Annotated in this window: 76 protein-coding genes and 1 pseudogene; 16 read left to right on the plus strand and 61 right to left on the minus strand. The window is 42.3% G+C overall.

The features are described 5' to 3' along the window. Nucleotides 1–86 precede the first annotated feature (86 nt). Nucleotides 87–1118 carry an aldo/keto reductase gene (locus GOP56_RS10575; RefSeq protein WP_163245540.1) on the minus strand — a complete coding sequence of 344 codons (1032 nt, stop codon included), beginning with the start codon at nt 1116–1118 and terminating at the stop codon, nt 87–89. 175 nt (nt 1119–1293) lie between these two features. On the opposite strand from GOP56_RS10575, the gene GOP56_RS10580 reads away from it, so the two are divergent. Further along, the gene (locus tag GOP56_RS10580; protein WP_163245541.1) at nt 1294–2736 is read left to right on the plus strand and encodes a MocR-like pyridoxine biosynthesis transcription factor PdxR; all 1443 of its coding nucleotides are present in this window, start codon (nt 1294–1296) and stop codon (nt 2734–2736) included. A 131-nt stretch (nt 2737–2867) separates the two neighbouring features. Here the strand turns inward: GOP56_RS10580 and GOP56_RS10585 are convergent, their stop codons facing one another. The 11 genes from GOP56_RS10585 to GOP56_RS10640 all read right to left on the minus strand — a co-directional run bounded on the left by GOP56_RS10585 (nt 2868) and on the right by GOP56_RS10640 (nt 23275). Beyond that, nucleotides 2868–3761: a PhzF family phenazine biosynthesis protein gene (locus tag GOP56_RS10585; RefSeq protein ID WP_163245542.1), complete on the minus strand. Its 894-nt coding sequence runs from the start codon at nt 3759–3761 to the stop codon at nt 2868–2870. A 181-nt stretch (nt 3762–3942) separates the two neighbouring features. After that, nucleotides 3943–4887, minus strand: a complete 945-nt coding sequence (locus GOP56_RS10590; protein ID WP_163245543.1) for a metallophosphoesterase — start codon at nt 4885–4887, stop codon at nt 3943–3945. Between the two features lie 110 nt (nt 4888–4997). Continuing rightward, complete coding sequence (locus GOP56_RS10595) at nt 4998–6662, minus strand: glycerol-3-phosphate dehydrogenase/oxidase (RefSeq protein ID WP_121472719.1); 1665 nt, start codon at nt 6660–6662, stop codon at nt 4998–5000. A 175-nt stretch (nt 6663–6837) separates the two neighbouring features. Beyond that, nucleotides 6838–8346, minus strand: a complete 1509-nt coding sequence (glpK, locus tag GOP56_RS10600; RefSeq protein WP_163245544.1) for a glycerol kinase GlpK — start codon at nt 8344–8346, stop codon at nt 6838–6840. 57 nt (nt 8347–8403) lie between these two features. Beyond that, nucleotides 8404–9114: an MIP/aquaporin family protein gene (locus GOP56_RS10605; RefSeq protein WP_163245545.1), complete on the minus strand. Its 711-nt coding sequence runs from the start codon at nt 9112–9114 to the stop codon at nt 8404–8406. A 182-nt stretch (nt 9115–9296) separates the two neighbouring features. Then, nucleotides 9297–9857 carry a glycerol-3-phosphate responsive antiterminator gene (locus GOP56_RS10610; protein WP_163245546.1) on the minus strand — a complete coding sequence of 187 codons (561 nt, stop codon included), beginning with the start codon at nt 9855–9857 and terminating at the stop codon, nt 9297–9299. A 21-nt stretch (nt 9858–9878) separates the two neighbouring features. Continuing rightward, nucleotides 9879–10511 carry a GNAT family N-acetyltransferase gene (locus tag GOP56_RS10615; protein WP_003339843.1) on the minus strand — a complete coding sequence of 211 codons (633 nt, stop codon included), beginning with the start codon at nt 10509–10511 and terminating at the stop codon, nt 9879–9881. Nucleotides 10512–10513: 2 nt separating this feature from the next. Then, nucleotides 10514–13792 (minus strand): non-ribosomal peptide synthetase, encoded by a 3279-nt coding sequence (locus GOP56_RS10620; RefSeq protein WP_163245547.1) that lies wholly within the window; start codon nt 13790–13792, stop codon nt 10514–10516. 75 nt (nt 13793–13867) lie between these two features. Further along, the gene (locus GOP56_RS10625) at nt 13868–21730 is read right to left on the minus strand and encodes an amino acid adenylation domain-containing protein (RefSeq protein WP_163245548.1); all 7863 of its coding nucleotides are present in this window, start codon (nt 21728–21730) and stop codon (nt 13868–13870) included. Nucleotides 21731–22033: 303 nt separating this feature from the next. Further along, complete coding sequence (locus GOP56_RS10635; protein WP_163245549.1) at nt 22034–22663, minus strand: HXXEE domain-containing protein; 630 nt, start codon at nt 22661–22663, stop codon at nt 22034–22036. A 21-nt stretch (nt 22664–22684) separates the two neighbouring features. Beyond that, on the minus strand, nt 22685–23275 hold the full coding sequence (locus GOP56_RS10640; RefSeq protein ID WP_163245550.1) for a TetR/AcrR family transcriptional regulator: 591 nt from the start codon (nt 23273–23275) through the stop codon (nt 22685–22687). A 509-nt stretch (nt 23276–23784) separates the two neighbouring features. On the opposite strand from GOP56_RS10640, the gene GOP56_RS10645 reads away from it, so the two are divergent. The 3 genes and pseudogenes from GOP56_RS10645 to GOP56_RS23920 all read left to right on the plus strand — a co-directional run. Continuing rightward, nucleotides 23785–25263, plus strand: coding sequence for an Lsa family ABC-F type ribosomal protection protein (locus GOP56_RS10645; RefSeq protein ID WP_163245551.1), 1479 nt, complete (start codon nt 23785–23787; stop codon nt 25261–25263). A gap of 242 nt (nt 25264–25505) precedes the next feature. After that, on the plus strand, nt 25506–26216 hold the full coding sequence (locus tag GOP56_RS10650) for a DJ-1/PfpI family protein (protein ID WP_254068685.1): 711 nt from the start codon (nt 25506–25508) through the stop codon (nt 26214–26216). 87 nt (nt 26217–26303) lie between these two features. Continuing rightward, nucleotides 26304–26768 (plus strand): annotated as a pseudogene (locus tag GOP56_RS23920) (2-isopropylmalate synthase); the annotation flags it as partial. Nucleotides 26769–26849: 81 nt separating this feature from the next. On the opposite strand, the gene GOP56_RS10660 reads toward GOP56_RS23920, so the two are convergent. The 19 genes from GOP56_RS10660 to GOP56_RS10750 form a co-directional block, all read right to left on the minus strand. Next, complete coding sequence (locus tag GOP56_RS10660) at nt 26850–27671, minus strand: alpha/beta hydrolase (protein ID WP_163246835.1); 822 nt, start codon at nt 27669–27671, stop codon at nt 26850–26852. A gap of 116 nt (nt 27672–27787) precedes the next feature. Continuing rightward, nucleotides 27788–29323, minus strand: coding sequence for an AraC family transcriptional regulator (locus GOP56_RS10665; RefSeq protein ID WP_254068687.1), 1536 nt, complete (start codon nt 29321–29323; stop codon nt 27788–27790). Nucleotides 29324–29792: 469 nt separating this feature from the next. Then, nucleotides 29793–30269 carry a hypothetical protein gene (locus GOP56_RS10670; protein ID WP_163245554.1) on the minus strand — a complete coding sequence of 159 codons (477 nt, stop codon included), beginning with the start codon at nt 30267–30269 and terminating at the stop codon, nt 29793–29795. 411 nt (nt 30270–30680) lie between these two features. Then, nucleotides 30681–30968: a hypothetical protein gene (locus GOP56_RS10675; protein WP_003336471.1), complete on the minus strand. Its 288-nt coding sequence runs from the start codon at nt 30966–30968 to the stop codon at nt 30681–30683. Between the two features lie 11 nt (nt 30969–30979). Then, nucleotides 30980–32617, minus strand: coding sequence for an SWIM zinc finger family protein (locus tag GOP56_RS10680; protein WP_163245555.1), 1638 nt, complete (start codon nt 32615–32617; stop codon nt 30980–30982). A 69-nt stretch (nt 32618–32686) separates the two neighbouring features. Continuing rightward, nucleotides 32687–36238: a DUF4132 domain-containing protein gene (locus tag GOP56_RS10685; protein ID WP_163245556.1), complete on the minus strand. Its 3552-nt coding sequence runs from the start codon at nt 36236–36238 to the stop codon at nt 32687–32689. A gap of 33 nt (nt 36239–36271) precedes the next feature. Next, entirely contained in the window at nt 36272–37414 is a 1143-nt protein-coding gene (locus GOP56_RS10690; RefSeq protein WP_163245557.1) for a VWA domain-containing protein, read from the minus strand. Further along, on the minus strand, nt 37399–39780 hold the full coding sequence (locus GOP56_RS10695) for a DUF5682 family protein (RefSeq protein ID WP_163245558.1): 2382 nt from the start codon (nt 39778–39780) through the stop codon (nt 37399–37401). Before GOP56_RS10695 ends, GOP56_RS10690 begins: the two co-directional genes overlap by 16 nt. Beyond that, nucleotides 39741–40841 carry an ATP-binding protein gene (locus GOP56_RS10700; protein WP_003339890.1) on the minus strand — a complete coding sequence of 367 codons (1101 nt, stop codon included), beginning with the start codon at nt 40839–40841 and terminating at the stop codon, nt 39741–39743. Before GOP56_RS10700 ends, GOP56_RS10695 begins: the two co-directional genes overlap by 40 nt. Before the next feature lie 346 nt (nt 40842–41187). After that, a complete protein-coding gene (locus tag GOP56_RS10705; protein ID WP_003336465.1) occupies nt 41188–41484 on the minus strand; it encodes a hypothetical protein in 297 nt (98 codons plus the stop codon). A 193-nt stretch (nt 41485–41677) separates the two neighbouring features. Beyond that, the gene (locus GOP56_RS10710) at nt 41678–42820 is read right to left on the minus strand and encodes an FAD-dependent monooxygenase (RefSeq protein ID WP_163245559.1); all 1143 of its coding nucleotides are present in this window, start codon (nt 42818–42820) and stop codon (nt 41678–41680) included. Nucleotides 42821–42831: 11 nt separating this feature from the next. Further along, entirely contained in the window at nt 42832–43251 is a 420-nt protein-coding gene (locus GOP56_RS10715) for a DUF3995 domain-containing protein (protein ID WP_163245560.1), read from the minus strand. A gap of 7 nt (nt 43252–43258) precedes the next feature. Further along, nucleotides 43259–43810: a TetR/AcrR family transcriptional regulator gene (locus GOP56_RS10720; protein ID WP_242401313.1), complete on the minus strand. Its 552-nt coding sequence runs from the start codon at nt 43808–43810 to the stop codon at nt 43259–43261. Between the two features lie 449 nt (nt 43811–44259). After that, nucleotides 44260–49776, minus strand: a complete 5517-nt coding sequence (locus GOP56_RS10725) for a non-ribosomal peptide synthetase (RefSeq protein ID WP_163245561.1) — start codon at nt 49774–49776, stop codon at nt 44260–44262. A gap of 67 nt (nt 49777–49843) precedes the next feature. After that, nucleotides 49844–52156 (minus strand): bifunctional Gfo/Idh/MocA family oxidoreductase/class I SAM-dependent methyltransferase, encoded by a 2313-nt coding sequence (locus GOP56_RS10730; RefSeq protein WP_163245562.1) that lies wholly within the window; start codon nt 52154–52156, stop codon nt 49844–49846. A 9-nt stretch (nt 52157–52165) separates the two neighbouring features. Then, nucleotides 52166–53281 (minus strand): saccharopine dehydrogenase family protein, encoded by a 1116-nt coding sequence (locus GOP56_RS10735; RefSeq protein ID WP_163245563.1) that lies wholly within the window; start codon nt 53279–53281, stop codon nt 52166–52168. Between the two features lie 129 nt (nt 53282–53410). Next, entirely contained in the window at nt 53411–62518 is a 9108-nt protein-coding gene (locus GOP56_RS10740; RefSeq protein ID WP_163245564.1) for a non-ribosomal peptide synthetase, read from the minus strand. Between the two features lie 27 nt (nt 62519–62545). Next, complete coding sequence (locus GOP56_RS10745; protein ID WP_163245565.1) at nt 62546–65539, minus strand: salicylate synthase; 2994 nt, start codon at nt 65537–65539, stop codon at nt 62546–62548. Nucleotides 65540–66080: 541 nt separating this feature from the next. Then, the gene (locus GOP56_RS10750) at nt 66081–66863 is read right to left on the minus strand and encodes a thioesterase II family protein (protein WP_163245566.1); all 783 of its coding nucleotides are present in this window, start codon (nt 66861–66863) and stop codon (nt 66081–66083) included. A gap of 760 nt (nt 66864–67623) precedes the next feature. On the opposite strand from GOP56_RS10750, the gene GOP56_RS10755 reads away from it, so the two are divergent. From GOP56_RS10755 to GOP56_RS10775, 5 genes are read left to right on the plus strand one after another with little or no spacing between them, the layout of a single operon-like run. Beyond that, nucleotides 67624–68226 carry an MptD family putative ECF transporter S component gene (locus GOP56_RS10755; RefSeq protein WP_163245567.1) on the plus strand — a complete coding sequence of 201 codons (603 nt, stop codon included), beginning with the start codon at nt 67624–67626 and terminating at the stop codon, nt 68224–68226. Then, nucleotides 68223–68903: an energy-coupling factor transporter transmembrane component T family protein gene (locus tag GOP56_RS10760; RefSeq protein ID WP_003339905.1), complete on the plus strand. Its 681-nt coding sequence runs from the start codon at nt 68223–68225 to the stop codon at nt 68901–68903. Before GOP56_RS10755 ends, GOP56_RS10760 begins: the two co-directional genes overlap by 4 nt. Continuing rightward, nucleotides 68900–70345 carry an ABC transporter ATP-binding protein gene (locus tag GOP56_RS10765; RefSeq protein ID WP_163246836.1) on the plus strand — a complete coding sequence of 482 codons (1446 nt, stop codon included), beginning with the start codon at nt 68900–68902 and terminating at the stop codon, nt 70343–70345. Before GOP56_RS10760 ends, GOP56_RS10765 begins: the two co-directional genes overlap by 4 nt. Continuing rightward, complete coding sequence (locus GOP56_RS10770) at nt 70335–72146, plus strand: ABC transporter ATP-binding protein (protein WP_163245568.1); 1812 nt, start codon at nt 70335–70337, stop codon at nt 72144–72146. The genes GOP56_RS10765 and GOP56_RS10770 overlap by 11 nt, the downstream gene beginning before the upstream one ends. After that, nucleotides 72104–73885: an ABC transporter ATP-binding protein gene (locus GOP56_RS10775; RefSeq protein WP_174250670.1), complete on the plus strand. Its 1782-nt coding sequence runs from the start codon at nt 72104–72106 to the stop codon at nt 73883–73885. Before GOP56_RS10770 ends, GOP56_RS10775 begins: the two co-directional genes overlap by 43 nt. A gap of 216 nt (nt 73886–74101) precedes the next feature. Here GOP56_RS10775 and GOP56_RS10780 read toward each other — a convergent pair whose 3' ends face one another. After that, a complete protein-coding gene (locus GOP56_RS10780; protein ID WP_163245569.1) occupies nt 74102–75844 on the minus strand; it encodes a methyl-accepting chemotaxis protein in 1743 nt (580 codons plus the stop codon). 285 nt (nt 75845–76129) lie between these two features. On the opposite strand from GOP56_RS10780, the gene GOP56_RS10785 reads away from it, so the two are divergent. Next, nucleotides 76130–76612 (plus strand): hypothetical protein, encoded by a 483-nt coding sequence (locus GOP56_RS10785; protein WP_254068377.1) that lies wholly within the window; start codon nt 76130–76132, stop codon nt 76610–76612. A 688-nt stretch (nt 76613–77300) separates the two neighbouring features. On the opposite strand, the gene GOP56_RS10790 is transcribed toward GOP56_RS10785, so the two are convergent. The 3 genes from GOP56_RS10790 to GOP56_RS10800 form a co-directional block, all read right to left on the minus strand. Beyond that, nucleotides 77301–77906 carry a hypothetical protein gene (locus tag GOP56_RS10790; RefSeq protein WP_121472741.1) on the minus strand — a complete coding sequence of 202 codons (606 nt, stop codon included), beginning with the start codon at nt 77904–77906 and terminating at the stop codon, nt 77301–77303. Nucleotides 77907–77993: 87 nt separating this feature from the next. Beyond that, entirely contained in the window at nt 77994–78914 is a 921-nt protein-coding gene (gene rarD, locus GOP56_RS10795; RefSeq protein ID WP_003336442.1) for an EamA family transporter RarD, read from the minus strand. Between the two features lie 292 nt (nt 78915–79206). Then, on the minus strand, nt 79207–80406 hold the full coding sequence (locus GOP56_RS10800) for an oxalate decarboxylase family bicupin (protein ID WP_163245571.1): 1200 nt from the start codon (nt 80404–80406) through the stop codon (nt 79207–79209). Between the two features lie 380 nt (nt 80407–80786). On the opposite strand from GOP56_RS10800, the gene GOP56_RS10805 reads away from it, so the two are divergent. Then, entirely contained in the window at nt 80787–82211 is a 1425-nt protein-coding gene (locus tag GOP56_RS10805) for an aromatic amino acid hydroxylase (protein WP_163245572.1), read from the plus strand. 233 nt (nt 82212–82444) lie between these two features. Here the strand turns inward: GOP56_RS10805 and GOP56_RS10810 are convergent, their stop codons facing one another. The 3 genes from GOP56_RS10810 to GOP56_RS10820 all read right to left on the minus strand — a co-directional run bounded on the left by GOP56_RS10810 (nt 82445) and on the right by GOP56_RS10820 (nt 85069). After that, nucleotides 82445–82654 (minus strand): DUF3006 domain-containing protein, encoded by a 210-nt coding sequence (locus GOP56_RS10810; protein ID WP_121472744.1) that lies wholly within the window; start codon nt 82652–82654, stop codon nt 82445–82447. Nucleotides 82655–82887: 233 nt separating this feature from the next. Then, nucleotides 82888–83928, minus strand: a complete 1041-nt coding sequence (locus GOP56_RS10815; protein ID WP_163245573.1) for an MBL fold metallo-hydrolase — start codon at nt 83926–83928, stop codon at nt 82888–82890. Nucleotides 83929–84244: 316 nt separating this feature from the next. After that, entirely contained in the window at nt 84245–85069 is an 825-nt protein-coding gene (locus GOP56_RS10820) for a copper amine oxidase N-terminal domain-containing protein (RefSeq protein ID WP_163245574.1), read from the minus strand. A 496-nt stretch (nt 85070–85565) separates the two neighbouring features. On the opposite strand from GOP56_RS10820, the gene GOP56_RS10825 reads away from it, so the two are divergent. Then, nucleotides 85566–86714 carry an MBL fold metallo-hydrolase gene (locus GOP56_RS10825; protein WP_163245575.1) on the plus strand — a complete coding sequence of 383 codons (1149 nt, stop codon included), beginning with the start codon at nt 85566–85568 and terminating at the stop codon, nt 86712–86714. 456 nt (nt 86715–87170) lie between these two features. Next, the gene (locus tag GOP56_RS10830) at nt 87171–88223 is read left to right on the plus strand and encodes a DUF418 domain-containing protein (RefSeq protein WP_163245576.1); all 1053 of its coding nucleotides are present in this window, start codon (nt 87171–87173) and stop codon (nt 88221–88223) included. Between the two features lie 139 nt (nt 88224–88362). Here the strand turns inward: GOP56_RS10830 and GOP56_RS10835 are convergent, their stop codons facing one another. From GOP56_RS10835 to GOP56_RS10865, 7 genes are all read right to left on the minus strand, one after another. Then, nucleotides 88363–88806, minus strand: a complete 444-nt coding sequence (locus tag GOP56_RS10835) for a hypothetical protein (RefSeq protein ID WP_022583999.1) — start codon at nt 88804–88806, stop codon at nt 88363–88365. Between the two features lie 283 nt (nt 88807–89089). Continuing rightward, nucleotides 89090–89296: a hypothetical protein gene (locus GOP56_RS10840; protein ID WP_163245577.1), complete on the minus strand. Its 207-nt coding sequence runs from the start codon at nt 89294–89296 to the stop codon at nt 89090–89092. A 688-nt stretch (nt 89297–89984) separates the two neighbouring features. Beyond that, nucleotides 89985–91364, minus strand: coding sequence for a DUF4179 domain-containing protein (locus GOP56_RS10845; RefSeq protein WP_163245578.1), 1380 nt, complete (start codon nt 91362–91364; stop codon nt 89985–89987). Further along, nucleotides 91343–91894, minus strand: coding sequence for a sigma-70 family RNA polymerase sigma factor (locus GOP56_RS10850; protein WP_003339929.1), 552 nt, complete (start codon nt 91892–91894; stop codon nt 91343–91345). Before GOP56_RS10850 ends, GOP56_RS10845 begins: the two co-directional genes overlap by 22 nt. Nucleotides 91895–92161: 267 nt before the next feature. Next, entirely contained in the window at nt 92162–93943 is a 1782-nt protein-coding gene (gene spoIIP, locus GOP56_RS10855; protein ID WP_163245579.1) for a stage II sporulation protein P, read from the minus strand. Between the two features lie 235 nt (nt 93944–94178). Continuing rightward, nucleotides 94179–95156, minus strand: a complete 978-nt coding sequence (locus tag GOP56_RS10860) for a hypothetical protein (protein WP_163245580.1) — start codon at nt 95154–95156, stop codon at nt 94179–94181. Further along, nucleotides 95134–95706, minus strand: a complete 573-nt coding sequence (locus GOP56_RS10865) for an RNA polymerase sigma factor (RefSeq protein WP_101668871.1) — start codon at nt 95704–95706, stop codon at nt 95134–95136. Before GOP56_RS10865 ends, GOP56_RS10860 begins: the two co-directional genes overlap by 23 nt. A 281-nt stretch (nt 95707–95987) precedes the next feature. Between GOP56_RS10865 and GOP56_RS10870 the strand changes: the two genes are divergently transcribed. Continuing rightward, on the plus strand, nt 95988–96899 hold the full coding sequence (locus GOP56_RS10870; protein ID WP_163245581.1) for a PIG-L family deacetylase: 912 nt from the start codon (nt 95988–95990) through the stop codon (nt 96897–96899). Nucleotides 96900–96957: 58 nt separating this feature from the next. Here GOP56_RS10870 and GOP56_RS10875 read toward each other — a convergent pair whose 3' ends face one another. The 3 genes from GOP56_RS10875 to GOP56_RS10885 form a co-directional block, all read right to left on the minus strand. Continuing rightward, nucleotides 96958–98382, minus strand: coding sequence for an IS1182 family transposase (locus GOP56_RS10875; RefSeq protein WP_163245582.1), 1425 nt, complete (start codon nt 98380–98382; stop codon nt 96958–96960). A gap of 182 nt (nt 98383–98564) precedes the next feature. After that, nucleotides 98565–98723, minus strand: a complete 159-nt coding sequence (locus tag GOP56_RS10880; RefSeq protein WP_163245583.1) for a hypothetical protein — start codon at nt 98721–98723, stop codon at nt 98565–98567. 196 nt (nt 98724–98919) lie between these two features. After that, complete coding sequence (locus GOP56_RS10885) at nt 98920–99345, minus strand: ASCH domain-containing protein (RefSeq protein WP_041752353.1); 426 nt, start codon at nt 99343–99345, stop codon at nt 98920–98922. Between the two features lie 275 nt (nt 99346–99620). On the opposite strand from GOP56_RS10885, the gene GOP56_RS10890 reads away from it, so the two are divergent. Then, complete coding sequence (locus GOP56_RS10890) at nt 99621–99842, plus strand: VOC family protein (protein ID WP_163245584.1); 222 nt, start codon at nt 99621–99623, stop codon at nt 99840–99842. A 162-nt stretch (nt 99843–100004) separates the two neighbouring features. On the opposite strand, the gene GOP56_RS10895 is transcribed toward GOP56_RS10890, so the two are convergent. Then, nucleotides 100005–100538: a dihydrofolate reductase family protein gene (locus GOP56_RS10895; RefSeq protein WP_163245585.1), complete on the minus strand. Its 534-nt coding sequence runs from the start codon at nt 100536–100538 to the stop codon at nt 100005–100007. 112 nt (nt 100539–100650) lie between these two features. Here GOP56_RS10895 and GOP56_RS10900 point away from each other — a divergent pair, with 112 nt between their 5' ends. Then, on the plus strand, nt 100651–101592 hold the full coding sequence (locus GOP56_RS10900) for a helix-turn-helix transcriptional regulator (RefSeq protein ID WP_163245586.1): 942 nt from the start codon (nt 100651–100653) through the stop codon (nt 101590–101592). A 139-nt stretch (nt 101593–101731) separates the two neighbouring features. Here GOP56_RS10900 and GOP56_RS10905 read toward each other — a convergent pair whose 3' ends face one another. From GOP56_RS10905 to GOP56_RS10965, 12 genes are all read right to left on the minus strand, one after another. After that, nucleotides 101732–103900, minus strand: coding sequence for a hypothetical protein (locus tag GOP56_RS10905; protein ID WP_163245587.1), 2169 nt, complete (start codon nt 103898–103900; stop codon nt 101732–101734). Between the two features lie 93 nt (nt 103901–103993). After that, nucleotides 103994–106456 carry a hypothetical protein gene (locus GOP56_RS10910; protein WP_163245588.1) on the minus strand — a complete coding sequence of 821 codons (2463 nt, stop codon included), beginning with the start codon at nt 106454–106456 and terminating at the stop codon, nt 103994–103996. Nucleotides 106457–108449: 1993 nt separating this feature from the next. After that, on the minus strand, nt 108450–108629 hold the full coding sequence (locus GOP56_RS23925; protein ID WP_254068379.1) for an HK97 family phage prohead protease: 180 nt from the start codon (nt 108627–108629) through the stop codon (nt 108450–108452). A 133-nt stretch (nt 108630–108762) separates the two neighbouring features. Beyond that, the gene (locus GOP56_RS10920; RefSeq protein WP_163245589.1) at nt 108763–110004 is read right to left on the minus strand and encodes a phage portal protein; all 1242 of its coding nucleotides are present in this window, start codon (nt 110002–110004) and stop codon (nt 108763–108765) included. Between the two features lie 5 nt (nt 110005–110009). Then, on the minus strand, nt 110010–110198 hold the full coding sequence (locus tag GOP56_RS10925) for a DUF1056 domain-containing protein (protein ID WP_163245590.1): 189 nt from the start codon (nt 110196–110198) through the stop codon (nt 110010–110012). A 72-nt stretch (nt 110199–110270) separates the two neighbouring features. Next, nucleotides 110271–110729: an SAM-dependent methyltransferase gene (locus GOP56_RS10930; protein WP_163245591.1), complete on the minus strand. Its 459-nt coding sequence runs from the start codon at nt 110727–110729 to the stop codon at nt 110271–110273. A 123-nt stretch (nt 110730–110852) separates the two neighbouring features. Continuing rightward, the gene (locus tag GOP56_RS10935) at nt 110853–111809 is read right to left on the minus strand and encodes a terminase TerL endonuclease subunit (protein WP_163245592.1); all 957 of its coding nucleotides are present in this window, start codon (nt 111807–111809) and stop codon (nt 110853–110855) included. Between the two features lie 63 nt (nt 111810–111872). Continuing rightward, nucleotides 111873–112277: a terminase large subunit domain-containing protein gene (locus tag GOP56_RS10945; RefSeq protein WP_163245593.1), complete on the minus strand. Its 405-nt coding sequence runs from the start codon at nt 112275–112277 to the stop codon at nt 111873–111875. A gap of 262 nt (nt 112278–112539) precedes the next feature. Beyond that, nucleotides 112540–113067, minus strand: coding sequence for a phage terminase small subunit P27 family (locus GOP56_RS10950; protein ID WP_163245594.1), 528 nt, complete (start codon nt 113065–113067; stop codon nt 112540–112542). A gap of 94 nt (nt 113068–113161) precedes the next feature. After that, nucleotides 113162–113638, minus strand: coding sequence for a GNAT family N-acetyltransferase (locus GOP56_RS10955; protein ID WP_163245595.1), 477 nt, complete (start codon nt 113636–113638; stop codon nt 113162–113164). Between the two features lie 392 nt (nt 113639–114030). Beyond that, nucleotides 114031–114582, minus strand: a complete 552-nt coding sequence (locus GOP56_RS10960) for a YdhK family protein (protein WP_163245596.1) — start codon at nt 114580–114582, stop codon at nt 114031–114033. Between the two features lie 157 nt (nt 114583–114739). Beyond that, complete coding sequence (locus tag GOP56_RS10965) at nt 114740–115099, minus strand: HNH endonuclease signature motif containing protein (protein WP_163245597.1); 360 nt, start codon at nt 115097–115099, stop codon at nt 114740–114742. Nucleotides 115100–115343: the final 244 nt, after the last annotated feature.

Genomic DNA, 115343 nt, shown 5'->3' on the forward strand with positions numbered 1-115343 from the left:
ATCCTTTTGATAACGCTAGTCCGACCACCGCCATGTAGCGCCACAACGGGTGCCAGAAGAGACACACGCTCAAAAAATGAAGTATCCTACTGTTTAGGAGCCGGTTTACTACTAGAATCGGATAGAGGTTGACGTAAACGCTCGCCATATCCGTTTACCCAGAGTAGCTCCAATTGCTCGTATTCTTCTTTGGAAAGAGGAGTAGTCTTTGAAGCTAGTGCAAACTCTCTTAGTTGCTCCTCACTCGTCATATTCGGTATTACAGAGAGAACAGAGGAGTGATAGAGCGAAAACTGGATCGCCAACTGTCCCAATGTACGCTTTTCAGAATCAAATATCCCTTTAGCCTTTACTTCATTCACTACCTCATTGCCCGCTCTCATCCACTCCACAGGACGATGGGCTCTGTGGTCTGATTTACTGAAATGCTGATTAGGGTCATACGTACCATCCAACAGTCCGGAGGCATGCGGGATGCGTATGATTAATGCTCGTGCCTCTTCTGCTGCTACCTGTAATAAATCCCTAGCCGGCTCCTGCTCGACTATATTGTTGATGACCTGCACCGCTTCATACCCTCTTTTCCATGCCTCCAAGGATTCATTTTTCCAGCCTAGATCGGGTCCCATCGCCGTTCCATAATGACGAATTTTCCCTTGAGCTTTTAATTGTTCCAGAGCTTCTATGATCTCATCGTTTTGGATGGCCTCCATCCGAGGATTGTGAAGTTGGTAATAATCAATATAATCTGTATGAAGCCGTTTCAAGCTCTGTTCACAGGCTAGCATAATATGCTTTGTAGACCAGTTTTGGGGAAGCTCTGCGTGCCCTTTTCTCTCCCCCCTGTTTTGGTAGATATCATATCCAAATTTCGTAGCTATAAATATCCTATCACGCACATTCCCTAATGTCTTTGCAATGATTTCCTCCCCATAGCCATCGCCATAGACATCCGCCGTATCAAAAAAGGTGATTCCATAATCGTGGTAGGCAGACTGGAGAAGTCTCTCTCCCACACCTCGATCGGTTACACCCCACCATTTGGTTGCTACCGTCCATACCCCAAAGCCAATCTCAGATACTAGAGAATCTGTACCCGGAAACTTGCGATATTTCATAATCTTCTCTCCTCTCAGCATGCCTGATAATTGTAAGAATAGGTATAATATGTTTTAGTAACATAAAGAGCTATTTTTTCATTATAAAAACGTATGATCTGAAAGGAACCGTCCAGTCCCAGCCTATTATGACCATCCACACGCCTAAATGACTTGAAAGGAAGTGAAATCTTGTATGGAATGGCAACCCAATCGTAAAAGTCGAATCCCTATATATAAGCAAATTTCACAATATCTTGAACAACGTATTACGAATGGAGAATATCCTTCAGGTACAATCCTTCCTTCCGAACGTTTACTTTCCAAGGAATTAGATGTAAATCGTTCGACCATTGTAGCTGCTTATGAAGAATTGCGTGCCTCCGGTATTGTGGAAAGCTTACGGGGAAAAGGGACGATTGTAAGCCGGGATATCTGGGGAGCATCTCGCAAGCGCATTCCAAACTGGGAGAAACTGATTGAAACAGGGTCATTTCTTCCAAACACAGCAATGATGCGTTCCATACGAAAAGAGACTTTTGGTCTTGATTTGATCGATCTGGCAAGCGGGGAGCTATCACCTGATTTATCTGCTTCCTCCTATTTTCAAAGCATCATGTCCAATGAAACTTTCACTTATCACGTAGGTTACGACCATCCACAGGGTAACCTGAAGCTACGTGAAACCATCGCTTTACACTTAAAGGAATCGCGGAATATCTCTGCAACACCATCATCTATATTAATTACTTCCGGGGCCCAGCAAGCTCTGTACCTGATTGTTCAGTGCTTATTGCAGCCAGGCGATGCAGTTGCAATTGAAGACCCCTCCTATTGTTATTCTTTGCCGTTATTTAGATCAGCAGGACTAAGAACCTTCCTACTGCCTGTTGATGATAACGGGATTAATCCAGATGATATTGTAGAGTTACATAAACAGCATCGTATAAAGATGGTCTTTCTTAACCCCAATTTTCAAAATCCGAATGGGTCATATTTAAGCGTAGAGCGTCGAAAGCGGGTTCTAGAAATCTCCTCTGACTTAGGCATACCGATCATTGAGGATGATCCATACAGTCTAACAGCCTTTGATAACACACAAGCTACAACACTAAAATCGCTTGATGAAAATGGTACGGTTCTCTATGTCAGTTCTCTAAGCAAAATTGTTGCATCTGGTCTGCGCATTGGCTGGATATTTGGCCCGCAAACGGTTATTGAACGTTTAGCAGACGCCAAACAGCAAATCGATTTTGGACATAGTATTATACCGGAATGGCTTGCAACCAAGTTTTTATCGTCTGAGGATTTCCCCGCCCATTTACACAAGCTTCAAAACTCACTCGCGATTAACAAGGATAAAATGACGTTTTCCTTATATGATCAGCTTGAGGATCAGGTAGAGTTTCTGGCACCTGAGGGCGGGATTCACATTTGGTGCAGAATAAAGGAAAATGTTAACGAGCAGCAATTAGTCAAGGAGGCTATCAGGCAAGGGGTTGTGTATGTTCCAGGAAGTGTATTCGGTACACAAAAGGGCTATGTTCGCTTTACTTTTGGTCGCGTGATGGATGACCAGATTCATGAAGCTGTCTCTCGTTTTTCAACCGCCTTACGTAATGTCAAAAAAAGTACATAATAGATTCGTTACCATCTGCTTACTTCCATACAGATGATTACTTTGTATGTATTCACGCTGTCTTAGCATTCGTACATGCACACAAAAAAGCAGTCGGGGGAGAGAATTAATCCTTCCCCGACTGCTCTGTCTTAGATAGAGATTTCGAATGCTTTCACATAAACGGCCGTACCCGTAATCTCAACATCATACGTTTCATGATGTTTACGAATGGTTACCTCTACCCTACCGTCCTTTTGGATTTCCTGACCTTGTTCGATCACGAGACGTAGTTTTGTATCAAAATCATCGCTTATATATTGAGCATAATAGGCTCCCATCACGCCTGAAGCCGTGCCTGTCACAGGGTCCTCCCTTGTACCTGAAAACGGCGAGGAGAAATGGCGTCCATGCATGTGTGCTTGAGAATCATACGTTTCCAGACAAAATGGATGAACAGATGCTTTTGGCATTTCCTGTAACACACTTGGAAAGCGTGCATTAGCAGGCTTCATTTTTGTAAAGGCACTCAGCTTTTTTATAGGTACTAGCAGGGTCCAAATACCTGTACTTCCGTATTTGATCGGTAAATCAGATTCGATATCGTCGCTTGTAAGACCGATTGAGTCTGCTAGCTCCTCCTGAGACCCTGTAAAATCCTCAAACTGCGGAGCTGCCTGCTTCATCGTAATATACCGTTTATCATCTGTGCCCATCTCCATTTTTATTGGTAATATTCCTGCTTTTGTTTCAATGGTTAGATGATTTTTATCCCCTAATTGTCCTGTAGACTTTAGCGCATAAATCGTAGCAATGGTTGCGTGACCGCAGAGATTATTTTCATGTCCTGGTGTAAAATAACGAATTCTAAAGTCAGCAACGTCTGAAGCAAGTACAAAAGCCGTTTCATTAAACCCTACCTTTTGTGCTACCTCTTGCATTTCTTTTTCCGTCAGTTCATTACCTGTAAAGACTACACCTGCTGGATTTCCTTTATCAGGTTGCGTGCTAAAGGCATCATAGTGATAAACCTGTATTGTCTTCATTGTAACAGCTCCTCAGGAATCAGTAAGAAAATATCTATTCCTGATTCTAACACGGCTCTCTTTTTTATAATAGGATGAAAAATGAAAACCCTTATGCTCGCATAAGCCCAATGGACAAGGGTTTTTGTTACATGCCATCAATAGCAACAAGGGCCTTCCCGGCGTCCAATAAAACTCTGTGCTATATTTCCAAGTTGAAAATAGCAATCTCTGGTCTACTTCCCATACGAATTGGTAATCTTGTCGTCCCAATGCCTCGATTCACGTATACTTGCATCGTGTGATTCCCTTGGCGAAGCTGGTATAGACCCTCTTTATATTTTCGAGCTAAAGAAGGAGTGATCACAGGCCCCAGCAGAGGAATCTGCACTTGTCCGCCATGGCTATGCCCTGATAATTGCAGATCAACCGGATAGCTAACGATCCGATCAGCAACATCAGGCTCATGAACGAGACATATGACGAGATTCTCTGCAAGAGGTGAAGTAGAGCTGGGCAATTGAGTGGATAAAGTCTGTTCTTTCTGATAAGTAAGCCGCTCTGTTTGATCAAGCCGTCCTAATGTCTCCTCTATCTTTGGTTTGCCAAGTAAAAAGTCATCTAAGCCAGCGATGGTAATCGCTTTATTATTTGTTAACGCAATCGTTTTCACATCATTGACAAGTAAATCAAAGTTAGCTTGCTCCATCACTTGTCGGTAATATTCACTCCCACCACCGCCATGATCATGGTTTCCATACACTGCGAATTTACCAAGGGGAGCATTCAATTCTGCTAGAATGGCTATCAATTCGTCCTTGCTTTCTTTAAAGCTCCTGACCCGATCCAAAAGATCACCTGTGAACACAATCAGATCAGGCTTCTGTTCATTAATGAGGGTAACAACCTCTTTTAATTGTGCTAGCGAAAAGTGGGGACCTACGTGTGTATCGCTAAATTGGACGATTGTAAGCCCCTGCTTCTTATCGAGCAATCTTGAAATTTCTAACTGATGACGAGTTATCACCACGGACTTTGGCTCCACGTATGCAGCGTATATCAAACCAGCTACGCCTAAAATGATTAGTATAAGTAATATAGAGAGGCAATATTTGACGATGGTTAGCGAAAGGATTTCTCCAAGCATATTCCCACCCCTTTCTCTATTACTCTACCAATCTTATGTTACACAGAGATGACAAAAGAACGAATCGCTTGCTACCTAAGCTCTTTCTACTCGAAACAAAAGCCCTGCTGTCATTCACTGAGTGGAATAACGGCGTCATGGATTACTTGCTCTAAACGTTTTTTGTGAGTAGCTGTTTCCTCTGTGCTCCACCCTAGCTTTTTAGCCATATAAGCAATAACTGGCTCCTTCCAATCTCTAACCCCTTGTATATGAAAATAAAGTTCTCCTGTACGACGAACAAAGAAGTCCTCTGGAGTCATTGCCATCTCTTCTTCTATCGCATACATAAGGGGGCCAAAAACCTGTGCAGGCAATCCCGCTTCCGCTCTTTCTGCCTCACATTCGCTTATTCGTGAGAAAATCTGAGATACATTTGACCCATAGCGAGCAACTAACTGCTCTGCTTCCCACTCAGATAGACCGATTGAGACGCCTTCTTTTATCTTTTCCGTCTTGAATAACTCAAACTTGTCAGCTCCGCCTACGTCGCCGCCAGATAAACGAATTTTATCGGTTGTACAACATGGATAATTGCCTTGCCCGTCTGTTTTGAATTGCTCCACTAGTAGATCAACAATTCTCTCAGCCATTTTGCGATACCCAGTCAGCTTCCCGCCTGCAATTGTTAATAGACCTGATTCAGACAGAAAAATCTCGTCCTTACGCGAAAGCTCTGACGGGGATTTGCCATCCTCGTGTATCAATGGGCGTAAGCCTGCCCAACTGGATTCTACATCTGCTCCTGTTAGTTTAAGCGATGGGAACATAAAATTAGCCGCACGAAGAATGTAGTCACGATCCTCTACAGTCATTTTGGGATTAGCAATGTCTCCCTGATAGTTCGTATCCGTTGTTCCTACGTAGGTCTTATTATCTCGGGGAATGGCAAACACCATGCGGCCATCAGGTGTGTCAAAATAAATCGCTTGGTTTAATGGAAATCTTTTTTTGTCTATGACAAGATGAACACCCTTTGTGATATGCAATCTCTTCCCTTTTTTCGAGCCGTCAATTTCTCGAATGGTATCTACCCATGGACCCGCCGCATTAATGATTTTCTTAGCACGAATCGTAATTTTCTCACCACTGAACTGATCAATAGCCATCACTCCATATACCCTGCCATTCTCATACAACAAGTCCTCTGCTTTCATATAATTGATAGCTGTTGCTCCCCGTCGCACCGCTTCCTTCATTACTTCCATCGTAAGGCGAGCATCATCTGTCCGGTATTCTACGTAATAACCTCCACCTTTTAGCTTTTCCTTGGCTAGTAGCGGCTCTTTGGCCAGCGTCTGTTCCTTGTTGAGCATGATACGGCGCTCACTTTTCTTGACCCCTGCTAATGCGTCATAAACTCGTAAGCCGATTGATGTAGCAAATTTACCATATGTTCCCCCTTCTATCATGGGAAGCAGCATCCATTCTGGCGTGGTGACATGGGGCGCATTTTCATACACGATTGCTCGTTCTCGTCCTACCTCGGCAACCAGCTTCAATTCCAGTTGTTTTAAATAACGCAAGCCTCCATGAACGAGCTTTGTCGAACGACTAGAGGTCCCAGCAGCAAAATCCTGCATTTCAATCAAAACAGTATTGATCCCACGTACTTGTGCATCCAGTGCTATTCCAGCTCCCGTGATTCCGCCCCCGATCACCAGCAGATCATATTCCTGTGCCTGTATATCACGCAATATTTGTCTCTTAGATAAGCTTGAAAATGGCTTTGTCATCTCATTCACTCTCCTGTGCATAATAACGAACGTATTTTTTCGTCAGGTGAATAAAAAAAGACCACAACAAGATCCTTCTTATTTAAAAGGACCTGCTGTGGTCTACTCCAATTCTCCGACCGATATTAACTTGTTTCATTTGATAATAAAAGTATAGCGTAGATTGCTACCTGCTTCAACCGATAGACGGTACTTGGAAGCCCATTGTTGCTTCTACTGCTTTTTTCCATCCACGATATAATTTCCTTCTCTCCTCTTCCCCCATCTGTACCTCAAAGCGCTGATCAATCTGCCAAACAGAGGCAATCTCCTCACGACTTTCCCAGAATCCAACAGCTAGACCAGCTAGATAAGCCGCTCCTAATGCTGTCGTTTCGCTATTAGTAGGTCGCTCTACTGGAACGCCAAGGATATCGCTTTGGAATTGCATCAAGAAATTATTTCTCACGGCCCCACCGTCTACACGCAAGGCTTTTAAAATAATCCCTGAATCCGCCTCCATGGCAGAAAGGACATCTTTTGTTTGATACGCAAGCGATTCAAGAATGGCCCGGATAAAATGCTCCTTTTCTGTCCCGCGCGTCAATCCAAATACAGCTCCTCGCACGTCACTCTTCCAATATGGTGTACCTAGTCCAACAAAGGCTGGAACCATATATACCCCTTCAGTCGATTCTACTCGTTGTGCATATTGCTCACTCTCAGCCGCTGACTTTAACATCCGAAGCCCGTCACGCAGCCATTGGATAGCCGAGCCGGCAACAAAAATACTGCCCTCTAGCGCATACTCGACTTTACCATCGATGCCCCATGCGAGGGTCGTTAGTAGTCCACTTTCCGATTTAACTGCCTTGTCTCCTGTGTTCATAAGCATGAAGCAACCTGTTCCATAGGTGTTTTTTGCCATCCCCATCTCGTAGCATGCCTGCCCAAATAAAGCTGCCTGCTGATCTCCCGCCGCACCAGCAATAGGTACCTGTTCGCCAAAGAAATGATACGACGCTGTAAGCGCATACACTTCTGATGATGGTCGAACCTCAGGTAGCATGCACTTAGGAATATCGAGCATGGCTAATAACTCAGCATCCCATTGTTGCTCATAGATATTATATAGAAGTGTTCGGGAAGCGTTCGAATAATCAGTCACATGACTCTCCCCACCTGATAGGCGCCAAATCAGCCATGTATCAATGGTTCCAAACAGCAAGTCACCCTTCTCTGCCTTCTCACGGGCTCCTTCTACATGATCCAAAATCCATTTTAATTTCGTCCCTGAGAAGTAAGCATCGATCACTAAGCCTGTTTTATCCCGTACTAAATCTGAATAGCCCTGGGCCTTTAACTCTTCGCATATCTCGGATGTTTGACGGGATTGCCAAACAATCGCATTATATACTGGCTTGCCTGTATGCTTATCCCAAACAATCGTAGTTTCACGTTGATTCGTGATTCCAATAGCCGCTACTTCCTTCGGGCTAATATTGGAGGTGGATAGAACCTCTGCAATGACAGCTAAAATAGAACCCCAGATTTCAAAGCCATTATGCTCTACCCATCCTGGCTGTGGAAAATGCTGCGGAAATTCTCGCTGTGCCATGGCAACAATCTGTCCTTGCTTATTAAACAGAATGGCACGTGAGCTAGATGTGCCTTGATCTAATGACAAAATATATTTTTTCTCCATATGAAACTCATCCCTCTTCCCTGTTATTGAAGTATTTTTTCTCTAGTCTAATCTAGTCTAAGCAAGAAATACGATTTTATAGAACAGCGCTGCCAATACTCCCCCTATAATGGGTCCGACAACCGGAATCCAAGCATAACTCCAGTTGGATGTTCCTTTCCCAGCAATCGGTAACAGAAAGTGGGCCAAACGTGGTCCTAAATCTCTTGCCGGGTTAATGGCATACCCTGTCGTGCCACCAAGGGATACCCCGATGCTAATGATTAAAAGTCCTACGACAAACGGATTTAATCCATCTACAAATTTATTCGCTCCAATCGCAAGAATACCAAAGACTAAAATAAAAGTACCTATGATTTCACTTAAAAGGTTCCCTAGCGTATTTGGAATGGCTGGATCAGTTGCAAAAACAGCCAGTTTCGCACCCTTGTCCTCTGTTTGCTTCCAGTGAGGCAGATAGTGCAGCCAAACAATCACGGCTCCTAAGAAGGCTCCGATCATTTGTGCCACGATATACAACGGTACGTCCGCCCATGCAAATCTGTCAATGGTGGCCAACGCAATCGTAAGGGCTGGATTCAGATGGGCACCACTTATTCCCCCAACAGCATACGCTCCCATCGTAACTGCCAACCCCCAGCCAATCGTGATGACAATCCATCCTGAATGCTGAGCTTTTGATTTATGGAGGACAACCCCTCCTACGACACCGCCCCCCAAAATAATTAAAAGCATAGTCCCAACTAATTCACCTACAAATGGCGACATTCTCTGTATCCCCCTTTATGCTTGACAGACAACAAAAAAACCCACAGGAAACAATCCCTATTATACGATAGGGAAGCCTCTGTGGGTCTCCGATTCTCCGTCACCTGATTAACTTTATAACTCATTTAAGCAAACAAAAGATAATTCTGTCAACAATGAATTATCAGGAAATCGGAAAAGTTTTATTTATTCCCATAATGGTGCCAAATCTCTTTTCGCGATGTTGTTACCGCAACAGCCCCACCACTAAAGGCACACTCAGCATCCTCCACAGTTCTGATTAACCCACCCGCAAGCACAGGAATTTTCACACGCTCATATACTTCGGCAATAATATGCGGCATAATGCCAGGTAATACCTCGATATAATCAGGCTGTGTCTGTTCCAAAAGACGGTAGCTTGTTTCAAGCGCTGTAGTGTCCAGCAAAAATAATCGTTGGATTGCTAGAACTTTATTTTTCTTGGCGGTTAATACGGCACTCTTGCGCGTGGAAATCACACCGGCTGGTCGAATTTCCTGACATAAAAATTCAGTTGCATATTCATCATTTCGTAAGCCATGGATAAGATCAACATGTACAAGCATTTTTTTATTATGCTTTTTCGACATCTGAACGATATGCTTTAATTGCCCCACATGGCTATCCAACAATACTAAATATTCAAAACGACTTTTAAGCAGTGCCTCGAAATCCTTCATCTGCCGAACTGCCGGCAACACTTTCTGATGTAAAAAATCCATGTAAACACTTCACATCCTGTATCAAAAACTATCATGCATCATTGTAACAGGATTTTTCGATGATGCAACACTGGATTCACAGCACAACGCTTTCTCATTGCCTTTTACCGATTTAGCGATAAAAATCGTGTCTACATATGTACCATCAGGATATTTGACTTCTGCGATCTTCCTTCCTTCTTCTACAAACCCAAAGCTCTTGAGTAAACGAAGGGATCTTTCATTATGTGCAAATGCTTCACCCGAAAGCTTTTCAATTACAGGATGTGCCTCTGCCCACTCTAGCATGACTTCAAAAAAAAGACCGCCAATTCTTTGCCCCCGCCACTCTTCTTTAATTGTTAAAGCAATCATGCCTACATGCTGTACTCTCTTCGTTTCTCTTGGCGTGACGGTCATAATTCCTATTAAATCCTTCTCACATTCTGCGATAAAGGCCACTTTGTTAGGATCATTCCAGAAGGTATCAATACCAGCGGCGACTTGCTCATCATTTGCGATAAATTCCTCTCCAGAGGTGAGCATAAAGGGATTGTCATGAAAGACTCGCTCGTAATGCTTGCGAATCCTCGAAGCATCCTTTGCTGTCGGTGAACGAAATGAAATAATACGATCCGTTTTGCTTTGTTTCAACACAGGTACGATCTGAGCCATAGCTATCTATCCTTTCTTTTCATCTGGTGTAACATATATTGAATCAGTGTAGCGTTCCTTGGTAGAAAATCCCCATTGAACATACTGTAATGCATGCCTGCACCTTGATATTCTCTATATGCCCCTTTTGTAAATTTTCCCCACATTTGCAAATCAGCAGGCTGTGCAATATTGGCCTCATCTGGCTCTGCCTGTACAAAGTGAATGTCCGCATGTACATGACCTACATGAGCCAACAGAAGGAAGTAAGCAACATAAGCCCTCGTTTTCTTGAGAACCCGCTCTTTGACAACCTCATCACCATGACTAAAGTCTAAGATTTCTCTGATATTCTCTAGTTGCAGGAAGCGCTCGATCTCGTCCTCTTGCTCCTTGGGAGTCATTTTCATCTGTTCTGTTTTCATATAGGTGTCAAACATGATGATATCGGATACAGTGTGCCCCTTCTCTTCCATTGCTTTTGCCACTTCGAATGCAAGATTTCCACCTGCTGAATAACCTAGGAAAATGTACGGTCCTTCTGGCTCCGCATCCAAAATCTGTTGGACATATAGCTCGATGCGATTTTCCTGTTCTATATATTCGAATCCATAAAACGTAGCTTCCTGAGCTAGTAATTCCGCAATTCGTTTATAGATAAAGATGAAACCATTTATGGGAGGAAAACAAATCACTTTGAGATCACCGGCTCGATTTAATAGCGTCATATGATGGTTACTCTCCTCCATATAGACAGCAAAGGCCCGTTCTGCCATATATTCAATCGTTGGATTTTCATACAGTAATTTTAAGGGAATCTCAACGTTTAATTCTTGCGCCACCTGATTAATCATCTTGAGCATTTTTAGCGAATATCCGCCTAGCTCGAAGAAATTGCCCTTAATTCCGATCGGCTTAATTTCCAGAACATCCTCCCAGATGCTAACCAAGCTAGCTTCAAGAGACGTTCTGGGTGCTACATACTCTTGCTTGATGCGCAGGCTGTTCTCTGGCTTAGGCAGAGCTTTTCGATCGATTTTCCCATTAGGAGTTAGCGGCATTTTTTCTATCTGTATAAAATACGTAGGAAGCATATAGTCAGGCAAAGAAACAGATAACGCTTTTCGTACATCTATGTCATCTATGTCTTCTGTAGCCACCAAATAGGCGCATAGCTCATTGATTCCATCCTTGTTCTGTCTAGCTACTACTACTGCTTCCTGCACAAAGCCAAGTAACAGTAGTTGCCCTTCAATCTCGCCCAATTCAATGCGATGCCCTCTAATTTTCACCTGATGATCCAGTCGTCCCCTATATTCAAGGGTGCCGTCTGCCAGCCATCTAGCCAGGTCGCCTGTCTTATACATGCGTTCCCCCGTTATATAAGGATTTTCGATAAAGCGCTCCTGCGTCAGCTCCCATCTGTTCAGATATCCTCTGGCAACGCCTGCGCCTGATACATACATTTCGCCTGGTACCCCGATTGGCAGCAGCTTTCTATCCTGATCCAAGACATAGATGGACAGAGTCGGAATCGGTTGGCCTATGTTGCTTGCATGCTGATGAAAATCCTCCTCGGTCAGCTCACGGAAAGTAGCATGGACTGTGATTTCAGTAATGCCATACATATTGATTAGTTTGGTCTGAGGATATTTTGCTTGCCATGGCTGTAGCTGTCTTGGCGTTAAGGCTTCCCCACCAAAAATGACGTACCTCAGATGTAATTTCTGATCAGCGGATTTTAGCTCTTCATTGATGAGTTGATAAAAAGCGGTGGGTGTTTGATTAAGTATCGTTACTTGCTCACGCTGTAATACTTGTAAAAAGACCTTGGTATCTTGAGCCACCAGCTTAGGAACCACTACCAGCTTTGCTCCAAACAGCAGGGCTCCAAAAATTTCCCATACCGAAAAATCAAAGCTAAAGGAATGAAATAACGTCCAGACATCTTGATGGGTGAAGGAAAATAACGGAGTGTCTGGAACGAATAAACGCACGACATGTCTGTGTTCAATCATGACACCCTTGGGATGACCAGTCGTCCCTGATGTATAGATGATGTACGCTAGGGCTTGTGGGGAAATCTCAATAGACAGGTTTTCACTAGCATACGTTTGAAGGGTTTCATCATGGAAAGGAAGGATTGTTCTCTCCGGATAGGTGGAAGCCATTGCTTTGTGTCTGTCGGTAAGCAGAAGCTTCGCCCCGCTATCTTCTAGCATATAAGTAATTCGATCCTGTGGATAAATCGGGTCAATAGGAAGGTAGACTGCTCCCGCTTTTAAAATGCCAAGTATACCCACAATCATTTCTAGGGAACGTTCAACCATGATCCCGACGATATCGGTAGGCTGAACCTGGCGATCTAACAATGCTCTCGCTACCTGATTAGCACGTCTATTCAATTCCTCGTATGTCATACGCTGTTCATCACATACCAAGGCTTCTCGTGCCGAATGCCTCTTGACCTGCTCCTCGAATAGCTGAACGATTGTTTTGTCCTGCGGAAAACCGGACTGCGTTTGATTAAAACCGAAGACGAGCTGGTGCTTTTCCTGCTCAGACAAGAATTTGATCTCCTGACTGGATTGTTTCGGATTAGACAGAGCCTGCTGAAGTAACCGTAGCATATGCTGAACAATTCGCTGAATGGTCCCCTCCAGATAGCATTCTGAATCGTAATACAGCTCTAATTCCAGACTGTCTCCCCTATCCCGAAATAAAAAGAGCATGTTAGTCTGTATGGTATCAATCTCTTTCACGTCATGAACGCTATCAAGTAGAACGACCGTCTGCATATTCAACTGAGAAGAATCGTCTATCTCTGGATGTAGCATCCGTACGATTTCTGCAAAAGAAAGATTGGGATGCTGGTCTGCCTCCATGACTGTTTGTTTGATTTTTCCTGCCCATTCAGCAAAGCTGTCCTTCTTCGTCCCAACGGTTCGCAGAGCTAGAAGATGGTTGGCTGTCTCCTCCCTGCTTTTCAGATGAAAAGGTGGCATGCCAACTAGAATATCCTCACTGCCTGTATAATGGCTAAGCAACAGCTTCACACCGCTCACAAGTAAAACATACATTCCAAACGGTGATCCATTGCTGGTCGCTCTCACTTTTTCAGACAGGTCGGCAGGGAAAATCGCTTTATAGACACATCTAGTATTCTCCTTGCCTGTTCTGATCAAATCCTCCAAAAATCCACTCGCGACTACATTTCCTTGTAATTTGTCTAGCCAGTATTGCTGTTCCTCTTGCCATTTTCCAGTCGTCATTGTACCTGATTGACTCAATGTGTCGCGCATCCTTTTTCTCTCCTTATCTGATCGGGTAGGGAGAGAGGTATCCCTCCCTTTTATATCAGAGAAAAATCTTAGCTATTAAAATGTAAACGTAAAGTCCTCCGTTATGGCACTCTCCATTTTTTTCGTGCGAAGGAAGGGAATCTCATGTATGAGCATGTCCTTGTTCGCTGTAACCATCCGAAGAAGCTCCACGTAGTTCTGTCCCATCTGCTCAATGGTGTCTCGTTTAAATAACGCTGTTCGGTACTCGAAGGTAAAATGAAACACGTCTCCTTGCTCTATCGCCTGCAAAGTAAGATCGAATTTTGCTGTTTGATGAGTATACGGATAGGGTGTTAGCGTTAGTTCACCTACTTGGTCAGTTTGCCTATCTGTATTTTGAAGGACAAATACTGCATCAAAAAGAGGATTGCGGTTAGGAGTTCGCTCAATCTTTACCTTTTCGATTAGCTCCTCAAATTGATAGTCTTCGTTTTCAAAAGCCGCTAATGAAGTCATTTTGACCTCATCTACATAAGCTGCAAACGATTTACTCCCCGCCGGATGCATTCGTAGTACCAATGTATTAACAAACATTCCAATGATCCGTTGAAGATCGTCATCTCTCCTGCCCGCAATCGGTGATCCTATCAAGATTTCTTGCTGACCACTATATTGAGCGAGTAATAAGCTGTACGTCGAAAGTAGCAGCATAAAGGGTGTTGTTTTTGTTTCCTCTGCTACTTGGTGCACAAGACGAGATGTTTTTTGATCAAGGGGAATCAATACTTGATCACCTTCAAATGTGAGAGCTTCAGGACGCTTGTAATCAAGCGGAAGCTGTAGAACAGGAAGCTCTCCTGCTAGCTGCTGGAGCCAATATTCTTCCTGCTTCAAATAGGAGGAGGTTCGTTTCCAAGCCTGCTGCCATACAGCGTAATCCTTATATTGTAGGTGTAGTGCAGGTAGCTCTTCTCCTTGATACAGCCGTACAAATTCAGCCGTAAAGGTAGCCATGGAAACGGCATCTGAAATAATGTGATGAATGTCCACAAGTAAAAGGTGACGATCTGTCGCAAGCAAAATGAGAGCAACTCGAAGTAATGGCGGTGTCTCTAGATCAAACGGCTGAATAAATGCTTGAATCAGTGACTGGATATCCTGCTCTGTTGTGTTGTTATTTCTTAGATCTTCATATTGGATCGTAAAATCCGTCCTATCATGTACCCGTTGCATCGGTGCCCCGTGTACCATTTCAAAGGAGGTTCGCAATGTAGCATGCCTTTGAATCAAATGCTGCAAAGCCATTTCCATGCGATCGCGATCGACAGCTCCCTTCAACATCATTACAGCCGGAATATTGTAGCTTCGGGTAGCCTTGTCTAATTGATGAAGCAGGAACAATCTTTTTTGTGCAGAGGAAAGCGGATAATATTCGCTTTTTGGTGCAGGCTGAATCCTCATCTGCACGCTTTTCTCCATTTCAGGAAGAAGTTTTGCCAACGATGCTACTGTGGGATTTTGGAAGACTTTTTCAATTGGCAATAGAACATGCCACTCCTTATGGACCTTTGCGACCAGCATCATTACTTTTAAAGAATGCCCGCCCAATTCAAAAAAATCATCATAGATACTAATCGGACTGATTCCTAGTAGGTCCTGCCATATGATTGCCAATCTAGCTTCCAGCTCATTGCGTGGAGCCACATATTCTTGCCTGAGAAGCTCATTTCTGTCAGGAATGGATAATGATTTTCGATCAATCTTGCCATTAGGTGTAAGAGGAATTTGATCGAGCTGGCACATATGTGTAGGGATCATATATCCTGGTAAAAAAGCCGCTAGCTCCTCTTGTACCCTAGCAAACGACAATGCTTCATCCGAGACGAGATAAGCGCATAGCTCATGCTCTCCCTGAGAGTTTGTCCACACAAAAACCACGACTTCTCTGACATATTCAAGCTTCCTGATTTTCGCCTCTATCTCCCCTGTTTCGATACGATATCCGCGTACCTTTACCTGGTGGTCCAGACGCCCTAAAAACTCTACATTTCCATCTGGCAGCCATCTAGCTTTATCTCCGGTCTTATACATCATTTCACCAGGGGCATACGGGTTTGGGACAAATTTTTGCAGAGTTAATTCCTGCTGCTTGTAATAGCCACGCGCTACACCAACCCCTCCTATGCACAATTCCCCAGCAATTCCTACGGGCAATAGTTGATTCTGTTGATTGACAATATAGTAGCTGGTATTTTGTAACGGCTTTCCAATGGGGACCTGACTTTTTCCATGTAACCAATCCGCTTCCTCTTCAAAATAGCTGGATTCAATACTTGCCTCCGTTACTCCGTAGGTATTTAGAATACGTATGGTTGATCCAAATTTCTGTAATAAATAAGTGAAATCATTCATCGACACAGTGTCTGCTCCAAGCAGGATTAGCTTCAGATCGGGAAGCTCCAAGCCCTCCTCTGCAACATATCGCATAATGGGTACAAATAGAGCTGGTGTTGTATCAACCAAGCTGATTTGATGCTTGCACATGAATTCATATAAAGCGGGGGGATGAATCCGAATGTCTTCTGGACAAATAATGAGCTGACCGCCTGTAAGAAGCGCCTTTGCCATATCCCCAGCAAATACATCAAAGGAAAAGCTAGCCATTTGCAACAAACGACAAGGAGATTGCTTCAGATCGTATTCCTGCATCCAGGCATAGGTCGCATTTACGTAGCCTCGGTGTTCAATCATTACACCTTTAGGATTTCCGGTTGAGCCTGAGGTGTAAATCAGATAGGCCATATTATCGGGCTTAGTCACAGCAACTACATTAGAGCTATCTGGGTGGTAATTCGATTCATCCTCGACATACACGATTTCTTTCGTAAATGCTTCCTTCTCTAGCTGAATATGCGCCTCTGTCGCTCTCGTTGTCAGTAAAATCATGGAATCGCTATCCCTGAGCAGGTAGTAAATTCGCTCGCTAGGATAACTAGGATCAATTGGCACATAAGCTCCACCTGCTTTTAAAACGGCAAGCACGCTAACGAACATTTCAAGAGAACGATCCATGAGAATACCCACAATAGCCTCTGCCATCACGCCTTTTTCCCGCAACGTTCTCGCCAATTGATTCGCTTTCTTGTTTAAGTCCCGATAGCTTATTGTTTGATCCTTCCACACGATGGCACATTCATTAGGTGTAGCTACCACCTGCTCCTCGAACAACTGCGTAAATGTTTTATCCTTTGGAAACGTCACTCTTGCATCATTGAAGCGTTCTAGCAGTTCCCGTTTTTCTTTTGGCGAAGTTAATTCTAGCTGATCTATCGGTTGATCTACGTTCTCAACAATCCCCTGCAACAGCGTAAGAAAATGCTCCATCAAACGTTTTACGTACTTTTTGGCATAGCGTTCTCTATTGTAAATAAAGTGGAACTGCAAGCCATCCTCTGGAGTGACCTTTACGGTAAAGTCATAGTGTGTCTGTTCAAAATAAGCATGCAAATCCATTGTGTACCCTAGGGATTGGGTCGTTTGAGCGAGCCCCGCTACATCCAATGGGTAGTTCTGAAAAATAAACAGATGGTCAATTAGCCCTTGCTTAACTGGGCTTTGTGCTTGGATATCTGAGAAGGAACAATATTCATAGGCCTTAGCTTCAACAGCCTGCTCACTGACTATTTTCAACAGCTTCAAAAACGTACTCTGCTCATCCCAGCTTACCCTGATAGGATTGGTGTTGATGAATAAACCAATGATCTGTTCTACACCTTCCACCTCAGACGGTCTTCCAGAAACTGTCCTTCCGAATACAACATCTCGCTTGTCATTATATTTACCTAACAGAATACCCCATGCCGTTTGCAGGATAGCCCCTATCGTAGAGTGATATTCCCGGGCGATACGTTGTAGCTGTGATGTGAGTGTTTTTTCGATGTACATGATCGTCTCAGCTTGCTCGTACCCTATACTCTTCTGTCTGTGATCAATTCTTGGCTCTATATCCTTTTCTTCCTTTTTCCAGCCTGTAACCATCATGTTCGGGAGAGGGGTAGGGTCTTCATATCCGTGAAGATACTGGCTCCAGAAACGAAGCGATTCCTCCTGATCCTGCTGTTCAATCCATCTCATATAGGTAGAAAACGGTACAGTCTCTTCGAAGTCCATCGGGGAGTTGTGGAGTACAGCACGGTAATGCTCCATCCATTCCTGTAGCATAATCTGCAAGCTCCACCCATCGAGTTGAATGTGATGGGTACTCACCAGAATATGATAAGAGTTGGCAGATAACGTAACCACAGCTAAGCGCATCACATCTTGTGTAAGATCAAAACCACGTTCACGATCAGCCGTCCGCAGGTTTTGTAAATAGTGACGTTGTTCTGGCTCGTCTAAGTGAGTTACATCTGCCTGCAACACTGGAATATCTCGATTTTTCAGAACACATTGCACAGGAACTTCTCTTTTCGTATCACGATAAATCGTACGAAGAGCATCGTGGCGCTCCACTACACACTGTAGGCTAGTTGCTAGCAAATCAACGTCTACCCGCCCTTTTAGTACCAGCTCCAATTGAATAAAAAAGGAGGAGGGCTGATTCATCGAGCTGTGAGCATACATCCATTCTTGAGATGGTGTTAAGGGATAGGCCTGTTCCATGCTCCCCATTGGAATATCCTCTTCTATTTGTTTTTGCAATAAAGAAAGCTCCTCTACTGGAAACGAGACTAAGGAAGCTGAAGCTTTTGACAGTCGAGGCTCTAGCTTTTGTTCCAATAAGGAAATTTCTCGTACCGCATCCGATAGAATAGGGAATTGAAACAGGCGCTTCATTTCTAAGGACATGCCCTTGGCACGAAGACGAGACATCACTTGTATGGCCTTAATAGAGTCTCCGCCCAGATAGAAAAAATGATCCCTCGCTCCTACTCTCTCCACTCGTAGCACATCTTCCCATATCGTTGCCAATAGCCTTTCTCTTTCATTTTTTGGCTCCATATAAACCTCATCTGTGCCAAGTGTGTCTGTACCTCGCTTAGGTAATGGAAGACTTTTGCGATCAACCTTGCCATTTGGTGTTAACGGTATCTTCTGAAGAGGGATGAAATAAGCAGGGATCATATAAGTCGGTAATACATTTGCTAATTCCTCTCTCAACGCCCCAATCCGATACTCTCGCTCCGCCACAATATACGCACACAGCTCTTGTACTCCCGGCTCATTCTCAACCGCGACCACTACTGCTTCTTTTAATCCGTCGATTTTGACTAGCTGCGCTTCTATTTCCTCCGGCTCGATACGATATCCCCGGATTTTCACCTGATGATCAATGCGTCCTAGATACTCCAATTGTCCATTGGGCATCCACCTAGCATAATCTCCTGTCTTGTACATCAGTTCACCTTTATTTGTAAAGGGATTCGCGACAAAACGACTTGCCGTCATCTCTGGTAGATTGAGATACCCTCTTGCCAAACCTACACCAGACACACATAGTTCGCCTGTCACTCCCACCGGCTGTTGCTCACCATGCGGACCAACGATATAAATTTGAACATTATCGACAGGCCGACCTATCGGGACAAATGGCATGCTAGCTGTATCACAGTCATAGTAGGTTACTTGAATGGTCGTCTCTGTAGGACCATATAAATTATGGAGGGAAATGCCATACGGTTGCAGAATGTCATGGAATTTGGCAACATGCTGGGCCTTGAGCGCTTCCCCGCTAGCAAATATCCGCCGGAGATTTTTGACCTGCTCTGCTATCCCTGTCTCCGTAAGATAGGTAAGGAAAATATGAAGCATAGAGGGGACAAAATGTATGATTGTTATGTGATGCTCTTGGATGGTCTGAATAATCATCGCTGGGTCTTTTTCTGCTCCAGGCTGTAACAAACAGACCTTGGCCCCTACAAAAGACCAGCCAAATAATTCATACACGGAGACATCAAATGTGTACGGTGTTTTTTGTAAAATCGTATCTTGCTCCGTAAGCGGATACCTTCTCTGCGACCAATCATTGCGACTGACAACAGATCGGTGTTCGATCATGACCCCTTTTGGGTTTCCCGTCGAGCCAGATGTGTAGATGATATACGCAAGATGATCTGCTTTTGCCAGTGGTTCTAGGTTTGCCCTGTCCTCATCTGCATAAAGCTCGGATTGTATGACGAGCTCCTCCCCCTCAAATGGGAAATACCCAGCAAAAGAAGGATGCACAAGCAATAAAGACGCCCCACTATCCTGTAGCATATACTGAATTCGTTCTGCCGGAAATTCAGGATCGATGGGTAAATAGGCCCCGCCTGCTTTCATAATGGCAAAAATACCGATTAGCATTTCTGGGGATCGTTCCGTAATGATGGCAACAGCCTGATCGGGTCCTACTCCTTTTTTTCTTAGTCTTCTTGCCAGACGGTTTGCCTGCTCATTTACTTCACGATAAGTGAGGTGCTTCTTCTCAAAAATCACTGCTATATGCTCAGGGGTCCTTTCAACCTGCTCCTCAAACAATTGATGCACCGTTTTGTCCAAGGGAAACGCATTTGTCGTGTCATGAAAGGATAGAAGTAGCTGTCTTTCCTGCTCGGATAGAAGCTGTAGTTCACCGATCTTTTTGCTAGGCTCTTTTACACCATCCTGTAACAGAAGCAAAAGCTGCTCTGCCACCCTTATTATTTCTGACTTATCAAACATTTCGATTTGATAATCCAAGGTAAGCATGATCTGTCCACTGTCCAGATTCTCTTTTACGTGTACATACAACGGGTAGCCAGCATGACCATTAAAGAGCCATTCCATGCTATATGTAAGCTGTCCCCTTTCTCCCCATTTCATCGGCTGATACTCCAATACAATCGTAAAAAGCTCATCCATTCCTCGATGCTTCGTCCGTAATTCTTGCATGAGTAAATTATAAGGATACTTCTGATGGCGTAGGATAGAGACCTGTTTCTGAGTAATATGGCGGACATAGGCGGCAAAATCTAGCTGAGCATTCACCTGTGTGCGAAACGGCTGAGTGCTTACGAGCATGCCAAACATGTTAGCATCCGTGCGGTTCGTCCGATTACCATAAAGCGTACCAAGTGTACTATCATCTGACAGGGTCACTTTCTGGACGTAAATGGAAAGGACAGCCAGGAATAAGGCATTCACGCTGACCTGATATTTTTTACAAAAGGAATGAACCGATGCTTGAAGCTCCTCTGGAATAGAAACAGATTCTCTCTTTGCCAAGGTACTCAACTGATAGGTAGGTACTTGTTTGATTCCATTTACGTCCGGGAGACTGGAGAAAGCCTCCTGCCAAAAGCTCTTATCCTTCTGGAAGCGAACAGATGACTCATAGTCCCTTTCACTGTCCAAATAAGTGAGATAGGAGGGTTGTCCTTTCAGCTCGATTGCCTTTCCTGCAAGCAAGTGAACATAGTTATCCATAAACTGATTGCAAAACATATCAATCGACACACCATCGGCAATCAAATGGTGGAATCGGCAATACACCCACATTTGCTCATCATCAATCAAATGAATGGAAATATCGTACAAGTCAGAGTGGAACAACTCCATAGGGGTCTTTGCCTGATTTTCGGCCCATTCTACTACTTTATTGATCATTGACTTTGCTTCACACTCTTGTATGATCGATACATCGTCTTCAAGCTTAGCATGCGCTACCCTTTTGCTGTGATCCCTGACAGGAAACTGCCGCTCCTGATAATCTACTAGATATTGCCGTGGTTCTGCTTGTCCTTCATCTGTTAAACGGATTCGAAGGGCATCATGGGCATAAATAGCTGCGTTTATCGCCTGACATAGCTTTGAATAATCAGACTGCCCTGTGATTTTTATAAAACCTGCCATGATGTTAACCGCCGTGTCAGGATGCATCATTTCCGTATACCAAATTCTCTTTTGGGGATTCGATAGCGCATAGGTTTTTTGCATCAGCTTTCTCCCTTTTTTGGTTTATTCACAAACAAACATTTATTCCCAGTAGAATTATAACAAAATTAGGAAAAGATGTTCCACGAAAATATTTTTTACAGTGGGGCGGGGGAGTAGAGAATTTGATAAATGAAGGATAGGGATATGGATACAAGTAAAAACCCGAGCAACGGACATATGGTCTATCCGTTACTCGGGTCATGTTTTTAGCGAAACTGTAATACATGTTCTTTTGAGAGTTTCTCTATTGTTGGCAAATCGGCTGGCGCCCATTCTAGTGAGTGTAGTTCAATAGGAACAATGTCACACCCCCTTACCATAAGGCCCCATCTGCTGCTTAGAAAAGCTATACCGCACCCCTTTATCCTTCAACCACATATTACCTTTAATAATCAAAACATACACAGCGACGATAAAATAAATCGTACCAGCTACCCAATCAACTGTTGTCACTAAGCTATGACTAACAATGTGATCGATATACCAGCAGCCAACCGGAATGTGAAGAAAGATAACAGCAAACAAGCCCGGATTATACAGTGTTTTTCCTTTTATATTGGCAAAAATACCGTGCCAGATAAATTGAAAGAAGCCCATCAGAATAGGAGCAATACCAAGCCAGATCACATCTGGAAATAACACTGGAAGCAGATAAAAAACATAAGCGATAACTAGATTGATGATCATAGCCGATTGAGGGTTTAATGGATAGCGTTGCGGATATTCACTGTTAAAAATCAGCACATTGAACAATCCTCCGAAATATCCTGGCCAGCGATATTCTTCAAATTGGTGGAGAAGAATTGCCACAAAGCTAAGCCATAAAATAGCGCGTATTTCCGTGATATTCTGCCATTCCACATACAAAGAAAGCCCGACGATCAGAGCAACAGCTATACCTAAATCCTGCCAATATTTCCGTAAGAAGTTCATATCTACTTCTTCCCTATTCTCTTATTTGCAAGAAAAATAGTGATCAAATAGGAATTTCACTTGCTCTTCGATTGGTGCAAAGGTTACCCCTGCTCCTGATTCCAGTATTGGCTTCATTAACGCCGGCAAAAAGATGGCACCAAATAGCTGCGTCGTCATCATCATTAATTGATTTGGGTCGCTTTCCTGCGTAATCTCTTGTAATGTTGCCTGAACCTTTTGAAAGCCCATTGTTTGTAGAGATTCTCCATATTCCTGCTGTGAAGCAAACGGTGCTGTCCCCATCGCAATAATCCTTGATACAAGCTCTGGGTATTGCAAGATGACTTGAACGTAATGGATGAGGAAGGATTGTAAACGGTCCCTTGGTGATAAGCTGAGGTCATCTAAAATAGTAAAGGTATCCCGAAAGCTGTTTAGCAGAACTTTAATAGTCTCGCTTATCAGTCTTTCTTTTGATCCAAAATAGTAATTAATAAGCGCGATATTGGTTTCTGATTTTGTTGCAATTTTCCTGATGGTCACACTCTCAAAGCCCTCTTTTTTAATCAATTCCAATGTTGTTTTAAGAATTTTTTCTTTGGTGCCCTGATTTGTTTTAGAATGTGTCATTTTCTACCTCCTCTCACGGTTTTCAACCAGGATTTTAAACGACGTTTAAAACAGTGTTTAACAGAATGATAGCACCGTTCTATCGGTAAATCAATGCGTTTTTTGTTCTCTGAAAATACATAGCTAAAACGTATCCCTCTCCCAACACGCCTTGGGGTACTACATAGCGGAAGTCGGACTACAGGACTACATATCGAGTATTGGTAACCTCGCTTGTCCGGAATTTAATATGTTGAAATCAAAAAACGAGTATGATAAGATACGTGTAAATCAATGATTGGAGTTGAAAACATGGAGTAATTTTTCTTGCGAATATATAAATTAATAAAACTACAAAAGCGATATTTTTCGTATGTTTTATTCTTTATATGCAAGAAGGTTACTACATCTTTCACTCAAACAATATGTCCTTATCTGACTCCATCGCGGGTTGGATTTGCTGTATTTATTTGAGCTACAAGAAAGTAACTTTCTTGTAGCTTTTATTTTTTTATACAGGAGGATATCTTATGTCATTAATCAATGTTACAAACCTAACGTTTGCCTATGATGGCAGTTTCGATAACATATTTGAAAACGTAAGCTTCCAAATCGATACGGATTGGAAATTAGGATTTACCGGAAGAAACGGCAAAGGGAAGACAACATTTCTTAACCTATTGCTTGGTAAATATGAATACAGCGGAAGTATTTCTGCTACGGTCAGCTTTGAATATTTTCCTTTCCCTGTCGAAAATAAGGCAAATAATACCCTTGATGTAATCAGCGACATTGATCCAGACTATGTTCACTGGAAATTGATGCGTGAGCTTTCATTGCTACAGGTTTCTGAGGATGTTTTATATCGCCCCTTTGATTCATTGTCCAACGGGGAGCAAACGAAAGTGCTGTTAGCTACATTATTTCTCAAGGAAAATCATTTTCTGTTAATTGATGAACCAACCAATCATCTCGACATGCATGCAAGAAAACTTGTCAGTGATTATCTCAAAACCAAAAGCGGATTTATTCTTGTCTCTCACGACAGGTCATTCCTTGATAACTGTGTAGATCATATCCTTTCAATCAATAGGACCAACATCGAAATACAAAAAGGCAATTTCTCTGATTGGTGGGAAAATAAGCAGAGACAGGATAACTTCGAGCTTGCAGAGAACGAACGGCTAAAAAAGGATATTAAACGCTTGTCGGATTCTGCTAAACGAACGAGCAACTGGTCGCACGAAGTGGAAAAAACGAAAAATGGTACAAGAAATTCCGGTTCCAAGGTAGATAAAGGGTATATTGGTCACAAGGCCGCTAAAATGATGAAACGCTCGAAAACAATTGAGCAGAGACAGCAATCTGCTATTGAGGAAAGGTCTAAGCTCCTTAAAAACATCGAAAACGCTGAAAGCTTAAAAATTTCACAGCTTGCTTTTCATAAAAACCAGCTTGCTGAACTTAAAAATGTTTCCATTTATTATGGGGAGAAAATGGTTTGCACAGATATAAGCTTTACTATTGAGCAAGGGGAGCGAATAGCGCTTTGTGGTAAAAACGGCTCTGGAAAATCAAGTATTATCAAGCTTATTTGCGGTGAGCATCTCAACTATACGGGGACTTTTGACAAGGGCAGTCAGCTCAAAATATCCTATGTTTCACAGGATACCTCCCATTTACAGGGAAATTTAACGGACTACGCTAGAAACAATGGGATTGATGAAAGCCTGTTTAAATCTATTTTAAGAAAACTTGGTTTTTCCAGAGTTCAATTTGAAAAGGATATTTCGGCTTTTAGCGGCGGTCAAAAAAAGAAAGTGCTGATTGCAAAAAGTCTTTGTGAGAAAGTGCATTTGTATATTTGGGATGAGCCGCTTAATTTTATCGATGTGATTTCCCGCATGCAAATTGAAGAGCTATTGCTTGAATACGCTCCAACCATCCTGTTTGTGGAGCATGACAGGGAATTTTGCAAAAATATCGCTACAAAGCATGTTCAACTTTAAGCCTTTCATCTAAGGCTTGATTTTTCTCGAACATTTTTTTCCTTATAAAAAAGAATCCCGACAGTTGTCGGGGTTCGAAACACACACAACTGTCTATACAGACAAAGCATGCGTTTTTTTGTAAATATTCAAATTGCAATTTTCATAATTTTCTAGCCCTTATTAGTCATGTTTACGTTTGTAGATTTGGGATATTATTTTGGCGAAAAGAAATAATTCCCAATAAAAAGGAGCTGAGTAAATTGAAGAAATTGTGTAGTTATATCCTCATGGTAGCAATGTTCCTTGCCAGTTTTGGTACAAGTGCATGGGGACAATCATCCGTACCCGATTCTCCCAAGTCTTCAGAAGGAAAATCAGAAAAAAACGAGTGGACGGTAGGAATTTTGCTGTACAACGATGTGGAAGTATTGGATTTTGCAGGTCCTTTCGAGGTTTTTGCTGTTACCGAACAGGATACGTCAGGTAAGCCTTTTCATGTTAAAACCGTTTCAGAGGATGGAAAAATGATTACAGCACGAAATGGATTGAAGGTTCAGCCTGATTACAGCTTTGACAATGCTCCCGCCTTTGACATTCTCATCGTTCCAGGAGGACCTGGCAGCCGTACGGAAATGTATAACAAACACATTATCAAATGGGTGCAAGAGCGAATGAAAACCGTTGATATTATGGCTTCCGTATGCACAGGAGCATTAATTCTAGCAGAAGCAGAATTGCTAAATGGCAAAACAGTAACCACCCATTGGAATTCATATGATCGACTTGAAAAAGATTATCCGAAGCTAAAGGTGAAGAGGGACGTAAAATTTGTGGATGAAGGAAAAATCGTAACATCAGGGGGCATTTCCGCTGGCATTAACATGTCATTCCACTTAGTCAAACGATTACTAGGAAAAGAAACCGCCGAAAAAACAACGAAACAGATGGAGTACGACATTGTCATAGAGTAAATTCGCTAGATTCCATACTACAAAATGAACGTCATCTGTCCTTCGTATCATCACAAGAACGCTTGGAATTGATGGAGCAATGTCTTTAAGAAAAAACCAAAGCTATCTCACTTTCTACGTGTAGGCCACCCTTTTATAAAAGGCGCATCGGAGCTTTTATTTCATCGTGATGGCCCAGATGATCGCTGGGTACAACTGGATCACCGTACAGATGAACGAGCATCCTTTTATGTAATCAAACGAGTATTTTCTCATCATGCATCTGCTTCCTTCTCAAAATCTCAAGTAGATACTCACTCCCACCATTGCGACAGTGCTTTTATTTTCTGGGGAACCGAACCGGATGGATCAGGCTTGCAATGTGGAGTGGAAATGGAGGGGGAAATCCAGCAGGTCCGAAGTCCAGCCTCTATATTTATACCAGCCGGCTTACAGCATACGTATAAATATGTATCTGGCAGCGGTACCTATACCAATATTGTCTTGGCTCCAGAGTACAATGCCAGTTTAGAAATGACAAAACCACTAGCACCAGCATTCGTAACTTCATAAACACAATAACAAAAACGCATGCACCTGTCTGTTAGAACAAAGCATGCGTTTTTGTTATATGTACCTTTTCACACGATGCGATTATTTCCAAGCCAATGCAGATCGAATAACGAGTCCGATGTATGGGAGAAGAACGGATAGATGGCCCTCATCATCAAAGCAACGATATTGAACCTGCAAGCCAGGAATGTTACTGGAGGATAGACGTTCGTACATCTCTTTGGCATCCACGACCATCTCAGCCTTTTCCTCACTACCTATCCCTATCAAAAGACTAGTTTGCATAGGCTCTGCTGTTGATTCCTTCGCTTCCGTAGCAAAACGTTCTGCTAATGGAAACAGAAATTGATTTTTCCACCAAATAGATGGACTTCCGGCAGCATAAACCTGAAAAGCCTGACGCTTTGTAAACATCGTATATAATGTAAACAGTCCGCCCAAGGAATGACCAAATAACGTCTGACGATTACGGTCAATGGAAATCTCCTGTTCAATCAACGGCTTCAACTCTTCTTCAATGAATGTCAAAAATACATCTGCTCCGCCTGTTGTCGGCCATTCAGAGCCGTCCTTGCGATTAGGGAGCTCCGTTTTATCAGCATACACGGTGTAATCATAGAACCGTCGATTCGTTTCAAAGGGTTGATCAGTATCATATCCAATACCAACTACTACTGCTGGCTCCAGCATGTGCGGTCCACGCGTCTGTAGGCGAACAGTCTCCGCCATCGAGCCAAACGCTGAATTTGCATCCAGCATATATATAACCGGAAAACCAGTCTCGGGTGCAGGTACTTCTGGTTTGTACACCATAATTCGGTATGATGCACCACGATTGCTTATTACTGTCCGTTGCTCTGCCCCCGGAATGGCGAAGGCTGAACGTTTTTCTGTTTGTTTCATCGCCAAATTCACCCTCTCCTCACCACTGCCTGCACAAATTATCCAACTGATAACCATTATCAACATTGATCATAGCGAATTAGCCATCGCAGTACCATAGACAATATCCAGAACAATTATGGACGATTTACAGCTAATAGCTCCGTAAGATGATCAAGCATTCGGAGATGGGCATGCGGGGAATATTCCAGCCACGGATCAGAAGTAAGCATATGAATTCTGTTCTGCTGAACCGCTGACATGGTTTGCCACTGCAGTTCATTTTGGATTTTTTCCCAGATAGCCAATGTTTCGCTTTCCTGACGAATCATTATGAAAAGGCGATCAGCATTCAATGCTTTCAGCTCCTTTATGGAAATGGGCTTAGTAGCATCTATTGCTTTGTTCACACTAGCTGGTTTCAATTGCAAATCATCAAACAGCATGCCTGAGATCCCACGATTATTTTGGATAAACATATTTTGCTGTACTAATCGGATCACAACAACCGATTCCTTCTCCAGCCCAGGCTGCAATTGCTCTCTTACCATTTGAAGTTTCCGATCGTATTCCTCAAGCCACTTCTCTGCTTGCCAGGACTCTCCCAAAAACTCCGCTAGAAGGCGAAACTGCTGACGCCATTCCATTTGCGATACAGAGAGATAGAACACGGGAGCTATTTTTTCTAAGGCCTGCTTTTCTATTTTCGGAAGATTATCATTGGCAATGATGACATCTGCTGATATCTGCTTAAGCAGCTCTATATTTTCCTGCCAGTTCTGGTTTTGACGATACGCGCTGATATGAACAGGGATTTCATTTCGATATTCTCGATAATAATATTCCGTCCATTTGGGGTGAAGTGGAGCAGCAAACGGCATAATATGTAGCGGTAATAAATAGCCTACATGCGCCGGGCTGTATGCCACCAGCTTTCGACGGCGACTTTTCATATAAACATTAGGTGAAACGCCTATCTCCTTCTTAAATTTACGGCTAAAATAGAATTCATCCGCGTAGCCTACCTGATGAGCGATGTCGCGCAGCCTAGCATCTGATTGCGCCATAAGTCGCTTCGCTTGCTGTATTCGTAGCTTAGCAACATACTCCATCGCGCTTATCCCGTATTTTTTTTTGAACAAATCGACAAAATATTTCGGACTGATTTCGGCCACCTGTGCCAGCTTATCGATCGTTAATGAATCGGTATAGTGTTCCTCCATGTATTGCTTTACATATTCGAGTGCTGAATATGCATTTTCCGGCTTCGTCCGACAATTCTGATTGATATAGAACAGGATTTCCTGAAAATCGATCTGACAACGAAAACGGCCTGTACGAGCTTTGCTTTGCCAACGACGATTCAAATCCTCACACATGGATGCCAATTTATCAGAAGGGTAAACAGAGATTTTCCCCTTATAAGGAAACAACTGTTCATCCTTGCTTATCGTCATACAGCTTACATGATTGGGCTCATGCCTAAATACATCGAAATATAACACATAGAGCCCCATCTCCTCACTCAATGCGAGTGTTCCAAAGGTTTGTCCTGGTCTACATACGTACACTGAATTTTTATCCAGTTCCCATTGCTGATGATCCAGTACGAGCTGCACTTCTCCACTGGTCATGACAATAAGCGCATAGGAAAAAGCAAGTTGTTGCTTCAATTGGCAAAGACCCCCACCCTTCACAGCCTCAATGGATCGAAGTCTGAAGGATAACTCATCAAGCATACATTTATCAGCGCTACGGCATATCCTGTTGTCCATCCTATGTACACCACCAATATCCATCATTTACCTACAGCTTTCTATGCATATACACTGATCATTGCGAAAAAGGCAGGTTTTATTTTTCATAACATCCACTTTACCAAATGAAGCTAGAATTTTCTATTTTAACAAATCATGCTGTTTGGCTTACCGCTAGATAGTAAAAATGATACCATTTTTCGTTTTCCAGAAAATATATTTTTTATTCAGACAGGAATTTATGGATGTTTACTTCTCAATATCGAAAAATCCAAAAAGAAATCTATAAAATTCAAGGGGATTCCCAAGGCAAGCTACCTAGGAATCCCCTTTAGCGTGTATGAAGAAAAGTGAACGCTTTCAATCTTAGCATGATCAGCAAAAATTACAGATCAATATCGAAAATCGTGATGCTAGCAAAATCAATTTGGAGCAATGTGTCAGCAGGTATAGGATTTGGTGAGGACAGTACCATCTGAATCTTATCCCCTTTATGAAAGAGTTGGGGTAATAAAGTGGAGGTTACATAAGCTGTATCGAGATGATTGGAATGAAAGCTTGTTTGAGATGGAATAATCGTTTCCCCATTTTGAAGTAACTCGAATGTAAGAAGAGAAGTAGGATTTGCTGGGGGAGGAGAAGAAATAGTAGAGATTTGTATGCTAAATTGCGTGAGATATATTGCAGTCTTGATAATCGTAATGGTGTCGGTTGTTGGCTCAAATATAATGCCAAATGCATTTGAGGCGCTATTCAAATTGATGACTACAGGCACTATGTTAGCAGGACGAATCACTTGTGGAAGAAAGTCATTTGTAACATAAGTAATTTTTTCATCTGACCTACATATGTGTCCAGACATAACATTTACACCTCCTATCAATCTTTCTAGATATTGAATGATAAACGGAAATGAATTGTGTTAGGCGAATACCTATTTCTTTAAAATGGTTATGTAGAAAGAACACTTGTTATACAGAAGTCAATTAAAAAATTACTGATATTCAAGGAAGTCTTACCTCTTTTGAACAAGAGTATGTAAAAGACAAAGGAAGTATGCAGAATATCCAGAAATTGGAGTATAAATTTTATCAAAAACATAATAATGGGTAACATTCCTAGACAGCATGGGGAAATTTACAGCATCCAAACGATTGGCTCGTTTTGCACAAAAAAAGTGCCCCTATTCATAGGTGCACCCGAAACATATCTGAACAGATTTTCATGTATTTTACCCGACTCTGAGTTTTTTCAAAGCCCAAAAATCATTCTATTATAGAGAGGTATCTTTGTTAATAAACTCCATATACTGACAAAGATAAAAATAGCTTTCTGTTACATCCGCTATATCTGCTCTGCTACTCCGCACATATGCCCTCCCCTGCGCCTCTATTCTCTCTAGCAACTGTATCAAAAAGTTCATGTCCAATTGCCTTGCAGCCATGATAAATTGATTTACTTCCTGTATGTCTTGCTCGTTTATTTTCGCTAAACCCTTTAACAAAAGCCGTTCACTCCACGGATTTATTCGATCAACAAGCTGCTCCAGCGCATTCATCATGTATCACGCCCCTAAAAATCCAGCTTCAGATTGGTCACTGCCTCGCCTTTTAAAAAGCTGATTGGATAGATATGCTGTTCATAAACGTGAGCAAATATATAAAAATCACGAAGCTCTAAAAATTTCTTATCCTTCTCTAAAAAAGGAATCGTCTTTTCCCATTCCTGGTTATAGGGGATCGTCATGACAAGCTCATTGCCCTTCTGATCATTGACAGTAAAGATAAAATTTTGCGTTCCTTGTTCATAGGTCGAGCCGTTTACCTTACTTACTTGTATGATAGCCAATTGCTCCTGTCTGCCCTGGAATAAAGCCATATGCTGATCTCTAGCGTGCCTTTCGTTCCAATTATGAATTAGGAAATCCCCCAAATCCACATTCTCAATGGATTCTCTTGATTTTAATGCTAACAGCGTTTCCTCACTTGAAGAGATGCGTTGCTCCCGATTTACTTTACATGCTCGTAGCTCAAGCTGAGATCGAGATAAATCATTCATCCTCCACTCTCTTCCCCAAGGAGATTTCTGCCCATACTGTTCTTTAAAGTGAAATTCGATTCCTTCATAATAAACAGGTCTCGAATCCGTATAGCTATATATCTTTTTATCATCTGTGCAGTAAAAGTAATAGGTAATCCCTTTATAGGAGGATCGGGTCGCCCACGGATTCGCTCCTAGCGCATATAGTCGCAATCTGGGAATTGTGTAGTATCTACTTTTAAAACGCCCAATTACCTGTCGTAGTTGCTCCTGACTTTGTTCTTTTTCTAAGGCAACCGTACGTAAATAGGTACTTGTTAGCTTTTCGAGAAATGCTTTTTGAGAAAAACGGATATGCCGCTGAAAAAACAACGTTACTTGTCCATGGATATTTCTCATATCCTTTTCCAATTGAGCTAACTGCCCATTATGCGCTGCAATGGCTAAAACTTCCAATCTTGCACAAATCGTCTCAGGTAATTTAGCCAAGCCCAGACTAATGATTTCCGTTATGATCTGCTTGCTATCCTGCACCACGTCCAACGAGTAATTGATATGTTTATTTGTTTGATACCACGAATCATCAATCACCTGATGTATTGCTCTATACCTAAGAATCGCTTCTAATCTATGAATACAGCTTTCTTTTTGTTTACAGCTACAAATGCTCTTCCGTATATCCGCCTCTTCCATAAAAGAAACCTCTACGTCCTGCCAGCTCATTTTTATGGTAAGGAACGAACTCTCTCCTATCTCTAGCTCCTCTGCATAGGAAATCCGAAACAGAACCTCCTCCACCTGTGCTTCCGTAAACTGATCGTATATTTCACCCAAGGGCTTGGTAAAAAGCCACGAAAAATCGGCAGGCTTCGCTTCTACCTTCGTCTCATAATTTTGCTTATAGGATAAGAGAGCCATTATGATATGTTTACAGATTTTCTCTGAGGGACAGCTACAGACATGGCTATTCATATCAGCTTTTACATGACATACAATCTCGTCTTCTAGCTTACAGACCACCTGATCAGCTTCAAACGTAAATGCCACCTGTAACCCTTTTTCCATATCCTTCACGGCACGATTATATAAGCCTTTGTTCGCATGCTTGATCAGAAATTCTTCTGTACAACGTGCTATAAGTTGCTCAAATTGAATTAAAAAATCTGTCATACGCACCTCTTTATTGAAAAATAGCTTCAGCACCGAGGTGAGATTTCTCCCACCTCAGTACGTAGCCTATTATTTTCCTGTAGCTCGCATGATATCGAAAATCGTTTCACTAAATAAACGCGGTGAAATAGTAGAAATCGGTAAGGGCTGGCTCTTTTCATAGTAATAATAACGATCAAATTTATTAGTATAAAAAGCTAAGCTTTCTAAAGAAATATCATCCATGCCATCATAATAAGAAATACTAGCACCACTGAATTTTAGCTCTACAATCATATCCCCATATTCTTTATAGAACTCATGGTAGAAGCCTGCATCCTGTGCCATTCCTTTATACCAGCCATACTTCTCTATTGTTTTAGGAAAGGCACTTGGTGAATATTCTTCTGCTGGCAGATCGGTAACTCTATTCGTTTTTAGATGTTCTTCGGTTGGGAAGTAAAGCTTTCGATCCAACTGAGGAAATGGCTGCTTCATTTCATAATCCTCAAGCTGTGTTTGCCATGCTTGCAGATCGTCTTTTGTAAGCTCGATTGGATGCACCAATCCAATAAGCGCATCTTCCTTGCATTCATACTCTTCTTCATCTACCGTATTGAAAGTACCATCTTCCATGTAACGGAAGGTATCTGTTAGTTTGCCATCCTCATACACACCCCAGATAAGACCAATCGCAAATTTCTGCATCATCACGTTTTCTACAAAGAGATTTTTCCAAGCTGTTGTGCTCCACAGCCTTTGTTTAGAGAGCGATTCTTCCAGTCGTAAGGATTGAATCGTAACGAGATTTTTTACATCCTTCTTCAATTGGGCGAACTCCAATTTAGCTTGCTCAGCTAAGGTAGCATCATCCTTTTGTGCAGGTGCAGGTAAATTTTTAACTACCTTTCCCGTTTCATCATTGGTTACATGTAATTGGCGGTCATTATTTACTTTTACGGTAAACGTTCTCTGTCCGTAGCTAAAAATACGCTTTCCACGTTGATCGAAGCCTAGTGTCGTAACTAATCGATCCTCTAATTCCTCAGGCGTTATGTTTAAGTTCTGTGCTGCCATGGTTAGGGCTTCTGCTGCCGCTGCCTTCACCTGTCTATTTTTCACAGTTCGTTTCATCTGATCAATGGTCACAAACGCCGCTATTTCTTGCATAAAGGACAGGGCTTTAACGGCATCTGATGCAAGTGCCCCTCGTCCTGCTTCCGCCCATACCTTGATCTGTTTGCTTAACTCATCTATGATTCTCCGATCTCCCAGAGAGGTGCATACAAACAAAACCCATTTTTCCTTAGCAGGGGCCTGATTAGCCAGCCATAGCGTGTATAATTCCATTGCAAAATCAGCTAATGAATGGGGTGCAGCATAGTCCTTCACCTTTAAAACATGAGGGTTGGGTGCTGTCGTAAAATCAACAGATTGTGTCAAAATGTATTCTTTTACTTCTGCATCCAGCTCCCCGCCTTCTTTATCTAGCAATACTGGCAATTGTTCAATCACCAGCCATTTCAACCGTGCTAGCTTTCTTTTGTCTACTACGGTTCCAAATGTTGCATGTGCCTTATCTGGACTTTGGTTAGCAGCATCGATTACATTTTGCAGTAACGTTTTGAACTTAGCACTCGTCTCATTTGATAGTAGTTCCCGATAAATGCTTTGATAGTCCTCTACTCCGCGCAGGGCGTCTAAGGCCAGCTCTTTTAGCTTAGCTTTCTTTTCTGTTTGATAGATACGAATATACAGGTCTTTGTTTTTTATATTCGTAAACTCTGCTTGCGCTATGCTGCTTGCTTTTTTAGAAGTATCTTGCAGACCTAGCTGAATGGCTTGATAGTAGTAATCTTGGCTTAGCTCATTCTTTTTCTCAAAAATATTTTCTAAAATGGACGTTCTTGCTTCGGCACCTAATTGGCTATACAATTGTAGACTTTTTTCGATATTCCCTAAAACAATTCTTTGGTAAGAATCCTCTGACAGCTCGCTGTAGTAATCAATTGAACCTTTATAATTAAGGATATGAAGTAAAAAACGATCAATATTCACCTGTGGATGATCCACATACGCAGCTATCCATTTCTCAGGGTCAAATGCTGATGAGGAGAACAGCATATGAATAAGGGACATGTTCTCTTGTTGGGTCCCATAATGACTGAGAAAAGCGACAAATCGTTCAATGATCGGATTCTCCACTGGTAGGAACGTGAATAAAAATAATTGATCCTTTATATCATAGGAATTAAATTTAGTAGCAGATGAAGCTGGTTGCGTAAATTCATCCAAGATTTCTTGCAGGGACATCTTTTCGGTAAGGTAGCGATAGAGCTTATGAGTTCTGTTATTTTCCTTGAGAGAAGCAAGCACCATATCATGCAATGTGATATTCTGATCTGACATATCAATCCCATGATCCTGAAGTGTCTTGAATATATACCCCTTCATTAACCAATCCGACACAAGCACCATCGCTCTTTTCGCTCTCTCGGTATTCACAAGGAATCTTTTTTCTACCGTCTGCCACTCCACTCGATAACCACGCATTTCCCTAATTGCGTAGATAATTAATTCATAGGGTTCTGTCAATGGTATAATCCCTTCAAGCATTTCATACAGGTCCGCTTCCTGCTCTCGATGCCCGGAAGATAAGGAATTGATTACATCAAGCGGGACAATTTCATAGAGCAAGGTCATTGCACCTAATAGCTTTCGATCTAGTTCATTTTGTTGCTCTAAGAAATTGGCTTTGCTGCCTCGTACATTTACTCGGTAGAGCAGAGCCGCCGGAACTAGCATTGCATATAGATTAAACTCAGAACGGCTGAGTGTTTTCTCTGGTTGAGACTCAGGAATCAGTTGAAGCTGCTTTTGAACAGCCTCTATCTTCTCCTTGTGGATTTGTTTATCCAAATAAATAGCCGATACACAATCTTTTTTCGCCAAGGTACTAGAAGCTAATGCTTTGATTGCTGTCGAAATCTCTTGCTGCAAGCCCTCTACATTCTCAGTAAGCAGGTAGTACATAAAGGGTTGAATTTGCTCCTTTATCTCTTCAAGATAGCTGCTATCAATAAGAGACAGATAATGGAGCGTTAGCAACAGAGGAACAGCAGATTCTGTGACGGAATATGAGTTTTTTATACTTGATGTATAACTCTTCATGAGCGTGTCGACATAAAAGGAGATCGCTGCATCTCCTATATATTTCTTCGTATCACACAGCTGGCGGACGACGATCTGTTTTTGTTCCTCTATATCCTTGTTGGTTTGTGACAGCATGATCGTTTTCATAAAATTCTCAATGCAAATACGAAGTACATTACTTTTATGGCTTTCATTTGCACTCGTTTTAAAGAGGATAGCTGCTGCTCTAAAGAAGGCTTCGTCTGTCCCGTTTTTCCCCATCTTTTCTAGGTGAGACATGCAACCATAGGCATATACTTTTGGATGGACGAGAATACTAGGAAACTTGTCCGACTCACCAGATACATAAGCAATGATCTGATTATACTGATTGGAGTCAATGGAATAGCTTTGTGGATTATGTCTGGAGTAATGTCCAGAGTAGTCTTTCACAAATTTATCAGCAAATTGAGTGATTAACGGATTACTTCCTATTTTTTTTAAAACCATCGAAAACCCTCCTTAATATGCCCTCTAATAAGGTTATGAGGTGATAATCTTACCAATCCAACGCGCAAGCTCATCTGGCGTAATGGCGGCAACATGCGCTCCCATATCGGCCAAGGTGCGTGCGGCATGCTGGTTATATACCCCGTTTCCTTCAAAATCCAATGCAGTCAAAACCAAGAATCTACAGCCCGTATCAATAATCTCTTTACTTGTACGATACATGTCATTAATAGGGTAGCCTTCCTCCAAATCGCTCACTAAAATAAATATTGTCTTGTTGGGGTTTTCAAGCAAAGTCTTCCCATATTTCAGCGCCTTTGCGATATGTGTCCCTCCTCCTAACTGAACACTCATCAATAGATCAACAGGGTCTTCTAATCGATCTGTCAAATCTACTACCTTTGTATCAAAAATGATGAGGTTTGTTTTAAGAGAAGACAGTTGATGAAAAATGCTTGCCATGACAGAGCTGTATATTACCGAGTCCAGCATACTCCCACTCTCATCTACAGCTATAATAATGTTCCATTTATTTTGTTGCTGGGTATTGCTGTGAAAATATACTTCATCTAAAAATAGGCGTTTTTTTTGTTTATCGTAATTCTTCAGATTTTTTCTGATTGTTCTCTTATAATCCAGATTTTTAATTGACTTTATGTATCCCCTGCGATGATAATTACGCTTGCCCACAACACTCGTTTTTATTTGAAATTCCAGTGTTTTTTTTAATTCCTCTACCACTCTTCGCACCATGTCCTTGGCGGTTTTGACTACTTCGCCCTTCATATATCCTTTAAATTGAAGAATATTTTTTAGCAATGTCATATTAGGCTCAAGCTTTTCAAGCACTTTTTTGTCCGTGAGTAGTTCGGTCATGTTGTACTTTTCAATCGCTTGCTTTTCAAGAATCTCAACCGTTTTCTTTGGAAAAATGGTCCGGATTTTACGTATCCAGGTAGGAACAGTAAGCTGGGAGCCTCCCTGTCCGCCTTTTACGCGATACCCTTGCTCTTCTTTATACTCTCGATTGTAGAGGTAGCCTAGGATGTCATCTATTTCAGAGTAGGTAAAATCGGCCTCTTTATATCCATCAATACGGTTTAATGATTCTTTGGAATTCTCACCCAATAATAACCTCCAGCGATTGAGATTCTCTTTGTTTATATGAGGTTCCATTTTGCAAACTCCTTCTCAATAGCCTGATCCATCTTCCTCGCCTGTTGCAGTAGTCGTTCCTCAATGACTGGAGCTTGCACATCCTCCGCGGTAGTTTGGAATATAGCGGCCACTTTCTCTGAAATAAGCATGATCTCCATAGGTGTAAAATAAGTAAAGGCTAAACGCAGCTCTGGTGCGATCTGCAAAAACTCCTCATAGGACAGCTTGCCAATCAGATTGTTCAAATCCTCTAGCAACTGTTTATCGTGTAGAAGCACATCACGAGCTATTGTAAATACCCCTTGTAAATACGCTGCAGTATGCAACATGTTTTCAGGAGTACCAAGCATGTACGCCCTTGCTTTTAACGCGATTTCCTCTCGATCCAATACGTCCAGATTGCATAAAATAGCGATGATAACGCCTTTAAGCCGAGGTAAAATATCATTGACGGCAAGGAGACTAGCAAGTTGATCTCTAAAAATATCAACGGAAAGCCCCCAGCTCTCCTTGGAGGAAAGCATGTAAAGAAATTTCAGGTATTCTACGATGTGGTTTATTTCATCTGGGTTAGGCTTTGTGATCTCATAGATTTTTGTTACGGCATGGTAATAGGTTTCCTCTATGAGCTTTTGCAATCGGTCCGTTTCCTTCAGCGCAAATAAGCGTTTTTGTTCAGAAAGAACTGTAAGTGTTTGAAGAGTTTGACACAGAGAGACAAAGCTTCCATCTTTCTTGACAAACTGTTCAACCAGATCGAAAAGCTTACTGCTCAATTCCTCTAGTCCCATGAGCATTGACTTCAAAAGCCATTTAGCTGCCACTCTGCTATGATGATCCGGAAGCTCCTTCATACACTCCTCGATTTTATGAATCGCCGCTTCTCGAACGCTTCCTCCGTGAATCGAATTTTCGATGAGCCTCGCTTCTATGTAGGAGGAATAGCTGTAGGACCAGGTTTCTCTCCCTAAATTAATATTGCGATTTTCGAGCCAATCAGGCCCCGTGATTTTTTGACAGAACTCTGGTACTAAAAACTGTAGACAGTGAAAAAAGTAACTAGTCTCTCGATGCAGCGGTTTAGCATACAGGTCTACTGTTTTCTTATTTTTACTGGTTGTATGTAGCTTTACCTTATATGTTTTGCCTCTTTCTTTAAAATCGCGTACAATCGGCACATCTAAATCATTCTTGGCAATTTTCCCAATTTTATCGCCCGTGAGTAGCTCTCGTAATGTATCTAAGGGCCGTGATGTGGCAAGTGAGAACTCGCCTTTTACAAATGCAGAGGTAACAGCATCAAGTAGCTCGTAGGCCCCGCCCTCCGATTTGGAACGAAAACTAGCAAGCCCCTGTACTAAATGATAGGCTTCAATAGCGTCTGAAACTGACGCCGTTTCTCCTTTTTCTCGCAAGCTCTTTATTAATTGGGCCAAGAACAGAACCGCACTTTTGTTATAAGGATGGGACTGCTTCTTCTGAATTGCCCTCCAGACTGTGTCATAGTAATTCACATAGGGCATTCCGCTTGCATACCCATTTACGTGATCCGCTTCACGAAAGGTATATACCATCGGATATACTTTTTCATTTTTTACTTGTTTGATTTTATAGGTTGCATCTCTATCCTCTAGTAATCCATAGGTATGGAACCCTCCTGTAACGACAAGGATTCTCGCATATTCTTTTTGTGCTTTTACAATATTGTTCTTCATATGTGCTTCACGGATGAGGTGCCCTTCTGTCTCTAGCATCTCTTCCTCATAGCACATTCTGGAGAAATAACAGTATGTATATACTTCCTTCACGAAATCCTTAGTAGATTTCTTGAGTCCTTCCACTTCAAAAACCTTTTCCCAAAGCTCATTAAAATGCCGACAGTTCAGTTTTTGGCAAAGTTGTTTAATAAAAATTGAACTGGCAAGCAAAGTTTCGTCATGATAAGAGATTTTTCGGGATTCTTGATCATCATCATGCTCATGTTCCTTACTTTCTTGCTGACTTCCGTAGCTTATATCAATGAATTGGGCGGGAATCCCTCTTCGTTTCGCTTCCTTTAAAGCTACATATTCAGGTGAATAATCTAGCAGGGGAAAATAGCAGGCATAGCTATGCTCTTCTTTCCTGTAGGCATAATAGATACTGACGGGTGGCGTTGTATCCTCATGTGTCAGTATTTCAATCATATGATTGCTATTCTCCGGCCCTTCCAACAGAATAATTTCTGGCTTATAGGCCTCAATCGTTTTTTTAAGGTGGAAAGAACAAGCAGGGCTGTGATGACGAATCGGGAAATAGATAACCTGATTGGCAAGATTATAAATTTTTTTCTCACATAGCTCGGTTATCTGATCCATTTCTTCTGATTGTAAAAATCTCCCCATAAGCCCTCTTCCTTTGCCCGTTGTTTCACAACCTTTGAAAAATAGGTTTGCAGAATATGAATATCTTTATGATTCTCCTTCGCTACAGCACCCAGCATATTTTGAACCAATCGTTCTAAAGTAATAGGCTTATGATCATAAAAATAAGAAGTCATCGCACTCTGAACATAGACCGAAACAGCTTCAGCAGTACTCATGACGGCTTGTGGACTATCAATTTTATAGCCTTCCAACGTTTCTCCTGTTCGCAATTCTAAAAACGTGGTGGCGAGAACTTCTACAATGGAAGAGTCAACAGCAATATCAATCCCACTTTGTTGCAGCATGTTCCTAGATTGGGATTCAATGATTTGCGCCTCCATTTTCACATGGTTGATAGGGAAAATCGTTTCAAAATTAAATCTACGTTTTAAGGCACTGCTCATTTCATTTACGCCTTTATCACGGATGTTTGCCGTCGCAATGATATTAAAGCCTGGTTTTGCAAACAAAATCCCATCTTCAATTTCAGGTATATTCATCACCTTGTCGCTTAAAATGCTAATTAATACATCCTGGACTTCAAACGGGCATCGTGTAATCTCTTCAAAACGGGTAATGATGCCTTTTTTCATCCCTGTATATAAAGGAGAAGGAACTAAAGCCTCAAAACTAGGACCTTTATCTAATAGCATGGCATAATTCCAGGAATACTTAATCATGTCCTCCGTCGTCCCAGCAGTACCTTGAATCGTATTGGTACTTATTCCTGATATCGCCGCTGATAATAGTTCACTTAGCATTGTTTTTGCCGTCCCTGGTTCACCCACTAGCATTAGCCCTCGATTACCAGCTAATGAGACAATGGCTCTTTCAATTAGCACGTCATCACCGTAAAATTTCTTCGTGATGGTGATTTCTTCCTCGCCTAGCTTTAGCGGAGCCTCTGCACCCAGAATAAAATCTCTGACAGATTTCGGGGACAATAGCCAATTTGGAGGTTTAGAACCTTTGTCATTAGCTACTAGGGCTTTTAGCTCGGTTTCATACAACGTTTCCATCGTGGGCTTCATGGTCATCATAGGCTCCATAGCACATCCTTTCTTCTAGCATTCCTTCCCGGATTGGAAAGGTATTCCTTTTGTTAAGGAAGAACTATACATGGTATAACAAAATATGAATTACTACCACAAGGGCAGAAAGTCTCAATGTAGGGTATACGGGCATTAACAGCAATATTATTGGGTAAAAATTGGGATTGTTGGATGAATTTTTGACATAACTTTCTGGTTTTACGATTTTTTATGCATGGCACTACAGTGACTTGTCGTAGAATCTCAGATTTTTTTTGCTATAACAACATAAAAAGACGCTAGAAGCGCCTTTTTATAAACAGCGATATATAGAAAAGAATTTATATCTTTTAGTTTATTCATCAACTTTTTTATACGTAACTAGCCAATTATCACCCTCATCTTCGACCTTCTCTAAAACATACTTAGTAAGGGCATAACAACCTCCGCTCATTTTTTCAGTCGGAATACTTTCAATAGTAGGGAAATCTTCTTTTGGTAGTATCCCTTGTAAATAATCACTTGCGGGAGCAATAGAGTACTTACTGTGATCTATTGAGATAGGTGCAGCACTAACTACGGACCCTACTGACAGAACAGCAAAACTCAACATTCCAACAGCCATAACTCTTCTCATTTGGTTTTTAAACACAATTGTTTCCTCCCAAGTAATATATTTGTTTTACCTGTATATAATTTACCATTAAATCAATAAAAATGGATAAACCTGGGATAAAATTAAATAATAATTATATGAATATTTCTAATGTAGAAATAGACATAAAAAAATAGAAAGCAAACCTCTCTAGTTGTACTGCTAGAGAAGCTTGCTTCTATGGGCTAGCTTAAAATTCTACATGAAATAGATTGCTTACTTGTTTATTTTGTAGAGAAGCTGGCGTGAGTCTCATGACACTATTTCGCAACCCACAAAGAAGTGGGCTATCTAATTGGGCAATTTTACCTACTTTAAGAGATAGCTGAGAGATTGCTCTTACTCTTTCTATTCGTCGCATCTCGAATGCTCGATAGGCTAACTCGACAGTCGAATGCTGTATGAAACAACGTGCAAGCTCTAAGGCATCCTCGATTGCCTGGCAAGCCCCTTGTCCCAAATTCGGCGTTATCGCATGTCCCGCATCACCGAGGAGGAGCGAGCGACCGGAAATAAATTGCTCAGGTGTCTCTAAATCAAATATATCGTTATGAATCATCTTATCATCAGGGGTTCTTGATAATACCTGCGCAACTGGAGAATGATATCCCTCAAATATTTGGATGATATCCTTAATCCGATACTCTGCATACCGCTTATCCCCAGATGGTCCATTCACCAAGGCATACCAATAGGTTCGTTCATTTGTTAATGGTATGACGCCAAAACGTCCCTGTGCAGCCCACGTTTCAGTAAATTGCGAATCCTCTCCAGAATCTGGCCAGCATGGAGCAACACCACGCCAGCAAGTATAGCCCGAGTATCGTAGCTTAATGGAAGGAAACAGCTTCTTCCTTACAACCGAATGGATACCGTCTGCCGCAAGTAAATAATCTCCCGAAACCTCAGTCTGATCTGCAAAGGTAACGGTTACACCATCCTCATCCTGCTTAGTATCAGAGCATGCCTTTCCAAGAATAACAGTGCCTGGTCGTAGCGCTGAGAGTAGGATTTGATGCAATTCCGCTCGATGAATGGATACCGTAGAATACTGCTGTGAGCTTGTAGAAATTTCAGACAATACAGAACCTTGTTTGTTTAGAATAGCAATGCCTCTAGGACTTACATAGCCTTGCTTTTGCACTGCTTTGTCTAAGCCTAAGCGTGCTAGGGCTCTTAAAGCATTAGGAGCGATCATTATTCCAGCTCCAGCAGGGCGAATCTCTGGAAAACGTTCATACACTTTTACATCAAGTCCTAATTGCTGTAGTGCAATAGCAGCTGTCAGGCCAGCAATGCCTCCACCTATAATCAGAAAAGATTTATTTTTCATCTCTTCTCCTCCTATCGACTGATTGCATATAAAAAGCTGAAACATAGCCATAAACAAATCGGTGTAAACAGATAAGTATCATACGTAGAAAAACGTGTATGCTTCATCCTCTTAAATAACCCCACGTATCTACCATCGCCCACGCTTCTAAGTCCAAATACGGCCATACAAATCCAGCATCCCCACTTTACAAGTGGATGAGAGGAAATGGATAGGAAAATCCCAGCACGTGCCATCAGAAGCAGTGCCGCTCCAAGCAACAGGAAAGCAACAAGCAAGGTAGCTAAGGTGCCTGGGACAAATGTAGGCTGTTGGGATTCATCGGTAGGTATAACAACACTTCCTCCCCATTTTCCGCCAAACGCCCAATATACGTGCATGCAGCTAATACTCACCAAAAGTAGGACAGACATCCCAAGAAGAATATCCATTTATTCCTCAATCCTCCAAATGACAAATACCTTGCCAGACAATCTCAAATTGGCGCTGAAAAATGTTTTCTATCTCCGTAACGTCCGCGTCTTGAGATAACCAAACCATCAGCGAATTAAAATAAATGCCCATAAGCACAGCAGCAACATCCTCCGTATTCATGTGCTCGGAAAGCTGACCGCTTTTTTTGGCATCATCAAGTATGGACATAATGGCTTCTAGAAATTTTTGTACGACACCCATTTCCTCTTGAATATGTAAGGTAGAACGCATCAATTCTAAAATAATGAGTCGAATCAAATCGGAATGCTCTCTATAACGTGCAAACAAATTGTGAAAGAGTAGCGTGAGCTTTTTCTTTAAATCCGGCTCATCAGCGTAGCGTATTACCCCTTGATAAAATGATTCCAGTTGTGTTTGGCCTAGATGAAGTAGAATGGCTTCTTTTTTGGGAAAATAATTATAAAACGTGCCTTTAGCGATGCCGCATGCCTTTGTAATTTCCTCAACCGTCACATTCTCGAAGCCTTTTTCTTTAAATAATTGTAAAGCCTGCATGAAAATGTGTTCCTTAAGCTCTTGTTTCCTTACATCCCTTAACAAGGTAACCATCACCATCCATTCTGATTAAATGACCAAAGTCATTTTATGACTACAGTCATCATTATAGATAGAAAAGGAATTTTTTTCAATATTTATTTATTGTTGGATGTGCTCTCAGATTAAAGCTACTCTTCTATGTAAAAGAACAAAAAAACCTCCACAAAAGCGAAAATGTCAGAGCTTTTGTGAGTTTTTATTTAGAGAGATGGATTCTGCAAGGGTATTTAGCTTGGGTGGCTTGGATGACTTCGATGGCTTCGGTGGCTTCAGTCCCAAGGCTGTTTTTTCGTATGGCAAGGCAAAAGAAGAGGGATGCCCTCACTGGTGAACCCGCTTTAATAGGTACACCTAAAGACATCCCTCTTATACTATTTTCCCCTATTTAGTTCTCGGAGTGCTTATTTTTAACCAAGTGGTACTGCTAACAGACGTGCCAGATCCCTTACGTTCGGTTCCGCTATGCAACTAAAATGGTTCCCGCCGATTGCTATTACTTCTAGTTCACCCAGACAAATGTCTGTCCAGAAATCAACGGTCGTCTCATTGGTGCGCGGTAAAAATAGAAACGGCTCGTTTGCCAACAACAAACGGATGTCCCCCATGTACGGTGGAGGTGTGAAGCGGGCAGCCTTAAAGCTTTGATGAAAGACCTTGCACAAGCCTTCCGCCATTTCAACAGGCATTTGCTCTCCAGTAGCTTTGGCAATTGCTTCAACATAAGCCGTAAAGCGTTCTCTCCTGTCGAGTGTAGACAATCGTTGGAATAGCTCACCCACCTTGTCAAGTCCGTCATCCCCGCCGATAGTGCATCCAGAGCCTTGTGGAATAAAATGTCCGTGCTTCTCAATAAGCTGCATGATACCTCGGGCCAAATCATCCTGTTGGACTCCACCAAAACCAGCTTGTTCAAGCGTGATATTCAGATTTGGGACGAAGAGTGTTTCGACCAGCAGATCATCATCGAATTCCGTGATAATCGGCGGAATGTCAATTAGAACTAGGTCTGCGAGATGGATTCCCCGTTCAACAAGGCGTCTGGCTACTTCGATTGCAATCAAACCGCCTAGGGAATAACCAATAAGCTGCATCTGCTTTTGACCGCTTTGTAGCAGGCACTCCGCATAATCGTCCGCAACTGCCTCGATGAGTTCGGACGGATCAAGCGCGCAATATCGCTCGATATCCGCGATGGCGATTCCCACTACGTTCCCCAAATTCTGTTCTTTTAGTTGTTCCAGAAGTGGACGGAAACTGTCCATTGTACCCAAGACAGCGTGGAACACAACTCTCAGTGGTCCTGTCTCCCCGCCCCCAAATGGAATAATGACTGCATTGCTTGAATTGCCCTGATTTTTTAGCCAAGACACTTCCTGATTATGATTTTGTTTTCCTTCTGAACTGCGTGAGCGTATGAATTCTGCCAATGCAGCCACGGTCGGATAGTTCAGCATTTGTCTGAGCAGGGCATCAAAAGGAATTTCCCCGTGTGTTGGGTCCTCAGCCAATTTGTCACGTAGCTTTCCTGCGACTTGCGCCATGATGAGTGAATCAGCGCCGTGTTTGTAAAAGCTTTGCGTTCTGCCGATTCTAGAAATACCCAATGCTTCCGCCCAGACTTGAGCAAGCTGTTCTTCCAGCATATCCAGATCAGCCTCTTCTGTTTCTGCTATGGTGTTTTGTACATTCGATGCAGGCCGCCATTTTGCCAATTCACGCCGATCTATCTTGCCGTTTCCGGTAAGTGGAAGTGCATCTACAATTTGCAGATGGGAAGGAAGCATATAGGCGGGAAGATGCAAGGAAAGGAAGCTTTCCAGCTCGTCCGCTCTCACTGGCAATCTGTCCTGTTTATAACGTTTGGCAAACAGATGGAAGCCTAGAGAAGAGAGCTTGTTATTTTCTTCAGGCAACGATAGAACATTTTCGTCCCCTTCCTCCTGTAGCAGTTGCATCCATCCTTCATGGTCCAGATAAGAAGTCTCGGCTCGCAACAGATCGCCCGGCTCCATCATCATAAACGCCTGCGAAGCTAGTATCCATAAGTGCTCCACAGTTGGTTCCGTAAATACGAGCCAGCCTCCAGGGCAAATGAGTTCTTTCAGCCTGTTCATGCTTGCCGGAATGTCACGTGCGTTTTCCAATACCCCAGCAGCCAGCACCACATCAAAGCTGTTAGGAGCCAACCCCTGTGCTCGATAATCCTTGTCTACATCAAAAACTCCAAAGCGGATATTTGGGTATTGTCCAAAACGGGCTTTAGCTCCCGGAATGAAAAAGGCAGCAACATCTGTAAATACATATTCGACATCAAGGCCTTCTAGTGCTTTTAAGACGTTCTCTGTTGTTGCACCGGTACCCGCTCCGACTTCCAAAACCCGCAAGGTCTTGCCGGTCTGCTGTTGGGCGATGCGTTGTAAAAGTGCGCACATGGACTGATTGAGATAGGTAGCCATGACATGCTCAACATACAAGGAGCGTACGTGGTCGAGCTTACCCTCGGGAAATAGCAAGGAAACCGCATCCTGCTGACCGCTTAGTAGCTCCGGTAGCTTTTCTGCATTTTTTCGCACATAGGCGGTAAAGCCCGCTGTTTGAAGCATATTTGTCCACGCTGTCTCTGCCTGTGTCCAATACTCATCTACCGTCTTAGCGTTTTGCAGTATCGAGCAACTGAACTGTTTTTCAGGGTGCTCAAGCAGCATGCCAGCTTCTGTCAGCTTTGCGATCCAGCGTCGCACAATCCACTGATACTGGGGAAGGATTCCGTCAGATTGCAGAATGTCTTCCATTGAATATTTTTCATTATTGGTAAAGAACCCTAGCTTTTGCAGCGCGGCTAGCATGGAATGGAGCACGGCCTGATCAAGGTCAGCCATCGCCGACTCGATTTCTGCTTTACTCAGTCGATCTGCTACAGCGCTGGCTTGCTCGCCGATCCCGTTTACCAGCATTGTAAATTCGGCATTTTCTGCTTCAGGATTCCGGTCTTTTTGGCGATCGGCTTCCACAACACCCAGCAATACTTGTTCATCGCTCGTACTATCTAGCACAACGCCAGCTACGGCGACGGCAGGATGCTTAAGTAGAGCGGACTCAATTTCACCAAGCTCAATCCGATGGCCTCTGATTTTGACTTGGTTATCCTCGCGGCCCAGAAACTCGATTTCACCGCCGGGGGTGTAACGCCCTAAATCTCCGGTACGATAAAGCCGCTCTCCATCTGCATGGTGTAGCAAAAATCGCTCCTGAGTAAGTGCCGGATCACCCGCATAGCCCTCGGCCAAGCCATGTCCAGTAATATACAGCTCTCCCGTCACCCACACCGGGCAATCACGCATTTGTGAATCTAACACACGGAATCCCTGATTTGCGAGCGGCAGACCGTAAGGAATACTGCTCCAGTCAGCTTCAAGACCTTTATATATATGGTAATTGGACCAAATGGAAGCCTCTGTAGCCCCACCCAGACTGACGATTTGTACAGAAGGCATTCGTTTTTGCATTATGTCAGGCAGCGTCAGAGGAATCCAGTCACCGGAAAGCAGGGCCAGACGCAATGCTGGTACATGTATGCTAGGTTCAGAATCTAAATAAGCGACCAGCATTTGCATTAAGGCTGGTACCGAATTCCACATGGTAATCCCATGTTCAACCATTAGCTCGGCCCAATGAGATGGGTCGGTCTGTCGATCGGCATTCGGATAAACTAATGCACCACCAACGGACAGCGGGCCAAAGATATCATAGACCGACAGATCAAAGCTTAGTTGAGCAAGACCCAGCACGCGATCTTCATTGTTGACAGTAAAGCGGCGATTGATGTCCGCAATGGTATTGGCTGCTGCGCGGTGACTAATGACAACCCCTTTCGGCTGACCAGTGGAACCAGAAGTGTAGATGATATAAGCTGGTAAGTCTGGATTTGCTGGTGATTGGATCGGCTTATCCTGAGATGGCTCAACGTTATCCACTTCAATTGTTTGCAGGTTGCTTGGCAATGACAGTTGTATTGTGGACATCGTTAAGACAAAGCGGACATTCGCTTGCTCCAGCATAGCCTGACGACGTAATTCTGGCTGCTTTATGTCAAATGGAACGTAAACAGCCCCAGCTAGTAAAGCACCCAATACTGCTGTAACCTGATGCGCGCATTTGTCCATCACGATAGCAACGCGATCCTGAGCTTTGCAGCCAAGCTCTTTTAATTTGTTGGCCACAGCATAAGCACGTTTCACCAGCCCTTCGTATGTCATGTGACCTTCGCTATCAAACACGGCAGGACGGTCTGGATTTGCCAATGCTTGCTTTACTATTTGCTCGTGCAGGCAATAGTCCGGCAAGGGAGCCGCTGTCGCGTTGACACTGTTGCGTTCTGCAATCTGCCAGACAGGTAACGTAATCACATCCCCTGTCTCCCAGACTTGCTCGGTTCTAGCCAGCGCATGGAGCAATTCTGCAAACGCATCAAACATGTCGTCAATCATTTGATCTGGGAAGACACCCTCTCGCACGTCCCAATTGACTTGTAGCCCTGCTGAGCTATCCATAGCCTGACAATCGATGAAAACCTGCGGCGTTTGGCTGATACCGTACCCTGAGATTTTACCTGTTAGCTGGCTGCCTTCCGAGGGTTCAACAAGCCCGATCGCACTCGTAAACACTACAGGCATCAAAGCAGCTTCACGTCCGCGTCTGCGTGCCATTTCTCGCATAACCTCTACACCAGAAAACAAGCGATGATCCAAATCTTCAAATAGCTGTTTTTGAATGGTACGCGCTCGTTCTTGGAAGGAGAGCTCCCCATCCCAGTCTACGGCGTGCAAATTGACCGATGTAAAATCGCCGACAATATCATGGACTTGCTCATGTAAGGGCTGCCGGTTTAATAACGTCAGATTCAGACAAAAAGCACTGTTTCGACTCCATCGCTCAATCACAGCGGCATAGGCAGTCATCACAGCAGTTGTTGGTGTCAATCCACGTTTTTGAGCTCGTTGCTTGAACGTGTCCCAGGCCGTTTTGTCCAATCGGATGAATCGGCGTTGGAAGCGGGCCTCTCCTGCGTTTTCATGCTGTCTAGTTAAAGGTAGGTCTGGAGCTTGGGGCAACGTATCCATTCGTTGCTGCCAATATTCTTTATCCCTGACGTACGCCGTTGTTTCCTTTAAGCTGCGCTCGGCGATTAGATAATCACGGAATGTAAGGGATAGCTCAGGCAACGTTCGTTCTGACTCTTTGTAGAGCATCTCAAATTCCGCCAATAGTAGCCAGATACTTGCCCAATCGGCGATGAGAAATTCCATGGATACATGAAGCACGGTATTATCACTCATTTTGGTCACGCCAATATCAAACAAGGGCCAACGAGCTGTATCGTAAATACGATGCCCCATTTTTTCACGAATGTCCCCAAGTCTGGCTGCTGCCTCCTGTTCAGTCAAGCCGCTGGTGTCGGTATAAGCCACTTCGAAGTGCGGTACACTCTCCAGAACGCGCTGCTCTCCATTTTGATCGATCGTTGCCCGTAGCATATCATGGCGTGCTATGAGCAGATTCCAAGCTTCCTGTGTTCGTTTATGATCGAGCTTGGGATAGTCTAGTTCCAAATAGATGTGGCATGCCACACCTCCGTAACCAAACAGATCATGGCGTCCCAGCAAATAAGCTGACTGCACATCTGTCAGCGGGAAAGGTTCAAACCGGGCTTGAGGATCAGATATGACCGTCACTGGTCGTTTTTCGGCACGCAATAGAGCCAAAATATCTTCTTTATGCTCTTTTAGCGCTTGTAAATCGCCGGATGCAAGCGTTCCTTTGGGTGCTCTGTAGCGCAGGCTTCCATTTTCTTCCCATAGAAAAATTCCTTCATTGCGAAGGCGCGTCAGCAACTCGGCACAATTCGTCTTGAGGTTTTGGGGCATATGTACACACTCCTATTTTTTGAGCTTGACCATTTCGTTATAGATGGATGACGCTACAGCAATGCTGCTATACGTCAGCATCCGCTTCCTTCCTGACAACAAATAGCTTTTGTCCCAGGGGAGCGAGCGGATGCTCTTCATTCGGCAGTATGACAAACTCCTTGGCACCTGCGCCCTGTATAACATCAGTCCACTGCTGAACAGACATGAAGGTTGATTGCGTGTTTTTCCGATCGTCCTCGGGAGGAGTCATCATAAAGGCCTGTGAAATCAGCATCTCCACAAATTCCCGAGTAGGCTCTGTAATGACCAGCCATCCTCCCGGAACAAGACTTTGCATGAGATTGCGGATGACCTGATCCGTGTCGCGCGCATTGTTGAGCATGCCTGCCGCAATAACGATATCGATGCTTTCAGGTGTCAATCCCTGCTCAAACAGATCTTTGTCAATATCGACAGTCTGGAATCGCATCCAAGGGTAATCTTTGAAGCGTTCACGAGCTGTTGATAGGAAAAAGTGAGACACATCTGTATACAGATAATCCAGATTCAACTGTTTGGAAACAGATGCATTCAGCCGCTCCACAACTACATCCGTGGTTGCTCCCGTCCCGGCGCCTACCTCCAGAATGCGTAGAGAAGCCTTAGAGGAAGTAGACAAAGAAGAGGAGGTAGCCTGTTTGATAGCAGCGATTCGCATGACCGCTTCTGCTACCGATTTATTTAAATACCGCGCTATAAGCGTATCCCGATACAGAGCATTAGCAACATTCATGCGTCCCTCGGGAAATAATAGCAGTGCGGCCTGTTGACTATCATTCATCAGCTCCGGGAGTTTATCGGCATTAGCCATGAGATAGTCGATGACCATCGGAGAGCCAAGTTTTCCGTTCCATGCTTCCTTAACTAACTCCCAACGACGCTGCACCTCATCTGCTGTCATCTGAATCGAGCATTGATACTTTTTATCGAACTGCGTTATATAACCGCGATCCGTCAATATCTGTAACCAACGCATAATGACAGGCTGATGACGTGATGCTACCTTCGCGACAGAGAAAATGTCTTCCATTCTATATTCCCGTTCGGCTGTTATAAGCGCTCCTTGCGATTGCAAGGCAAACAGCATGGAAGATAAAGCTGCTTCATCTAGTCGTTCAATGCACATTCTCACTTGTTCAGCGTCAATCCCTCTCCATTCTTTCTCAGCATGCGCTGTGCAAGAAAATACATCATTTTTAGTCAAAGGATCGACTGATGACTCGGTATGATCGCATGCAGCTTCCGCGATACGAAAGGCAGCTTCCTGTAAAGACTCGATCGACAACGGTTGATGATTGCTGTTGGAGCGTAGCACTGGATATCCCAATGCCTGAGTCCAATCCTGCCACTGACGCGAGCATAAAAGCTCCTGTTGCGCCTGTGTATCCATTACAGACTTGTCAACCTCCCCGAAGATCATCTCCCGCATTGCTAATAAATCCCTACCGATGGCCCGGGGCCACTGCGTCATTAGAATGTCCTTATAGCTGATAGGCTCTGCTGGTCCCAATATTTGCGTGCTATTTCCAAGTAGGTGTGCGGGTGGTGCCGCTGACAGTTGCTCATGAATGTTCGGAAGATCCGGAACATGCAAACGCGGCTGCCACACAACAGGACCATGCGTATCTGTAAGTGACAAACTGCCACCTGCCACGCCAATTGTTACCCGATGCAGTAAATGAAGGTGGTTGTCCGGATCATGCGGATCAACCTCATTATGGGCCCGCAGGGTAATCGGAATTTTTCCAAGCAGGCCGGTTAACACTTGAAACGGTCCCTCATCCTTGATGACATGACTGATTTTCCATGGACGAATGGTCGGCAATGCTTCTTGCAGGATGTGCATCAGCGGGAAAGAAACCTGAGTGGAACACACAGCATCAATGTATAGGGCTGGTTGTTGTTGTAGCATTGTCTGGGCGCATGCAATAAACCGGCGCACAGCAGGCAAATGCACATAGAGATCTCCTGTCTTGAAATGTACGCCATGCTGTCGCGCTACCTTGAGGCAAAGAGCTAAGTCTTTGTGATGGATCGGCTGTTCAGAAATGACGTGAATGTTGCGAGCAAGCAGTTTAAGCGACATTTCAGTGCCATTGCCGCCCATGACTGTGGAGCGTACTACGACGCAAGCAAGATCAATATCGTCAGGAAGTTGCTCAATATCTGTATATAACTCAATACCGTAACGTTCTGCGCAACTTCGGGAGCGCTCGCTGCCCTTTGCTAATAAACCTACCAATTCAAACTGTTCTGGCAATGCTTTAACAGCCTCCAGATAGAACTGTCCAAATCGGGAACCACATACCACGGTACGCAACCTACGATTCTCTATCATATGCCACCTCTACTTTATTTCGATTAATGAATGCGTAAGGTCAATCGTCTGCTCGCGTAAAGCATCGATCAGACTTGTCGCCGATACGCCTTCTGCCACAAAGAAGCAACCTGAGTTGGCACTCTTATCTTTTGCAATCAAACGAGCTACTGTTCCGGCAATGATGCCCGATAACCGATTCCAATCTCCCGGATACAAAAGGGTTGAAACCAGCCGCATTTTTTTACCGCTACGGTTACCGGTAGCATTCAGATGAAACATAGTGAAGTCCTCAACACCCTGTTTCTTTGTATTGAACTGCTCAACCAGCAGTTGGGCTGAAGCCTTTTTCTGTTCTTCTGTTTTGTATTGCTGCAAAGCCTTGATCATCACAAATTGATTCAAGACAGAATTATTTTGAAAGCTATTGTAAAAATAGGCGGATGATATGTTCTTTTGTTTAGCCATTTGGCTGAATTCCTGAGTTAAGATCGGATAAGTGTCACGTTTGCCTGCCGGGAGTGGCAATTCATAATTTCGATGAAACGAGCCATCTATTTTTTGCGCTTTTCCCTGCTTGCAATAGGTCATACCCAACCCAGTATCTTCCTCAATGCTACACACAATGTCGTAGGCCGCATTCAAGGAAAAATCGCCCTGACCCGCAAAAAACAATTCTAGAAAATCGACTTCTTCAAAATCGTTTTCAGCGATGTAGGCCGGGAAGATTTCTGATAACCCGGGGTAAACCCCTGCTGAAATGATAAACAGCAGTCCCTTCTCAGTGATCTCATTCTGTCTCTTTAGCAATTGACGATAGAGATGCTCATCTCCTGAAACATCTACATAATGGACGGCATGGTCTATGCACACAGAGGCGACTGTATCGACAATTTGCTTGGAAGGCCCCGCACAATTGATGACGATATCGCATGGGCTACAAAAGCGATGAAGCTGTTCCTCGTTAAAAACATCTACTTGCAGGCATTCGATCCTCTCTTCCATCCCCTTAAAAAGCTCACCAAGCTTTGCAGGATTTCTGCCTCCTAACACAACATGATGGTTTGTAAAGGCAAGAATGGTCTGTACGGCTTCTTTGCCTACGGTTCCACTAGCTCCCAGGATGCCAATCGTTTTTTTATCCAATGGTCTCTCTCCCTTTCCAGCCTGATTCTGTGCGCTAGCCTTCAAAGAGAAGACAAGGCTGACGATTGGCAAAAAGTCGCTGTTCCTTGTTCATTCTCCTTGAGGACAACGCAGGTCAGTTTTAGTTAATCAAATAGTTCCCTCGTCATAATTTGCTGCAAGCTGTTCCGTCGATGAAGCACTTGTGTCAATAAACTTTGCAAGCATGCAAATCGTGGAATACTCAAAAAGAGTTTGCATCGACAATTCAATTTGATATCGCTCTTTTAGGAGATTGATGCATTGAATGGCACGTAACGAATCCCCGCCCCGTGCAAAGAAACTGTCGTGTATCCCAATCGGGCTACAATTCAACACCTCTTCCCAAACACTAGCTATGCTGATTTCTGTCTGTGTGGAAGGTGCAACATGTGCTTTTTTCGGCAAGCTTTCCTTCTTCCCGCCGAGCTTCGCAAGTGCTTTACGATCTACTTTTCCATTAGCTGAAAGGGGTAGCTTATCAAGTAGCACATACTCGGTTGGCACCATGTAGTCAGGTAGCATTTTCTGCATCCAATCGGACAGTTTTTCTGGTCTAAACACCTTAACTGTTTCAGGTGCCTGTGCCACGATGAGATGTCGATCGAATTTTGCTGCGACCTGATTGGTTTGCGGGAATGCCCGTACATGTGAAAAGCCCTGTCTCTCCAGTCTCGTGCACCATTGATCTGGCGCTAATAAAGGAAGATAATTCGTCTTACGCTCATCCTCTAGATGACTGAATCCATCTTCGAAGAACCCGACAGTGGTCAACATAAGTCGGCTATTACGAGTGGACTCTACTAGGAGCAGAACTCCACCCGGTGCCAGCATTCCTCTCAGGTACTCAAGTGTCATATTCAGGTTTCGTGAGCGATGGAGAGTATTATCTGCGACAATGACATCGAAAGAATGCGGTTCATAGCCTTGCCATAGCGGCGCTGTATTCATGTCAAACAACCCGTATTCAAGTGGCGCCTGCTCTCCCCACTCCTGTTTTGCCCTATCTGTAAAAAAGGCAGACTCGTCAGCGTAGACATATCGAGTACGCTCTACAGGCAGAGCGGAAACAAGCGTTTGTGTCAAACCTCCGACCCGTGTACCGATTTCTAGCACCCGCAGCTCTTTGTCAGATGGGTAGCTGTTCACTATGGTGCAAAACACCTCTTTAGCAAGATTACTGTAATACTCGCGCGTAAAGTCAAACCTCTTCAGGCCTGCTGGTGTCAACGAAGCATCTTCTGTAAAGAAAAGCTCAAGTGGATCAAGCTTGCCTGTTAAAAGATTCATAAACAAGGAAGAGTCTCGCGAAAAATGATCTTCTAGAGCCTGTACTGCTTCCATACCTACAGGTGATACCGACAACGCGTTATCCTGAGTGAATGTAGCTAGCCCCTCGCGTAATGAACGGAGACTTTGGTATGTTCCGTCCTCATTTTTAACGAGTAGCCCTTCTTCCACAAGCACAGTAAGCCAGTGAAGCAGCAGGGTCTTGAAACGCGGATGAATCTTGCATTGGCGTACCAGATCATCAATAAAATAACGCTCTCCTTGACTTGAGAACATCCCCATCTCATCTAGCGTGCGGCAGATGAAGGCAGAGCTTACACGGTCGGCCTCATGGAGGAACCGCGCGATTTCCTCAGCATCCATAGAATCAGGGACTTGGGCGGCCTGTAGCTGACCAGCACTGCTGATTTCCTGCCAACGTGATTCACAATCAGCCGGATCTGCCTGCTCGGTTTCCAACAGCTCCGCTCCTCTTAGCTGATCAAGTACCACATACCCCACCAAGCGTTTCTCCTCGCCTGATTCGTCCGGTACTGCAACGATAGCATTCTTCACTCCGTCATGACGGTTCAGAGCCGTTTCAATCTCTCCTAGCTCAATCCGATGACCGCGGATTTTCACCTGAAAGTCTTCCCGACCAAGAAACTCTAGATTGCCATCAGGCAAGTAACGACCCAAATCGCCTGTACGATAGAGACGTTCACCTGTATGCGGATGATTGATGAACTTGTCATTCGTCTTGCTTTCATCCTGCCAATAGCCTTTTGCAAGGCCGACTCCACCGATATAGAGCTGTCCTGGCACCCATACCGGACAATTTTCCATCCATTCGTTAAGCACATAAAAGCGCTGATTGATCATCGGACGACCATAAGGAATACTCTTCCAGCTTGGGTCAATGTCTTTGATCGGATACAGATTCGACCAGATCGACGCCTCTGTGGCTCCACCCAAGCCGATCACCTGTACTTGTGGGAAATAAGCCTTAATCTTGTCTGGCAAATCTAATGGAATCCAGTCACCGCTCAACAGAACCAGACGCAAGGTTTGCGGCAGTTCTAAATTTCTTCCGGAAGCATACTCGATCAGCATCTGCATCAGTGCCGGAACCGTGTTCCAGACTGTCACCTGCTCCTGCTTCATCCATTCAATCCAGTGGGCAGGATCTTTGGCCTTGTCTGCTTCTGGCATGATGATCGTTCCACCCGCTGCCTGCATGCCGAAAATGTCGTACACCGATAGGTCAAAATTCAGATTGGAAAGGGCCAGTACTCGATCTTGTGGTCCTACAGAAAAACGTTGATTCACATCTTCAATCGTGTTAACAACGCCTCGATGGTCGATCATAACCCCTTTTGGCAAACCTGTTGACCCTGAGGTGTAAATCACGTAGGCTAAATCCTCTGGCTGCCCTGCAAACGGCAGTGGGCTCATTGCCTCATTCCTTGCTGGCATCTGATCTACTAATAATCGTTCAACGTCCTCAGGCCAGCTCAATCGCTCATCCAACCATGACTGAGTAAGCACAATGCGAACTTGTCCGTCACGCAATAGCTGTGAACGACGCTCGTCAGGATGCGCTGGATCGATAGGCAGATACGCCGCACCAGACTTCAGAATCCCAAGCGTTGCCACAACCTGCTCCCAGCCTTTCTCTATCACAACGGCAACCAGTGTGTTAGGCTTGGCTCCCTTTGCCTGCAACAAATTAGCAATTTTATCGGCAGAGAGGGATAACTCCTCATACGTCAAAGTCCGATTGGCAGAAATGACGGCTGGATGGTTCGATTGCTGAACCGCTTGTTTTGCAAATCGTCCAGTGAGCGTTTCTGAAGATACAGGCGCATCTGTATCGTTGGCCTCAATCCTTGCCTCTAAACGTGGAACAGAAATAAGACTAGACGTCTCTTTCTGCCAGATCGCCTCATCGTCAGTCAGACGCTGTAGCAATTGGCAATAAGCACTGAACATGTCAGCAAGCATTCCCTCAGGGAACAGCCCTTCTACCGCATCCCAAATCAGGAGCAGTTCCTCGTCTTGCTCCACCACCTGATGGTCGAGCCATACTTGCGGTGTTTGCGTAATGTTATACATGAGCTTGCCCAGCCACTTTCCATCTGTCTCGCTACCGCTCCACTGGTTAACCCCAAGAGCACTTGTAAAGACTACCGGCATCGTGACACCATGATGCTCACCCGTTTGCTTTGCCAATTCGCGTTGTACCTGAACTCCTCCAACATACGGATGATCCAAATCGCTCCAAAGCTGCTGCTGCAAATTCCGTCCCCGCTCCAACAATGTCTTACCTTTGAAAAGCTCCACAGCCAGCAAGGTTAATGTAGTGAAATCTCCTACGATATCGTTAACCTGTGAGTGAAGCGGCAGTCGGTTGAATTGTGTCAGATTAATTGTAAAGCGGGAGCTCTTGCTCCAAGCCCCAAGCGTTTCAGCATAAGCTGTCAGTAGAATTCCTGACGGTGTAAGTCCAACCTCCGCCGTCCGTTTTTTAAGCTTCTGCCACGCTTGTTTAGACAGCTTTGCTTCCAAACGGCTAAATCGTTGTTCAGTAAGAGATTCTGGACTTTGAGCCAAAGGTAGCTGAGGAGCAGAAGGCAAATCAGGCAATCGAGCAATCCAATAATCGAGATCGCGTTGATACAGCTCAGATGCCTTAAGCTCTTCCAAGGCAAGAACATAATCCCTAAATGACAATTCTAATGTCGCCAACAGTGCATCCGGCTCATGATAGAGCCTAGTCCATTCGCTCAGAAGATGAAACATGCTCCACCCGTCAAAAATCAGGTTGTCAAAGCTGATATGCAAACGAACGCACTCTTCTCCAAAGCGGGAAGCCCTTACGTCAAACAAAGGCCACACGTCTGTAGAAAGCACCTGATGCGACATTTCTTCCCGAATCTGCTCCAATTCGGCTTCGACCTCTTCAGGGGCCTTGCCTCGTAAGTCATTGACATGAATCAGATAGGCTGGAACATCCTCTAAAATTCGTTGCTGCCAGCCATCCGGCATGATAACAGCCCGCATCATTTCGTGGTGATCAATCAGTCTCTGCCAAGCACGATTGATCCGCTCAAGATCTAAATTTTGCCCTTCAATCTCAAAATAACAATGAGTGGAAACATTGCCCAATGCGTAAAGACCGCTTCGACCCACCCAATACGCCTGCTGGATATCGGTCAATGGGAAAGGCTGGTTCCGATCCTGTGGCATCGGTACGATTTGTGGTAGAGCTTCCGCCGAATCGTCATGCAGCCCTCTCTGGTCCATAAGCGTCTGAACTTGCTCTGCCATCCCTGCAATCGTAGGCTTTTCAAAAATCCGCCCCAATGACAGCTCTATCTCAAACCTACTGCGTACGAGAGCACTTAATTTGGTAGCCAAAAGAGAATCTCCGCCCAATTCAAAATAGTTATCCGTAATACCAACACGATCCATATCAAAAAGCTGGCACCATATCGCCGCAAGGTCTGTTTCAATTGGCGTCCTTGGAGCTGTATAAGCCTTTTCCGCCTTAGCCTTGATCAGCTTGTCAGGGGTCGGCAGTGCTTGTCGATCCACCTTACCATTGGACGTGAGTGGCATTTCGCTCAATAATATGAAGGCTGATGGTACCATGTAATCAGGAAGCTTTTGGCTCAAAAAACCAGAAAGCTTACCCGGGCTGAATTGTGTAACATGAAGCGGCGCCTGCGCAACGATTACATGCTGGCCAAAGACACTTGCCGGATCATTCTGCTCTGGGAAGGAGGCAACCTGCGTGAAGGTTTGTTCCTGCAATAATTGTTGCCACTTTTCAACAGATAAAAGCGGTCGCTGTTCTGCGTGTCTTTCGTCTTCAAAATGGATAAATCCGTCCTCAAGGAACCCTGTACTTACTTGCTGTAAACGACTATTGCGCGTCATTTCTAGCAAAATCAGCAAGCCTCCAGGAGCAAGAAGGGATTGCATATGTAAAAGAGCCGTTTCAAGATTACGTGCACGATGCAGAGAATCCGAGGCAATAATGACGTCATACTGATGCGCATCATAGCCCTGATCCAGTGGATTCTGATCGATATCCAACAACTGATAATGCACAAACGAATACTCCTTGAATCTGTTTTTAGCCGCACTTGTAAAGAAGGTCGAGTTGTCCGTGCATGTATAAAGGGCTGCATCAGAGCGCAGTAAAGCTAGTAACGATTCAGTTAACGCTGAGCTCCTTGCGCCAATTTCTAAAATTCGCAGCGGTTCAGATCTGTTTTGCAGGCCATGTTGAATATCTTCCATGATTGATTGTGCAATGCTGTTTCTGTGCTTTGTGCCAGGAAGTGCTTGCATCAGATCATTTGGGGTCAAACCCAGCTCATCTGAAAAGAAATAAGCCAGCGGATCAAGCTCTCCTGTCAAAAGCGCAGCATTGGCGTTGTCCATTTGCTGAAGATAACGTAAAAGTGCTTGTGCATGCTGCTCCCATGCAGGAGGCAAATGGCTTTCCAATGTCTCCTCAAGCCGTTCTTCCGATATGGCCTGAACGATCACGAATGCGTCCGGTGCTTCTGTTCTGACAATGCCCTCGTCGGCCAATATCTGAAGCCACTGTCTGATCAACTCGCGGTAACGAGGCTGAATGCTACAATATTGCATCAGAGAATCGAGTGTGTAGCTTTGATTTATCTGCAAATCTACCCCTGCTTGTTTCAGCGCGCGGCAAATATAGCGAACACCAAGGCGCTCCATATAGGCCCAAAACACAGGAAAATCTGTTGGACTAATCTCATTGAGCCATTCTTGTTCGCGTCCTGCCTTCATTACATTGTCCCAGAGTACCTCGGTCTGTTTCAGATCAGCGCTTACACTATCATACAAGGATGATTCATTTGCCTGTTCTGGAACCACATAGCCGATCAGATGCTTGTTTTCCCTAGAATCACCTACTGCTGTGACGACTGCATCGCGTACACCTGGATGCTGTTTCATGGCCGTTTCGATCTCACCCAGCTCAATGCGATGTCCTCTGATTTTGACCTGAAAATCCTGACGTCCGAGAAATTCAATTGTTCCGTCAGACCAATATCGTCCTAGATCACCGGTTCGATACCAACGGGAACCATTCCAATTAACAAAGCGTTCTTCGGTAAGCACCGAATCACCCCGATAGCCTAATGCGACACCGGCTCCTCCAATCCAGAGTTCGCCTGCTACCCAGTCGGGGCAATCTCTTCCTTTGATATCCACCACTCGATACGCCTGATTGGTCAGCGGACGCCCATAAGGAATCGATGTCCAATGTGCTGGCAACGGCAATGTAACCTGGAAGAAATTTGACCAGATGGATGCTTCTGTAGCTCCCCCCATCGCTACCAGCTCGCTATGCGGGGCTACACGTTTCAGACGCGGTGGCAAATCAAGGCCAATCCAGTCACCGGACAGCATCGTTAAGCGAATCGGCAAGCTGTCGTACTGTCCGCTTTCCGCGGCGATTAATAGCATATCGAGTAGTACTGGGACCGAATTCCAGAGTGTGATCTGATACTTGTCAACCAGCTTAACCCAATGGCCAGCATCACGACGTGTCTCCTCGGTAATCAGCACAAGAGAGCCGCCCACGCTCAATAGTCCAAATATGTCATAGACAGAAAGGTCAAAATCAAGAGCGGAAACCGCTAAGATACGATCAGTGGAACCAACCTGATTGCGCGTGTTAATGTCAGCAACCGTATTCCATGCTCCAAAATGACTGATTTCTACCCCTTTTGGCTCACCAGTAGAGCCTGAAGTAAAGATGATATAAGCTGGACTATCCCCAGAAATTGAGACAGGCTCACTCAAAGGAGCTATGCTCACCGCATTCGCGATTGACAAGACAACGGCATCCTCTGGCCAATCCAAAGCTTGAGCCCATTCATCATCGGTTAGAACGTATCGAATGTCTGCTTTTTTATGAATTCGCTCGCGACGAGTAGCCGGTTGTCCGGTGCCAATCGGAACATAGCAGCCACCAAGTGCCATAATGCCAAGCACCGCAGCGATTTGATTGATTCCCCTCGGCATGGTAACGGCAACAGGATCGCCCGATTTTATCCCCTGTTCCTTAAGGAATGCCGCCACCTGCAACGCGTACCTAGATAGTTCGCCATACGAAATATTTGTATCTGTATGACTATCAATCAGCGCCGTTTCTTGCGGATTCGTAGCAGCATGCGCAAAGAATGCTCTGTGCAAGCATTGGCCCGGTTGTGCAAGTAACAATTCACTGTCCTGGTTCTGCCTTTGCTGCTCCAGATTAGGAAGAAGCTTTGGCGTAGCTTGCCAATCATTGTCATGGGCAACTAGCCAGTCCATAAGTTGGCCAAAAGCAGCAAACATTTGGTCAATCATGCCGTCCGGGAATAGCTGATCGACGGAATCCCACGCTAGCAATAAGCCCCCATCCATTTCATAGGACTGGAAATCAAGCCATACCTGCGGCGTTTGCGAAATCATATAGGAGAGCTGTCCTAAAGTCTGACGGCATTCCTCATTGATGAGCGGTGTACCTAAATTGCATGCAAAAACAACAGGAGCAAAATCCCGCTCCCCCGGGCGAACTCTCGCCAAATCACGTTGAAGCTGTACACCTGAATAAGCTGCGTGAGCGACATCCTGATGAAACTGTGCTTGCACCGCATGAACACGGTCCAAAAAGGATTGACGGGTACGTAGGTCAACCGCAAGCAAAAGCAGGTTGGTAAAATCGGCAACAACCTCTTCAATGCCAGCGTCACCGGTTTGACGATCAAACAATGGTATATTAATGAGAAACTGCGAATGGGTGCTCCAGCGATCAAGAATTTCTGCATATGCCGTTAACAGTACCATCGCCGGTGTGACTCGTTTGGCTGCGGATCGTTTTTGTAAAAGCTTCCAGTCCTCAGCTTTCATGAAATAGTTCCTTCTTGTAAAAACAGGTGCCTTAATCATTTCCGGTTTTTCCTTCAGTGGTAAGCCCGGCGCTCCTGGTAGCGTGGACAGCCTCTCCTGCCAATAGTCGGCGGCTTGCTTTCTATCTGAAGTCCGGTGCTGTATTTCATGCTGAAGATAGCTGGCAAAGCTCCAATGAGCAGGTGCCGCTGGTTGGCAGCCACGTGCATATGCCGCTGCTAGATCACGTAACAGAATGTGCAGGCTTTGCACGTCAGCAACAAGCAAATCAATATCAAAATGCAGCCGGGTACGCCCCTCTGGCAACAAACTCAGCTCCAGACCCGCTACCTCTCCCTTCTCCACCGCCAGACGACGATGTGACAGACGGCCACGTATACTCTCCAGTTTCAGAGCGAGCTCATCCTCGGCATATAAACGCAGGTCATGTACAGGCACTGTTGTTGTATAAGGAGTGTCCAGCACCTCTTGCAGTCCATCAGCCAAAAATCTTACTCGAAGCATCGGATGATGCCTGAAAAGCTGTTCCCATGCGGCTTGCAGACGTCCATGCTCCACGCCTGTGCCATCAATCTCCAGATAGGCATGGCATCCAACTCCGCCCAGCGGCTGATCATCTTGACGTCCAATCCAGTAGGCATATTGCACATCCGTCAGCGCAAAAGGACTATTCATCTCCTCTTGTGTTTGGACTGTTTGTTCTTGGACTGCTATATTATTGTCATTTATGGCAGAAGGCGCTGGACTGTTTTTTTGCAGAAGCGCCCACCAATCGCTCAGGTGAGGGGAAGCGATCAGCTCAGCAAACGTAACCTTCACGCCTTCCTTTCGCCATTTGTTGACCATTCTCATCATTTGTAACGAATCCAACCCTAGCTCGATCAGATTCTGATCATCATGAAACTCGACAGGCGCAGGCAGCATAGCCTGAATCTGCCTCCGCACCTCCTCATAGCTTAATGAGGAGGCAGGGCTTGTGGATTGGCTGTCAATGCGCAGATGTTTCATCAGAGTTACCACCTTCCCAGGCAATGCCTATACTGGTTTTACTTTTTCTACTTCACGGCTGGATACAACCAGCTGCCTGGAAAAACTGCTCAATTTTTCACGTGTTTCTTCCAGCTCTCTGGTTGGTAAAGACATCTCTACCACGCCTGCTCCGGCATGCAGCCATGCACTGTTGTTTTGTTGATAGATTGTTCGTAGCACCAGCGCTGCGTCCATTGCACCATCGCTGTCAAAGGTCATGACGCAGCCACTGTAGAGATTTCTCGGTTCAGACTCAAGTCTGCCTATGGCATCGATCGATTCTTTTTTAGGAATGCCAGAAGCAGTGACGGCAGGGAACAGGGCACGGAACGCATCCCATGAGTTAAACTCAGGCTTTATTTTCCCTTTCAATCTTGAAGCAATATGCTGAACGGTTCCCCGGCTGGCAACAGACATGAAATCACTTAAAAGGATCGTCGTAGAATCGCAGACGCTTTTTAGCTCTTCAAAGGCAAGTTTTACAGATACCGCATGCTCCGCGATTTCCTTAGGATCATTTAAAAGCTCATCCTTAAGCTTGTCTCCCTCGTCCTCGTTGCATCCACGCGACCGCGTTCCTGCAAGCGGGAAGGTACTTACCCATCCATTGCTATCAACCTCAACCACCGTTTCTGGACTAAAGCCAGCCACGTGCAAACCATCGAGGCTAAGCAAAAAGGAACGAGCAGGAGTGTTGACTCTTCTGCCTGCGATATAGCTAGCCACCATATCAAGCTCTTGGTGGATCGGAATTTTTCTAGATAGGATCACCTTGTGGTATTTGCGCTCCTTAATCTCTCGAACAGCCTCCGCTACCCCTTGCATGTAGGCTTCAGCGCCATACGTATCCACCTCAGGAACATCCAATTTTTGACTGACCACTCTTTGTACAAGCGCATTTTTCTCGTCGTCGAGTCCATTCTCTCGAAGCTTTCGCAGTAAATCAGCGAATTCATTTCGTTTTTCTTCACGTAGAGCTCTTAACAGAATAGAGCCTTTGGTAAAACGAATCTCCACCTCTGGAATAAACAGCTTAATAAGACGACCGGCTTCAGACAGTAATGGCAGATTCTGATAATAACGGGCCATTCCAAAGTTAACCGTTCCATAAGCACGCCAGTTTTTTAGCGGTATAGAAGCAAATGCTTTGTCAATGGTTGCACTTAGCAAATTATTTTCAAAACGGATTGTTTGGTTGTCATAGGCTAGGGTTGTATGTTGCTCATCTACAGTTAGAAGAGCATGAATTCCCATCCCCAACGACAGCTCATCACCGTTTTCATAAAGCAGATAGTTTTCATATAGACCTTGTTCAACAATTTGTGAAGCTGCCAAATGAACGTCTCCCTCAAAAGCAATCGTTTCCTCCAGATAGGAGACCTCGCACGTCGTTGCAGGGCTCTTTGGTGCTGTCGCTAATTCTTTGAGTTTGGCTTTATTTACTTTACCGACGCTAGTAAGCGGCCAGTAATCGATGAATTCGATTTGATCGGGCATCTTATAACGCGCCACTCCCTTTTCATGGAAAAAGGCATGAATGTCAGCAAGGGTGATGTCCTGATTGTCAGTAATGACATAAGCGCAGCTTTTTTCACCAAGTGTTGGGTCTGGCAGAGTAATCAGAGCGGCATCCTTGATATCTGGATGCATACGCAGGTACGCCTCTACTTCAGCAGGCATAATTTTTTCCCCTGCTCGGTTGATTTGCTCCTTGATTCGTCCCCCGATCTGGAAATTTCCCTCCGGTGTGATCCTTGCCTTGTCTCCAGAACGATAAAAGCCATCAGGAGTGAAGCTCTCGCGGTTCTGCTCCGGGGCTCTGTAGTACCCGCTTATTGTATAGGGGCCTCGAACGATAAGTTCCCCATATGCACCTGCCTCAACGTCATTTCCATATTCATCAACGATTCGAACCTCATCCGCATCGGAGAGTGGACGTCCCTGACAACTGATGATGACAGACTCTGGATCATCAAGGGATGTGCAGCAGATGAGACCCTCTGCCATTCCAAACACCTGCTGGAGCTTACATTTCATTTCATGAATGACGCGTTTTGCGAGATTTTCATCTAACATGGAGCCGCCTACCTGTAGAACTTCAAGGCTTGAGAGATCGTTGGAGGTATCCCATTCCAGCACTTCAAGCCATACATGGACAATAGAAGGTACAAGGGCAGTGATGGTCACCCGCTCTTTTTCAATAAGGGGAAAAGCTTCGTCGCAGCTTGTTGTTTGACACAGCACGACTTTGCCTCCAGCAGACAGTGTGCCAAGAATTCCGGGGCAGCAGAGAGGAAAGTTATGCGCAATCGGTAAAACAGCAAGATAGACGCTTTGCGGAGTCAGTTTGCAGCGCGTTGCGGCTGCTTTTGCATTGTATGCGTAATCGGCATGGGTTCTTGGAATGAGCTTTGGAGTACCGGTCGTTCCACCGGATAAGAGCAACAGAGCCGTGTCCTTGTATGATGGCACATCCAGCTCTGCTGGTGTCCCGCTGATATCAGCAAGATTGATGCCGATGTCGCTTTCTCCATCAGTCATGACAAATTTGACGGACGGATGCTTTTTAACCAATTGTTGCGCCATTTTGGTGTAGTCAAAGCCAAGAAACGTAGTTGGTATTATATAAGCAACCGGTTTGGCGAGTGTAAAAATTCCGTCTAGTTCAGCCTCTCTATGAGCAGGTAAGACCAATATCGGCAAAGCACCAATGCGAAAGAGAGCAAAGCATGTGAGTACGAAAGAAATCCGATTCGGAAGCTGTACAGCCACATTGTCCCCTTTCTTGATTCCCATCTGAATGAAACCAGAAGCTAGCTCATCAACCTGACTGTCAAGCTCTTTGTAGGTGAGTCTGCTATCTCCTTCCACTAGCGCTTCTCGATTCTGGTATTGTTGGGCCCACATGCGCAATTGCTGACCAAGCGTTTTTGGCTCCCAAAATCCGAGTTGTTCGTAATTTTTTGCAGTATCCTCAAACCATTCTGTAGTCGCTTTCATTATGTCCTCCTCTTGAATACCTGCGGGTCAATCATTGTGCACCCAAAGCGGGATTATGCAGGGTACTGTCAATCTGGTTGCATGATCGTGATGGTTTGTCTAACAATACGATATTGATAATGATAATCATTGTCAATAGTTTTCAACCACAAATTTTCTTGATATTGGTAAAAAAACGCTGAATTCCCTTCCAATTTCTCACTTTTTCCTTCATTCATTCCGCCAGGTTTTTGGCTTACATTTCATGTTCGTCGGGCATTTGTATTACCAGAGTACTAAGAAGATTCCTTCAATGACATTTGAACACTCTCCAGTCGGGATGCATGTGATAGCGCTCTGGACAAAAAGGCACCACTATACCAACAAGATGCGCGGAAGTAGTCCGTACACACTCCAATATCCCGCTTTTATGGCTAATTTGCCTTCCTGTGCATGCCTGATCTGTTGAAACAATGTTAGTTGTGATCCCTGCCATTTCGTTATTCCCAATGGCGAAAAAAGGCGTCTTATTTCTCTAGCTGGATCGATTGATCCCCATCCATTAGCTGTCCCTTCTTGAAAGCGTTCGTTCTTTTTGCTGTGAAATGATTTTTGTAACGGATTGCATAAGCCTCTCCCTTTTTGCTGTCAAAAAGAAATGATCCCCTTCAATCATCTCAAGCGTAAAATCAGAGCTGGTATGACCCTCCCAAGCTTCCATCTCCTCTCGATTCGCCTCCGTGTCTTCAGTCCCACAAAATGCAGAAATCGGGCATTTGAGGAGTGCTTCCTCTGCATACACGTACGTTTCGTCTACAGCAAAATCCGCTCGCAATACCGGGAGAAACAGGTTCATGAGCTCCCTGTTTTGCAAAATTGCCTCGGGAGTACCGGAAAAACGGCGCAGTTCACTGACAAATTCATCATCAGGCAAATGGTGCAAAGGATGTGGCTCTGGTATGTTTGGAGCTCGACTACCTGAAACAATCAGGCGGCAAGGCTGGAGCTTCCATTTTCTTCGAACAGCTCGTGCAAGCTCAAAAGCAATTCGCGCTCCTAAGCTATGACCAAAAAAGAGAAATGGGCGATCCAAATACGGATAAATTGCCTGAGAGATTGCTTCCACTAGCGCCTTCATGTCACATAGAGCCTGTTCCCCAATCCTGTTCTCCCTTCCTGGAAGCTGGATAGGGTACACTCCAATATCCCGGGGCAGCGCATTTGCCCAGCCTCGGTAAGCTGATGCCCCTCCTCCTGCATAGGGCAAGCAGAAAAGACGAATAGTGTCTTTCGCTTCAGGATGAGAAATCAGCCATGGAGTGGCTGCTTGATCAGTTTCCAACATAACTCCCCCATTCTTTCCATCAGTCGAGTCGGGCGCTAAGCTCCACCATGTCTTTTGACAAGCTCTTTAAGGAGAGCGTCACTGGATCTGTGCTACTTCGACCTTCGACCATAGTGGATATGAATATTCATTTGATAATGATTATCATAATCATATTAACGCTAAATTTACAAAATCTGCATTTGATCTATTTTTTGTAAATTTCCCTAGTTTTCCTCCATTATCTCGTCCTAGGTCCATCAGATTGACTTTTTTGCAGATTATGCCAGTTTCTTAGCAACGACGTTGATTGTCGCCAAGCATGATCGGGTCAAAAGGGCGTCATTTCTTTGTCTTCTCGCTTCATGCTGATGACTCGACTATCGTCTCCCTTTTTTAAAATTCCAGTTTATGGAGTCCAAATTTTGGGGATTGATCAAGAAATACGAAGAAACATCGAGATATTTGGCGAAAATAGCAGGAATATCTGCCAAAATATAGGCTTTTCCACTTTGACGATGATTCTCATTATCAATATTGTAATTCTATACCAGTTTCATTACGTTTTACGTGAGACTGGCTACATAACCGTTTCACTAGCATTTCAAAAAAGGGAATAGAGGGGGCTTTTATTGATTTGAAGGGTACGATTTGAGTTGAAATAAAGGCTCATGTCAACAGACAGGAGGCAAAAGAAAACAATTCGGCAGTACAGGAAATCCCGCCTAACCGCCTCAGCGGACGCCGATCGACTACATGTGAAAAAACAGGAGGATTTAACATGCAAACACAGACAGAAATCTCTCAAAACAGATGGAAAATGCGTGATTTCATTACACTTGCCATTTTCAATGTGGTGATGCTCATTATTATGACGATTTGCCCAATTTTTACGGTTGTTTCTTATCTGGTTGTAGGAGGAGCCGCTGCACTGTTTAATGGGCCGATCTATATGGTTATGTCCAACAAAATTAACAAACGCGGTGTACTGTTCTTTACGTGCATCATTACAGGCTTGTATTTCGTAGCTTTTGGTTATGCCTATTATCTGCTTACACTAGCTGTGATCGGAATTATCTGCGAAATAATCCTTTGGGGAAGCGCTGCCTATAAGAGCACTGTCCGCAATGCCATTGGATACGCAATTTTTTATGTTGGCTGGTCTCTTTGCGGCGTTGTACCGCTTATTTTCTTCCGCGAGCAATATTTAGCTATTTTGAAGAAAAGCTACTCTCCAGAACAGCTTGAAGCCATGCTTTATTATTTTGATACGCCAAGCATGATACTGATCATGTGCACAATCTCTGCTATCGGTGGGCTAGTTGGTTGCTTTATCGGGAATTTGCTGATGAAAAAACATGTGAAAAAGGCAAAGCTGGTATGAGCATTCTTGGTCCCAAAACGCATTTATTGGTGCTGATTTTAACAAGCATCCTCTCCACGCTTGTGAGCAGTTCATTGCAGGCACATTTGATGGTGCTTGCTTGCGCACTTTATTTAATTTGCAACAAACAGCCCAGAAAAGCGCTTTTTTTTGTGCTGTCATATATCGCTCTAATGACAATTTTAACGATTCTGCCAGAAGGTGCAGGAACAATCATTATTATTCTCTATACGTTTGCCAGAACGGTTCCGATGGTCATGATCGGGACAATGCTGATGATTTCGACTCCAAGCAGTATCATGTGTGCCTTTGAACGGTTACGCATCCCAAAAGCTGTGCTTATCATGGTCTGCATTCTGAACCGCTTTTTCCCGGTTGTTTGGCTTGAAATGAAAGCAATTCGAAATGGCATCAGGGCCAGAGGCATTTTTCCCCAGTGGTATAGCGCTCTCTTACATCCAGCCATGGCCTACGAGTGCTTTTTTATGCCGTTGATCGTCCGTTGCCTCAAGCTATCGACTGAATTAGCCTCGTCCGCAGAGCTGCGGGGCATTGAGTGCGGCTGCGCCAGAACCTCTATCCATCCAGTAGGCTTTCGGGCCATAGACGGCATGGCGGTGGGGCTTTATACGCTGACCGGGACAGCGATTTATTGGACAGGAGGTCTGAACTTGTGATTGAGTTAAACGGCGTCACCTTCCGCTATGAACATGAAGGCGGAGAAGCCGAGAACGAAAACGGTGTAAAGCAAATCAATTTAGCTGTAAAGGCTGGGCAATGCGTTGTGCTTTGCGGCCGTTCAGGCTGCGGTAAAAGCACGATCATGCGCCTGATCAACGGACTTGCACCCAGCTTTTATGCTGGTAGCCTCACTGGACAGGTACATGTTGGCGGAAGAAGTCCTGCCTCTCTTAGTCCAGAGGAACGAACCAGACTCATGGGTGTTGTGTTTCAAGACCCCCGTAGCCAGTTTTTCATGGAAACCGTGCGGGACGAGCTGGCGTTTTCAGCCGAAAACCTCGGCGTTTCGCCACAAGAGATTATGAACCGAATGGAAAAACAAGCGAAAGAGCTAGATATCTTTCATTTGCTCGACCGTCCTCTTCATATGCTATCTAGTGGACAGAAACAGCGGGTGGCCATTGCGGCAGTGTCTGTTCTTTCACCACCGCTTCTGATGCTTGACGAGCCTACTGCCAATCTAGATCATCACTCTACGCAGAATCTGATTGAAATCCTGAGTAGGCTTAAGAAAAACGGCACTACCCTCTTCATCAGCGAGCATCGGTTACACCCATTCTTGCCTGTTGCCGATCTATTTGTCTGCATGGATAAAGGAAAGATCGCACGAACATGGACGAAAGAAGAATTTGCTCAGCTTTCCTATGAAGACGTACGTCCATATGGTCTGCGCCACCCTGATATGATTACATGCCTATCGGAAAACAAATCAACTGAAGTGCCGAAGTCCCTCCCTGCTCTGGAGGGTCGGAAGCTTACCTATCGATACAAAAGAAAAGGCGATGGGATTACAGACGTTGACATCACGCTTTTGAAAGGAGAGGTTACCGCACTGACAGGGGAAAACGGAACGGGGAAAACCACCCTAAGCAAAGTTCTGTGCGGTCTTCTGCGCCAGCAAAAAGGGGTGATTTTCAGTCAAGGAAGCCGATTATCGGCAAGCCAACGACGCGCCTCCAGCTATCTTGTCATGCAGGATGCCGACTATCAGCTCTATGCAGACAGTGTAGGCAATGAGATTGTTTTAGGCAGACGTGTGGATGATTCGCTTCGTTTGAAGGCCTATGAGGCATTGGATGCCTTTGGCTTAGGAGAGCTTCGAGATCGGCACCCTGCCTCCCTTTCCGGCGGAGAAAAGCAGCGAGTAACCATGGCAGCGGCTTATTGTTCAGATGCGGAATTAATCATACTCGACGAGCCGACCAGCGGACTTGACGGCGACAGCGTACTCAAGGTTGTTGCATGGGTAAAAAAATTAGCGCAGGCCGGCAAAATCGTCCTCATCATTACGCACGACAACATCCTTTCCGAATTAGCCTGCGATCAAGTCATTGAACTGAAGAATCGGCAGAAAGAAGTGATAACTGTTGAAAGCTAAGAAAAAAAAGGGAATTTCAAGGCTAATCGAGCTTGCCGGTGAAAAAAAGTCACTTATGGTGTGGTCAGCAATTCTGTCTACCGTAAGCGTGTTTTTGATGCTGGTTCCGTATCTCTCAGTCTATTATGTGATGACTGAGCTTTTAACACATGCTTCTGATATTTCCTCTGTGAACGCTGCGTACATCCTACAGTGGGCTATTTGGGGCATTGTAGGTATGCTACTGGGTTATTTCTTCATGTATGTCGGCGGAATGCTTTCGCACATTGCCGCTTTTCGCATCCTCTATGGCATTAGAGTCAAGCTGTCAGATCATATCGGGGCGCTCCCTCTTGGCTACTTTACTAAAAATGCTACAGGTAAAATCAAAAAAATCGTTGAGCTGGATGTAGAAAAAATCGAACTGTTCATCGCCCATCAGCTACCCGATTTGATTAACACGATCGTCATGATCATAGCAATTATTGTCACGATGTTTTCACTTAATATTTGGCTTGCACTGGCTTGCATCATCCCCATGCTGATTGGATTTGCCGCCCAATTCTCCATGATGGCCGGCAAAAAAGCAAAGCAGGGATTGAAGGAGTATTTTGACGCACTAGAAAACATTAATACTTCATCCATCCAGTACGTACGGGGGATGCCCTCTATCAAAATCTTTGGGCAAACCGTTCACTCTTTTCGAAAATTCCATGAAGACATGCTGCATTACCGTAATTTTAGTGTGACTTATACAGATAATTTTCAAAACGGCTATGTTTCCTTTAAAGTCATCCTTTTATCATTAGCAACTTTCTTTTTACCTGTCGGACTGTTTTTTATCAGCACAGATCCACATAACATCGCCTTTGCCGCAACATTGCTGTTTTTTCTCGTTTTGTCACCAGGTATTTCCACGCCGATTTTCAAATTAAACAGCTTTGCCTCCACCCTTAACACAATTGTTGAAGGGGTTAATCGCATTGACGGTATGTTCAAGGAAGCAACCATCAAAGAGCCTAAAATCGGCAAAAAGCCATCGTCTTATGACATCGGCTTCCATGAGGTTTCCTTTTCATACGGAGATGAAGGCAGCCCAGAGGTTTTGCAGGGAATCAGCTTGATGGCGCCCCAGGGCAAAATCACTGCGCTGGTCGGCCCATCCGGTTCGGGAAAATCCACTGTCGCCCAGTTAATCCCACGGTTTTGGGACGTGCAAAAAGGAAGCATCACCATTGGCGGCGTGGATATCCGCGACATGAAAATGAATGAGCTAATGGACACCCTGTCCTTTGTCTTTCAGGATACGTTTCTGTTTTCCGATACACTCTACAATAATATTTTGGCGGGCAGGCCAACTGCAACGCAGGATGAGGTCTATGAAGCAGCGAGGGCAGCGCAATGTCATGAATTTATTGAGCGTTTGCCAAATGGTTACGATACGCTAATTGGCGAGGGCGGGGTTTATCTGTCAGGCGGCGAGGAACAGCGAGTATCTGTGGCAAGAGCCATCCTGAAGAATTCCCCTATTCTTGTACTCGATGAAGCTACCGCTTATGCAGATCCGGAAAATGAATACCAGATGCAGCTTGCGCTACGCGAGCTTATCAAGGACAAAACGGTATTGATCATTGCCCATCGTTTGACAACTATATGCGAAGCAGATCAGATCATTGTCCTAAAGGAAGGGCAAATCGACGATCTCGGAACCCATAGCGAGCTTCTTGCTCATAATGGTTTATACAAAAGCATGTGGGACGCCTATACATCCTCAGCAGAATGGAAAATCGACATTTCGCAGAAGGAGGGGGAATTCGTGTGATAAGGGAACAGCTTTACAACATTACTGCGGGTGAACCAAAGAAAATATGGAAGCCCATCCTTTGGGCTGTTTTGGCCAACCTAGTCAATATATTTCCGTTCGGATGCCTGGCCGCAGCAGTAAGTATGATTTATGCCTACTATGCGACAGGACAATCCTCTTTGAACATGCAAACTCTCTGGCTCATATGGGGAGGCATGCTATTTTTCCTTGTCCTTGTGTTTCTATGTGAGCGGATGTCTTACCGTTCCACCTACCGCAGTGCTTACGAATCTTCTGCTGATGGACGGACACAGCTAGCAGAGCATATGCGCAAGCTCCCTTTAGGATTCCTCATGAAAAAGGACCCCGGAGAACTTGGCCATATGATGATGAATGATTTTACTCATCTAGAAAATGCCGCGACAAATATTCTACCTCAGCTTGTAAGCGGTGCGATTATCCCCATTTTGACCTTCTTTGGTCTGCTGTTTATAGACTGGCGAATGGCTGTAGCTATGCTTGCAGGGTTACCCGTAGCTGTGCTGTTGCTATGGAGTATTTCCGGTTTAGAACGAAAACTTGGCAAGAGTCACTCCGCTGCCAAGATCGTTTTGGCAAATTGTTTGCAGGAATACCTGTTAGGGATGAAAGTAATCAAGGCATACAATCTGCGCGGTGAGAACTTTACAAGATTAAAACAGTCTTTTTATCGTTATATGAAGGAAAGCATTAAGCTGGAGGGGGCGCTAGGGCCATTCTTTTTAGTTGCCATGGCCTTTATGCAAACTGGCGTGTCCTTAATGACCATCGTGGGAGTTTATCTCATATTGGGCGGAGAAATTTCAGTTCCTTTGTTTGCTACATTTTTGTTAGTGGGTACCCGTGTTTTTGATCCACTATCGGTTGCTATCATGCGCCTGCCAGCGTTCAAATATGATGCCATGGCTGGAGAACGCATCGTTAGTCTATTAAATGAGCCTGTCATGAAGGGTGAAAACGAACCTCCCGAAGCTCATGATATCCGCTTTGACAGCGTGACCTTTGGCTACGACAAGAACATCGTGCTAGACAATGTTTCTATGGAAATGAAGGAAGGGACGCTTACCGCGATCGTTGGCCCTTCAGGAAGTGGAAAAAGCACACTGCTGCGCCTGATTGCACGATTTTACGACCCTCAGCAAGGGAAAGTGCTGTTTGGCGGTAGCGATGTAAGTGAAATGGACCCAGAAAAGCTTATGAAAAAAATCTCCATGGTATTTCAGGACGTTTACTTGTTCCAGGACACAATCGGCAACAATATCCGCTATGGACGCGAGAACGCTACGCAAGCAGAAATTGAGGAAGCTGCTAAAGAAGCTTGCTGCCATGATTTTATCATGAAGCTGCCTCAGGGTTATGACACCATGATCGGGGAAGGTGGTTCTACGCTCTCTGGTGGCGAACGTCAACGCATTTCCATCGCCAGAGCCATACTCAAAAATGCCCCCGTGATCCTGCTTGATGAGGCCACCTCCTCGCTCGATCCAGAAAACGAGGTGGAAATGCAAAGAGCAATCAATCGCCTGATTAAAAAGCGTACCGTCATCATGATCGCTCACCGATTGAAAACCGTGGTCAACGCAGACAAAATTATCGTGCTGGACAAAGGCAAAATCGTCGAAGAAGGGCAGCATGAGGAGCTTATCCAAAACGCGGGGTTATATGCGAAGCTGTGGGAGCTTCAGACCAAAACGAATGGCTGGAGAATTACAGCCTAATAGATTCCCCCCCTTGAACCAGTGAGATCGCTTTATTGAAAAAGGCTCAGAGAAAGCACTCTCTTTGATCACTTTCTCTGAGCCTTTTTAGCAAGATAGTGGCAATGTAGCACCCGCCAGCACATCAATCTGATAACAAAATAAGCCGCCGAGGTTTCTCGGCAGCCCGACACCTCCACAACTGTGAAGGTGTTTTTTTATTTTGAATACCTAGCGTTAATACGTAAAAGTACGGGTAAGCTTTTGCAGCTCTTCAGCCATGGTAGACAGAGAGTTTGCCAATGCAGTTACCTCTTCCATCGAAGCAAGCTGTTCCTCTGCTGAAGAAGCAATATTTTGCGAATGATCCGTTGCTTGTTGGGCAATACGAGACACATTTTCTCCACTTGCTGAAATTTCGTGCAAGCTCGCTGATATCTGTTGACTAATGCTAGCTAATTCTTCGATCTGCTGAGAAATATATCCCGTTGAAGAAAGAATGTTCTTAAACTTCTGATCCGTATCGTTTGCAATCTCAATCCCCGTCTGAACTTCCTCTTTGACCTTGCTCATAGTCTGAATGGATTGATTCATATCTTGCTGTATCTCTTCTAGTAGCTGCGTAATTTGGTTCGAGGACTGCGTGGACTGATCTGCCAGCTTTCTGACCTCTTCGGCAACTACTGCAAAGCCTCTACCATGTTCGCCAGCTCTTGCAGCCTCAATCGCAGCATTTAAAGCTAGTAGATTGGTTTGAGCTGATATATCTGTAATGACACTTAACATTCCGGAAATGTCATTTGTACGCTTATCAAGAAGCTTAATCACAGCATCTGATTCATTAACCGATTTATGGATGGAATTCATCTGCTGAACTGTTTTTTGTACAGCTAGTCCACCATCCTCTGCCGTTTCTCTCGTTTCTGTAGACGTTTCTGCAATAGAGGACGAGCTTTCTGCTATCCGTTGCATACCAACTGAGATTTCCTCAATGGAGCTTGTTGTTTTATAAAGAGCATTTTGTTGCTCCTCAGCACCACTCGCTGCTTCCTGAATAGCAAGCGTAATTTGTTCATTTGCCTTGCTTGTCTCTTCTGCACTAGCTGTTAATTCCTTTGCGGAACCAGCTACTCGTTGTGCTGATAAGTCCACTTCACTAATCAGATGGCGTATATTTTTGATCATGTAATTAAAATCTTTTGCCAAATTGCCTATTTCATCCTTGGAGGTAATCTTCAATTCTTCTATTGTAAGATCACCATCGGCTACCCTGTTCAACTGCTGGGCCACCAAAACAATTGGTTTCGTAAATAGCCTTGAGAAAAAGTTAACCATAATTATCCCAACAACCGTAGAAACGGAACCAATCAGAGCTACCAAGGTCAAAATGTTATTAGCTCCTTTATTAAACTCGGTAAGATAGGCTCCCGAACCCACAATCCATCCCCAATGCGGCTCTAACTCGACATAAGACACTTTAGTCTCAACCTCATCAGAATTGGCGATCTGCCATTTGTACCTCACAAATCCGCCGCCGGAAGTTCCCTTTTCAACTAACTCTTTCGCCAATAAAACACCGTCCTGTGTGATGACATCGGAAAGATCTTGGCCTTCATTGGCTGGATTCATGACAGACACAGCTTTCTCATTGATTGCCCAGACATAGCCGGTTTCGCCTGTCGTGTACTCCTTTTTAGTCGGACGCTTGTTCTCAGAATTTTTTGTACCTAGTAGCTCCTGACGTACCTTTTCCTGAGCTTCTTCTAATGTTAGCTGTCCTGCCTCAACTCGCTCATTCATTAGGTCAATCATACCAATTACCATTTTTACATTTTTTTGTAGGGCTGCCTGACCTGTCTGATCTAGCTCCTGCTTTGTAGACCCATAGGTAGTGATTCCAATAAGCAAGGTAGGTACTAGTAAGATGGCTAAGCATAAAATCGTAAGTTTGGCTCTTAAAGAAGCGATTTGAATCTTCACAGTCTCTCCTCCTTTAGGGACTTTCTCATATGACAAAATGGATGTTTTTTTCCTACAATCGCCATTCACTCTATCCTTATAAATATCGTAGAAACGGAGCTATCTAATTAGTGGAAAAAATTACCCCGTAGAAAAATCTGAAAACTAGCTTACTTGCTTCAGAGAAAAAGGAGAAGGCGAAATTGAAGATTGGGAAATGGGTCAGCAATTTTGTTTGGTAAGTAGCTGTTAATCTTTTCACAAAAATACCGATATATAAAGGAAGAACTCACAAACCGGAAAAGGATGAGAATTGTGGATGTAAAAATATTAAATGCGTATCTCAAAGGACTGACAACTGTACTAGGTTCATTAGGAATTAATATACAGCGCCAAGATGTGCAGCTACAAAAATCACCTTATACCTACAGTCAGTCCCATCGAGTTGTTTCCCAAATAACGGGTGATGTTACGGGGGACATTATTATTGGCATGGAAGAGGATGCTCTTCACGTTTTACTTCAATCCTTCAGTATCCCGCTAGACATGGTTGATGACGAAATGAGAAGAAGTGTACTTGAAGAATTCGCAGATATGGTACGAGGACATGCCATTACCAGCTATCAAGCAATCGATGCTCAAGTTGAGTTTACGAATGTTGGCCTACTTAAAAATATTTATTCGGGCGATACCTTACCTCAGCAAGAGCAAAGCTTAAGTGTACATATTCTAGTCAATGATGAATTCCCAATCCATGTCGATTTTGTTTTGGAACAAATTCCAGCATAAGAAACTGGAACATGCAGCAAATAAAAAACGAAACCCTCTAAATATCATTTAGAGGGTTATAAACGCAACAATCTCTCTTTATTTACGATTTTTCTGCGCTTATTTGGGACAATTGCTCCCTTTCCATTTCCATAAAGACATAAGATTTCCTTCGATATGAACACGCTCCTTGAACCTTATCCCATATCTTAGCCAGACAATTCGGGCATCTATATCGTTGACGCTTTACCTCTATTTTTCTTGGTTCACCGTCTATAATATCATCGAATATCTGTATGCGGGATTCTGTTTTGTGAAACTTTTGGTTTCTACATATGGAGCATCTTTTAGGAGGTTCGGTGTAAATGTTAATATGTACCACACCCCTTATCGAAGTTTCTGATCGAAAGATATTATATAATAACCGTTCCCGATCTACTACAAAAAAGTTAACTAAACTGTAATTATGACTTAATTTTACATTATGTTAAAAATTTCAATCCTAACTAAATTAAAAGTGATGAAATGCATATATCAGCCGTAATGAGCAACCCCCATTGCAGATGTTCATGCTGACAAATTGCTGTCCTATCAGGCAGATTAACGTGCATGGGATATTGTCCTTCCGCATCTTCTTAGAGAGTCTATTCATTTAACAGCCCCCCATAGGAATAGCTCCTATTAAGCTTCCAAACTGACCTAGCTGGTTCTACAATTTTTTGGGAGGGTCTAATCTAACTGGATCAATCATCACAGTGATATCACTAGAATCTCTTTTTATCGAAATTTTCACTCCCCCAACCTTTATTTCTTCAAAAGCCTTAGCAGTGCTTCCACCTGTAAGCAATTGATCTAGCTGATTTGACCAGACGATGCCAGTGGCTTGAATCATCGCCTTGGTGGTATGTAAATCGGGAGTCCCCTGAAACATCAACCCATCTATCGTTTTTCCATCACTCTGTAGCATTACACTTACCCATTTAGCTTCGTCCTTTGTGTACTTCTCTTGTTTGGGATAATAGAATCGATAAAAATTCGTCTTCTTTTCTACTTCGAGAGTAAATGGCAAAATATCAATGTTTTGACTGGCTAACTCTGCTTTCAATTTGTTATAACGACTGAGGTACTCGTCTGTGGTCATATGTGTAAATGTACCCGCTTCTTTTCTTTCCTCTTGTTTCAAATTTGACTGCGGACTAGTAGAAAGCGACAGATTCTTTTTTTCAATGGAAGCATTCGTCTCTTCGTTATTTCCGAAAACCGCTAGTCCAATTACGCCAACCAATACTGCCAACAAAGCTATATACTTTTTCAAAAATACCCCTCCTTATATTTTACATGATTCGTCATATTGCATTGTTATCTTCATAAATAGTAGGGAAGTAGAGAAAGCGAACAATTTTTATGTCCGCTTTTCAATCCGCTGTTTAAAAAACGCTGGTTGCCAGGCTTGCATGATCGGAGTTCGGGACAGTGTGTATAGGATAAGCGCTACCCAAATGCAAACGAAGCTTAAAAGATGGCTATCTGTAAACGATTCTTTATACAAAAATACAGCGATCGCCAATTGTATCGTAGGAGCTAGGTATTGGATAAAGCCTAATGTAGAAAGAGAAATGCGTTGCGCTGCTGAAGCAAATGCAAGAAGCGGCATTGCGGTAGCTACTCCCGATCCAATCAGCAATAAATCTGTTCCCCAGTCCGCCGCTCCAAACGACCCAACACCTTGGCTTTGCAACCAGCAGATATAGACAAACGAAATCAAGGCAACCGGAACCGTCTCTAATGTTAATGAGGTAATCGAGTCTGTTTGAATCAGTTTTTTTACAACCCCATAAATCCCAAATGACAAGGCTAAAGAAAGGGAAATCCACGGAAGTTGTCCAAAATTAATCGCCATCCAGCATACGCCTACTGCCGCAAAAAGTAAGGAGATAAGTTGCCAGAAATCTAACCGTTCTCGAAAAAATAGCATACCTAACGCGACATTAAGCAGAGGATTAATATAATAGCCTAGACTCGTCTCTACAATATGACCGGCGTTGACAGCCCATATGTAAATCATCCAGTTCGCACTAATTAAGACGGAAGCCAGTAAAAATAGCAGTAGACTCTTGGGTTTTTTCATAAATTCCAAAACTCGGCTCCACTTCTTACTTAGTCCTACTAACACAATTGAAAAAATCAATGACCATAAAATACGATGAGCTAAAATCTCTCCTGGTGGTATAAAACTGACACTTTTCCAATAAATCGGCAGGAATCCCCACATGGCATACGCCACTATAGCATAAAGGATTCCTGCTCTCTGTTCTTTCTGCATATTTCTCCATCTCTTTCTTTCTCGAATTGTTCTTAATCATACAAGAATTCACATTTTATATCAAAGAAGTTTTGGAGGAAATTACACTTATTTGTTTGCGCTCTCAAAAGGTTGAAAGTTCTGTACGTGTATGTTTACCATTCTTACACAGTAAATCAAACCCCTAATTCGTTTTCACCCTTGACACAAAAAAAGGCTTCCAACCGCGTTACATTTACACCCGGTGGGAAACCTTTGCCTATTTACCTATTTATCTATCTATTTATCAATTTTACAATTTTGCATCAGGTTATCATTTAGGATTATAAGTAAAGCCCGGATACGAAACAACCGGCCATTTTTCCTTGCGTAATACATTCAATAGCTCAGAATCAGCCTGTAAATTATCCTTCACCAGATCACGGGGAGTAAGTGCCATCCATTGATTTAAAGACATATCGGCAAATCGATCACTTTTAAACATTTCTAAGAACCACAATGTTTGGTCACCAGTATTCTGAACATAATGTCCGTAGGCAAATGGCACGTAACCAACATCCCCAGCTCTGTAATCAAATGTACGTGCTGCACCGTCTCCTGCAAACACAGTCATTCTTCCTTCACCGGATAAATAATACTGCCACTCGTCATTATTCGGATGCCAATGCAATTCTCTCATTGCTCCTGGTTTAATTTCAACCAAAGCAGCAGCAACTGTTTTTGAAGCCGGAAAATTAGAGGAATCCACAATTCTAACGCTTCCCCCAGGTGTACGAATTGGCTTTTGAGCTAGCAACCGATATGTAAAGCTTTTAGGAACGGTCCCATAAGGGGAGCGGACTTTTTGACTGTCTAGTGGACCTGGAACCTTATCCTGATAGATATAAACCTGATCAGAAGGAATGTTAGCAAAGGCATCCTCTGGTACACCAAAATTGGCTGATAAAACATCCTTGGGAGTATGCGCAAACCAATCCGTGATGGATAAAGTATTCAGATCAGAGAAGCTTCCGTCATCAAATACAAGCAAAAACTCACAGCCCTCTTCTAGGCCCTGAATGGAATGAGGAATTCCTGGGGGAAAATACCAAAGATCACCCGGTCCAACATCGGCGATAAAGTTTCTTCCATCTTGATCGACTGAGGTTATCCGCGCTCTCCCTACTATCATATAAGACCATTCTGCCTGCTGATGCCAATGTAACTCACGCACTCCGCCAGGCGTTAACCGCATATTTACCCCAGCAAGTGTTGTTGCAATCGGGAGTTCCCTAACAGTCACCTCTCTCGACCAGCCACCATGATTTAATTGCATATGTGTATCGGAGAAAGAAAATTTTAAATTGGGAATTAGTCCTGCATCTGTAATTGGCGGGACAAGCAAATCGGGATTTTCAATATCGCGCATAATGTCACGAGGACCGGGATCAGTCGCTCCAGCACCATCTTTTCTGGTGGGCTGCGGTATACCTTCACATGGGCCTTGATCCGCATCTAAATGTCTGTTTACCATAAACACTCGCTCCTCTCACTTAGCTACTACAAGCATGGGACTTTTTTTCATCAAATAATGTATGACATAAATTTGCGCATTATGACTTCCCATCATTAATGTCATTCATGCCTTGATGTAACGAAATATCATTCCCCGCAATCGGCGGTAAATTCCCACGCGATGGTTAGCTACGTTAGCCTTTTACAAACAAATACATGTACAAACCACAAATTAACTAAATTGCATGAATATTTCCAGCCATATTGACGATCTTATTTTCCCAGCATATACTTATCCCTATACTTTATCACTTAAAAGCATAACAGCTTAAAAGCGAAAAAGTGAAGCAACCCACTCTTAAGCTGACAAGAGCTAGGATGGGACAGGAGGACATTATTATGCAGGCTACTACTAAACCAAATTTCGTTATCCCCAAACATCTTCAACCCTACGTCGTTGAACAAAATTATGATAAATATACAGAAGTTGACCAACAAGTGTGGCGTCATGTCTTGCACCGAAACTACAATTTTTTAAAGGATGTGGCTCATCCTGCATATGTAGATGGATTACGTAAAACAGGGATAAGCCTAGATCATATTCCTCGTGTGGAAGAAATGAACCAATGCTTACAGCCATCTGGCTGGGGGGCTGTTACGATAGACGGATTTATACCTGCCGTGGTTTTCTTTGATTTTCAATCGCGTGGAATTCTTCCGATCGCTACTGATATCCGTAAGCCTGAGCATATCGACTACACTCCGGCACCTGACATTATCCATGAGGCGGCCGGTCATGCTCCTATCCTAAGCGATAAGTGGTATGCCGATTATGTTAAACGTTTTGGCCAAATTGGCGCTAAAGCATTTGCTACTAGAGAAGAGCATGAGGTTTTTGAAGCGATTCGTGCGTACTCCAAATTAATGGAGGACCCGCTGGCGACACAAGAAGAGGTTCAGCTAGCCAAAGAAATTCTCGATGTCAAGCAGAGCACAGTAACAGGTGTATCAGAAGCAGAAGAGATTGCTCGATTATACTGGTGGACTGTAGAATACGGATTATTCGGCAAACTAGAACAGCCATTGCTATACGGTGCTGGATTACTTTCTTCTATTGAGGAGAGCAGACACTGTTTAACTGATGCTGTAATCAAGCGCCCATTCTCTTTAGAGGAAACCATCCACACAGCATTTGATATAACCAAAATGCAGCCGCAGCTATTTGTTTGTGAAAGCTTTGACCAGTTGCTTGATTCTGTTGAACGTTTCAAGCATCGCATGGCCTTTCATACAGGTGGGAGGGTTGCTATGGAAAAAGCCCTTCGTTCAGGTGCTACCTCCACAGTAGTGTACAGCTCTGGTTTACAGGTAACAGGAACCTTAGAGTCAATGGTATACGCTGAAAATAGTGAGATTGTTTTCTTCCGCATGGAGGGTCCGACTGCTCTTGCCTGGAATAATCGGGAATTGAACGGACATGGAAAATCTACACATGCTGATGGTTTTTCTTCTCCAATTGGTCGCCTGCAAGGTGTGTCACTTCCACTGGAGTTGTTTACAGATGGAGACTTAGAAGCACATGGCATCAGAATGAATGAACACGTGAAGCTGACGCTTGAAGGCGGAATCACAGTAGAAGGAAGATTGGAAGAAATCGTTCGTCAAGAAGGCAAGATATTGCTTCTGTCCTTTCATCAATGCAAGATCAGTCATCATGGACGTACCTTATTCCAATCTGATCAAGGCACATACGATATGGCTGTGGGCGAGCGAATTGTATCCGCATTCGCAGGTGCGGCCGATCCTGAAAGATTCTTCGAGTAAAATCAGATTAGTACGCGAATGTCCCGACTGCTGTTGGGACATTTTTTTTATGACTTTCCACTCCCTATTTTGATATGTAATTTGGACAAGAAAAAAAGCACCGCAAATAGGGTGCTAAGGCTTCTAGGTTATAAACTATCCTCTGCTACATTTTTTTAAATTCAATCATTCTTGGTAAGGAATTTCTGAAATATAGCTCTATAGCCTAGTATTCTTCATATTGCCTGTATATCTTATTCAAACAAATCATCCATCAAATCAGTAGCTCCTTTTTCTCTAGCCTCCGTTTCTGCTTGATCTACTTCAGTAGAAATATGTATCACTTGACCAACCTGCACATCGGCCTGAAAAATAGCTCTGGGAAGATCATACGTCTGACCCTCAATCTCCACAACAACCATGCTCTCCTCAAAGCGATCGATAATTCCTTTTGTTGTTTTCATACTCGCTACCTCTCAGTCTTTATATACTAGTCTTACTATGGGGTGTAACAGTAAGACTTTGCATTCATTATAAGTCAATAGTAGCAAAACCATAGAAACGTCGAATGTAATCATATGGATTTTTAAAAAGGGCGATTGGTGTAAGGTATTTAACCACTTGCAAAAAGCAATAGATAATCTCCTACAAAATCGGCAGAACAATAGATTAGCATTCTGCCGATTTTTCCCCCTCTCTACCTCGCCGTTTTACATGTGATCGTCTTTCCGTTACTGATAGCTAAAATTGTTCCTTTTTGATCTGTACGGTATGTAATGATTTTTGATTGTTGTAATTTTTGTAGCGTGCCTTGGGTTGGATGCCCGTATTTATTGTCCTTCCCGGAGCTGATCACTGCGTATTTAGGGGCTACGGCTTTCAGAAAAGCAGGTGATGTAGAGGAATTTGATCCATGATGACCAACCTTTAACACGTCTGCCTTGAGAACTTGCTTGCTCTTAAGCATATCTGCCTCTGATTTGTGCTCAGCATCGCCAGTAAATAAAAATGAGGTTGCTCCATAAGTAAGGTGTAAAACAGCACTCCATTCATTTAACTCCTTCTGGTATGTACCAACCGGAGCAACGAATTTAGCAGAAACGCCCTGTAGGGGTATCGTTGTGCCTGCTGTTGCTGGTTTAATGGATAAGCCTTGTCCTTTGATTTGCTTCAACAGGGTTACGTATGTCTCGGTTGTATGAGCTACTTTGGGTGCATATACAGATTTAACCTTAAAGTTCTGCATGACCTTGTGCAAGCCACCAATATGATCTGCATCTGGATGAGTCATGATGAGAACCTCGATGTCATCGACCTTGAGGTCCTTTAAATATTTGACCATTAAATCGCCCTTGTCCGTATTCCCACCATCAATTAGAATATCGTCACCTTTTGGTGTTTTTATGTAAGTAGCATCGCCTTGACCGACATCGAGGAAGTAGACTTTTAGATCATTTGTAGTTGATGATACTGGAACGATCGAAGCAGGTGCTTGCTTACCAGCAGGAACAGCTTGTTTTTTGATTTGTGACACTGGAGCTTGCTTCGATTGACTTGGACGGATTACCTTACCATCCCGATGAATATGATACTCTCCATCCTTTAATCCCCATTTATTGCAGTTCGTTTTGCAAATATGCCCACCATTGGCATCTGTCTTACCAGGATGCGCTTCAGACAAGCCCATGGGTAGAATAAACATAGCCATGATAATGACTAGCAAGATGTTTCTTTTCAACACGTACACCTCCAAATGATTCGAAAAATACTAGCTAAAGCTTTACCTTGTATGCTGTCATAAAAAATACACCCTCTAAAGTTCATCGGCTAACCTCAAGGCTTTTTCCAATGTTTCCTTTAAAAGAGTGCATTTTTTTCTTAATACGTTTATCTGCTATTGAACAATCCGGTTCCTGTATATTTATTAATCCTATTAATTTCGCCGGATCTCATTCTTCTGATGTCATACCCCATATAAAAAAATCCCCCGCCTTAGCGAGGAATGCATATTAATTACCCACATCATATAGGAATTTTATTCGTTTATCTAATCTTTACTTAGCCTGCAAATCGTCAATCAAGACAATTTTCCCCTCTTCCTTCCAATCTACGCTCGTTTTTAACTGTTCACTAACAAAACGTAGCGGCAGGAACAGGCGTCCATTTTTTAGGACAGGTGCAGTTTCTAACGTGATGACTTTTCCGTTTACAGTTGCTTCTTTTTTATCCAAATATAGAGTAATTGACTGACTGCCACGAGTAATTACTACCGAACGTGTTTTTTCATCCCATTTCACGTCTGCTTTAAGTGCGGCACTGATAACGCGAATCGGAACCAGAGCTCGTCCACCCTGCATGAATGGCTTTACATCGGACGTAATAAGCTTACCATCTACAAGAGTAGTAATTTCATCTCTGCCGTTTTTCTTTAAAAGTTTACCCAGCTTTTCAACAGAAGAGCGGTCCGCTTTGTTATAGTAACGCTCCACTAGTTCCAGTTGAACCTCTACTGCTTGGGAAATATCCGCTTGCTTTTCTAATTCGGATACCAGTGTTTCATATTTAGATTTTTGTTCGTCGCTAATCTCTGTAGAATGCTTCAATTCCTGACGTAACTCGATCAATTCTTTTTTCAGCTTGACGTTTTCCAGTACTGGCTTAGCTGGAGAGCCATTCTGCTTTGTTTCTTCTGTTTCGGATGTCTTTTCCTTTTTCTCTTTTTTTTCTTTCTCTTCATTCTTTTTGCTATCTACTGAAACTTCAACTGCTACCTTGCCCTTCCCCTTTGCATTTTCGTTATCTTCCTCTTTCGCTAATACTGCGGGTACTGCGGTTACCATAAGAGCAATAGCCAAGGATGTAGACATCAATTTTTTCATTGTTCATTCTCCTCTCAAGATGTATGAATATACGCTTGCGATTTCTTGACGAGGAACAATTATTCAAGGTTGCAGAGGGACGGTAATTATTGTATTGCACAATTTTCGTACCTTGTCATTTCGTCAGAATAAAAGAATAAATCTTATGCTTTAAAAAATGATATGCATAAAAAATCTACTTTAGGATACATAAAAAAGACAACGAATGACATAACAAAAAGCTCCCAACAGATGAACTGCTGAGGAGCTTTTTGTTTTACAAATAAAGCCTGGCATTCTTTATTTGGCATAAGCAAAATCACGCCGATCTTTACATATCGACAGCACCATTGTTCATTCGCTTTATGCGTGGTTATCTTATTCAAAGTATTAAAAAAAGTTACTTAGACAAAAAAAATCCATACATAACACCCTCCATGCTCATTCCCCTGCCACATACCTCTGCCTCTACATAATAGAAATTTCTAGTGGCTATACTACTCACAGGAGGTGCACCATGAACAAATTTCAGATCTTGAGTATAGGAATTAGTATCGCTTTATTTGCAACAGCTTGTTCTAACAACGCAGGTACAAATCAAGGTGTAGGACGTAACCAGACAACCCAAAACAAAAAAATAGTGAATCCCCACTCGAATGTACGTCAAATGAGCAAGGGAGCTACCAAGGCTACAACCATTAAGGAAGCTCCTTCAACAGTAAATGCACGGTACGTGGAGCCATCGGCTAAAAAAGTACTGCATTTTGGTGAGAAAATAAATCGGCTATATAATCGAAATTTAAAAGATAAGTATATCTTGCAGCGCCTTACTTCTCGTACGTATTGGGTTCAGAGTAATTTTTACAGTACAACCTTCTTTGTTGGTAAAAAGGGAGTATTACTGTTCGATCCATTAGAAGATCGTACAGATCAACTCTTAGCTGCTGTTCGCAAGGTGACCAAATTACCTATTACCAGCGTTGTTTATTCTCATGACCATGCGGATCACATAGGTGATGCTTCTAAGATGCTTGCTGCATTAAAGAAATCAGGCGCAAAACCGCGCATTATTGCAAGTAAGGCTACATTCGACAAACAAGTCTATTTAAAGAGTAAGCTTCCTCGCCCGACAGAGGTCATCTCTTGGCCACAGGGGTCATTTAAATTTGAGGATCTAACTGTTCAATTACATGGATTCCAGCGAGCAGGTCATTCGGATGATCATTCGGTTTGGCTGCTTAAGGACGAGGGTGTGCTTCACGCACCTGACTTAATAAACCCAGATCAACCGCCATTTTGGAGATTTGCAGGCTCAGATACCTTCCTTTACCATGAGCAAAATCTTCAAGATGCACGTAAGCTACCATGGAAATGGGTTAATGGGGGTCATGGAAACGTTGGAGAAAAGAAAGACTTTGACTTTGATCTAGCCTTTATCAAAGATCTTAAGAAAGCCGTAGGAGATGCTTTACAAACCCAGAAATTTGGCGATTTTGTTGACCCGAAAAAAGGTGCTCATTCTGCCTTCTTACCAGCCTGGTTAAACGCTGTTTCTAAAAAAGCCACCGACAACCTGCGCCCGAAATATGGAAAATATTATGGCTTTGAATATTCTACACCGCCTAATGCTGAGATGGTAGCTGAATGGATGTTTTCGTATCGCTAGACATTGAAACAAAATAATTGCAAAAGCAAAATCTATGCCCGCTCTTCCTACTCTGAGCGGGCTTTATCCATCCGATTGCACATCTGTTCCTGATAAGCTTATGTAGCCTTCTATTTGTAAAAATTCTTTTTCTAGAACAGAAACAATTTAGACTCTACATAGTCCTCGAATTACCATAAGTTCTGATCGCATTCTATCCGGCAAAGAAAGTCCAAATCTTTGTTTGATACCAAAGATAAGAATAATTTTTCCCCAGCAATTTTCATTATTCATTTTTACTCCTTCAGCTTACCACCCAGTTCACATTCATTCAGTGGATTCGAGCTTCTCTTGGTATGTAATTTTTGAGGAATCTTACAATACTGTAAGCTTTTTGTTAGGTAATGTGATACTAAGCACTGCATATTTTTTGTACGCTAATAAAGATCATTATGTACAAAGGAGAAAGACAGAGAAATGAAGCAACTGCAAAGCTACAAGAGAATTGATACTTTAGATTATTTACGTGGGTTTGCTTTAGTAGGTATTTTGCTTATTAACATTATTGCTGTACTTACGATTGGCGATCCGATTGCAAACACGAAAGATGCTTCCTACCAACGATTTCTATTCTTATTTGTAGAAGGTAGATTTTTTACCATCTTCTCATTTTTATTTGGTGTTGGCTTTTATCTGTTTATGACAAGGGCAAATGCTAAAGGTAACAATGGATATCTCTTATTTTTCCGACGACTTCTAGCCTTATTTGCTATTGGATATGTTCATGGACTGTTTCTAGGTGGAGAAGTATTAAGAGAATATGCCATCTACGGATTCATTTTATTATTATGCTTCAAGGTAAAGAAACAGATAAACATCGTTATCGGGCTGATAGGATTGGCTATTTCCTGTTTTTTTGCCATAAAAGCATCGATCACACTGCCGCTTATGCTACTGGGTTTGGCAGCCGGTCAATACCGCTTTTTTGAACGCCTTACAGAAAAAACGAAGCAAATCGCTATAGGTACAGGTATTTTGTTGCTTATTAGTATAGCTGGCATTCTGTATCAATACTCACAGGTACCCGCCCTCCCTTTTCCCCCTATAATTTTAGGTGGTACAGGAGATCCTGATATCGAACAAGCAAATCATTTCTTACAGATAGGCATTATGATTGGACCAATTATCTCCAGTGTCTATGTCGGTGTCCTAATCTTATCGCTGCAAAGTAAATTCGCTCAGGTTTTGCTTCATCCCCTGAAGCTTTATGGACGTATGGCATTAACAAACTATTTGGGGCAAACCTTTATACTTTTGGCTATTGGACATCTATGTCATTTATTTGCGCAGATTACCTATATACAAACCTTGTACCTCTGTGTCCTTGTCTATGTCATTCAAATTTTCTTTAGTGTAATTTGGATGAACTTTTTTACAATGGGACCGATGGAATGGGTATGGCGTATCGTTACGTATTGGCAAGTTCCCCAGCTTCGAAAAAATAAAAAAAGCTACCATGTCAGTTTATAATCTAATCAGACAGTGTTTAGCTAACAATTACACGTATCCTAGTAAGCTATCATTAGGTCAGATAAGATAAAATAAAACAAGAAACAAGTCTAACACTTACTTGCAGATGTTAGACTTGTTTCTCTTTGTACTTATTTAATTATTCAAAATAAATCGACCCTGAGATATCAACTGGGTTCCATGAAGTATCGAGAGGGTGCAATTCGGCTGCAATACTATACGTACCAGGCTGCAAGGAAATAGAACGTTGATGACTTCCATTCCCATAAATCTCAAAGATCTTATCTGGTGTAACCTCTGCGTTGATTTCGTAAAATCTATACTGGACACGTGGTTCTGTTGAAGAATGATTGGTTTGATTAAGCATGATTCTGACTGTTTGACCAGGTCTGACTGTAAATTTCAGATAATCTTCCAGTCCTATAATACTCGTGAGTTTCTCAAATTTAAACCATCCGATATAACTCAAATCTTGTTGTTTTACTTGCTTCACAGGCTCTACTGGTGCTGCTTGTACAGAAGATGCAAGTGGAATTGTTAATACTGCTGCCATGAAAGCTTTGCATAATAGTGCTCTACTCACGCTAACTACCCCTTTACCATTGTATGTGTAAGCTCTGAAAAGAAATATATAGTGTCTCATTATTCCTATACATAGCTTACAATTTGAATTATATAAATTTTTACATTTAAAGTAAATATTTTCCTTATTTAATCACTACCTATCATAAGTAGCCGCATCTTGATGCCTTTCCTTGAAGATTTCTCTTATAGCTCTAACAAAAATGACCGTAAGATGCTACAGCATCCTTACGGTCAGACGATAGACGTAAACATTGAAAGGTTATTTGCAATAATGACCTTTTCTACTCTTGAACTTTACGATTTAAGTACACTCTTGTCCAATAAAATATTGCCGTTCCAATAAGTAAAATTGTAAATTGGATTCCAGTACTTCCAGTCTTAAGAAGATCATATAAAGACCAAATTAATAAAGCTATCGTATAAAACATAAAGGTATTTCTTGCTGATTTCTCATTATGTGATTTTTCCATTTCATCTGCTTTTCTCATATTTTTTCCTCCTCATAAAAGGAAATAACCCAAGCGTGTAATAAATTCCTTCAACACTTATATACAACAGCTAGGTTATTACGCTTTTTTTCCTCTGCCTTTTTCTCAGGAAAGCACCACTGTAGCTTTTCTTGTTATCGAGATTCATATTTTCCATGACTCTTTTTCTAAATGTCAAAAACCTTTTACATTATCATTGTAATCCAGAAACAATAAATGTCAAATTGTTTTTACATTTTTAGTAGTATGGACAATAAAAAATCCATTTTGAAAACAAGGTTCTGATCAAAATAGATTTGTATTTTATGAATGCATGGATTCGCTTAACCCAAATCATTGCTACAGCTAGGTATGAATGTTAAGTATAAGTAGGGCTTTTATGTGGATTCACTGCTTATAGTACATATGTTTTTGGTCAAAGCAGTTTGGTAACAAGTTGTTACCTAGATGTATAGAAGATTTTTTAATAGGAGAGCGAAGCCTTGCAGGTGGGAAAGATTTTCCAAGGCTTCGCTCCTGTTGTTTCAGTTTTATAGATTTGAAGCGAGAAAAAAGTCCTGAGGCTAAAATGCTACGAGAATAAGCAGTTATTAAAAGAAGATACTGCGGGAATTTCCCTCCGGTTCTTCCAGCAAGCTGTACTGATCCAATCAGAATGACAATTACTCTTCACCATTCCTAGTACCATTTAAAGTAAAGGAATCTTGATTAAATTCTGTTCACGAATCTTTTGCTCTTCTTTGTTCATAACATCTGTAGGAACGACTAGCTTCAAATTTTTTGAAGATGGAAAGGGTGGAAATTCTTCCATGAACGAATAGGTGTCAGTAAACTCTCTAATTTTAGGTGAACTGTAATATTTGTTATTCTTTTCATCCTTTATACTTAAAAAACGGGATTGATTAAAGGGATTTTTAATCTCATAATGAATAACCGTTTTTGTTGAAAGGAAATCTACCTTTTTTAGAATAAAGTCTCCTTGTTGTTCGGACAATACATAAGGTAATGGCTGTGATAGATCAATCTCTGCATTTTTTGGAGGATTTTCTTTTGTTTTTGACTTCTCTAGCTCTGTCTCTTTCTCCACTAACACACGGGGCTCCATGTAAATAAATGGTTCTTCTCCATTTAGTGAAAGTATAAGTTCGTATTCTTTGGTATTGTTATTTAAAAAGTGTTCCGTGAAAGAACTCGGTCGTCTATTCATATATTGGTCATAGAAGGTGATACGAAGATTCTTCAGCTTCTCTCCAGGACCATTGACTATAATTTGTGAGGTTGTTCCTGTAGCATTTCTCCTGATGTTTTTAACTGTGAATTGTAATCCGTTCCGATCCTTTTCAAAATGTGGAGGAACTGTTCGTTGCAAGGCTTTTAGAGAATCGGGCATTTTAAATTCAAGATCCCACTGCCATTTCCCGCTTCCTCCTACTAAACCCACTCGTTCTATCTGTGCGTGGAGTTTAAAATCATTTGGTACCCCTTCTTTTAAATAAGCAGAGTTAATCCCTGCATACAAATGATCCCCGATTCGTGTTACGTCTGTACTTCCACCGTTTAAAAAAGATTCTCCATTTCCATTCAAAGTAAGTTCCTTAAAATCAGCAAGATAATCAGAAAACAAACCCCTATTGAGATCTTTCTCCGGCGGCATTTGAACCAGATACCCAATAGCCAACTGGTGTCCGTCAAAGAACAAATCGGTTATTGTGACAGTCACTCCTTGATCGGTTTTGCTTACATGATAAGGAACAGTCAACCCTTTTTCATGAAAGGCTTTCAGCTCTTCATCACCGTATGCCACAAAGGCACTGATTCGTGGAGTATTGGTAAGTGTAGGAAACAGATTCTTTATGGTATCCGCACTAGGCATTCCCGTTAGTGCCAACAGGATAATCAATAATCCAGCAAAGGAGGACGTCCAGTACCAGATTCTACGCTTTGGTTTTGATGTCATGATCATTTTCTCCCGTACATGATTTTTCATTTCATGGGTAAATGTTAACTCGGAAAGGATCGGACCTTTATCACTATATTGAAACTCCTTTAATTCTTGATCGATGTCCATGACAATCCCTCCCGCTCAAGCATTTGTTTCAGTTTTTTTCGTCCCCGGTAAAGCTTGTTTCGCACTGCACCTTGAGAGGTTTCCAGAACATGAGCTACTTCTTCAATAGATAAGTCCTGATAATAATGAAGAATGATGACTTGACGGTAGGAGAGCGGCAATTTCAGTACGAGCTGTACGAATTCCTTCCGTTCCACTTGCATTATGACCAGTGGCTCTGTCTCATCCTGCTCTTTTTGTGTATGCAGATATTCCCCAAACAAAGATGGGAAGATATTTCTAACGTACCAGGATCGGACATGCTTCTTGGCTTCGTTTATGGCAATTCGATAAATCCATGTTTGAATGCTTGATTCCCCTCGAAAAGAAGGCAGGTGACGATATACTTTTACGAATACCTCCTGCGCAATATCCTCAGCAGATGTCCGATTTTTTACAATTAAATAAACAAGATGTACGACTCTCCTTCCATATTCGTTCATAATTCTTTCCATGATGGCTTCGTTGGTTTCATGCAATTCCAAATCCATGGCGTTACTCCTCTGTCCGCTCACATATATTGATCCATGAGCTGCGGTTCGTGTCACACCTTTTTTAAAATTTTTTGGCAACAGGGAACAAAAAATGAAAAAATCCTCACTATGGAGGATTTTTTCTTGTGATTTCTCTGATATCTACGAGACAATGAATAACTTTTCACAGGATACAGTCCCTTACTTCCTGTATATCATACCGCTGATCGGAACATATCTCATAAAACAGGCTTCTTTACCCATTGCCCTGTAAGCCTTATTCTTTTACTTTACTGCCATTTGCGATTCAAACATATAATTCACAAGCACATTGGCAAATGCTTCTGCCGTATTGTAGCATTCTTCCAAGGTATTGTTAGTGCCGCCAAATTCAAGCAACAGGCTTCCCTCAGAGATTGACTGATTATACACGCCATTCCCTTGGTTCTTACCTTTCAGGATAATCCCCCGGGATAAGCCGGGATACGCGGCTTCCAAACGGGCATGCAGATTTTCCGCGAGCTTCTTGTTCTGCAAATAGTTCGGGTGAGCTGTACCAATGACAAACAACATTCGTGAATACGACTTGTCATGTAAGGTCAAGGCTACCTTACTGCGAGGCTCGTTACTGTCCCGATGGATATCAAAAATATATTGTAGGTTTGGATTCATTGCTGCCGCTGCGCTTACTGCTTTGTATGATTCCGCATAGGAAAGCGAATAGCTTTTCTTTTGCTCCGCTAGCCTTTTGGCAAAATCGTCCTGATTCACCATCGCCTGAATACCTTGTGCTTGCAACAGCTCACCTAGCCGTTTTCCGACCAATGTAATATTGATTTCGGGATCATCTACTGAGCTACCGCTTGTGTTTCTGGCGACATTTCGCCACGACTCACGGTTATGCGTGTGATAGATATAGACTTTTTCGTTCCCTACCATGCCAGTGTTATACTCTATTCCAGAAGTATTAGGTACATTTACTGGCTGATTAGTGCCTGGCTGGACAAGATCTACTATCCAGCTAGCAATATAGGCGGTCGAGTTGTCTGCCAATCGAATGACATACCAGTCTCCTTCGTTCTGGACAACCGGGTAGATTTGCCCTGGCTGAACATTTCCGACAACCGCGTAATTGGTTCCAGGCCCAGATCGCAGATTAGTATCGGAATTTCGTACACGTATCATTGCTTCAGCAGCTTGTCCTGTACTAGGAGTAGGCGCCCCCGGTATATCAGTTAGCTGTTGTACCTGAAACGGTATATCACTAGGCTGTACCTGAACCGCATTCTCCTGGGAAGCTGGTTTAAAAATAAATCCGTCTGTGCCGTTGAAGCTGATCTTGTACCAATCATTTTCATATCCATAATGGGTAATTGTTGTATTGACAGGTAACTGACCAATGACTGTGCTTAAAACATTTGGCTCAGCATAAACCTCATAGCTTTCCGATAACACAATTGTCCCTGCCACTCGTCCAACCTCTGCAACGGAAGGCTGTAAAGGAACAACCGGTTCAGAAGGTGCTAAGGATGAGGCTGGAGCTGAAACAGCTATCGGATTAGGGACTGGATCAGGAATCGTTTTGGCCGTTGGGGCAGCCGTTTCCGTCAAGAAACGTGCATTTACCCAGCCGCTAACCTGATTAGACAGCTTGATCTGAGTCCAATCCCCTTGTTTTTTCATTTGTAAAAATACACCGTTTTGATCGATGATCTGCAATATTTGGGCAGTCGCATTCGGCTCAGCCCGAACATTCAGCATATCTACATTACTCTTTACATATTTCACCTGCGGAATCTCAATCTTTTTCACATATTTATTTAGTACCCAGCCTGGTTTTCCATTGGCGAGCTTCACCTGTATCCAATCATTCTTCTGCGTAAGGATCGGTAGCCGTGCAGCTCTGTTGATGGTTCCGACTATCTGGTTAGTTGTACCTGGAGCACTGCGAATATTTAGTTTATCAACAGTTACCTCCACATGGGTGGCCGCCTGAGCATGCAATTGAGGCATTAGTAAAAGTAGGAAACAAACAGCTATCAAGATGGTATGTACACGTAAAAACAAGAACCTCGTTCCTCTCTATTTGATTCATTATGACTGGTAAATTCAGCCTATGGAATAGAAGTTCTCGTTCCATCTACATATTCCTTCATCCTACGACATTTTTTGCTGACAAAATGTAAAGAAAAAAGACGAAACGACAAGCTTCGCCCTTTCTTCTACTTTTCTATTGTTGCAAACCCTGCATGATAAGTAAGTCCCTCTGAGGAAAGCTAGATAATGATGAACTTTGCTCTTATTACTTCGCCTGATTCACCTGTTTTGCCATTTTGAACAACTCTTCTTTCGTAACTAGATTCATCTTAGCTCTAAGAGAGTATTCCACCTTTGTTCCATTTTTTACCCAATGTAAGCTGTGATTGCTGTCCCCATTTTTCGAGGAAAAGACGGAGTAAACCGCTTCATTATCCTCCACCTTTCCTTTTTCCAAAGTATTGGCAAAAGTTCCGACTTTAGATTTCCCTTCCTTTCTAATATCTACCTGTACATATACACTCCCTTTTTCTCCTTTATACTCCGCCTCTGCATTACGAAGCTTATCTGTTATTGGGATTTCTTGAGCGATATATTCTTTTTTCGTTTTCTCTTGTTCTGCTTTCATCCATGCTTGATCATATTTATCGCTCGGATCATAGACTGCTTCCCCCTTTGTGAAAAGAAAACCATTACCTAGCTCGGAGGGTAGCTTGAACAGATTCCCTACTTTTTGTTCCATGTTCTCCCATGTTGTAAAGGTGAATGGTTTGGACTTCACGTCAATAAAAGGACGTGGGTTCAACTCGTTTTGCTTTTGAAGTTCTGTAATAGGCCAATAGATGGCAACAGCCGATCCAGGTTTCATATTCGTGAGAATCTCGTTGCCAGTGTCAAGCTGTCTATATAACTCTTTAGATCTATTGTGGAGTTTTTCCTTAACCTCTGGTTGCAAATTTTTCATCATTTGTTCTTGTTGATATTCACTTCGTTTTGTGACTTTGGACACTACTTCACCCTTCTCGTTTTTCAGCTCAATCGTCTGGATACCCGCCCACACAGATGATGCTCCTACCAGCAATCCTACAGTCAATAATAGGCCTAATTTCTTTTTCACTTTCTTTTCCTCCTGTCTTTGATCTGCATATATCGCCTTCATTAGCTTCTTCTTAACATCAATTTTGGGGACTGGCTGCGATGTAAGCAGTTCCTGTATTTGCTCATATGGATCTCTGTCCTTCATCGAGCATCCCTCCTTTTTTGACAAAGTAATGCTTGCATTTCTTCAAAGCCCGCTCAAATTGCTTGCGTAAGGTTGCAGGATTCTTGTTCATCAATTCCGCAATCTCCTTATAATCCTTTTCCTCCAACACCCTCAGAATCAGAAGGGTCCGCTCTTCCGTAGATAGCCTTCTCCAGATGCTAGATAATGGTTCGCCAAGGTAATGATGATCGATCTCTTCCTCCACATAGTTGCGGCCTTCTTGATCCCTGTTGTAGAAAAAAGGTAGCAAGCGATTTAGCTTCCTGCGCCTCAATTGCTTCGCACAATAGTTATAGGCGATTTTGTACAGCCATGCAGAAAAGGACAAGGAGTATGTATACCGATCCAAATTCTTATATGCCCTGAACAAAACATCCTGTACAGCATCTTCTGCTTCCTGTTTGTGACCAAGCATATGATAGCAGTAGGTAAAAATGGGCTGTTGAAAATGATCAATGATGATTTCGAATTTATCAAGAGAACCGGTTTTGATCTCTACGATCAGATTCTCTAGCTCTACTTTGTCCACTTGTTTGCCTCCTCTCACTATGTATAAACCCTGAGGTAGTCGATTTGTGACACTACAATATAAAAAAATACCATAGACTGAAAATCTCAATAGGCCTACACTCAAAAAATTTAGACCTGTGCGTATCAATCGGTATAGATAGGTGTTTCTTCCGTACTGAGTTGGGAGCATTAGATATAAATACTTGTTGTCCTATAAAATAAGTAATGATATTATGTAAAGTAAAATAATGGTAAAAATTACATCGATTTACCAATCGTTAGTGGGAGGGGAATTGCTATATGCGGAATTCAAAAAGATTTGTTAAGTCAAAGCTCGTTTTAAAAGTTTTCTTTTTGTTCGCTCTTATCTGCACGGTATTACCACATCAGGCTTCCTTTGCAGCCTCTGATTACAAATCGATATCCTTCTATTTACAAGCTCATCCTGATGACTGGCAGTTATTCCGCGGTGATTATGCTTATAACGATTTGCATGCCTCACAAACCAAAGTAGTATTTATTTATACCACAGCAGGTGACGCTGGTTCTGTAAAAGGTTGGTGGGAAGCCCGTGAACGCGGGGCAGTCGCATCTATTAGAAAAGCACTTAAGCCAACTCCATTAACAATAGATATCGCCCAATTTAACGATCATCCTATCGTCCGCTATACATCCGGCAATTCCGTAAGCTACTTTTTACGATTACCAGATGGAATGGATGGGTCTGGGTCTAAAGAATATAATAACGAATCGTTAAGTAAGCTACGAGACAGCAATAAATCAATAACAGCAGTGGATAAATCAACCACGTACACTAGCTGGTCAGACTTTACCTCTATGTTAAAGGAAATCATGGACTTTGAATCAAATGCAGTCGGAGCAAAGCATCCTTGGGTAAATGTGGCGGATAACGATAGTAAGTATAATCCTGGGGATCATATGGATCATAAAGCTACTTCAGATGCAGTAAGCACTTTTGCAAAAGGGAACTATAATCGAGCCTTATATGTTACGTATGATGTGAAAAATAAGAAGGCAAACATAGGCGGAGCGGCTCTAACGAATAAGAAAAAGCTTTTCTATGCTTATGCAAATGAGGTTTACAGTCAAACGGTTGCAAACGGTGATCCTGTCGATCAACAGTTGTTTGAGGATGAATGGTACTGGTGGGGAAATAAGAGTTATTCCAGAAATATTAAGTATGATCAGTAGTCAGATAGAAAGCTCTCTTACATGTAAAGAGAGCTTTCAGACTGTGGACAAACTCTTCTTATGCTACTGATATAAGAAGAGTTTGTTTTATTTTTTGTTGGTAAAAAGTCAGTAATTGAAGAAGCTTACGCTCCCCCTTTTCTGGATTCCAGAGCCAAGTAGCGAGCTTTTTTAAATTCATAGAAGCAAAAACAAGCATCACCTGCATGGTCACTTTTTTAATCCCCCGTAAAGTGGTCCATCTCAAGCCATGCTTTTCCTTTAAATCTGCAAATACTCGTTCAATCGTTTCTTTTCTTCTTGAATAAATTTCTTTATTTTTTGGCGTATGTCTTAGATGATCAGCTTCTTCTATGTATTCCGTCCATATATGACGACTGATTTTTTTCACTGAATCCTTGCTATTTGTACATTGGTTCCGAAAGGAACAATCTTTGCAGATTGATGGATTCGATCTGTACATTCGATACCCCTCACGGGTTGTTGTCTCATAAGATAATATTTCATTTGCAGGACAAACATAGCAATCATAATATTCATCATAAGCATATTCGTATCTCTTAAAGAATCCATCCTTTGTACGTGGTCGCGTATATGGCATTACAGGACGTATACCAGACGTAATGAGGGTTTTAGCAATATAAGGAGTTTTATAGCCTGCATCTACTGCTACTGCATACGGTTTTCCTACTTGATGAATAGCTTGACTTAAAACATCCTGGAACATTTGGCTGTCGTGAACATTAGCAGCTGTTACTTTTGCACTTAAGATGAATCCGTTCTTATCGCTTGCGGCATGGAAAGAGTATGCAAATAATCTTTCTTTTTCATCCTTAATAAACCAACCACTATCAGGATCAGTAGTGCTCAACTTCACTACCTTCTTTATAGACTCAGACTTTTTTGGCAAGGGCTTCTTTCCGTGTTCAATCCTATCCTGATTTAATTCTTCTGTTAAGTAAGATAAATATTTTTTAGGCTCTTGTTCAACTATGGTCTTTCTGTATTTCTTCTTATTTGCATTAGCCTTTACGTGAGTAGAATCAATAAACATAACAGAAGGATTAACAAATCGATGTTTAAGAGCTTCTCCAAGAATATGTGAGAAAATAGTTTCAAAGAAATCTGTATCTTGAAAACGACGAGCATAATTTTTACCGAAGGTAGAGAAATGAGGGATTGGTTGAGAGAAGTCATAACCGATAAACCACCGATAAGCAACATCAGTCTCCAGTTCTTTGATTGTCTGACGCATAGATTTTATTCCAAATAAATATTGAATAAATACGATCTTTATTAGTACAACAGGATCGACACTCGGTCTCCCATTATCTTGCGAGTATTTGTCTTTTACAAGGTCGTATATAAAAGTAAAATCAATTGCCTTTTCAATTTTACGAACTAAATGATCAGAAGGGACAAGTTCATCTAACGAAACAACGGACAGTTGGTAACGGGCTTCTGAATCTTGTCTTTTTAACAAGAAACTCACTCCTTTCCACTATATTCATACATTCAACAAAAAAGCGTGCAGACCTCCATACCTTTCGGTACTTTGTCTACACGCTGAAAGCTCTCTTACATGTAAAGAGAGCTTTCTTGTTTTCATCTATTATGATAAGAAGTAAAATTCCATTTCCCCCCTCATGTAAGCGGTTGGATTTTTCACTTAAAATGTGCCGTCTTCATCACCTGGCCCAGATTCAGGGATTGTTGCTGAATAGTTGTTGCATTTGCTGTTTGAGCTGAAGCTTGGGGAAGTGTGGAAACAGCAGAGAGCATAAGAGCGAGAATGCCGAGGGAAAGATAACTCTGTTTTTTCATGAGATTTCAACCTCTATTTCATTTATTCCCCTATTTGATTCAACAAAACAGATTTTGTTTACACTCCTGCTTCAAAATTGGTTCTTTCGAAATAAAAAACAAAAAAACCACCTACTACACCTCTCTTGATGACTTTTCAAAACTAGAACTTTACATCTTACTGCCGCTAAAGAGTATGTATTAGAAGGAAGCTTTTTTATTCATTCCAATTCCACAATCCTTGTCTTCCTCTCACTGAGATTCGTTCTATTTGCTTTACATTCGTTAATTTCCAAGCGAATCGCCCTAGTTCATACCATCCAAAAGCGTATTCATTTCCCTCTATCCGGTGCTTTGAATCTCCAGCTAAAGCATAAAAGCCGGTATGTTCTTTCACTTGCAAGCACTCTGTAAGCAGACATGTCCCAACAATTGCTCCAGTCGGTAGGTCATCCGCGGTTAATCCATATTTGGCTAAAACAGATCGAAATGGCTCCTGCTTACATGCGTCCTTATCCACCTTCTTGCCAGCATGGATTGCTAATTCTCCCCGATAATTCGTGCGCCAGCCCCGGGTCTCGAATTCCTTTTCTCCTAGGGCAATAAGTGTGGCCCATGGTTGATGTATCGTAATTGCCTTCACTCTTCCTACCTCCTCAAAAAACGATCAATCTCAAATCCCACGTTCACCAATCATGTCTCTCTTTGCCCGTCAACCCATTGCACGACGGACAAAATTCTAAACCCTCTTGTATCATTATTACATACTGCCTGTCTATTTCCTGGCAAAAAATTTCTGACCTCACTTGCTCATTCCATTTTCATTCTTATCTGAAAGCCCAGGCATGGACAATAACAATATCTTCGCTGACTCATCCTTCTTGTAAAAGGGGTAACCTCCGATTTACATATCCCGAAATGAATTTGGAAATTGCTTCAGTAGGGAACTTTTTATTACTTTCTGGATCGGAGAAAGCCCTTGCTCCTTTTAAAGCTACAATAGCTACCTTTGTTGTAGATTCTCTGGATGAATTTGCAGCCTACTTTAAAGAAAACGGTCTTTCATTTATTCCAGAGCCTAAACAGGTGCCTACAGGAAAAAACATGACTGTCCAGCATCCTGATGGTGCTATTGTTTAATACGTTGAACATAGTTGTTATACCCCTGTCATTCGGAAGATTCAATAAAATAAGAAAGCCCCAATCCTTTAAGAAGTTAAGAAAAAGCCCTCCGACGACCATCAACTAGCCGAAAGAGGGCCTTGCTGGTATTTCATTTTCTTCCCAGATGCATCGTTTATTTTAGCTTTTTTTGTGTTTCACCTTATAATGGAGCTGGACAAATTGCCCAAAGCGTTTTGTTCCCTGTAAGAGTAAATCTATTTGTGGATTTTTTTCTGTAAATAAAGGAATACCAGAGCCCAAAATATGAGGTGTAACTGTAATCATGTACTCGTCAATTAGATTTTCTTTCATAAAAGTATCAAGAATTGCAGCTCCACCGATCATCCATATGTTAGCCCCTTCCTGTTCCTTTAGCTTTTTAGTGAAATCAACTACATTTTCGTTTACAAATTCGACATACTCATTTGAACCTTGTTCTGAAGTTGAAAACACATAACACTTTTTATCCGAATATGGAAACACTTCCGTTATTTTTCTTACATACTCATAGGTGTTTTTCCCCATAATCGTTGTATCAATCGATTGATACATTTCCAAATAACCATTGTCACCTTCTCCCTCTGTTTCGAATAACCATTGTAAATCATCATCTTCCTTAGCAATAAACCCATCTAAGCTTGCTGCAATAAACAAAATAATGTTCCTTGGCATCGTTAGTCCCCTTTTTTCAAAATGTCCTTACCCTTAAAACACGTAAGGCAGGTTTTATACTAACCTTAAAACATGACAATTTCTGACACGTAAAATAAGAAGGGTGAGATATATGTCAAAAGCCAAGCGTTTATTAGATATCCTTATGTTTGTAACTACGAAAAGAAAATTTACAGCACAAGAATTAGCTGACGAATTTAACATATCAGTCCGAACCATTCATAGGTATTTGTTAGATTTAAGTGATATGGGGCTATCAATCTATGCAGAACAAGGACGAAACGGCGGATATACAGTATTAACGGATCGCATTCTCCCCCCTGTTTTATTTACGGAGGAAGAAGCCGTCTCCATTTTTTTTGCCTTTCAATCTTTCCATTATTATCGTAACCTTCCATTTGATACTGAAATTAATTCGGTTGCACATAAGCTCTATCATTCGCTTTCCAGTGATTCGAAAGTAAAAGTAGATAAAATGCGCTCCTATATCACTTTTTGGAATCCCAAAAGAAGCATAGAGGCCCCCTATCTAACCGATATGCTAGAAGCCTCTATTGCAAATAAAAATGTACATATTCAGTATGAATCGAAGTCGGGTACCACGACAAAATACATACACCCCATTGGAGTATATGCTCATAATGGATTATGGTATCTCCCTGCTTATGATTACAACAAACAAAAAATATTATTATTTCGTATCGACCGCATTCTTCCTATTTTGTCCACAGATGAAAATGAAGCAGATTTTATGAATTTAGAAGATTGGTTTATTTCTAATCAAGTAAAAAATCCGATTCGCTTACATGTTCTCCTTTCAAGAGAAGGGGTGCGTCAATGTAAAAGTGCCCCTGAGCTAGAAGGCTATGTAACAACACAGGAAGACGGAACTGGATATATTGATTCATTGATAGAGGAAAGTGAAATCTCTTATATCGCTCCGCTATTTTATAGATTGGGGGGCCATGCACAAATAAAAGAACCAAGGGATTTAATAGACAAATTGCGATTGCAGGCTCAGGAAATTTTACGTATTTATGCGGGTGAAGAATAAGGCTTATCTCTCCAAAATCATCATCTCATGTATTCAAACGATTGTCGAAATCCTAGTTTATCCACTCTAATAAACAGAATAATCCCCCCAGAGTATGTTTCTCTGAGGGGATACCTTCCTTTTTCTTCGTTTACTGCTTTTAATTATTATTTTCTTCTACCTTGTAGGTGTTGTAGTTTTTCAAGCCTGTGATTCCTGTTGCACCATCTGTTAGTCCTTGTTTCTCACCTTCAGTAGCCGTCAATGTACCATTTGCTACTGTATACATTGGTGTTTCTTCACCTACAGCATCGGTTACTGTTACTTTGTATGTTGTACCATCTGCTAGACCTGTAATTGTTTCGTCACCAGCTGTACCTTCACTACCACCTGCTAGTGTTACTTTCGCTGGTACTTCTATCACCTTGTAGGTTTTACTATTGTCTAAACCTGTGATCTCTGTTCCAGTTAACTCTGCTAGTTCCCCTTCAGTAGCGCTCAATGTACCATCTGCTTTTACATAGTTTACAGTGTTATCCACTACTACTACATATTTTTTAGATGTTAAACCAGTGATTTTTTTATTACCAGCTTGACCTTTACTGTCTTGATCAAGCTTTACGGTTGGTACAGCCTCTACTTCTACCTTGTAGGTGTTGTAGTTTTTCAAGCCTGTGATTCCTGCTGCACCATTTGTTAGACCTTTTTTATCACCTTTAGTAGCCGTCAATGTACCATCTGCTACTGTATACATTGGTGTTTCTTCACCTACAGCATCGGTTACTGTTACTTTGTATGTTGTACCATCTGCTAGACCTGTAATTGTTTCGTCACCAGCTGTACCTTCACTACCACCTGCTAGTGTTACTTTCGCTGGTACTTCTATCACCTTGTAGGTTTTACTATTGTCTAAACCTGTGATCTCTGTTCCAGTTAACTCTGCTAGTTCCCCTTCAGTAGCGCTCAATGTACCATCTGCTTTTACATAGTTTACAGTGTTATCCACTACTACTACATATTTTTTAGATGTTAACCCAGTGATTTTTTTATTACCAGCTTGACCTTTACTGTCTTGATCAAGCTTTACGGTTGGTACAGCCTCTACTTCTACCTTGTAGGTGTTGTAGTTTTTCAAGCCTGTAATTCCTGCTGCACCATTTGTTAATCCTTTTTTATCACCTTTTGTAGCCGTCAATGTACCATCTGCTACTGTATACATTGGTGTTTCTTCACCTACAGCATCGGTTACTGTTACTTTGTATGTTGTACCATCTGCTAGACCTGTAACTGTTGCGTCACCAGATGTACCTTCACTACCATCTGCTAGTGTTACTTTCGCTGGTACTTCTATCACCTTGTAGATTTTACTATTGTTCAAACCTGTGATTTCTGTTCCAGTTAATGCTGCTAGTTCCCCTTCAGTTGCGCTCAATTTACCATCTGCTTTTACATAGTTTACAGTGTTATCCACTACTACTACATATTTTTTAGATGTTAACCCAGTGATTTTTTTATTACCAGCTTGACCTTTACTGTCTTGATCAAGCTTTACGGTTGGTACAGCCTCTACTTCTACCTTGTAGGTGTTGTAGTTTTTCAAGCCTGTAATTCCTGCTGCACCATTTGTTAATCCTTTTTTATCACCTTTTGTAGCCGTCAATGTACCATTTGCTACTGTATACATTGGTGTTTCTTCACCTACAGCATCGGTTACTGTTACTTTGTATGTTGTACCATCTGCTAGACCTGTAATTGTTTCGTCACCAGCTGTACCTTCACTACCACCTGCTAGTGTTACTTTCGCTGGTACTTCTATCACCTTGTAGATTTTACTATTGTCCAAGCTTGTGATTTCTGTTCCAGTTAATGCTGCTAGTTCCCCTTCAGTAGCGCTCAATGTACCATCTGCTTTTACATAATTTACAGTGTTATCCACTACTACTACATATTTTTTGTGAGATGTTAACCCAGTGATTTTTTCATCACCAGCTTGACCTTTACTTCCTTGAGCTAGTGTTAGTTCTTTGACTGCTGCATTTTTCTGAACTTGGGATAATCCCTCTATCTGAGAAGGATTTACACCTGATTTTACTACAATTTTTGTGCTTCCAGGCAATCCCTTAACCTGTACATCCGATGTATTAAAATTGATTTTACTAACTGAAGTACCCTTATCAAACTCAATTTCGGTAGCTTTATTCACAACCACCGCATTGATTTTAGAATTCGTTACCGTAACCTTTGCAAATGCTGGTGTTACAATCATGCTAAATGCAGTAGTAGATAAAACAGCTAATGCAGACAGCCTTTTAAAATTAAACATACCCATTACTATTCTCCCTTCAGATATGTAAGGAGAGGATGATAATAAACATGTATCAACCTTCTCCTTACACTTTAAAATACATGTGTAGAATTATTTCTAATTAGAAACTAATTGGTTTGCTTCAATATTTTCTATGTTTACATTATTCTCTTTTGCTTTCTCGATAGTCAAAGTCCCATTAATCTTTTTCTTTGAATCTTTTCCTTTTATTGTGACACTTCGATTTACTGTAAAGTCTCCTGTAACATCTGCATTCAAAATAATCGTTTTCACATATACATTTTGTAAAGCTCTATTAAATTCAACAGAATCAGTAACGATAGCTTGAGGATTTACAGTTACATTCATCATTTCTTGAGGAACTAGTTTTACACTATGAGCTTTTCCTTTTACCGTTACATCCACAGATTTAATTACTAGAGTGGCATTTCCATCTTTCTTAACGATCGCGTTAATTGCCTCGGTTCCTCCAATTACTCCCGTATTATCACTTGAGAAAGTAAAATCATCTACAGTAATATCGGAACTATTAGCATTGGTAAATGTAACTTCGAAAAGGTCCTTAAGTTGAACACTATCTGCAAAACGATTACCTTTTGATAAATCAATATCTATTGTTCCTTTAGTTAAAGATACTTTCGGTAGCTCTTCGGTATTAATTACTTTAAATTTTTCAGAGAATAGCTGGTAAGCACTTCCTAAATTTGCCCCCATTTTAACTGTTACAGTGTACTCTTGTCCTATTGCATAAATTGCTTTAGTAGTATCAATGTTAAGGTCAGCATTTGATCCAGATTCAACTACTTTCCCAGTTGCATCTGTTACAGAGTAGAAAAGATCCTTATTGATTTGTTTTGCTTGTACACCTTTGTCATCAACACTAAAAACTTTAAGAGTCATAGAAGATTTTTTGCTGGCATTTTTATCAAGTACTTTTTCAAATCCATCTGTTTTAAATCCACTCACTTGGCCAGCCTTCTCAACTTTAACAGTTAGTTCGGTCTTTACTTTATCGCCTAGCGACAATTCAATAACAGCGGTTCCTTCTTTACCAATAGCAGGTACAAGGGTAATAGAGTGATTTTTACTATCAGTAACAGCTTGTTTTTCTGTTAATGGTTGTAGTAGCTCTTTACCAAATTTGACTTTGACAAATAGATCTCCTGTGTACGCAATGTCATCGCCATATTGATCTTTGAAATTCACCACTACATCTTTCGTAGTAGATAGAGAAGAGGAGACGGTTACTTGAGTTTCCTTCAGCTCAAGTTTGCTAGGTGCTGCTTTAGACACCATTTTAATTTCGACTGTTTTAGAATAGAGGGTTTTTCCATTTTTCATAATGGAAATTTTAACTGGAGCTGTACCGTCTTTAATTGGTGTTACTCTTCCAGTTTGACGGTCAACTAAAGCTACATTTTTATCAAGAGATTCATATTGAACGAAAGTAGCATAATCAGATTTCACATCAAACTGATCCTTAAATTGAACATGGAAAACATAAGGATCAGTTGACCCTGCTTTCACTGTAGTATTTTGCTTGTAATCTGCATCAGTGAAATTAACTGTAGTAGGAGAAACACTCCAATTGATCAGATCAACTGGTTTGCTATCTTCAGCCTTAACAGTGATTTTATTACTTTTCATAACAGTTCCATCTGCTTTTTTAACAGATACATATACAAACGCAATATCTCCATCTTTATTAAGTTTGATTGTATGATCAGCAGGATTTACTTTAGTAGAAGCCTCAAATGTTACATTTGCTTCATTTTCAGCAGTTACATCAACTCCTGCTGCGTCAAGTAATTTGTAACTGATCTTGCTATTTTTATTAACTGGGATTACTTGAGAGGTTTGCACTTCAATTTTCGCTACATCCCCAATTGCGAAATTAAAATCTTTAGAAGATGATTTATCTCCAGTTTTAACCGTTGTAGTATAGGACCCTTTTTTCAATGATTCATAGAATTCAACAGTTGCCGATTTTTTATCATCTGACAAATTAATTGTTTTAACATATTGCTTCTGACCAGTTTCTTTATTTACTACTGTTACGTTTTCTTTAGCAACAGCTACAACAGCTTTAGAGAAAGCTACTTTAATCGCTTTGCTGCTGAGGACATTTACGGTTTCAACTACTAGATCGCCAGCAGGTTGTCCGTCTTGCTCAGGTACCTTTTTCTTTTGAGCATCTACAGTACCGTTGTCAAGAACAGTATGGAAGCCTTCTTTGCCACCAATTTTGTCGAAGTCATCACCTGTTGCTTTATGGAACGCATCTTTGCTTGTTTGGCCATTATCAATAACATTAACAATGTCTTGTAAAGAAGCTACTTTACCTTGGGTGTTTACAAACAAGATTTGGTCCTGAGTGAGAGAAGATTTAAATGCTTCTTTTTTAAAGATATCAGCAACTTCTGGATTAACTAATGCATCTGCGCCATAATATTTCTTGATTACTCCACCAAGATAATAACCAGTGGATGCTGCGAATGCAGATGTTGCCATGCTAGTTACTAGTGCTGTAGAAAGCACGGATAGAACTACTTTTTTCACTTACTACCCCTCCAAATATTGTATATGATCTAAAGTCACACCATTGGAAATTCCCAAAGAAGACGCTTATGCGAGGAAGTTATTTGATCAAATGCCTTTTGAAACGCCATGAATCAGAGCCTAGTGCACATACCCAAATAGTAGCTACTGCAATCTATGTTACTGTGTTGTCTAGGCAAGTTTTGTCTGAAATACCATTTTTCTATATTTTACTAACAGCATAACTACCCCAGTCCTTCCCCCGTCACTAGCAGTATCGTCTTTAAAGATTGAGTTAAAAGTTGCGATGACTTACTCAGTCCACGAGGCACGGGAATGTTTTCTAAGCCTCAGAAAAATATCTGATCATTGCCTTCCAGCTTCAAGAAAAGCTACGGATGTGTTAAAACAGGATGAAGTGGGCATTTTTCTGACTTCGATATAAGACCGTAATTAAATCTCACAACCTTAGTCCACCTCTAAATCCAATACATCCTCCTATAAGCTACCAGCAGGTCCAAAAAACTCAAAATGAATATCTGCTTCAACGCAAGCATCAAAATACCCTGGATCCCACGTCAAATTTTCAGCCCATAGATAAAGTTCCAAAAGGTACTAAATGCCTACACACTAGAGAGAACTTTCTTTTCCATAAACTTAGAGTTGGTTCCTATAAAGGTAGTTTCACTTGGGATTTGCTAACAGTTTATGATAAATCGTAGGGAATCAAAAGAGAAAAAAATGCTGTTAACAAAGGTGTTTTTTTGAAATTGTTATCCAATTGTTTTGTATTATATGGAAAAAAGCTCATATCTGTAGGGCGTCAGACAATCTGGTCGTATGCCTCAGCCATGTACAAATTTGACAATGCCTCCTTGTGATTTAGGTAACTATAACCTTATCGCTTATATGGGTAGAGGCTTATCGACAGCCACATAATGGGGCAAAAAATAAGTTGTCATGTACGAGTAAAATACTTAGAAAAAGCTACTCATTTTAGATATACAGGAAAAAATAGGATATCTATTCTAAAGCAAGAAATGCTTGAATAAACAGTTGCAGATAAATAAAAAAGAATGGCTTGAGATGGATCATTAAGAGGCATTCAAAAGTTGGATAGGCAGTTGAAGCTTGTTTTTGCTTGAATGAATTTATTAAACCTAGAGCCTGGATTTGGGAAGTTGGGATAAAGAAACCTAATCTTCTGCATCTGGTCTATGTATAACCCACCCCTGTCACAAGCATAAAACGAGTTTGTCTACAATCGAAGCCCTTTTCTAATGAAGGGCTTCGGCTGTAAACAGAGTACTAGAAAATCCAACATACCTGTATAATGGAGATATTCTCTCTTTCAGAAACTTGAGTTGTTCTCAAAGGAGACTCTCAATCATTTGGGACTAGTTAAAAGTGTATGATAAACTGTACAGAATCAAAAGACAAAAAAATACTGTTAGTAAAGGTGTTTTTTGAAACTATTTTCCAATATTTTTCCATAATATAGAGATAAACCCATATTTGTATAACCTCAGCAGGAAAAATCAGCTATTCTACAAGCTATTAATCACTCCTAGATTTATGCAGCTACAACATGAATGTACAACCAAATAAGGTTTGATATATGTAAGGTGATTAATATGTAATTCAAAAAAATAAATAAAACACTGTCCTCCATAAACTAACATATAGAAGAGACAGTGTTTTGGTTTGTTATTATTTAAAACATCTGCTACATTACTAAATCCTCCAAGACGTACAGTACACACTAAAATAGTTCAACAAAGATTGAGACATGAAAAGCCTTAATAACCAAAGATATCCACATTCATGTATTACTTTCTACCGAGTTAAAGAGATAGCTAAATATTTCGATTCACTTCTACAAAATCTATCGGTCCACCAAAATGCTATAACTCAAATTTTAGACAAAAAAGAGGACAAAAAAGTATCGTCCCCACTCTGTCCCCAAGTTAGTACTTTTAGAACCTGTACTAGTAAATTAAACAACCCTGTTACATCAAGCATCCTTACCCCAGGTGTTGTTAGGAAGATCAAGTTCGAATCGTAGACCAATATCATCTTCGCTTAGTCGTAATGTTTGATTTTTAGTGGAGCCGAGAACGTAGTCCGTTCGGTGATTCCACAAGGCTTTTATGGTGTTTTCCCCCAAGCTGCGAGTAAAAGCTCCTGGGGCCACTTTCTCGTAAAATGCCCCATAAATCAGCTTGCTACGTTAATTAAATTTAAAGACATATCCACTAATGGAAAGTTGGCCATTTTCTTTATTTAACCGAATTTCGATCGGGTGGAGGATATGCCTCGTTTCTCTCTTATTCATCTACTTGCTTTCCCCCCTTGCTAGTCTTCGTTTTTTGTAGCTCTTCAAGTTGATCTAACCAGGTCATATTCAATGGATTGATAGGTCTATCGCCAATTTCCCCATAGCCATTCTGGTTCTCCTTCTCCCTTACCTCCTTGAAGGTGATAGCTGAAATAGATACCATGTCCTTATAGTATTGAGCACGACTTTGACAATCTCCGCGCAGCTCGCTTTCCACGTTAAACTTGGAATAATACTGTTTGCGCTCTTTGCTTGTGAATAACTTATAATCAATTTCTTGCTCCCAATTGGTTATGATCGGCTGCAAGGTATTTTTTACGTATTCAATGGATTGATGTTCAATATTTGAAAAAGTAGCCCGATCCAACTGTCCTAACTTATGGGGTGGAATTTTATAGATTTTGGCTATTTCACCAATGCCGAACTTTTGTGTCTCAATAAATTCAGCATCTTTCAACGGCATTCCTAAGCTTTGATAATCCAAACCCCCGTCTAAAATGGCAACCTTATGAGCGTTATTTAATCCAGTATTTAATTTCTGCCACTCTTCTCTTGTTCGATCCTTAGCTTCCGGTTGCAAGATATCTGGCACTTTTAAAATCCCTCTACTAGTCGTACCATTCGCATAAAACGTACCGATGAATTTATCTGACGCTTGCTGAATTCCGATCTTTTCACGGATTACTGAAATAGGGGAGATACCCTTTAATCCTGTCTTACTAATAGCCTCTAAGTGAAGTACATCAAACCACGGGATTTTACGTTGCTCCCCATTTGGTAAAGTCGTTGTATACCACACTTCACCTGTGTTCGGATCGGTGGTTACTTCCGTTACAGATGGATTTAAGGGCCATAATGCCTCCAGTCTGCCATTCCATCCCCAATCAATAAGAGCGTAGGCATTTCCCCATAGCATTACATGTACTTGTAGCAACTCTTTAAACGTGTAGGCGTTCATATACGGATTAGGCCGAATGCCTAGCAGACTCGTGACAGAATGGTTTCGATCTCGTTCGATTCTGTTTCCCTTGCGAGTGAAAATCTGGATCGGTAGCTTGCCGATATCACCACCTAAGATACTCGCGCATGTGTAGACATTACTGTTTAATAGAGCTGTGTCACCTGTTACGCGTTCCCCACTGTATGTTGTTGATCCACCAAGTAGATTAATGAGCCAGTCTTTCGGGTTCTGTAAGTCTGATTCATTTTGAAATAAGCTCCTGAATATCATTGCTTTCACCTCCTGTCGTCAGGTACACTCGACAGTTTCTTGCCGATTAGAAAGCCTAAAAGACATAAAAAAACACCGGATACATAAAGTCCGGCGATACCATTTAGTAAGTAGGTGGCTGTCGTAATACAAGCACATCCAGAGAGAATGAGAATATCCTCGATAAATAATAGCAGGAACCGTAAGTACTTCACTTTCTCCCTCCTTTAAATTGCATAATAAAAAATCACCGCATATATAACGATGATTTTTTCATTATCTTACTATCACAACCAATAGTTTTTCATTAAATCACTAAACCATTGAGGCTGCCTTACCTCTTCTCTAGGAAGGTATTCCTTTAAAACAGGTTTAATATCAAGTATTGGAGTACCTTTAACAGCATCTAAACCTTGTACATATAAAACTCTATTCTCTCTTTTTAATAGTTTTACAGTTGTTAACCCTAATTTATTGGGTCTATATTTACTTCGTTGAGCAAGAATCCCTACGTTAGGATAATTAGGATTATTTCTTGGAATCTTAGAACCATATTCAATTTCATCGTCTCGGACTTGATCAAAATAAAAAATAATTTCTATATGTGAGTACTCGTCAATACCATCCAAGCTACTATCTTTCATATGATCAGCTAATGTAATAGTAGAAATCTCTTCCCCCCAAAAATCATGAGACAAATCTTCTCTTTTATTCTCAACAAAACCAATTGGTTTAACTTGAAACATTGAAATCTCATCTCCTTTTGACCTATAAATTAAATTCAATATATTTGTATATTATTTTACAATCAATCTTTAAAAATAGTTTTAAAAGGATTGGCTAAATTAAGAAAAAACTTACTAAAGATTTTAGAAACTGAAATTCCCCGATAAGATATGTGCGTTTAAATCCGCTTTCGGGTCTTTACACATTACCCTTACATGTGCGTTTATCGCTGACGCTATCGGGTCGATCCGATCCGTAGATTTAGACTTGTCCAGCATAATATTTTCCTGGGCGTCCATCTTGGTTACTGCGTTTCCAATTGACCATTCTAGAACAGGGTTCTTGTCGTGTAGAACCTTCTTTTCCAAAACCATTTCTCTAAAATTCTTTGTTGGTTCTGATAGAGTACGCACCCCTTGCCTAATTTCAATCATGGTATAGCCTTCTGCCTCCATATCAGCAGCGAATTGCGTTGCATTGTATGGATCGTAACAAACTTCTTTGATTTTCCATTCCTTATCACGCTCCATGCGCTGAATATACGCCTTAATAAACGTGTAATCCACAACAGCACCAGGAGTGGCCGTCATCCATCCTTGCTGGATATATAGATCATAGGGGAATCTATCTGTTTTTCGTTTGACTGCCAACGTATCTTCCGGCATAAACGAATGATTTAAGATAGCAATGTGGTCATTTTTTAGATCAAATTCAAATGACACACTGGTTAAGTCAATTTTTTTAGACAGGTCAATACCAACGATACATTCGAATTGGGCAAGATTAGGCATTTCATCAACGCCACATTTGGCCCAAGCCTCCAGTGACATATACCCGTTTTCTTTCTGATCTACCCACCGATTCATATTTTTGGTTAAGTAGTTTCGCATCTTCTCTGGTACGTCTAAAGCTGCTTTAAGCTCGCCACGCAAATAAGCCATACCCTCTTCATATGAACATAGGATCGGATTGGCTTTTATCCAGACAGATTCATCTTTGATATCATCGTCCTTGTCAAGTTCGTTGACCATTACGAAATATTCCTCATTTTCTATGGATGAATAAGGATCAAGGAAGCTGGCATCATTGATGAGTATCACGCCCACCCTACTTCTGAAATTTATGACGTGCTTGTGTCGGGTATGGGCGCACGTAGTCAACCGTTAATGATGATTATTACAACAGCAGGATTCAACCTGCACCACCCTTGCTATAGTGTGGAATACTGAGTATATTCCGAATATTACGTTAAAACCGTCACCCGTTTTTCCTGCATCCTTTGATAGAGCAGCGATAAAAGATTCACTTTTGAGATGCTGTATTTTTCCGTAGGCTACTTTGAACTTACCATTTAGATCGGGGCAACCATCAATTTGCGTTCGTGATTCATTCCAGACAATTTTACTTTGCTCGGCTTTGGTAGCTCCGATGTAGACCTCTGACATGTTTTCACCGAAAGCAGAGGCTTCATAGCTTGCCACAGCTCCCAAAGATTGCGATTTAGCATTTTTCCTTCCTACCTGCCAATACGCTTTGCGAAAACGCCGTAGACCTGTATCCTTATGCACCCATCCATAAATGTTCCCAAAGACAAATACTTGGATTTCATGAGGGGTTATTCGTTTACCAGCAAGCTTTCCTTTCGTATGTCTGAATAAAGACATCCAATATAAAAAACGATGTGCTTTTTCCTCGTCAAAAATATAAGAAAAATGTTCCGTCCCCTCATTCTTGATATCATCCAGGAAACGGCTACACGCCCATTTGTGCTTCTCACAAGCAACTATCTCACCAGCTACGATATCAAGACTATAGTCAATTAGTGTTTAATCATAAATCACCAAACGCCTTTTCGACCTCGCTAGGCTCCTGCTTCTCCTGTTTCGGTATTACAAGTTTGCATCGAGAAGCAATAGTAAGGCCCAAGTCACTTGCTGCTGATCTACATTGTTTAAATAATTTATCCTGGTTAATCAATAAATCTGAATAAGCTGCGTTTGCTTCCTCCCATTCGTTCATGTCAATTACAGCCCCGTCACCATCATGAATTGCTTGTTTGCGCTGTACTGTCAATTCCGTTTGTAGCAAGGCATCTGTGACTTTTATATACATCTTTCGGGCATATAAAAAGCGAGCCAGTGCATCTAGATCAAGATTAGTCATGATGCCGATTTGCAACAGCTCGCTTGCAATCTTTTTAAATTCTTTTTTCAGGTCTTTCGGTAGGTAGTTAGGGGGCTTAACTTTGTCATTTGCCGCCTTTATTTCCTGGACTTTACGCTGTTCTATTTCAGCTTTTGTTAGGTTTTTCTTTCCCTTGTAGAGCAGCAAGTCAACTGGTTGCCTTGGTCTAGCCATTCCCTCACCCCTTTTTGTCTATTGAAAATAATGTATTAGACTGTGCAAACAAAGTGCTAGACTGGCATTTATTTATGGAAGAAACCGATCTCCGTTAGTTCAATCTAAGCTCCATTTTTCTACTCTTCGTTGTCATTCCGATTGATTCATAAAATAAAATTGCAGAAGCATTATTCTCCGATACCCCTAATTCAATACTATCAACCTTCAGACTTCCCCCGAAATCAATAACATATTGCATAAGTCTCTTTCCAACGCCCTTATTTCTGTACGTTTCGGAAACACACAAACTATTTACAAATAATATTTTTCTCGCATTCACAAATGAATTTTCAGTTATGTCTTCTTCCTTCGTCACAACTACTCCGATTATCTCTAAGCCTATGGTAGCCACGAAAATATGCTGTTTGACATCAATTAGCTGGCTTTCGAAGAATTCTTTCCCGACTGGAGCTGGGTTTTCTTTATACAAATCTGGTCTTTCAAAAACGTGTAGATCATGAACCTGCCTGAACAAGAGCAACAAAGATTCGTAGTCATCTTGATGAGCGTTTCGGATAGATATATCCATATTTCTCCCTCCCCAATCAGTTAACGTATTTTACCACGCTTACTCTTTAACCAAAATAGTTTTACTGAGCATTTCTGCCCGTTAGTTCAATAATTTACAATGAGTCTGACACTTTATTTTCTGTGTACACCTTTCATTTCTGAAAATCCATTTAGGGAAATTTTTTTATGGAAGACTGACACGCGGTCTAGCGTTAGCGCTGTGCAGGTTTTTGATACCCCCCTACCCCAATACCTTCATACAACTTTAAAAGCTCATCTTACCCCGTTTCTGTAGATCTGTGGACGTATGTGCTTGTCCCTCTGTAATTCAATCAATTAGAGATAGGACAAATAAAAGAAGCAATCCATCAAAAATTGCTTCTTTGTTTTCTAACCCTATTGTTCAAACTTTTATTTAGTTGAAAGTTCACTCTCTGTTACCCATTTATGATTTTTCACTGGTTCTCCACCAGTTGTAGGAGTGTAATCAACCATATACACGGTAGTATGTTCACCTGAATCAATTTTAGCAGTTGCACCTTTCATACCTGGCATGTGGTCTGCTTCTAAGGTAACTTCTGTCCCTGGTTTCAAAGTTTCAGTACCCGCATTTTTAATCTCTTCCTGAACAACCCATTTATGATTTTTTACTGGTTGTCCACCAGTTGTTGGAGTATACGAAACAGTATAGGCTGTCGTATCATAAGCACCTACAATCGTTGCTGTAGCACCTTTCATACCTGGTATGTGGTCTGCTTGGATAATTGCCTGACTTCCAACTGGATAAGTTGGATTCTTTGCTTCTTTTAAACCTTTAGGAACTTCACTCAAAATAGAATGGTTCATATCTGAATGGTTTATGTTTTCAATAGGCTGTGAAGTAGACTGTTGGCTTGTGTTATTTCCACATCCGCCTAAAGCAATAATTGTGGCGACACTAAGAATTATCAGTTGCTTTTTCACTGAGTACATACCCCTATTCCTTGAAATTATTTTCTTATCAAATAATTTACCCACTAAGGTATGTTTGCAAACAAAGGTACAGCAATATTTCCAAACTAATCTCCGTTTAGCTTAATGAGGCTCTTTGTCTAATACTTTATTTCTTCTAACAGATAGATTATCTCCAAGAGCCTCTATCTTCTATAGCAGTCTTCCGGTTATGACACTGCTCACATAATGGCTGCCAGTTGTTCCGATCCCAAAACAATGTCCTATCTCCCTTGTGTGGAACGATATGGTCAACTACTGTAGCACCATTGAGTAAACCTTTGTCAAAGCAATGTTTGCAGAGTGGATGCTTTCTTAAAAATCCTATTCTTGCTTTTCTCCACTTGGCATCGTAGCCACGTTGCGTAGATGATCCACGTTCCCTATCATACTGCTGGACTTGTTTCTTTTGATGCAAAGGGCAATAAGCTTCTCTTGTTAGTGTTGGGCATCTGGAATGCAGATAGGTCTTTAATGGTTTGCTAGGCATTGTTTCACCTTCCTTGTTTAGTAGAGAAAATATCTATCAAAATGACCTATATATATTTATTTCTTTTCTTTTGTGTACTTATTGCATACATCATACAGCGAAAACTAGAGTTACTGTTACAGAAATAAAGGTTATTGCTTACAGAAACCCATCTGGTTAAAATACCCATTTCCGCAAAATTAGTTATTGTAAACAAAAACCCCTATTAATGTTACATAAACTACAGTTCAAACAGAGTTATTGC

This window comes from Brevibacillus sp. 7WMA2, from assembly GCF_010748895.1.
GTDB lineage: Bacteria > Bacillota > Bacilli > Brevibacillales > Brevibacillaceae > Brevibacillus_B > Brevibacillus_B halotolerans.

Bases quoted from the DNA above. Each gene is read 5' to 3' on its own strand.
- GOP56_RS10905 (WP_163245587.1), bottom strand. From the start codon at position 103,900: ATGGGTATGTTTAATTTTAAAAGGCTGTCTGCATTAGCTGTTTTATCT.
- GOP56_RS10950 (WP_163245594.1), bottom strand. From the start codon at position 113,067: ATGGCTAGACCAAGGCAACCAGTTGACTTGCTGCTCTACAAGGGAAAG.
- GOP56_RS10850 (WP_003339929.1), bottom strand. From the start codon at position 91,894: ATGGATTTGGAATTGCATGAAACCAACGAAGCCATCATGGAAAGAATT.
- GOP56_RS10930 (WP_163245591.1), bottom strand. From the start codon at position 110,729: ATGTTTCAAGTTAAACCAATTGGTTTTGTTGAGAATAAAAGAGAAGAT.
- GOP56_RS10605 (WP_163245545.1), bottom strand. From the start codon at position 9,114: ATGTCGCCATTTGTAGGTGAATTAGTTGGGACTATGCTTTTAATTATT.
- GOP56_RS10615 (WP_003339843.1), bottom strand. From the start codon at position 10,511: ATGGCTCAGATCGTACCTGTGTTGAAACAAAGCAAAACGGATCGTATT.
- GOP56_RS10660 (WP_163246835.1), bottom strand. From the start codon at position 27,671: ATGAAACAAACAGAAAAACGTTCAGCCTTCGCCATTCCGGGGGCAGAG.
- GOP56_RS10610 (WP_163245546.1), bottom strand. From the start codon at position 9,857: ATGGATTTTTTACATCAGAAAGTGTTGCCGGCAGTTCGGCAGATGAAG.
- GOP56_RS10645 (WP_163245551.1), top strand. From the start codon at position 23,785: ATGTCATTAATCAATGTTACAAACCTAACGTTTGCCTATGATGGCAGT.
- GOP56_RS10750 (WP_163245566.1), bottom strand. From the start codon at position 66,863: ATGTTGGAAACTGATCAAGCAGCCACTCCATGGCTGATTTCTCATCCT.
- GOP56_RS10810 (WP_121472744.1), bottom strand. From the start codon at position 82,654: ATGAAAACAACAAAAGGAATTATCGATCGCTTTGAGGAGAGCATGGTT.
- GOP56_RS10590 (WP_163245543.1), bottom strand. From the start codon at position 4,887: ATGCTTGGAGAAATCCTTTCGCTAACCATCGTCAAATATTGCCTCTCT.
- GOP56_RS10880 (WP_163245583.1), bottom strand. From the start codon at position 98,723: ATGAAAAAACAGAGTTATCTTTCCCTCGGCATTCTCGCTCTTATGCTC.
- GOP56_RS10685 (WP_163245556.1), bottom strand. From the start codon at position 36,238: ATGGTTTTAAAAAAAATAGGAAGTAATCCGTTAATCACTCAATTTGCT.
- GOP56_RS10900 (WP_163245586.1), top strand. From the start codon at position 100,651: ATGTCAAAAGCCAAGCGTTTATTAGATATCCTTATGTTTGTAACTACG.
- GOP56_RS10670 (WP_163245554.1), bottom strand. From the start codon at position 30,269: ATGTCTGGACACATATGTAGGTCAGATGAAAAAATTACTTATGTTACA.
- GOP56_RS10870 (WP_163245581.1), top strand. From the start codon at position 95,988: ATGCGGAATTCAAAAAGATTTGTTAAGTCAAAGCTCGTTTTAAAAGTT.
- GOP56_RS10840 (WP_163245577.1), bottom strand. From the start codon at position 89,296: ATGAGAAAAGCAGATGAAATGGAAAAATCACATAATGAGAAATCAGCA.
- glpK (WP_163245544.1), bottom strand. From the start codon at position 8,346: ATGGAGAAAAAATATATTTTGTCATTAGATCAAGGCACATCTAGCTCA.
- GOP56_RS10640 (WP_163245550.1), bottom strand. From the start codon at position 23,275: ATGACACATTCTAAAACAAATCAGGGCACCAAAGAAAAAATTCTTAAA.
- GOP56_RS10845 (WP_163245578.1), bottom strand. From the start codon at position 91,364: ATGGACATCGATCAAGAATTAAAGGAGTTTCAATATAGTGATAAAGGT.
- GOP56_RS10680 (WP_163245555.1), bottom strand. From the start codon at position 32,617: ATGACAGATTTTTTAATTCAATTTGAGCAACTTATAGCACGTTGTACA.
- GOP56_RS10830 (WP_163245576.1), top strand. From the start codon at position 87,171: ATGAAGCAACTGCAAAGCTACAAGAGAATTGATACTTTAGATTATTTA.
- GOP56_RS10740 (WP_163245564.1), bottom strand. From the start codon at position 62,518: ATGAAACATCTGCGCATTGACAGCCAATCCACAAGCCCTGCCTCCTCA.
- GOP56_RS10860 (WP_163245580.1), bottom strand. From the start codon at position 95,156: ATGAAGGACAGAGATCCATATGAGCAAATACAGGAACTGCTTACATCG.
- GOP56_RS10920 (WP_163245589.1), bottom strand. From the start codon at position 110,004: ATGATATTCAGGAGCTTATTTCAAAATGAATCAGACTTACAGAACCCG.
- GOP56_RS10585 (WP_163245542.1), bottom strand. From the start codon at position 3,761: ATGAAGACAATACAGGTTTATCACTATGATGCCTTTAGCACGCAACCT.
- GOP56_RS10775 (WP_174250670.1), top strand. From the start codon at position 72,104: ATGGAAAATCGACATTTCGCAGAAGGAGGGGGAATTCGTGTGATAAGG.
- GOP56_RS10700 (WP_003339890.1), bottom strand. From the start codon at position 40,841: ATGATGACCATGAAGCCCACGATGGAAACGTTGTATGAAACCGAGCTA.
- GOP56_RS10710 (WP_163245559.1), bottom strand. From the start codon at position 42,820: ATGAAAAATAAATCTTTTCTGATTATAGGTGGAGGCATTGCTGGCCTG.
- GOP56_RS10715 (WP_163245560.1), bottom strand. From the start codon at position 43,251: ATGGATATTCTTCTTGGGATGTCTGTCCTACTTTTGGTGAGTATTAGC.
- GOP56_RS10965 (WP_163245597.1), bottom strand. From the start codon at position 115,099: ATGCCTAGCAAACCATTAAAGACCTATCTGCATTCCAGATGCCCAACA.
- GOP56_RS10760 (WP_003339905.1), top strand. From the start codon at position 68,223: ATGAGCATTCTTGGTCCCAAAACGCATTTATTGGTGCTGATTTTAACA.
- GOP56_RS10805 (WP_163245572.1), top strand. From the start codon at position 80,787: ATGCAGGCTACTACTAAACCAAATTTCGTTATCCCCAAACATCTTCAA.
- GOP56_RS10575 (WP_163245540.1), bottom strand. From the start codon at position 1,118: ATGAAATATCGCAAGTTTCCGGGTACAGATTCTCTAGTATCTGAGATT.
- GOP56_RS10800 (WP_163245571.1), bottom strand. From the start codon at position 80,406: ATGGTAAACAGACATTTAGATGCGGATCAAGGCCCATGTGAAGGTATA.
- GOP56_RS10825 (WP_163245575.1), top strand. From the start codon at position 85,566: ATGAACAAATTTCAGATCTTGAGTATAGGAATTAGTATCGCTTTATTT.
- GOP56_RS10580 (WP_163245541.1), top strand. From the start codon at position 1,294: ATGGAATGGCAACCCAATCGTAAAAGTCGAATCCCTATATATAAGCAA.
- GOP56_RS10745 (WP_163245565.1), bottom strand. From the start codon at position 65,539: ATGAAAGCGACTACAGAATGGTTTGAGGATACTGCAAAAAATTACGAA.
- GOP56_RS10785 (WP_254068377.1), top strand. From the start codon at position 76,130: ATGAGAATTGTGGATGTAAAAATATTAAATGCGTATCTCAAAGGACTG.
- rarD (WP_003336442.1), bottom strand. From the start codon at position 78,914: ATGCAGAAAGAACAGAGAGCAGGAATCCTTTATGCTATAGTGGCGTAT.
- GOP56_RS10675 (WP_003336471.1), bottom strand. From the start codon at position 30,968: ATGATGAATGCGCTGGAGCAGCTTGTTGATCGAATAAATCCGTGGAGT.
- GOP56_RS10635 (WP_163245549.1), bottom strand. From the start codon at position 22,663: ATGAACTTCTTACGGAAATATTGGCAGGATTTAGGTATAGCTGTTGCT.
- GOP56_RS10895 (WP_163245585.1), bottom strand. From the start codon at position 100,538: ATGCCAAGGAACATTATTTTGTTTATTGCAGCAAGCTTAGATGGGTTT.
- GOP56_RS10730 (WP_163245562.1), bottom strand. From the start codon at position 52,156: ATGATAGAGAATCGTAGGTTGCGTACCGTGGTATGTGGTTCCCGATTT.
- GOP56_RS10720 (WP_242401313.1), bottom strand. From the start codon at position 43,810: ATGCAGGCTTTACAATTATTTAAAGAAAAAGGCTTCGAGAATGTGACG.
- GOP56_RS10695 (WP_163245558.1), bottom strand. From the start codon at position 39,780: ATGGGGAGATTTTTACAATCAGAAGAAATGGATCAGATAACCGAGCTA.
- GOP56_RS10625 (WP_163245548.1), bottom strand. From the start codon at position 21,730: ATGCAAAAAACCTATGCGCTATCGAATCCCCAAAAGAGAATTTGGTAT.
- GOP56_RS10820 (WP_163245574.1), bottom strand. From the start codon at position 85,069: ATGAAAAAATTGATGTCTACATCCTTGGCTATTGCTCTTATGGTAACC.
- GOP56_RS10595 (WP_121472719.1), bottom strand. From the start codon at position 6,662: ATGACAAAGCCATTTTCAAGCTTATCTAAGAGACAAATATTGCGTGAT.
- GOP56_RS10755 (WP_163245567.1), top strand. From the start codon at position 67,624: ATGCAAACACAGACAGAAATCTCTCAAAACAGATGGAAAATGCGTGAT.
- GOP56_RS10725 (WP_163245561.1), bottom strand. From the start codon at position 49,776: ATGCCCCAAAACCTCAAGACGAATTGTGCCGAGTTGCTGACGCGCCTT.
- GOP56_RS10690 (WP_163245557.1), bottom strand. From the start codon at position 37,414: ATGGAACCTCATATAAACAAAGAGAATCTCAATCGCTGGAGGTTATTA.
- GOP56_RS10890 (WP_163245584.1), top strand. From the start codon at position 99,621: ATGAATTTGGAAATTGCTTCAGTAGGGAACTTTTTATTACTTTCTGGA.
- GOP56_RS10955 (WP_163245595.1), bottom strand. From the start codon at position 113,638: ATGGATATATCTATCCGAAACGCTCATCAAGATGACTACGAATCTTTG.
- GOP56_RS10620 (WP_163245547.1), bottom strand. From the start codon at position 13,792: ATGCGCGACACATTGAGTCAATCAGGTACAATGACGACTGGAAAATGG.